Genomic DNA, 111,117 nt, shown 5'->3' with positions numbered 1-111,117 from the left:
ATGCGCTTGGCGGTGTCCTGGATCTGCTCGCGGATGTTGTCCATGCCGTGGATGGTGTTGTGCACCACCTCGTTGCCCTTGTTGGCGATCTCCACCGAGCGCTCGGCCACCGCCGACGACTCGGCGGCGTTGGCCGACACCTGATCGATGGACTGGGCCATCTCGTTGATCGCCGTGGAGGCTTCGGAAATCTGCTGGGCCTGGTGCTCGGAGGCTTCGGCCAGTTGCATGGCGGTGGCCTGGGTTTCCTGCACCGCGCCGGCCACCTGGCCCGCCGTGAGGTTGATGGTGGCCACCAGGTCGCGCAACTGGTCGACGGAATAGTTGATGGAGTCGGCGATGGTCCCGGTGAAGTCCTCGGTGACCGAGGCGGTCACCGTCAGGTCGCCGTCGGCCAGGTCTTCGATCTCGTCCAGCAGGCGCATGATCGCGTTCTGGTTGCGCTCGTTCTTCTCGGCGGTTTCCCGCAGCTGGCGGTTGGTTTCGCGGACCATCACCAGGCCGATGAGGATGATCGAAGCCAGGGCCAGCAGGCCCAGGACATAACCGCCGATGGTGTCCAGCTTGCGGCTGCCGGCCAGGTTCTCGAAGCCGGTGGCCAGCAGCGAGGCTTCGTCCAGCAAGGTCTGGGACAGGCTGAAGATGTTGCTCGCCGATTCTCGGACCTGGAACAGCTCGGGGGAAGTTTCGAGGATCTCATCCACGGAACCGGAGACGAACTCGAACAACTCGGAAATCTCCGCCAGCCGGGCCCGGGCGTCCGGGTCTTCGACCTGGCTGATCTTCAACCCTGGGTTGCCCTGCAGCATGCCGTTGAGGACCTGGCCAAAGCGCGCGGCATCCCGGCCAAAGGCGTCGGCGGCCTGGACCGCATTTTCGTCGCCGGCCAGCACCGTGTTGACCGCCCCGAGAATCCGCTCGGCCAGCAGCGACTGGCGCTGGGCCATGGCCACCTGGGCGGCCGGCGCGCCGCGCTGCAGCAGGATCTCCACCACCTTCTCGTATTCCACCTGCAACTGGGGCACGGTTTCCGCCAGGGTCGCCGCCACTTGATGCAGGGACAGCACCGTCTGCTCGCTGCCGAGGATGACATCGGCGTTCTTCAGCAGTTTCTCCCAGTCCAGCTGCACGGCGCGCATTTCCTGGCGCAGCACCACCGGCGCCCCGGGCAGGCCGGTAGCCGGGTCGCCCTTCTTCAGGTAGCTCCAGCGCTGGGCAAAGTCGTTGCGCGCATCCCCCAGCAGCTTGAACGCTGCGGCCTTGCCGGCCGCCGCTTCGGTGGCGTTCTTGGCGATGCGCTGGGACAGCACTCGCAACTCGCCGGCGTGGCCGATGTACTGCTTGTCGTAGGTGGCCTGGGTGTTCAGGTAAGCGAAGTTGGCGAACAGCAGCATGATGAACACGATCAGTGCGATGAACAGCACGATGATCTGCGAGCGACTGCGGGAGCCTTCCAGGGGCTTGCCGGTTTTGGCTTTGGTCATCGATCAGGCCTGTGACGAGCGGGCGATCCCGCTTTCAGGAGCCCGGGGCGCGCGCAACGCTCGGGCAGCATGGATGGAACCAGGGCAGCAGGGCTGGCCGGGGTACAGCGAACGCAGGGCAAGCGGGACCGGGCGAGGCTCACGCCGCCACCTCCAGGAACGCCGGCGAGCGGGCCAGGGCGAAGGGGCTGAAGACCTGCCAGAGCTGGTCGCTGCGAAACTGCCCCTGCAGGTAGGGGCTGATCGCCGCAATGGCAAAGTCGCCGGGGCCGGGCTCCAGACTGTCCTGGGCGAAATGCTTGAGGCCCGCCACTTCATCCACCAGCAGGCCGGCGAACAGCTCCTTGTACTCCACCACCAGCACCCGCCGCTGCTTGCGCAGGGGCGACAGCTCATGACCGAAGAAGGCGCACAGGTCCATGATCGGCAGCAGCCGCCCGCGCAGGTTGACCACGCCCCTGACCCAGGGCTTGACCCCGGGCAGCAGGGTGTAGCGCGGCTCGTGCAGCACCTCGCTGATTTCGCCCATGGCCGCCACGTACCAGTGCTCCCCGAGGCGAAAGCCGATACCGCTCCAGCCGTGCTGGCGGGTTTCCTGGGACGGCAGGTCGGCGGCCAGCAGGCGACAGCGCTGGTCGATCTCCAGCAGCAGCTCGAAGGCGGTCTGGGTTTCGCTCATGGCCGGGCGATCAGCCGGCCAGGACGCTGTTCAGGGTCTTGATCAGGGTTTCTTCGTCCACCGGCTTGGTCAGGTAGTCCTTGGCGCCCTGGCGAGTGCCCCAGACCTTGTCGGTTTCCTGATCCTTGGTGGTGATGATGATTACCGGGATATGGCTGGTCTCGGCGTCCTTGGTCAACTGGCGGGTGGCCTGGAAGCCGTTGAGGCCGGGCATGACGATGTCCATAAGCACCGCGTCGGGTTTTTCTTCCCGGGCCAGGGCCACGCCATCGGCGCCGTTCTCGGCCTTGAGCACTTCATGGCCGTGCTTTTCCAGCATGCCGGTGAGTTTGTACATTTCAGTCGGCGAGTCATCGACGATCAGAATACGAGCCATGGTCTTCCCCATACGGTATGGGCGTCCGGCCTGCGGGCCGGACGCCATTGTGCGTGTCTACTGTGGCGCAAGCGCGACAAAGTCCGGAACGTGGGCCTTGATTGCGCTCAGCAGTTCTTCCTTGCTGAAAGGTTTGGTCAAAAACTGGTCGGAGCCGACGATGCGCCCCTTGGCCTTGTCGAACAGGCCATCCTTGGAGGACAGCATGATCACTGGAATGGACTTGAACGCGCTGTGGTTCTTCACCAGCGCACAGGTCTGATAGCCGTCGAGCCGCGGCATCATGATGTCGACGAAGATGATGCCGGGATGATGATCGACGATCTTGGCCAGGGCCTCGAAACCGTCCACGGCGGTAATGACCTCGCAGCCGACGTTCTTCAACAGCATTTCGGCCGTGCGGCGAATCGTCTTCGAATCGTCGATCACCATCACCTTCAAGGCGTTGGAATGCTGTTCCATATCTGCTCTGCCATCGCCCCAGCGAATGATTTGATCCGGTACCGCTGGCCTAGGCTCGAAACCCTTGAACTTCAAGGCCTCGGCCCGGCATGCGAGCCTTTTTAGCACACTCTCCCCCCTGCAATCTATGGACCACGCCAGGCAGTGGTTTTTCCTTGACCCAGGCCCTTGTCAGCGCCACTCTGACGCCACTTTTTTTGCCTTGCTCCCACTCATTTTCTTAAAGGAATCCACCCATGAGCGTTCGCCTCGGGATTGTCATGGACCCTATCGCCAGCATCTCCTACAAGAAGGACAGCTCGCTGGCCATGCTGCTGGCCGCCCAGGAGCGCGGCTGGACCCTCTTCTATATGGAGCAGCGCGACCTGTATCAGGGCGCTGGCGTGGCGCGGGCACGCATGCGCCCGCTGCAGGTGTTCGCCAACCCGGAGAAATGGTTCGAGCTGGACGCCGAGATCGACTGCCCGCTGAGCGATCTGGACGTGATCCTGATGCGCAAGGACCCGCCGTTCGACATGGAGTTCGTCTACTCCACCTACCTGCTGGAACAAGCCGAAAGCGCCGGCGTGCTGGTGGTCAACAAGCCCCAGAGCCTGCGCGACTGCAATGAAAAGCTGTTCGCCACCCTGTTCCCGCAATGCACCCCGCCGACCGTGGTCAGCCGCCGCGCCGATGTATTGCGCGAGTTCGCCGCCGAGCATGGCGATGTGATCCTCAAGCCGCTGGACGGCATGGGCGGCACTTCGATCTTCCGCCACCGCGCCGGCGACCCGAACCTGTCGGTGATCCTGGAAACCCTGACCGTGCTCGGCAGCCAGCAGATCATGGCCCAGGCCTACCTGCCGGCGATCAAGGACGGTGACAAGCGCATCCTGATGATCGATGGCGAACCAGTGGATTACTGCCTGGCGCGCATCCCCGCCGCCGGTGAAACCCGTGGCAACCTGGCCGCCGGCGGTCGTGGCGAAGCCCGTCCACTGAGCGACAAGGACCGCTGGATCGCCGCCCAGGTCGGCCCGACCCTGCGGGCCAAGGGCCTGCTGTTCGTCGGCCTCGATGTGATTGGCGAGCACCTGACGGAAATCAACGTCACCAGCCCCACCTGCATCCGTGAGATCGACAACGCCTTCGGCACCCAGATCGGCGCGCAGTTGATGGATGCCATCGAGCGCAAGCTGCAAGCCGCCGGCAACAAGCCACAAGCTTGATCTGCGTCACCTGCAGCCTGTCGCATGACGCTTGGCACCTAAGGCTTGCAACCAACATTGCGTTATCATGCGCCGCCTGTGAAAACCTGATGTTGGTTGTGTGATGCCTGCCGTGATGTCGAACCGCCGATGAGCCTGCCGTCCGATCTGCCCCCAGAACTTGCCCATGGCGGCGTGCGCGCAGCCGATCGCCTGGGATTTACCCTGTTCCTGGCGGCGCTACTGCACCTGGCCCTGATCCTCGGCCTGGGCTTTTCCTTCGCCGAACCCAAGGCCATCAGCAAGACCCTGGAAATCACCCTGGCCACCTTCAAGAGCGAAACCAAGCCGAAGAAGGCCGACTTTCTCGCCCAGGAGCACCAGGAAGGCAGCGGCACCCTGGACAAGAAGGCCATTCCGAAAACCACCGAAGTGGCACCTTTCCAGGACAACTCGGTGAAAAAGGTGGTGCCGCCGCCGTCGGTCAAGCCCGAGGTCAAGGAAGCCGCGCCCAAGGCCGCCGTGGCCACCACCGCGCCGAAGCCGAAAAAGACCGTGACCCAGCGCGAAGAGGTCAGGAAAGACCCGACGCCCAAGGCCGACACCCCGACCTTCGACAGCTCCCAGCTGTCCAGCGAGATTTCCAGCCTGGAAGCGGAACTGGCCAACGAACAGCAGCTGTACGCCAAGCGCCCGCGCATCCACCGCCTGAGCGCGGCCTCCACCATGCGCGACAAGGGCGCCTGGTATAAGGACGAGTGGCGCAAGAAGGTCGAGCGCATCGGCAACCTCAACTACCCCGAGGAAGCGCGACGCAAGCAGATCTACGGCAACTTGCGGCTGATGGTTTCGATCAACCGCGACGGCTCGCTATATGAAGTGCTGGTGCTGGAATCCTCAGGCCAGCCGCTGCTGGACCAGGCCGCCCAGCGCATCGTGCGCCTGGCCGCGCCGTTCGCGCCCTTCACCGGCGACCTGTCGGACATCGACCGCCTGGAAATCATCCGCACCTGGCGCTTCGCCCGGGGCGACAAGCTGTCGAGCAACTGATCCGCCCCCGCCAGGCAGGCATAAACAGCAACGCCCGGGCAGGAGCCGACTTGCCGGCGAAAAGGCCCGCGCAACGCAAACCCCAACGACGCCTTCGCGATAGGCCAGCCCCCCACCGGGTGACGCTTGTCAGCCGGGCCCGCCACCGCCACACTAGCGCTCATGAAAAATGTCAGCCCAAGCTATCTCAAGCATCACTTCCTGATCGCCATGCCCCATATGGCCGACCCGAACTTTGCGCAGACCTTGACCTACATCGTCGAGCACAACGCCAGTGGCGCCATGGGCCTGGTGATCAACCGGCCCCAGGACCTGAACCTGGCGGATATCCTCGAACAACTGCGCCCCGACGAAGAGCCGTCGCTGCTGTGCCAGCACGTGCCGATCTTCAGCGGCGGCCCGGTACAGACCGATCGCGGCTTTGTCCTGCACCCCAGCGGCCCGGTCTACCAGGCCACGGTGGAGCTCGAAGGGCTGTCACTGTCCACCTCTCAAGATGTGCTGTTTGCCATCGCCGACGGCGTCGGCCCGAGCAAGAGCCTGATCGCCCTGGGCTATGCCGGCTGGGAAGCCGGGCAACTGGAAGCCGAGCTGGCGGACAACGCCTGGCTGACCTGCCCCTTCGACGCCGACATCCTGTTCAACACCAGCAGCGAACTGCGCCTGGAAGCCGCCGCCCGGCACCTGGGGGTCAACCTCAGCCTGCTCACCAGCCAGGCGGGCCACGCCTGATGGCCTTGCGACTGATCCTCGGCTTCGACTACGGCACCAAGCAGATCGGCGTCGCCGTCGGCCAGGCCATCACCGGCCAGGCCCGCGAACTGTGCACCTTGAAGGCGCAGAACGGCGTGCCGGACTGGAATCAGGTGGAGGCGCTGATCAAGGAGTGGAAACCCGACGCCGTGGTGGTGGGCCTGCCCCTGAACATGGACGGCACACCCAGTGACATGTGCGTGCGTGCCGAGAAGTTCGCCCGGCGCCTGAACGGCCGCTTCAATGTGCCCTTCTATACCCACGATGAACGCCTGACCACCTTCGAGGCCAAGGGCGAACGCCTGGCCCGGGGCGGACAGAAAGGCAGTTACCGCGACAACCCGGTGGACGCCATCGCCGCGGCCCTGCTGCTGCAGGGCTGGCTCGATGAAAACGCCGACCTGTTGAACACCTGAAACCAATCCCGAAGATGCGCGGCCCCTGGCTGCGCGCCTCCTGGCCCGACAGCCGCAAGTCCCCGCGCCCAGCTGCCCGGCGCGAGCCCACGAAGGAGCCACCATGAGCCTGCCCAATCCCGCCGCCCTGATCAGCCAGATGGCCACTGATCTCAACGCCCACCTGGCCCAGCGCGCTATCAGCGAGCCACGCTTCATCGGTATCCGTACCGGCGGCGTCTGGGTGGCCCAGGCCCTGCTGGAAGCCCTGGGCAGCGACGCGCCCCTGGGCACCCTGGACGTGTCCTTCTACCGCGACGACTTCAGCCAGAACGGCCTGCACCCGCAGGTGCGTCCCTCGGAGCTGCCGTTCGAGATCGAAGGCCAGCACCTGGTGCTGATCGACGACGTGCTGATGAGCGGCCGCACCGTGCGCGCAGCCCTCAACGAACTGTTCGACTACGGCCGCCCGGCCAGCGTGACCCTGGTCTGCCTGCTGGACCTGAACGCCGCCGAGCTGCCGATCCGGCCGAATGTAGTGGGCGCGACCCTGTCGCTGGCCGCCCACGAGCGGGTAAAATTGTCAGGTCCTGCGCCGCTTCAACTCGAGCTCCAAGACCTCGCCCTCTAACTCGCCCTTTTAAGAGTCCATTGCGATGACGCCTCTAGACGCCAAGCGCCCGCTGCAGCTCAACGATCAGGGCCAGCTGCGCCATTTCCTGTCCCTCGACGGCCTGAACCGCGAGCTGCTGACAGAAATCCTCGACACCGCCGACTCGTTCCTCGAAGTCGGCGCCCGGGCGGTGAAGAAAGTCCCGCTGCTGCGCGGCAAGACCGTATGCAACGTGTTCTTCGAGAACTCCACCCGGACCCGCACCACCTTCGAACTGGCGGCCCAACGGCTGTCGGCGGACGTGATCACCCTGAATGTCTCGACCTCCTCGGCGAGCAAGGGTGAAACCTTGCTGGACACCCTGCGCAACCTGGAAGCCATGGCCGCCGACATGTTCGTGGTGCGCCACGCCGACTCCGGCGCCGCGCACTTCATCGCCGAACACGTGTGCCCGCAGGTGGCGATCATCAACGGCGGCGACGGCCGTCACGCCCACCCGACCCAGGGCATGCTCGACATGCTGACCATCCGCCGGCACAAGGGCGGCTTCGAGAACCTCTCGGTGGCCATCGTCGGCGACATCCTGCACTCGCGGGTAGCGCGTTCGAACATGCTGGCGCTCAAAGCCCTCGGTTGCCCGGACATCCGCGTGATCGCGCCGAAGACCTTGCTGCCCATCGGCATCGAGCAGTACGGGGTCAAGGTCTACACCGACATGACCGAAGGCCTCAAAGATGTCGACGTGGTGATCATGCTGCGCCTGCAACGCGAGCGCATGCAGGGCGGCCTGCTGCCCAGCGAAGGCGAGTTCTACCGCCTGTTCGGCCTGACCACCGCGCGCCTGGCCGGGGCCAAGCCCGACGCCATCGTCATGCACCCGGGCCCGATCAACCGTGGCGTGGAGATCGAATCGGCGGTGGCCGACGGTCCGCACTCGGTGATCCTCAATCAGGTGACCTACGGCATTGCAGTGCGCATGGCCGTGCTGTCCATGGCCATGAGCGGGCAGACCGCCCAGCGACAATTCGAGCAGGAGAACGCCCAGTGAAGCTCAGCATTCTCGGCGCCCGCGTCATCGATCCAAGCAGCGGCCTGGATCAAACCAATGATCTACACCTGGAAGCCGGCAAGATCGTCGCCATCGGCGCCGCGCCCCATGGTTTCAACGCCGTTACCAGCATCGACGCCAAGGGCCTGGTGGCCGCGCCCGGCCTGGTGGACCTGAGCGTGGCCCTGCGCGAGCCGGGCTACAGCCGCAAGGGCAGCATCGCCAGCGAAACCCGCGCCGCCGCAGCCGGTGGCGTCACCAGCCTGTGCTGCCCACCGCGCACCAAGCCAGTGCTGGACACCTCGGCCGTGGCCGAACTGATCCTCGACCGCGCCCGCGAAGCCGGCAACAGCAAGGTGTTCCCCATCGGCGCCTTGAGCAAGGGCCTGGAAGGCGAACAGTTGGCAGAGCTGATCGCCTTACGTGACGCCGGTTGCGTGGCTTTTGGCAACGGCCTGGAGGGTTTTCGCAGCACCCGCACCCTGTGCCGCGCCCTGGAATACGCCGCCACCTTCGACCTGACGGTGATCTTCCACTCCCAGGACCGCGACCTGGCCGAAGGCGGCCTGGCCCATGAAGGCGCCACCGCGAGCTTCCTCGGTTTGCCGGGCATCCCGGAAAGCGCGGAAACCGTGGCCCTGGCCCGGGACCTGCTGCTGGTGGAACAGAGCGGCGTGCGCGCCCACTTCAGCCAGCTGACCAGCGCCCGCGGCGTGGAACTGATTGCCCAGGCCCAGGCCCGCGGCCTGCCAGTGACCGCCGATGTTGCCTTGTACCAGCTGATCCTCACCGACGAGGCGCTGATCGACTTCTCCAGCCTGTATCACGTGCAGCCGCCGCTGCGCTCGCGGGCCGACCGTGATGCCCTGCGCAAAGCGGTGAAGTCAGGGGTGGTGCAGGCCATCTCCAGCCATCACCAGCCCCATGAGCGCGATGCCAAGCTGGCGCCGTTCGGTGCCACCGAACCAGGCATCAGCAGCGTCGAACTGTTGCTGCCGCTGGCCCTGACCCTGGTACAGGACGGCCTGCTGGAGCTGCCGACCCTGCTGGCGCGCCTCAGTGCCGGCCCGGCCGCTGCCTTGCGCCTGCCAGCGGGCAAGCTGGTGGAAGGTGGCCCGGCGGACCTGGTGCTGTTCGACCCGGCCAGCTCCACCGTGGCCGGCGAGCGCTGGCTGTCCAAGGGCGAGAACTGCCCGTTCCTCGGCCACAGCCTGCCGGGCGCGGTGCGCTACACCCTGGTGGATGGACACATCAGCTATCAGGGCTGAGGTCCACGGCGCCGGCCTTCGCCGGCGAGCCGGCTCCCACGTGGAGCCGGCTCAATCCGTCAGCGGCGCTTGGCGTTTTCCAGGGACACCTGATCGTTCAGGGTCCAGAAGTCATACAGCACCCCAATGAAGAACAGGCCACCAGTGAACAGGTAGAGCACCCCGCTCAGCCATTTGCCCTGGTACATGCGGTGCACGCCGAACACCCCGAGAAAAGTCAGCAGAATCCAGGCCACGCTGTATTCCAGCGGACCTGCGGTGAACCTGAAGTCCGCTTCCCGGTCCATGGACGGGATCAGGAACAGGTCGATCAGCCAGCCAATGCCCAACAGACCGAAGGTGAAGAACCAAATGGTCCCGGTCACCGGCTTGCCGTAATAGAAGCGGTGAGCGCCGGTAAAACCGAAAATCCACAGCAGATAACCGATCACCTTGCTGTGGGTGTCGTGGGGGAATGCATCCTGACGATAGGTGTTCATTAAGTGCCTCTTTGCAGGTGATAGATAAATATTCTTGAAAACTTTGTGACTTTTTTACGGGCATTCGACATGCGGCCAATGTTACCTTCTGCTCCGTCGAGGCCTTGTACCGCCTGACTTCCGACGTTTTTCTGCGTCAAGTTGCCACCTCTTTGCCGAAGTTGACCCCAAGGTTGAATCGACAAACGGCCACGGAAGTGACCTGAAAGCTGTTATAAAGTTGCGCGCTAACCAAATATGAGCCTTGCCTAATGCGACCATTTTTCAAGACATGGCTAACCATTTGCCTATTAATGCCCCTGGCCGCCCACGCCACCAACCGTGAGCAACGACTTCCCAACGTTAATGGCTACACCCCGAAACCTCATGTTTCGACGGTCACCGCCAAGAACAAGACTTCGATCAAGCACCCTACACGCCTGAGCAAGGCCGACAGCAAGCTGGTAGCCAACAACGCCGGCCGGCCGAGCACCACGGTCCTCAGCCGCGCGGTCAACGTCCTCGGTACTCCTTATCGTTGGGGCGGCAGCAGCCCAAGTAAAGGCTTCGATTGCAGCGGCCTGGTACGTTACGCCTTCAACGACGTAGCCGCCGTGGACCTGCCACGCACCTCCAACGCCATGGCCAGCGGCCACGGGCAGAAGGTGGAGCGCAAGGACCTGAAACCCGGCGACCTGCTGTTTTTCAACATCAAGAGCCGCAAGGTCAACCACGTCGCCATCTACCTGGGCGAAGACCGCTTTATCCACGCCCCACGGCGCGGCAAGGCGGTGACCATCGACACCCTGAAGAAGCCCTACTGGCAGAGCCACTATGTGGTTGCCAAGCGGGTCCTGCCCAAGGAGCACGCACCCCTGCGGGTCGTGCAGCGCTGATACACCGATTCGCCGGCAAGCCGGCTCCTACCCCCAACCGTAGGAGCCGGCTTGCCGGCGAATGCATTTCCAGCCTGGTCAAAAACTCTCCGGCATCCGTGCCTGCTCACGCGCCTGTTCACGACTGATCAACCCCTGCCCAAGCAACGCCTTGAGGCTCATGTCCAGCGTGCGCATGCCCTGGCCGCCGCCGGTCTGGATCGCCGAATACATCTGCGCCCCCTTGTCCTCGCGGATCAGGTTGCGGATCGCCGGGCTGCCCAACATGATCTCGTGCGCCGCCCCCCGGCCACCGCCCACCTTCTTCAGCAGCCCCTGGGCGATCACCGCCTGCAGCGACTCGGCCAGCATCGAGCGCACCAGGGCCTTCTCCTCCCCCGGGAACACGTCCACCAGCCGGTCGATGCTCTTGGCCGCGGATGCCGTGTGCAGGGTGGCGAACACCAGGTGCCCGGTTTCGGCAGCGGTCAGGGCCAGGCGGATGCTGTCCAGGTCCCGCAGTTCTCCCAGCAGGATCACATCCGGATCCTCGCGCAACGCCGCGCGCAAGGCGGTGGCGAAACTCTGGGTATCGCGTTGCACCTCGCGCTGATGCACCAGGCAGCTTTTCTGCGGATGCACGAACTCGATGGGGTCCTCGATGGTGAGAATGTGCTGCTGCCGATGTTGGTTCAGATGATCGATCATCGCCGCCAGCGTGGTGGATTTGCCGCTGCCGGTAGGCCCGGTGACCAGCACCAGCCCGCGGGGCAACTCGGCAATCTGCCGAAACACTTGCCCCAGCCCCAATGCCTCCAGGCTCTGTACCTGTGGCGGGATCAGCCGCAGCACCGCGCCGGCGCCACGGGCATGCTGGAAAGCATTGACCCGGAACCGCGCCACGCCCGGCAATTCGTAGGCGAAGTCCAGATCCTGGGTGGCGGCGAATGCCTGGCGCTGTGCTTCGCTCATCAGGCCATGAATCAGGGCCAGCACCTGGCGCGCATCCAGGGCCGGCCCCTGCATCGGGGCAATATCGCCATCGATGCGCAGCAACGGCGCCAGGCCAGCCGAAAGATGCAGGTCCGAAGCGCCCCGGGAAACGCTCAAGGTCAGGAGTTCGGTGATGTCCATAGAGCCCCCCAATTCCAGTAGAATGCCGCGAGCTTCAGACCCGCTCGCGCCCGGCAGCTTCGATTGCCCGGCGGCGGACAGTGTCCGGCACGGCCCTTGAGCGCTGCTCGGGCCGGTCGGCAAGCGAGGTCTGGTGGATTCACGCGGCGGCCGCTGGTCAGGGCCGCCGGTACTTTTGAGACGAAATCGAATGTCCACGATAGCAGACAACATTGCCCAGGTAGCCGAGCGCATCCGCAACGCCTGCCAGGCCACACAACGTGACCCGCACGGTGTCCAGCTGCTGGCGGTGAGCAAGACCAAACCCGCCGTCGCCCTGCGCGAGGCCTATGCCGCCGGTCTGCGGGATTTCGGCGAGAACTACCTGCAGGAAGCCCTGGGCAAACAACAGGAACTGACCGACCTGCCCTTGAGTTGGCACTTCATCGGCCCCATTCAGTCGAACAAGACCCGTGCCATCGCCGAGCACTTCGCCTGGGTGCACTCCGTGGATCGCCTGAAAATCGCCCAACGCCTGTCCGAGCAACGCCCGGCCGAGCTGCCGCCGCTGAACATCTGCATCCAGGTGAACGTCAGTGGCGAAGCCAGCAAGTCCGGCTGCAGCCCGGCCGACCTGCCAGACCTGGCCAGCGCCATCAGCGCCCTGCCGCGCCTGCAACTGCGTGGACTGATGGCGATTCCCGAGCCCACCGAGGATCGGGCCGCCCAGGAGGCCGCCTTCGCGGCGGTACAGGCCTTGAACAATCAACTGCGGGACAGCCTCAAGCTGCCCCTGGACACCCTTTCCATGGGCATGAGCCACGACCTCGAAGCGGCCATCGCCCAAGGCGCCACCTGGGTGCGGATCGGCACCGCGCTGTTTGGCGCCCGCGACTACAGTCAGTCCTGATGCGACTGACCCTGACCTCTCATAAGGACCTGTCATGAACACGACTCGTATCGCTTTTATCGGTGCCGGCAACATGGCGGCCAGCCTCATCGGCGGCCTGCGGGCCAAAGGCCTGGAGGCGGCGCAGATCCGCGCCAGCGACCCCGGCGCCGAAACCCGCGCCAAGGTGGCGGCCGAGCACGGCATCCAGGTCTTCGCCGATAACGCCGAGGCCATCGATGGCGTCGACGTGATCGTCCTGGCGGTCAAGCCCCAGGCCATGAAAGCCGTGTGCGAGGCCCTGCGTCCGAGCCTGCAGCCGCAGCAACTGGTGGTGTCCATCGCCGCCGGCATCACCTGCGCCAGCATGAACAACTGGCTTGGCGAACAACCCATAGTGCGCTGCATGCCCAACACTCCGGCGCTGCTGCGCCAGGGCGTCAGCGGTCTGTATGCCAATGCCCGGGTCAGCGCCGAACAGCGCCGTCAGGCCGAAGAGCTGCTGTCCGCCGTGGGCATCGCCCTGTGGCTGGAGCAGGAGCAGCAACTGGACGCGGTGACCGCGGTATCCGGCAGCGGCCCGGCGTATTTCTTCCTGCTGATCGAAGCCATGACCGCCGCCGGCGAGAAACTCGGCCTGCCCCGGGAAACCGCCGCCCAACTGACCCTGCAAACCGCCCTGGGCGCGGCCCACATGGCCGTTTCCAGCGATGTCGATGCCGCCGAGCTGCGCCGCCGCGTGACCTCGCCGGCCGGGACCACGGAAGCGGCGATCAAGTCGTTCCAGGCTGGAGGCTTCGAAGCCCTGGTGGAAAAAGCATTGGGTGCCGCCGCGCACCGCTCGGCCGAAATGGCCGAACAACTGGGCCAATAAGGAGCCAATGATGATTGGATTGAACACCGCCGCGGTGTACGTGCTGCAAACCCTGGGCAGCCTGTACCTGCTGATCGTGCTGATGCGTTTCGTCCTGCAACTGGTGCGCGCCAACTTCTACAACCCGCTGTGCCAGTTCATCGTGCGGGCCACCCAGCCACTGCTCAAGCCGATGCGCCGGGTCATCCCGAGCATCGGCGGCCTGGACATGTCCTCACTGCTGCTGGCGATCCTGGTGCAGCTGGCGCTGATGGCCCTGACCCTGCTGCTGACCTACGGCACCACCGGCAACCCGCTGCAACTGCTGATCTGGTCGATCATCGGCGTGACCGCGCTGTTCCTGAAGATCTTCTTCTTCGCCCTGATCATCAGCGTGATCCTGTCCTGGGTCGCACCTGGCAGCCACAACCCCGGCGCCGAGCTGGTGAACCAGATCTGCGAGCCGGCCCTGGCGCCGTTCCGCCGCATCCTGCCGAGCATGGGCGGCCTGGATATCTCGCCGATCCTGGCCTTCATGGTGCTCAAGCTGCTGGACATGCTGGTGATCAACAACCTGGCGGCCATGACCATGATGCCGGACATCCTGCGCCTGCTGATCTGACCGGCGGACTGTCTGCGTGAGCTATTTCCGCTGGGACGGTGAGGATCTGATCCTCGATTGCCACCTGCAACCCAAGGCCAGCAGCGACGAGTTCGCTGGCCTGCATGGGGAGCGCTTGAAAATCCGCCTCACCGCGCCGCCCGTGGAAGGCAAGGCCAACGCGCACCTGATGGCGTTCCTGGCCAAGGCCTTCGGCATACCCAAGAGCCACGTGAGCCTGGTCAGCGGCGAGTTGAACCGGCAGAAACGGGTGCGCCTGCAAGCCCCGAAAAACCCCCCCGCCCTGCCGGGGCTGGCCCGCCCCTCCTGATTCGCCGGCAAGCCGGCTCCTACGCCCCATGTCCGCCGTAGGAGCAGGCTTGCCAACCAAGCTCCCCCGCCATTTCCTCCGACGAAACACAGCCCCGGGCTTTGCTTGCCGCTGGAGACAGCGGTCTTTAGACTTACGCCTCATTTGAACGAGAGCAGGATCGATGCCAACTGCCTTTCCCCCCGATTCTGTTGGTCTGGTCACACCGCAACTGGCCCACTTCAGCGAACCCCTGGCCCTGGCCTGCGGGCGCTCGCTGCCAGCCTACGACCTGATCTATGAAACCTATGGACAGCTCAACGCCAGCGCCAGCAACGCGGTGCTGATCTGCCACGCCCTGTCCGGCCATCATCACGCTGCCGGCTACCACAGCGTTGACGACCGCAAGCCCGGCTGGTGGGACAGCTGCATCGGCCCGGGCAAGCCGATCGACACCAACAAGTTCTTCGTGGTCAGCCTCAACAACCTCGGCGGCTGCAACGGCTCCACCGGCCCCAGCAGTATCAATCCGGACACCGGCAAGCCGTTTGGCGCCGACTTCCCGGTCTTGACCGTGGAAGACTGGGTGCACAGCCAGGCGCGCCTGGCGGACCGCCTGGGCATCGGCCAGTGGGCGGCGGTGATCGGCGGCAGCCTGGGTGGCATGCAGGCCCTGCAATGGACCATCACCTACCCGGACCGGGTACGGCACTGCCTGGCCATCGCCTCGGCACCCAAGCTCTCGGCGCAGAACATCGCCTTCAACGAAGTGGCGCGCCAGGCGATCCTCACCGACCCGGAATTCCACGGCGGCTCGTTCCAGGAACAGGGCGTGATCCCCAAGCGCGGCCTGATGCTGGCGCGGATGGTGGGGCACATCACCTACCTGTCCGACGACTCCATGGGCGAGAAATTCGGCCGCGGCCTCAAGAGCGAGAAGCTCAACTACGACTTCCACAGCGTCGAGTTCCAGGTGGAAAGCTACCTGCGCTATCAGGGCGAGGAGTTCTCCGGGCGGTTCGACGCCAACACCTACCTGCTGATGACCAAGGCCCTGGACTATTTCGACCCGGCGGCGAACTTCGACGACGACCTGGCCAAGACCTTCGCCAACGCCAGCGCCAAGTTCTGCGTGATGTCCTTCACCACCGACTGGCGCTTCTCCCCGGCCCGCTCCCGGGAACTGGTGGACGCGCTGATGGCCGCACGCAAGGACGTCTGCTACCTGGAGATCGACGCACCCCAGGGGCACGACGCCTTCCTGATCCCGATCCCGCGCTACTTGCAGGCCTTTAGTCACTACATGAACCGCATAACGCTGTGAGGACACGATGAGAGCCGATCTGGAAATCATCCAGGAATGGATCCCCGCCGGCAGCCGCGTCCTCGACCTGGGCTGCGGTAACGGCGAGCTGCTGAGCTGGCTGCAAGAGCACAAGCAAGTCACCGGCTACGGCCTGGAAAACGACCCGGACAACATTGCCCAGTGCGTGGCCAAGGGCATCAACGTGATCGAACAGGACCTGGACAAGGGCCTGGGCAACTTCGCCAGCAACAGCTTCGACATCGTGGTCATGACCCAGGCCCTGCAGGCCGTGCACTACCCGGACAAGCTCCTCGACGAGATGCTTCGGGTCGGCCGCCAGTGCATCATCACCTTCCCCAACTTCGGTCACTGGCGCTGCCGCTGGTACCTGGCCAGCAAGGGCCGGATGCCGGTTTCGGAATTCCTCCCGTACACCTGGTACAACACGCCGAACATCCACTTCTGCACCTTCGAGGACTTCGAGGAGCTGTGCCGCGAGCGCCAGGCCCGGGTGATCAACCGCCTTGCCGTCGATCAACAACACCGCCACGGGTGGGCCAGTAAGCTATGGCCTAATCTGTTGGGAGAGATCGGCATCTACCGCGTCAGCAGTCCCGGCCTGCAAGATCACAAGGTCGCGGTATAAACCACGTTGCATCGAGGAGAACCATCATGGGACGTCTGGTGACATTTCTATTGGCTGCCTGCCTGAGCGTAAGCGCCCTGGCGGCGGACACGATCAAGGGCGAACGCAAGGAAGTGTTCGGTGACATCACCGTGCACTACAACACCTTCAACTCCACCTACCTGCAGCCAGATATCGCCAGGGCGGCGGAGCTGGTTCGCAGCAAGAACCAGGGCGTGATCAACGTTTCGCTGATCAAGGATGGCAAGCCGCTGGTCGGCCAGGTCAGCGGCACGGTCAAGGACCTGACCAGCAAGAGCATCCCGCTGAAATTCCGCCAGATTACCGAGCAAGGCGCGATCTACTACATCGCCCAGTTCCCGGTGGAGCAGCAGGAAACCCGTACCTTCAGCATCACCGTGCAAACGGGTGGTGACACCAACAGCTTCAGCTTCAACCAAGAGCTATTCCCGGGCGAATAATGAACCTTACGCAACTCGTACTGGCCAGCCACAACGCCGGCAAACTCAAAGAACTCCAGGCCATGCTCGGCGCCTCGGTGCAACTGCGCTCGATCGGCGAGTTCAGCAGCGTCGAGCCCGAGGAGACCGGCCTGTCGTTCGTCGAAAACGCCATCCTCAAGGCACGCAACGCCGCGCGCATTTCCGGCCTGCCGGCACTGGCCGACGACTCCGGCCTGGCGGTGGACTTCCTTGGCGGCGCGCCGGGCATCTACTCGGCGCGCTATGCCGACGGCCAGGGCGACGCGGCGAACAACGCCAAGTTGCTGGAAGCCCTGAAAGACGTCCCTGAAGCTCAGCGCGGCGCGCAGTTCGTCTGCGTCCTGGCCCTGGTGCGACACGCCGACGATCCGTTGCCGATCCTCTGCGAAGGCCTGTGGCACGGGCGCATCCTCACGGCTGCCAGCGGCGAGCACGGCTTCGGCTACGACCCGCTGTTCTGGGTGCCGGAACGTGACTGCTCCAGCGCCGAGCTGGGCCCGGTGGAGAAAAACCAGCTCAGCCACCGCGCCCGCGCCATGGCCATTCTGCGGCAACGCCTGGGCCTGCAATGAGTCATGACCCTTCTGCGTCGCCGCTGATTCTCGGCGGCGCGCCAACGCCTCGGGCGGCGCTGCCCCAGTTGCCGCCCCTGGCGCTGTACATCCACATCCCGTGGTGTGTACGCAAATGTCCTTATTGCGATTTCAACTCCCACGCTGCCAGCCCGACGTTGCCGGAAGAAGAGTACGTCGACGCCCTGCTGGCCGACCTCGACCTGGAGCTGCACGCGGTCTATGGCCGGCAGCTGAGTTCGATCTTCTTCGGCGGCGGCACCCCGAGCCTGTTCAGTGCCCAGGCCCTCGGCCGGCTGCTTGAGGGCGTGGAACAGCGCATCCCCTTCGCCGGCGACATCGAGATCACCCTGGAAGCCAATCCCGGGACCTTCGAGCAGGAGAAGTTCACCGCCTACCGCGCCCTGGGGATCAACCGCCTGTCCATCGGCATCCAGAGCTTCCAGGAACAGAAACTCAAGGCCCTGGGCCGCATCCACAACGGTGACGAAGCGGTACGCGCCGCCGGCATGGCGCGCCAGGCCGGGTTCGACAACTTCAACCTGGACCTGATGCACGGCTTGCCGGACCAGTCCCTGGACGATGCCCTGAGCGACCTGCGCCAGGCCATTGCGATGAAGCCGACCCACCTGTCCTGGTATCAGCTGACCCTGGAACCCAACACGGTGTTCTGGAACCAGCCGCCGGTACTGCCGGAAGACGACACCCTGTGGGATATCCAGGAAGCCGGCCAGGCCCTGCTGGCCGAGCATGGCTACGCCCAGTACGAAGTCTCGGCCTACGCCCAGCCCGGCCGCGCGGCGCGGCACAACCTGAACTACTGGAGCTTCGGCGACTTCATCGGCATCGGCGCCGGCGCCCACGGCAAGCTCAGCCACCCGGACGGGCGCATCCAGCGCACCTGGAAGACCCGCCTGCCCAAGGACTACCTGAACCCGGCCAAGCCGTTCAAGGCCGGGGAAAAGACCCTGGGCAACGACGAGCTGCCGTTCGAGTTCCTGATGAACGCCCTGCGCCTCACCGACGGCGTCGACGCCGCGTTGTTCGCCGAGCGCACCGGCCTGGACCTGGCCAGCCTTGCCGAAGGTCGGCGCCAGGCCGAACAAAGCGGCTTGCTGCAGGTCGAACCGTCACGCCTGGCGGCCACGGCCCGTGGGCAACTCTTCCTCAATGACCTGCTGCAATACTTTCTGATCTAAGGAAATCACATGGATCTGGTACTCGACCTGCTTGCCACCGTGTCCCGCTGGAGTCGCAGCAACCTCTCGGAAATTGCCCTATCGCTGGTGGGCTGCCTGCTGGTGCTGTTCGGCGCGGACATCAAGGGCTGGGTCGAGCAGCGCCTGGGCGGCATCGCCGGCGCCCTGCGCGTGCCGCTGATGGCCCTGCTGTGCATGGTCGGCAGCGGCCTGGCGCTGATCTATGCCACGCCGTGGATCGTCCGTGGCCTGAGCCAGTTCAACAACTACAGCCTGGCGCCGGTGCTGCTGGTGGTGCTGGTGCTGATTGGCGTGGCCGCCGACCGCCGCTGACCTCCATAGCCCCTTCGCTGACTGACGGCCACCCCCCGCTATCAAGGAAGAACATGAGCAAGAAAATCATCGAGGACACCAGCAAGTTCCTCAGCTACGTGCTGCGCCACGAACCTCAGGCCATCGGTCTTGAGCTGGACAGCGAAGGCTGGGGCGATATCGACGCGCTGATCAGCGGCGCCGCCAAGGGCGGCCGAAAACTGAGTCGGGAACTGATCGAGCAGGTCGTGGAAGGCAACGACAAGAAACGCTTTGCCCTCTCGGCCGACGGCCAGCGCATCCGCGCGGTCCAGGGGCATTCCAACAAGGCCGTGCACTTGCAGCTGGAGGCGCAGCAACCGCCCGCCATCCTCTACCACGGCACCGCCACGCGCTTCATGGACTCGATCAATGAGAAGGGACTGATCCCGGGTTCACGGCACCACGTGCACCTGTCCCGGGAAATCGACACCGCCCGGGCCGTGGGCCAGCGTTACGGCAAGGTGGTGATCCTGCAGATCGACGCCCAGGCCATGCAGGCCCAGGGCTTCAAGTTCTATCAGGCAGAGAATGGGGTGTGGCTGACCGACCGGGTGCCGGTCGATTTCATCCAAGCCCTGTAGGAGCCAGCTTGCTGGCGAAGGCCTACTTACCGGCCTCTTCGCTGGCAAGCCAGCTCCTACGGCAGCGGGTCCGCGGGACTCAGTCGATTTTTTCGAACTTCAAATCCCACACGCCGTGGCCCAGGCGCTCGCCGCGACGCTCGAACTTGGTGATCGGGCGTTCGGCCGGGCGCGGCACGCATTTGCCGTCCTCGGCCAGGTTGCGATAACCCGGGGCCACGTTCATCACTTCCAGCATGTATTCGGCATAGGGCTCCCAGTCGGTGGCCATGTGCAGAATGCCGCCGACCTTGAGCTTGCTGCGCACCAGTTCAGCGAACGAGGCCTGGACGATACGGCGCTTGTGGTGGCGGCTCTTGTGCCATGGATCGGGGAAGAACAGCATCAGCCGGTCCAGGCTGTTGTCGGCGATGCAGCGGTTGAGCACTTCAATCGCGTCGCAATCGTAGACCCGCAGGTTGGTCAGGCCCTGGGTCAGCACGCCATTGAGCAGCGCGCCGACACCCGGACGGTGAACCTCCACGCCGATGAAATCCTGCTCCGGGGCCGCCGCGGCCATTTCCAGCAGCGAATGGCCCATGCCGAAGCCGATTTCCAGGGAGCGCGGCGCCGAGCGGCCGAATACCTGGTCATAGTCCACCGGGGCGTCAGCCAGGGGCAGCACGTACAGCGGCGCGCCCTGATCCAGGCCGCGCTGCTGGCCTTCGGTCATGCGCCCGGCGCGCATCACGAAACTCTTGATGCGGCGGTGTTGGCGCTCGTCGCCGGCGTCCGGCTGGATTGGCGTGTCGTTTGATTCAGTCATCAATGGCTCTTACTTGATCAGACCATCCAGCGGCGAAGAGGCGCTGGCATAGAGTTTCTTCGGCATGCGACCGGCGAGGTACGCCAGGCGGCCCGCGACAATCGCGTGTTTCATAGCTTCGGCCATCATCACCGGCTGCTGCGCATGGGCGATGGCGGAGTTCATCAGCACCGCTTCACAACCCAGCTCCATGGCGATGGTGGCATCGGAAGCGGTGCCGACACCGGCATCCACCAGCACCGGAACCTTGGCTTCTTCAAGGATGATCTGCAGGTTGTACGGGTTGCAGATCCCCAGCCCGGTGCCGATCAGGCCAGCCAGCGGCATGACCGCGATGCAGCCCATTTCCGCCAGCTGACGGGCAATGATCGGGTCGTCGCTGGTGTAGACCATGACGTCGAACCCTTCCTTGACCAGCACTTCGGCGGCCTTGAGGGTTTCCAGCACGTTGGGGAACAGGGTCTTCTGGTCGGCCAGGACTTCCAGCTTCACCAGGTTGTGGCCATCGAGCAGCTCACGGGCCAGGCGGCAGGTGCGCACGGCTTCCACCGCGTCGTAGCAACCGGCGGTGTTGGGCAGGATGGTGTAGCGATCCGGCGGCAGGATATCCAGCAGGTTCGGTTCGCCCGGGTTCTGGCCGATATTGGTCCGGCGCACGGCGACGGTGACGATCTCGGCACCCGAGGCCTCGATGGCCAAGCGGGTTTCTTCCATGTCGCGGTACTTGCCGGTGCCTACCAGCAAACGCGACTGGTACGTCCGACCGGCCAGGACGAAAGGCTTGTCACTACGAACGTTGCTCATCGGAAATCCTCTGTTGGGGTGAGGTTCTTGCAGAATTCTCTATCAGGCCCGAGGCCCTGGAGCCCTCGTTCCGGGGCCGGTGAAGACGTCTTCCATGGAGCGGGCCAACAGCCGGGCCCGGGCGCTGCGCGGACAAGTGGCAGCGCGGTTGATGCCGGCGACTAGCCGCCGCCGATGGCGTGGACCACTTCCACCTGATCGCCCTCATTGAGGGCGGTTTCGGCGTGCTGGCTGCGTGGAACGATATCCAGATTGAGTTCCACCGCGATCCGCCGTCCGTTCAGCTCCAGACGGGTCAGCAGGGCCGCAACGGTCGAGCCGTCGGGCAGTTCAAAGGATTCACCGTTCAACTGAATGCGCATGCTCAAGGCCGCCATCATTTTTAGGGGCCAGCATTCTAGCCCGATCGTGACCCAAAGGTCAGCTACAAGCGTCAGCCGGCCCCTTGCAGGCGCCAGGCGGCGAGGCCCAGCAGGAACCAGCCAACCAGAAAGGCCAGGCCACCGAAGGGGGTGATGATGCCCAGCTTGCTGATGCCGCTCAGGGTCAGCAGATACAGGCTGCCGGAGAACAGCAGGATGCCCAGGGTAAATGCCGCGCCGGCCCAGGTCACCAGCCGCCCGGGAACATGGGCCGCCAGCAGGGCCACGCCGAACAGCGCCAGGGTATGAACCAGTTGATAGGTCACGCCGGTATGAAAAATAGCCAGGTATTCCGTGCTGAGGCGGTTTTTCAGGCCGTGAGCGGCGAAGGCGCCGAGGGCAACCCCGGTGAAACCGAAGAAGGCGGCCAGCATCAGGAAGCCACGCAGCATGAGGAACTCCAGTCAGATTCAGCGCAAAGGGTCTGTATAATGGCGCGCTCAACGGGTTCGGCCAAGCCATCTCTATGCTGCGTTATCTGTTTCGTCGCCTTGTAAAAGCCTTGATGTGGTTCGTGGTCGGCAGCGTGCTGCTGGTACTGCTGTTCCGTTTCGTGCCACCACCGGGCACCGCCCTGATGGTGGAGCGCAAGATCGAATCCTGGGTCGACAACGACCCCATCGACCTGCAGCGCACCTGGAAACCCTGGGACGAAATCTCCGACAACCTCAAGCTGGCAGTGATCGCCAGCGAGGATCAGAAATTCCCCGAGCACTGGGGCTTCGATCTCGACGCAATCCAGGCGGCCCTGGCCCACAACGAACGTGGCGGTTCGATCCGCGGGGCCAGTACCCTGAGCCAGCAAGTGTCGAAGAACCTGTTCCTGTGGTCCGGCCGCAGCTACCTGCGCAAGGGCCTGGAAGCCTGGTTCACCGCCCTGATCGAGGTGCTGTGGCCCAAGCAGCGGATTCTTGAGGTCTACCTCAACAGCGCCGAGTGGGATGAAGGGGTGTTCGGCGCAGAAGCCGCCGCGCGCCATCACTTCGGCGTCAGCGCGGCCGATCTGTCACGTCAGCAGGCCAGCCTGCTGGCTGCTGTGCTGCCCAATCCAAGGGTGTGGAGCGCGGCACGACCCAGCACTTATGTCATGCAGCGGGCTGGTTGGGTTCGACGGCAGATGAGCCTGTTGGGCGGGGCTGATTATCTGAAGCGGTTGTACGAAACCCGCAAGGCGCCTTGGGCGGAGTAAAGCGGGCGGTTCTTGAACATGTTCGAGAGGGGCCTGGACCAGGGTTTCGCCGGCAAGCCAGCTCCTACGATAGCCGCACAAACAAAAACGCCCCGAGATGATCGGGGCGTTTTGCGTGGTGCCTGGCAACCTTAAGCGGCGATGGACAGCTTCAGCTTGTTCATCGCGCTCTTTTCCAGCTGGCGGATACGCTCGGCGGAAACGTTGTACTTCTGCGCCAGGTCGTGCAGCGTGGCTTTCTCCTCGGCCAGCCAGCGCTGGTAGAGAATGTCGCGGCTGCGCTCGTCCAACACTTCCAGCGCTTCGTGCAGGTTGTGGGTGGAGTTGTCGCTCCAATCGGCATCTTCCAGTTGCAGCGCCGGATCGTAGCGATGGTCTTCCAGGTAGTTGGCCGGCGATTGGAAGGCGCTGTCGTCATCCGCTTCGGCAGCCGGGTCGAAGGCCATGTCCTGGCCGGTCAGACGGCTTTCCATCTCGCGCACTTCACGAGGCTCGACGCCCAGGCTTTCCGCCACGCGATGCACTTCTTCATTGTTCAGCCAGGCCAGACGCTTCTTCTGGCTGCGCAGGTTGAAGAACAGCTTGCGCTGAGCCTTGGTGGTGGCGACTTTGACAATCCGCCAGTTACGCAGGATGAACTCGTGAATCTCCGCCTTGATCCAGTGCACGGCAAAGGACACCAGGCGCACACCCATTTCCGGGTTGAAGCGCTTCACGGCTTTCATCAGGCCAACGTTGCCTTCCTGGATCAGGTCGGCCTGGGCCAGCCCGTAGCCGGAATAGCTGCGGGCGATATGTACGACAAAACGCAGGTGGGCGAGCACCATCTGCCGAGCCGCCTCAAGATCCTGCTCATAGTAGAGACTCTCGGCCAGTTCACGCTCCTGCTCGGGCGTCAGCAATGGAATGCTGTTCACCGTGTGCACATAGGCCTCCAGGTTTGCGCCTGGAACCAATGCGTAAGCAGGTTGCAAAGAAGTGGTCATACGAAAAAACCTCCGACTCACATAACTCGTGCAGTTCAGCACTGCGAAAATTGACCGGAAACCACGAAACAAGTTCCCAAATATTCTGAAAGGTCAATACAAGCAAAAAGACATTACTTCGGTGCCAGCTCCCTCAGGTGGCGGGCCACCGCAATCCACGCACCGATATAACCCAACAGCACCGCCCCAAGCAAGAGCGACAGACCATCGGCAACCGGTACTCCTGCAAGGGCAAAATCACTGCCATACAGGCCGGCCAGACCGACCACCGCGTCGTTCAACCAGTCCAGGCCGAACGCCAGCACTCCCCAGGACAGAATCCCCGCACCGAAGCCATACAACGCCCCCATATAAAGGAAGGGACGTCGCACATAGCTGTCCGTGCCGCCGACGAGTTTAATCACTTCTATCTCGGTGCGGCGGTTTTCAATATGAAGACGAATGGTATTGCCTATCACCAAAAGTAATGCGGAAACCAGCAGCACCGTCAGACCGAAGACAAAACGGTCCCCCAGCTTGAGGATGGCCGCCAGCCGCTCGACCCACACCAGGTCCAGCTGTGCCAGTTGCACCTTGGGCATGTCCGCCAACCGCTGGCGCAAGGCTTCAAGCGTAGCCTTGTCCACCTCGTTCGGCGTCACCAGCACTACGCCCGGCAGCGGGTTGTGCGGCAACTCGCGCAAAGCCTCACCCAGACCGGATTGCTGCTGGAACTCCTCCAGCGCCTTTTCCTTGCTGATGAACTCGGCATCCGCCACCCCGGGCAGGCCCTTGATCTCTGTGCTGAGTTTCTCGCCCTCGCTGGCCGAGGCCCCCAGTTCCAGGTACAGAGAAATCTGCGCTGCCCGCTGCCAGGAACCACCCAGGCGCTCGACGTTGTTGAGCAGCAGCGACAGGCCCATGGGCAGGCTCAGGGCCACGGCCATCACCAGGCAGGTAAAGAAGCTGCCGATGGGCTGCTTGCCCAGGCGCCGCAGGCTGTCCAGCAGGCTGGCGCGGTGGCTTTCGATCCAGGCGTGCAGCAGGGTGGCGAAATCCGGACCGTCGTCCTCGTCGCGTTTTTTCTTCGGCGGCGGTGCTTCGGACGCCTTGGGCGCTACGCGCTCCGCCACTTTAGGGGTACGTGTTGCACTCATACGCCGGCCTCCCCATCACCGATCAATCGGCCACGCTGCAGGGTCAACATGCGGTGACGCATACGCGCGATCAGCGCCAGGTCGTGACTGGCGATCAGCACACTGGTGCCCAGGCGGTTGATATCTTCGAACACGCCCATGATTTCCGCCGCAAGACGCGGGTCGAGGTTACCGGTGGGCTCGTCCGCCAGCAGCAGAGCCGGGCGGTGGACGATGGCCCGGGCGATGCCCACGCGCTGTTGCTGGCCGGTGGACAGGTCGCCGGGGTAAAGATCGGTCTTGTCCGACAGGGCCACGCGCTCCAGGGCCGAATCCACCCGCTTGGCGATTTCCGCCTTGGACAGACCGAGGATCTGCAGCGGCAGCGCGACGTTATTGAACACCGTGCGATCGAACAACAGCTGGTGGTTCTGGAACACCACACCGATCTGTCGCCGCAGGAACGGGATCTGCGCATTGCTGATCTGCCCCAGGTCCTGCCCGGCCAGCAGCAGCTTGCCCGACGTCGGACGCTCCATGGCCAGCAGCAGGCGCAGCAAGGTGCTCTTACCGGCGCCGGAGTGGCCGGTGACAAACAGGAATTCGCCGCGACGGACGCGAAAGCTCAGCTCATGCAGGCCAACGTGGCCGTTGGGATAGCGCTTACCGACCTGTTCGAAACGAATCATGAACGCTCCCGCTCGGCAAACAGTGCCTGGACAAAGGGCTCGGCTTCAAAGGTACGCAGATCATCGATGCCTTCACCGACCCCGATGTAACGGATCGGCAGGCCGAATTGCTTGGCCAGGGCGAAGATCACCCCACCCTTGGCGGTGCCATCGAGCTTGGTCAGGGCCAGGCCGGTCAGTTCCACGGTCTGGTTGAATTGCTTGGCCTGGTTGATGGCGTTCTGGCCAGTACCGGCGTCCAGCACCAGCAGCACCTCGTGGGGCGCGTCGGCGTCGAGCTTGCCGATCACCCGACGGACCTTCTTCAGTTCTTCCATCAGGTTGTCTTTGGTGTGCAGGCGCCCTGCCGTGTCGGCGATCAGCACATCGATACCGCGAGCCTTGGCCGCCTGCACCGCATCGAAGATCACCGAGGCCGAATCGGCGCCGGTGTGCTGGGCGATGACCGGGATCTTGTTGCGCTCACCCCAGACCTGCAGCTGCTCCACCGCCGCGGCACGGAAGGTGTCGCCGGCGGCCAGCATGACTTTCTTGCCTTCCAGCTGCAGCTTTTTCGCCAGCTTGCCGATGGTGGTGGTCTTGCCGGCGCCGTTGACGCCCACCACCAGGATCACGAAGGGCTTGTTCTGGGCCGCGACTTTCAGCGGCTGCTCCACCGGTTTGAGCATGCTGGTGAGCTCGGCCTGCAACGAGGCATAGAGCGCGTCGGAATCGGTGAGCTGCTTGCGCGCCACCTTCTGGGTCAGGTTCTGGATGATCACCGAAGTGGCTTCGACCCCGACGTCGGCGGTCAGCAGGCGGGTTTCCAGGTCGTCCAACAGTTCGTCATCAATGGCCTTCTTGCCCAGGAACAGGCTGGCCATGCCTTCGCCGATACTGGCGCTGGTCTTGGACAGGCCCTGCTTCAAACGGGCGAAGAAACCGACCTTGTTCTCTTCAGCAGCACGGGCCGGCTCGACCACGGGCTCCGCCACCTGGGCGACCGGCTCGGCAACAGGAGCAGGAGCAGGAGCAGGAGCAGGAGCGACAGGTTCGGGGGCGACCGGGACCGGCGCCAGCGCAGCCTGCACCTCGATCACCGGCACCGGGGCGACAACCGCCGCCTCGACAACCGGCTCGGGCGCCGCGCTCAAGGCCGGGATCGGCGGCGTGACATGTTCCGCCTGAGTGTCTTCCACCAGGGCCACCGGCTCTTCCGCTACCGGCAGCGTCAGCCAGGGCTTGTGCTCCGGGCTCGGAGCCAGGGGCAGTTCGGGGGCGACGGCCGCTACCGGCTCAACCTCGACCCGGGGTTGCAGCACCGGCTCGCCGCTCGACAGCACCACCGGCTCGGCCGGGGCTACGCTGGAAGCGGTTTCAATGACCGGAGCCGGTACGGGCTCGACAGGCACTTGCGGCTGTTCGACGACGGGTTCCTGCGGCTTTTTGCGCAGCCATCCGAACAGGCCTTTCTTCTCGCCAGCCGCGGCTGGGGTCTTTTTGTCGTCGTTGGAACCAAACATGGAGACGGCTATCTCAAGGTAGCGATGCGCCAGTGGGCGCTTCGGTAAATAAATATTCGATGCAGAACAGACTGTGTTTATTCCAGCTTGTTCACGCGCAACATGTTGTCGAAATGCCCAAAGGCACTTCAAAGATCGATTTTACTAAAGGACTGGAACGGCAAAATCGGCGAAAAGTCGCAGTTTAGCTGACAAATCAAGGCTTATTGCCGGTAACTCATACAACCTGCTCAAGTACCTGCTGATCCGCGAAGACCTGATAGGCGTGGCCGCCAGTAAAACGGATCAGTATCCTAGCACCTCCTCGCCCGCTGACGCTAAGAACACACGGGCAGCCCAACAGGTTTAAAAACGAATGAATGCTCTAGCCCGCCGCGCCGCAGGCCTGCTGCTCAGCACAGTTTGTCTGCCCCTTGCAGCCCTGGCTGCCGACCCGCAACCCACCCACGAATTCACCCTCGACAACGGCCTCAAGGTCGTGGTCCGCGAAGATCATCGCGCACCGGTGGTGGTGTCCCAGGTCTGGTACAAGGTCGGCTCCAGCTACGAAACCCCGGGCCAGACCGGTTTGTCCCACGCCCTGGAACACATGATGTTCAAGGGCAGCGAGAAAGTCGGCCCCGGCGAAGCCTCGTTGATCCTGCGGGACCTGGGCGCCGAAGAGAACGCCTTCACCAGTGACGATTTCACCGCCTATTACCAGGTCCTGGCCCGCGACCGCCTGGGCGTGGCCCTGGAACTGGAAGCCGACCGCATGGCCAGCCTGCGCCTGCCGGCCGACGAGTTCGCCCGCGAGATCGAGGTGATCAAGGAAGAACGCCGCTTGCGCACCGACGACAAGCCGCTGTCCAAGGCCTACGAGCGCTTCAAGGCCATGGCCTACCCGGCCAGCGGCTACCACACCCCGACCATCGGCTGGATGGCCGACCTGAACCGGATGAAGGTCGAGGAACTGCGCCACTGGTACCAGGCCTGGTACGTGCCGAACAACGCCACCCTGGTGGTGGTCGGCGATGTCACCCCGGATGAGGTCAAGACCCTGGCCCAGCGCTATTTCGGCGCCATCCCCAAGCGTGACGTGCCACCGGCGAAGATCCCCCTGGAACTGGCCGAACCCGGCGAGCGCCTGATCACCCTGCACGTGAAGACCCAACTGCCGAGCCTGATGCTGGCCTTCAACGTACCCAGCATCGCCACCGCTGAAGACAAACGCGCCGTCAACGCCCTGCGCCTGGCCGCGGCCCTGCTGGACGGCGGCGATAGCGCACGGATCCCGACCCTGCTGGAGCGCGGCGAAGAGTTGCTGTCCAACGGCTCCACCAGCTATGACGCCTATACCCGGGGCGACAGCCTGTTCATGCTCTCGGCCACCCCCAACAGCCAGAAGAAGAAAACCATCGCCCAGGCCGAAGCCGGGCTGTGGCGCCTGCTGGAGCAGTTGAAGACCACCCCGCCGTCCGCCGAGGAACTGGAGCGGGTCCGGGCCCAAGTGATTGCCGGCCTGGTCTACGAGCGTGACTCGATCACCAGCCAGGCCAGCGCCATTGGCCAGCTGGAAACCGTCGGCCTGTCGTGGAAGCTGATGGACACCGAGCTGGCGGAACTGCAAAGCGTGACCCCGGAAGACATCCAGAAGGCCGCCCGCACCTATTTCACCCGGGAGCGTATGAGCGTGGCCCATGTACTGCCTGAGGAGTCCGCTCATGAGTAAGCGCAAGAATGCTTCACCGGTCCTGCTGGGCCTGGCCCTGGTCGCCCTGCTCACCGCCGGCGGCCTGTACCTGTCGCGTTCCGGCGAATCCAACGCCAGCCAGGCCCTGGACAAGGCCAAGAGCAGCCAGAAGTTGCAATCCCTGGCCGAACTGGACGGCAAGGCCCCCAGCCACCGCAACCTCAACGTGCAGACCTGGAACACCGCCGAAGGGGCCAAGGTGCTGTTCGTCGAAGCCCGCGAACTGCCGATGTTCGACATGCGCCTGATCTTCGCCGCCGGCAGCAGCCAGGACGGCAACACGTCCGGCCTGGCCCTGCTGACCAACGCCATGCTCAACGAAGGCGTACCCGGCAAGGATGTGGGCGCCATCGCCCGGGGCTTCGAGAGCCTGGGGGCGGATATCGGCAACGGCGCCTACAAGGACATGGCCGTAGTCTCGCTGCGCAGCCTGAGCGCTGTGGATAAACGCGAACCGGCGCTGAAACTGTTCGCCGAAGTGGTGGGCAAGCCGACCTTCCCCGCCGACTCCCTGGCGCGGATCAAGAACCAGTTGCTCGCCGGTTTCGAATACCAGAAGCAGAACCCCGGCAAGCTGGCCAGCCTGGAACTGATGCAGCGCCTGTACGGCAGCCATCCCTACGCGCATGCCAGCGAAGGCAATGCCAAGAGCGTTCCGACTATCACCCAGGCGCAACTGCAGGCCTTCCACGCCAAGGCTTATGCCGCCGGCAACGTGGTGATCGCGCTGGTGGGCGATCTGTCGCGCAGCGACGCCGAGGCGATCGCCGCGCAAGTTTCCGCCGCCCTGCCCAAAGGCCCGGCCCTGGCCAAGGTCGAGCAACCCACCGAACCCAAGGCCAGCATCGGCCATATCGAATTCCCGTCGAGCCAGACCAGCCTGCTGCTGGCGCAACTGGGCATCGACCGCGACGATCCGGACTACGCCGCCGTATCCCTGGGCAACCAGATCCTCGGTGGTGGCGGTTTCGGCACCCGGCTGATGAGCGAAGTGCGCGAGAAGCGCGGCCTGACCTACGGCGTCTACTCGGGCTTCACCCCGATGCAGGCCCGCGGCCCGTTCATGATCAACCTGCAGACCCGCGCGGAAATGAGCGAAGGCACCCTGAAGCTGGTGCAGGACGTGTTCGCCGACTACCTGAAGAACGGCCCGACCCAGAAGGAACTGGACGACGCCAAGCGCGAACTGGCCGGCAGCTTCCCGCTGTCCACCGCCAGCAACGCCGATATCGTCGGCCAGCTGGGCGCCATGGGCTTCTACAATCTGCCGTTGAGCTACCTGGAAGACTACATGCGGCAAACCCAGGAACTGACGGTGGAACAGGTCAAGGCCGCCATGAACAAGCACCTGAGTGTCGACAAGATGGTCATCGTCAGCGCCGGCCCCAGCGTCGCGCAAAAGCCGTTGCCGCCCCCCACTGACAAACCCGCCGAGCAACCGCTCGGGGTTCCGGAGCACTGATGGCCCGTCCAGCCCGTCCCAGCAAGAAACCCGTCCACAACCAGCACAACGGCGTGGGCCAGCTGCGCATCATTGGCGGCGAATGGCGCAGCCGCAAGCTGAGCTTCCCCGACCTGCCGGGCCTGCGCCCGACCCCGGACCGGGTGCGCGAAACCCTGTTCAACTGGCTGGCGCCCTATGTCGCCGGAGCCAAGGTCATCGACCTGTTCGCCGGCAGCGGCGCGGTGTTCCTCGAAGCCCTGTCCCGTGGCGCCGCCACGGGCTTGGCCCTGGACAGCAGCAACGTGGCCATCTCCAGCCTGCGCGAGCACCTGGGCACCCTGCGTTGCACCGTGGGCCAAGCGCAGACCGCCGATGCCCTGCGCTACCTGGAAACCCAGCCGGCGACACGGTTCGACCTGGCCTTCCTCGACCCACCGTTCAACCAGAACCTGCTGCCCGCCGCCTGCGCCCTGCTGGAGGAACGCGGTTGGCTGGCGGACGACGCCTGGATCTACACCGAAAGCGAAACCGCGCCATCGACCCTGGGCCTGCCTGGAAGCTGGCGTCTGCACCGTGAACAAAAATCCGGGCAAGTGTATTACTCGTTGTGGCAACGTATGGCAGACAACGCTGCCTGAGGCAGCCGGAACAAGGCGCGCAGCCCGCCCGGGCCGCGCGCCGCTGCATCGAGATCCTCCCCGTGCCCGACTCGCCTGATCGTTTCATCCCCGCCTTCGGCCTGGGCAACCCGCACCTGCAGACCCTGTGGGGCCCGCTGTGGCGCCCGGCCACTCAGTTGGAGCGCCAGCGCGAGCGCTTGTGGCTGGATGACGGCGACTTTCTCGATCTGGACTGGCACGGCCCCCATAGCGCCGAAGCCCCTCTGGTGCTGGTGCTGCATGGCCTGACCGGCTCGTCCAACTCGCCTTATGTGACCGGCCTGCAGCAGGCCCTGGCCACTCGCGGCTGGGCCAGCGCGGCGCTGAACTGGCGCGGCTGCTCCGGCGAACCCAACCTGCTGCCGCGCAGCTACCACTCCGGCGCCAGCGAAGACCTGGCTGCGGCCATCGCCCACCTGCGAGCCAAGCGCCCCCAGGCGCCGCTGTATGCGGTGGGCTATTCGCTGGGGGGCAATGTGCTGCTCAAGTACTTGGGGGAAAGCGGCAGCGCCAGCCCGCTGCAGGGCGCCAGCGCGGTGTCGGTGCCGTTTCGCCTGGACCAGTGCGCCGACCGCATTGGCCAGGGGTTTTCCAAGGTCTATCAGGCGCACTTCATGCGCGAGATGCTGGCCTATATCAAGGACAAGCAGCGCCAGTTCCAGCACGACGGGCGCCACGAAGGCCTGGCCACCCTGGCCCGACTGGGCCCTCTGGAAAAGATGCGCACCTTCTGGGACTTCGACGGCCGGGTCACCGCGCCGCTGCATGGTTTTACCGATGCCCAGGACTATTACCGCCGCGCTTCCAGCCGCTATTTCCTGGGCGAAATTCGCACCCCGACCCTGATCATCCAGGCTGCGGACGACCCTTTCGTGTTCCGCCACAGCCTGCCCGAGGCCGGCGAGCTGTCTGCCAGTACCCAGTTCGAACTGCAGGCCAAAGGCGGCCACGTGGGTTTTGTCGGCGGCAGCCTGAAGCATCCGCGCTATTACCTGGAACAGCGCATTCCGCAATGGCTGATGGACCTGGGCCGCCATGGCTAAGTCCAGCCGAGAGTCGATCCGTTTCTGGCAGACCGAACCCCTGGCGGGGGTCGAGTTGCTGGCGGCGCGCTATATCGAACAGCGTTTCGTGCCTCACGTGCACGAGGGCTATGTGATCGGCATGATCATGGCCGGCGCCCAGCGCTACCGCTATCGCGGTGCCGAGCACCTGGCGGGCAGCGGCACCCTGGTGCTGATCAACCCGGACGAATTGCACACCGGGGCCAAGGGCGTCGAGGACGGTTGGCTGTACCGGGCCTTCTACCCGGACAACCGGCAGATACTCGGCCTGCTCGATGAACTGGAACTGCCCAACGGCAGCCTGCCGGCCTTTGCCGCGACCCTGTACCGCGACCCGGACCTGGTGCAGGGTTTTGCTCGCCTGCACCACCTGCTGGAAAGCCCGGCCACAGCCCTGCAGCAACAGACCCAATGGCGGGAAATGCTGCTCTTGCTGTTGCAGCGGCACGCCGGGGTTCGGGCACTGGGCGAGCCCGGGCAAGAACATCGGGCGATTGTCCAGGCCAAGGAACTGCTGCGCTCGCAACTGGCCGCGCCACCGTCACTCGAAGAGCTGGCGGCGGCGGTGAACCTGTCGCCGTTTCACTTCGCCCGGGTGTTTCGCCGGGCCACGGGAATTCCACCTCACACCTGGCTGATGCAGCAGCGCATCGCCAAGGCCCGGGCCCTGTTGCGCGATGGCTGTCTGCCGCTGGAAGTGGCCACGCAATTGGGGTTTGCCGACCAGAGTCACCTCAGTCGGCAGTTCAAGCAGGTGTATGGGGTGGCGCCGGCGGCTTATCGCAGCGCCGTTTTGCAGTAGGGCGGTGATGCTTTCGCGAGCAAGCTCGCTCCTACGGCGAAGAGGCCGACTGGGCAACTCGTCAATCGCCAGTGGCGACAGGCCGCTGGGCATCGGTGATCCATTCGCTCCACGAACCGGCATACAGCCGCGCCAGGGGATAGCCGGCCAGGCACAGGGCGAACAGGTTGTGGCAGGCGGTGACCCCGGAGCCGCAGTAAGCCACCAGGTGCTCCGGAGAACGTCCGGCGAGTTTTTCGGCAAAACGCTGCTTGAGCTGCTGCGCCGGCAAAAAGCGTCCGTCGCTGTCCAGGTTGTCGGTGAACGCCGCGCACTGGGCCCCGGGAATATGCCCGGCCACCGGATCGATCGGCTCCACGTCACCACGAAAACGTGGCAAGGCGCGGGCGTCCAGCAAGGTCAGGTCCGGCTGGCCCAGGCGCTGCTTCAGGTGCTCGGCATCCAGCAGCAAAGCGTGATCGGGCTGACCGCTGAAGTGCCCGATCCCACTGTCGGGGGCATCCAGGCTCAGGGGCAGGCCGGCGGCATGCCAGGCTTTCAGGCCGCCGTCGAGCATGAACACACCATCGCGCTTGCCCAGCCAGGCCAGCAACCACCAGGCACGGGCGGCATAGGCACCGGGGCCGTCGTCATAGAGCACGACCTGGCTATCGTTATCGATGCCCCAGGCCTGCAGGCGCGCCACCAGTTGCGCGGGCTCCGGCAACGGATGCCGGCCGGTCACGCCCTTGATCACCGGTGCGCTCAGATCCCGGTTCAGATCGGCGAAATGCGCGCCGGCGATATGCCCTTGGGCATAGCTGCGCTGGCCGTAGTCCGGGTCTTCCAGGGCAAAGCGACAATCCAGAATCACCAGGCCGGGCTGCTGTTTCTTCTGGTCCAGGGCAAGCGGGCTGATCAACTGCGCAAGGGGCATGGCGGGCTCCTGTGAATAAGTCGGAGGTTGATCCTACTGCACTTCTTCCAGGGCTTGGGCCAGGGGCACGTAAAACTCTTCGAACAGCGCATTGACCGCTTCCCGGGCCTGATCGGTGACAAAGCCGGTTTCCAGCACCAGCACCTGATACACCCCGCGCTTGATGGCTTCTTCGCTCAGGTGGGTGGAGCTTTCCCGGGTGGTACACAGAAAACGCACCCAGGAGGTGAGGATGATCCAGGCATTGAGGGTCAGGGATTCGATCTGCACCTTGTCCATGGCAAGGATTCCGGCGTCGACGAAGCGCCCGTAGATGGCCATGCCCTGGATCAGACAGCGCTGGGAGAAACGCCGGTAGCGCGCGGCCAGTTCCGGGTCGCTGTCCAGCAGGTGCTCCAGGTCGCGATGCAGGAAACGGTAGCGCCACATGGCCGCCAGCAGTGCCTGCAAGTAATAGCGCTTGTCCTGCACCGTGACTGCGCGCCCGGGCGGCGGGCGCAGAAAGCTGTCCACCAGGTTTTCATACTCGGCAAACAGCACGGCGATGATCGCCTGCTTGTTGGGGAAGTGGTAGTACAGGTTGCCTGGGGAAATCTCCATGTGCGCCGCAATATGGTTGGTGCTGACGTTGCGTTCGCCCTGCTGGTTGAAGAGTTCGAGGCTGAACTGGACGATGCGTTCGCGGGTTTTTATCCGTGGGGCCATGGGTGTGGGCTTTAATCAGAAGGCTGGGGTGCATCTTACGTTCTATCCCACTGGGGATAAATCGCGACCGGCACCGGATGGTATTTGACAATTTAGAGCATAAGCTCTAAAAAACTAGCCACCGCCAAAAACCGGAGCCCGTCCATGTCTGCCGAAATCGCCTACCTGCAGGATTCCCTTCAGCAACAGGACGTGCTGCATGAGCTGTTCGAGGCCCAGCGCCGGGCCTTTGCCGCCAACCCCATGCCGCCTGCCGCGCAGCGCCAGCAATGGCTCAAGTCGCTGCACGATCTGCTCGACAACGAGCGCCAGGCGCTGATCGACGCCATCAGCCAGGACTTCAGCAACCGCAGCGCCGATGAAACCCTGCTAGCCGAGCTGATGCCCAGCCTGCACGGCATCCACTACGCTCGCAAACACCTGAAAAAGTGGATGAAGCCATCCCGCCGCGCCGTGGGCCTGGCCTTCCAGCCGGCCTCGGCCAAGGTGGTGTACCAGCCCCTGGGCGTGGTCGGGGTCATAGTGCCGTGGAACTACCCGCTGTACCTGTGCATGGGCCCGCTGGTCGGAGCCCTGGCCGCTGGCAACCGGGTGATGCTCAAGCTCAGTGAGTCCACCCCGGCCACCGGTCTGTTGCTCAAGCAACTGCTGGCGCGGGTATTCCCCGAGGACCTGGTGTGCGTAGTGCTGGGTGAGGCCGAAGTGGGCATGGCGTTTTCCAAGCTGCGTTTCGATCACTTGCTGTTCACCGGCGCCACCAGCATCGGCAAGCACGTGATGCGCGCCGCCGCGGAAAACCTGACCCCGGTGACCCTGGAATTGGGCGGCAAGTCCCCGGCCATCGTCTCCAGCAGCGTTCCACTCAAGGACGCCGCCGAACGCATCGCCTTCGGCAAGACCCTGAACGCCGGGCAGACCTGCGTCGCCCCGGACTACGTGCTGGTGCCGGAAGAACGCATCGGTGCCTTTGTCGAAGCCTATCGCCAGGTGGTGCGCGGCTTCTTCCCGACCCTGGCGGACAACCCCGACTACACCGCGATCATCAACCAGCGCCAGTTGAACCGGCTCAACGGCTACCTGAGCGACGCCACCAGCAAGGGCGCGCTGCTGGTGCCGCTGTTCGAGCAAAGCCAGGAACGCCGTCTGGGCCACAGCCTGCTGCTCAATGTCACGGACGACATGACCGTGATGCAGGACGAGATCTTCGGCCCGATCCTGCCCATCGTGCCCTACAAGACCCTGGACCAGGCCTTCGCCTACATCACCCAGCGCCCGCGCCCCCTGGCCCTGTACTACTTTGGCTACGACAAGGCCGAGCAGCAGCGAGTGCTCAACGAAACCCACTCCGGTGGCGTGTGCCTCAACGACACCCTGCTGCACGTGGCCCAGGACGACCTGCCGTTCGGCGGCATCGGCCCTTCCGGCATGGGCCACTACCACGGCCATGAAGGCTTCCTGACCTTCAGCAAGGCCAAGGGAGTGTTCATCAAGCAGCGCTTCAATGCCGCACGCCTGATCTACCCGCCGTATGGCAAATCGATCCAGAAACTCATCCAGAAGCTGTTCATTCGTTAACCAGTACAACGCCGGGTAATAACAACAATGACCCCTAGCCTGTCTGCAACACCCGCGCTGTCACGGCGCGGCCTGCTGAAAGTCGGCCTCTGCGCCAGTGCCTTCCTGGCCACCGCCGGGCTCGGCGCAAGCCTCAGCGGTTGCTCCGCCAGTACCCCTGCCAGTGGTTTCAGCATGCTGCGCAGCAACGACCTGCCGTTCCTGCGGGCGCTGATTCCGGTGATGCTCGAAGGCGCGGTGGCGGCGGACAAGATGCCCGCTGCCGTCGAGGGCACCCTGGCCAACCTGGACAATGCCCTGAACCACCTTTCGCCGGAGATGTTCAAGCTCACCCAGCAACTGTTCGATGTACTGGGCATGGCGGTGACCCGCGGCCCGTTGACGGGGATCTGGGGCAGCTGGGAGAACGCCGGCGCGGACGACATCCGACACTTCCTCAGCCGCTGGGAAAACAGCTTCCTGGCCCTGCTGCGCATGGGTCACGCCTCGTTGCTGCAGCTGGTGATGATGGCCTGGTACACCCGCCCCGAATCCTGGGCCCACTGCGGTTACCCCGGGCCACCCAAGGTCTGATCGGTCCGTGTAGACGCTGCCACTGGTTGCGCGAGCGCTAGGTTCGCGGGGCGATGGGGGAGCACCAGGGGATCGTCAAGCAAGGCCCGGCGGGCCTTTTCGCAGCTTCGCAGGCTCAGCAGCGACAACAGTGGCGCTGCATCGAGCCTTCAATAATAAGAGAGCATCCGATATGCCTGTACCTGATCTGTTCCGCGAAGGCCTGAACCGTGGCTGGAAAACCTACAACGGCTCGCAGCTGGAGCAGGACCTGACCCTGGAAGCCGATGTCGCCATCATCGGCAGCGGCGCCGGTGGCGGCACCACCGCCGAAATCCTCAGCGCCGCCGGCTACAAGGTGCTGCTGATCGAGGAAGGCCCGCTCAAGACCAGCGACGACTTCAAGATGCTCGAAGACCAGGCCTACACCAGCCTCTATCAGGAAGGCATCGGGCGCATGAGCAAGGACGGCGCCATCACCATTCTCCAGGGCCGCGCCGTGGGCGGCACGACCCTGATCAACTGGACATCGAGCTTTCGCACCCCGGACCCGACCCTGGAACACTGGGCCCGGGAACACGGGGTGGTGGGCCACAGCTCGGCCGAGATGGCGCCCTGGTTCGAGAAGATGGAACAGCGCCTGGGCGTCGCGCCCTGGGTCATGCCGCCCAACGCCAACAACGACGTGATCCGCAAGGGCTGCGAAGCCCTGGGCTACAGCTGGCACGTGATTCCGCGCAACGTCCGTGGTTGCTGGAACCTGGGCTATTGCGGCCTGGGCTGTCCGACCAACGCCAAGCAGTCGATGCTGGTGACCACCATTCCGGCGACCCTGGAGAAAGGCGGCGAACTGCTGTACCTGGCCCGGGCCGAGCGCCTGCTGATCAAGGACGACAAGGTCAGCGGCCTGCAGTGCCAGGCCATGGACGCACGCTGCGTCGCCCCCACCGGGCGTACCGTCACGGTCAAGGCCCGGCACTACGTACTGGCCGGTGGCGGCATCAACAGCCCGGCCCTGCTGCTACGCTCCGATGCCCCGGACCCGCATTCGCGGCTGGGCAAGCGCACCTTCCTGCACTTGGTGAACTTCTCCGCCGGGCAGTTCGACGAAGTGATCAACCCCTTCTACGGCGCGCCGCAATCGATCTATTCCGACCATTTCCAGTGGCAGGACGGTACCACCGGCAAGATGTCCTACAAACTTGAAGTGCCGCCCCTGCAACCGGCCCTGGCCAGCACCCTGCTGGGCGGTTTCGGGCCGCAGAGCGGACTGTCCATGGAACAACTGCCCCACACCCACGCGATGCTGGCCCTGCTGCGGGATGGCTTCCACCCCGACAGCACCGGCGGCAACGTCGAACTGCGCGGCGACGGCACCCCGGTGCTCGACTATCAAGTCTCGCCCTACGCCTGGGACGGCCTGCGCCGGGCCTTCCACAGCATGGCGGAGATCCAGTTCGCCGGTGGCGCCAAGGCGGTCAAGCCGCTGCACAGCGATGCCCGCTTCGCCAAGAGCCTGAATGAGGTGCGTGCGCAGATCGACGGCCTGGACCTGGCCCTGTACCGCACCCGCCTGGGCAGCGCCCACGTGATGGGCGGCTGCGCCATGGGCGAAGACCCGAAAATCGCCGTGGCCGACAGCCTCGGGCGCCACCATCAACTGCACAACCTGTCGATCCATGATGGCTCGCTGTTCCCCACCAGCATCGGCGCCAACCCGCAGTTGTCGGTGTACGGCCTGACCGCGCAGCTGGCCACGGCCCTGGCGCAGCGCTTGAAAACGGCGTGAAACAGCCGGGAAATTTCGGCGTCCATAGGGCTTTCTTCTCCAAAAGGCGACTTGGCCGACCGGGAAGGCTGCGATACCATCCGACTCCCCAACGGATTCCCGCCAGGACGACGCGATGAACCGAGTGTTGTACCCAGGTACCTTCGACCCTATTACCAAGGGCCACGGCGATCTGGTCGAGCGCGCCTCGCGGCTGTTCGACCACGTGATCATCGCCGTTGCCGCCAGCCCCAAGAAAAACCCGCTGTTCCCCCTGGAGCAGCGCGTGGAACTGGCGCGCGAGGTGACCAAGCACCTGCCCAACGTTGAAGTCGTCGGCTTCTCCACGTTGCTGGCGCATTTTGCCAAGGAGCAGAACGCCAATGTGTTCCTGCGCGGCCTGCGGGCGGTTTCGGACTTCGAATACGAGTTCCAGCTGGCCAACATGAACCGCCAATTGGCACCGGACGTGGAAAGCCTGTTCCTCACCCCGTCGGAGCGCTACTCGTTCATTTCCTCGACGCTGGTCCGTGAAATTGCTGCCTTGGGCGGTGATATCACCAAGTTCGTCCACCCCGCCGTCGCCGACGCGCTGACCCTGCGCTTCAAGAAGTAAGCCCCCTTGGCCCCGCTTCGGGGCCATTGCCCGACGCCAGCCATCACGCCTGCGTGCACTGCGGGCGTCAATACGGCACAATTGCGCGCATTCGTTTTTACATGCCCGGGCCTGCCGCCCAGGCCGGAGTCCCCCATGTCCCTGATCATCACCGACGATTGCATCAACTGCGACGTCTGCGAACCCGAGTGCCCCAACGCGGCGATCTCCCAAGGCGAAGAGATCTACGTCATCGATCCGAACCTGTGCACCCAGTGCGTCGGCCACTACGACGAGCCACAGTGCCAGCAAGTGTGCCCGGTGGATTGCATTCCGCTGGACGAAGCGCACCCGGAAACCGAAGAAGAGTTGATGGCCAAGTACCGGAAGATCACCGGCAAGGCTTGAGTGATGGAACGCCCTTTCGGCTCCCACAACCCCCTGTAGGAGCCGGCTGGCCGGCGAAGCTTCTCAGCTCTGGCAACGCGGGCAATAGACGCTGGCCCGCTGGCCCAGCTTGATTTCCCGCAGCCCCGTGCCACAGACCTTGCAGTGCTCCGCGCCGCGCCCGTAGACGAACAGCTCCTGCTGGAAGTAGCCCGGCTGGCCGTCACCGCCGATAAAGTCGCGCAAGGTGGTGCCGCCACGCTCGATGGCCGCGGCCAGGATGCGCTTGATCTCGATCGCCAGCTTCACATAGCGGGCTCGGGAGATGCCCTTGGCTTCACGACGCGGATCGATCCCCGCGGCAAACAGCGCCTCAGTCGCGTAGATGTTGCCCACCCCGACCACCACCGCGTTGTCCATGATGAACGGCTTGACCGCCATGGAGCGGCCTCGGGACAGCTGAAACAGGCGCTCACCGTCGAACAGATCGGTCAGCGGCTCCGGCCCCAGGCGCGCCAGCAGCTCGTGATTCAGCGGGTCCAGGCTCCAGAGCATGGCGCCAAACCGGCGCGGGTCGGTGTAGCGCAGGGCCAGGCCCGATTCCAGCTCGATATCCACATGTTCGTGCTTGGCCGCCGGCTGGCCGATCTCCACCAGACGCAGATTGCCCGACATGCCCAGATGACTGATGAGGGTGCCGACTTCGGCATTGATCAGCAGGTACTTGGCCCGGCGATCCACCTGGACAATGCGCTGCCCGGACAGGCGCACGTCCAGATCCTCGGGAATCGGCCAGCGCAAGCGCCGGTCACGGACAATCACCCGACTGACCTTCTGGCCTTCCAGGTGCGGCGCGATCCCGCGCCGGGTGGTTTCGACTTCCGGTAATTCAGGCATCTTCGCCTCAGGTACTCATTGCGATATGAACAGTCAGTGTGCGCCCAGCTCGCGCACGGTTTCCTTGAGGTTCTCGAAGTCGTAGTCCGACAGGCCGACGTAATCGAGAATCAGGTGGCCGATGCTGTTCCACTCGAAATCCTGGGTCTGGTTGCCCAGCACCCGGTAGGAGGCGCAGATGTGCTCGGCCATCTTCAGGATCGCCAGCAGGTTCTTCAGCTGGCTGTTGCGCGACGACTCGTCGCTGAAGATCGCCAGGGCATTGTGGTGATTGGCGATGGCGTTGGTCACGTGTTCCGGCAAGCGCCAGGATTTGGCGGTGTAGTAGCCGACTACCGCGTGATTGGTGTTGAAGGCTCGGTTTTCCGTGTCCACCACCCGCCGCTCAGGCCCGGCACTGCCGTAAGCCTCTTCCAGCACCGCCATGTAGTTGGGGAAGCGCTTGAGCATCAGCGGCACGCCGCAATCATGGAACAGACCCAGGGCGTAGGCCTCGTCCACCGCTTGCGAGCCAGTGCGCTTGGCCAGGGTCAGGCAGGTCATGGCCACATCCTGGGCGGTGTCCCAGAAGCGGTTGAGGGTGACGATGGTTTCATCGCTCATCTCGCCCTTGATCGACTGCGCGTTGATCAGGTTGATGATCGAGCGGCTGCCCAAGAGATTCACCGCGCGCTGGATCGAAGCAATCTTGTTGCTCAGCCCGTAATACGGCGAATTGACGATCTTCAGCAACGCACCGGACAGGCCCGGGTCCTGGGAGATCAGCTTGGCGATCACCTCCAGGTCGGGATCGGGCATGTACTGCTCCATCTGCAAATCCACCATGATTTGCGGCTGGGGCGGCACGCTGATGCCTTGCAGGGCCTGCTGGATCTGTTCGGCTGATAGCTCTTGGGACATAAGTACACACTCTGGCTGAGGCGGCGATTCTAACCCCTAACGGGCCAATGTTGGGCGAACGGACAGGAACTTTACCCTGGGCCTTTAGCCGCAGGTCCATTGGCCGTCGCTGAAGTTGCGCGGCAAGGTATAATCGCGCCCTTTTTTCCGGAGCGACGTCATGTCCCTGCCAAGCCTGCGCCTCAAAGCCAACGCCGATCGCCGCCTGCGCGCCGGCCACCTGTGGATCTACAGCAACGAAATCGATGTAGCCGCCACCCCTCTGCACGGCTTCAAGGCAGGCGACCAGGCAGTGCTGGAAGCCGCCGGCGGCAAGCCCCTGGGTGTGGTGGCCATGAGCCCGAACAACCTGATCTGCGCTCGCCTGCTGTCGCGCGATGCCAAGCTGGCCCTGGACAAGTCGCTGCTGGTGCATCGCCTGAACGTGGCCCTGTCCCTGCGCGAGCGCCTGTTCGACAAGCCGTTCTACCGCCTGGTCTACGGCGATTCCGACCTGCTGCCGGGCCTGGTGGTGGATCGGTTCGGCGACATCCTGGTGGTCCAGCTGGCCTCGGCCACCATGGAACAGCACAAGGACGACGTGATCGCTGCCCTGGTCCAGGTGCTCAAGCCCAGCGGCATCCTGTTCAAGAACGACTCCGCCGCCCGTGACGCCGAAGGCCTGGGCCGCTACGTCGAAACCGTGTTCGGCCTGGTGCCGGAGTGGGTCGCCCTGGAAGAGAACGGCGTGAAGTTCGAGGCCCCGGTGATGGAAGGCCAGAAGACCGGCTGGTTCTACGACCACCGGATGAACCGCGCGCGCCTGGCGCCTTACGCCAAGGGCAAGCGGGTGCTGGACCTGTTCAGCTACATCGGCGGCTGGGGCGTGCAGGCCGGCGTGTTCGGCGCCAGCGAAGTGTTCTGCGTCGATGCCTCGGGCTTCGCCCTCGATGGTGTGGAACGCAACGCCGCGCTCAATGGCATTGCCGAGAAAGTCACCTGTGTCGAAGGCGACGTGTTCGAAGCCCTGAAAGAGCTGAAGGCCGCCGAAGAACGCTTTGACGTGATCGTTGCCGACCCGCCCGCCTTCATCAAACGCAAGAAAGACCTGAAGAACGGCGAAGGCGCCTACCGCCGCCTCAACGAACAGGCCATGCGCCTCCTGAGCAAGGACGGCATCCTGGTCAGCGCTTCGTGCTCGATGCACCTGCCGGAGGACGACCTGCAGAACATCCTCCTGACCAGCGCCCGCCACCTGGACCGCAATATCCAGCTGCTGGAACGCGGCGGCCAGGGCCCGGATCACCCGGTGCACCCGGCCATCCCGGAAACCCGCTACATCAAGAGCATCACCTGCCGCCTGCTGCCCAACAGCTGAGCCCGGGCCGACGGCCGTTCCCGCCCGGCGCGGGAATGGCCAGCGCCATCGATTGACTTTAAGCGGCCACGACTCGATTCTCGGCACCTTCTCAAGGACCGAGAGCGCGGCACCATGGACCACTCCCCCACCACCCCGAAAAACACCTCGGCCGTCATCCTGCTGCTGACCATGACCCTGCTCGGGGTCTTCCCGCTGGACGTGATCCTCCCCTCCTTTCCCGCCCTGGCAGAACGCTTCAATACCTCCAGCGCCGATATCGCGCTGTCCGTCAGCCTGTTCGCCATTGGCTTGTCGTTTTCCCTGATGGTGATCGGGCCGCTGTCAGACTCCCTGGGGCGCAAGAAGCTGCTAATGGCAGGCATGGCCGTGGCCATCGCCGGGGCGCTGGGCTGCATGGCCGCCACCGAGTATGCGTGGTTCCTGCTGTTTCGCGTGGTCCAGGCCGTGGGTTGTGGCTGCTTCGCGCTGTCCCAGGCGCTGGTGCAGGACCTGTTCGTCGGCCGGCAGCAGGAGCGCCTGCGCATCGCCCTGGTCACCGCCAGCGGCATCTTCATTTCCCTGTCACCGCTGCTGGGCACCTGGTTGCAGGCCCACCTGGGCTGGCAGGGCAGCTTCGAGGTGTTCGTCGTCCTCGGCCTGCTGGTCTTGCTCAAGGCCTGGCTCCTGCTGGAGAACACTCCAGGCACGGCGGCAGGCCAGAGGCATATCCTCGCGGCCTATCGGCGGGTGTTTGCCGACCTGTCGTTCCTCGGCTACTGGCTGATCTCGGCGCTGGCCTTCGCCTGCCATTTTTCGTTCATCGTCATTTCACCGCTCATTTTCATGGAGCAGTTGCAGCTCTCGCCCTACCAGTACGCCCTGACGCTGCTGCTGTATGGGGCGGCCTATGTGCTGGGCGGAATCGGCGCCGGGGTGATGAACCGCTACCTGCAGGCCAGCACCCAGATCGTCACCGGACTGGGGCTGATCGCCCTGTCCGGCCTGCTGATGCTGCTGTTGCAGCAGTTCGAGCTGTCCGTCGCCACGGTCCTGGTGCCGATGATCGTCTGCACCGCCGGCACCACCATCACCCGCCCGGTGGCGACCTCACGGGCCATGGGCATTTTTCCGCACAACGCCGGGACCTCTGCTTCGGCGGGCAACATGCTGATCTTTATCGCTGGCGGCCTGATCAGCGGCTTCATCAACCTGAGCGCCAGCAATCTGGTGATGGCGCTGGGGCTGTGTTTCCTGGGACTGAGTGCAATCGCCCTGGGCCTGAACAGCCTGGTCAATCGTCGCTATCAGGGCGCCTGCGTCTGAAGATCGCGCAAGCGGCACACATCCCGCAGGTACAGGACGAAGGAGAATGCCAGGGGTGGCCCGCTGAAGTAGCACAGGGACAGGAACCCGCTCTTGAAGGGATCCAGATGCCGCTCGTGGATCCAGAAACCGAACAGCGCCTGGGCCAGCCAGGCAGCGCCAAGGGCCACCAGCATCCAGCGGCCGTCACCCAGCAGCCGTCGCTTGAAGCCATCACGCCCCGCCAGCCAAGTGGCGCTGAGCAGGCTCATCAGCAGCAGGAGCGCCACCACGCTGTAGATCACCCCAAGCGTGGAAGGCAACTCGCTGCAGGCCTGCACCACTCCCGCCGCAGCGCAGCCCAGCAGCAGCGCGGCCTTCCAGGTTCGCCACTGGCGCCGCTGCCCGGCCAGCAACTGCACGAAGCCGCCGCCCGCAAGCAGGGCCGCACCCACCAAGGCCATGGCACTGCCGGGCCAGTCGCTCTGGAGCACCAGCCACATCAGCAGCAGCCCCTGCAGCAGGCCAATGCCCAGGTAGAACCTCAGGGATCGCATGTTCGCGGACATTCCAGCTCCATTGGATGATGTTCGAGGGGCGGCGAGTCTAAACCAGGAACCGCCGAGCTGGCAGCGCTCAGTGATCTCCAGGCAATCGCACGCCGCAGAGCGGCCACGGCATTCCTTCCTGACGCCAGCGGTGTAGAATCGGCGAATTCATCGCCAGTCATCCCCCGGCGGGTTTATGAGCTCAGGCTGAGGCGCGCGGCGATCCCGCGACGTCATCGGCAGCTTTCGGACACACGGCCATTTCTGAGTGTTCCCAAGGTCAATAGAAGCTCACTCCCCATTTGTTCCCTGATTAGCCGCCCGGAGTGCTCCATGCCTGATTACCGCTCGAAAACATCCACCCACGGCCGCAACATGGCCGGCGCCCGCGCCCTGTGGCGCGCCACGGGGATGAAAGATGCCGACTTCAAGAAGCCGATCATCGCCATTGCCAACTCCTTCACCCAGTTCGTCCCGGGGCACGTGCACCTGAAGGACCTGGGCCAACTGGTGGCCCGCGAGATCGAACGCGCCGGTGGCGTGGCCAAGGAATTCAACACCATCGCCGTGGACGACGGCATCGCCATGGGCCACGACGGCATGCTGTATTCCCTGCCGAGCCGCGAGATCATCGCCGACTCCGTGGAGTACATGGTCAACGCCCACTGCGCCGACGCCATCGTCTGCATCTCCAACTGCGACAAGATCACCCCCGGCATGCTGATGGCCGCCCTGCGCCTGAACATCCCGGTGATCTTCGTTTCCGGCGGCCCGATGGAAGCCGGCAAGACCAAGCTCGCCAGCCACGGCCTGGACCTGGTGGACGCCATGGTCATCGCCGCCGACTCCAGCGCTTCTGACGAGAAGGTTGCCGAGTACGAGCGCAGCGCCTGCCCGACCTGCGGTTCGTGCTCCGGCATGTTCACCGCCAACTCCATGAACTGCCTGACCGAAGCCCTGGGGCTGGCCCTGCCGGGCAACGGTTCGACCCTGGCCACCCACAGCGACCGCGAAGAGCTGTTCCTGCGGGCCGGGCGCACGATTGTCGAGTTGTGCCAGCGTTATTACGGCGACAACGACGAGTCGGTCCTGCCGCGCAACATCGCCAACTTCAAGGCGTTCGAGAACGCCATGACCCTGGACATCGCCATGGGCGGTTCCACCAACACCATCCTCCACCTACTGGCCGCCGCCCAGGAAGCCGAGATCGACTTCGACCTGCGGGACATCGATCGTCTGTCGCGCAATGTGCCGCAGCTGTGCAAGGTGGCGCCGAACATCCAGAAGTACCACATGGAAGACGTGCACCGCGCCGGGGGCATCTTCAGCATCCTCGGCGAGCTGGCCCGTGGCGGCCTGCTGCACACCGACCTGCCCACCGTGCACAGCAAGACCCTGGCCGAGGGCATCGCCCAGTGGGACATCACCCAGACCAGCGACGAAGCCGTGCACCACTTCTTCAAGGCCGGCCCGGCGGGCATCCCGACCCAGACCGCGTTCAGCCAGTCGACCCGTTGGGACAGCCTCGACGACGACCGTGAGAACGGCTGCATCCGCAGCGTCGAGCATGCCTACTCCAAGGAGGGCGGCCTGGCCGTGCTCTACGGCAACATCGCCCTGGACGGCTGCGTGGTGAAGACCGCTGGCGTCGACGAGTCGATCCACGTCTTCGAAGGCAACGCCAAGATCTTCGAAAGCCAGGACAGCGCCGTGCGCGGCATCCTCGCCGACGAAGTGAAGGAAGGCGACATCGTGATCATCCGTTACGAAGGTCCGAAAGGCGGCCCGGGCATGCAGGAAATGCTCTACCCGACGTCTTATCTGAAGTCCAAGGGCCTGGGCAAAGCCTGCGCCCTGCTCACCGACGGCCGCTTCTCCGGCGGCACCTCGGGCCTGTCCATCGGCCACGCCTCGCCTGAAGCGGCGGCCGGCGGCGCCATCGGCCTGGTGCAGGACGGCGACAAGGTACTGATCGACATTCCCAACCGCTCGATCAACCTGCTGGTCAGCGACGAGGAGTTGGCGGCGCGCCGCGTCGAACAGGACAAGAAAGGCTGGAAGCCGGTGGAGGCGCGGCCACGCAAAGTGACCACCGCCCTGAAGGCCTACGCCCTGCTGGCCACCAGCGCCGACAAGGGCGCGGTACGCAACAAGGCCATGCTCGACGGCCTGTGATCGCATCGCCCTGAAATGAAAATGCCCCGCCAAGTGCGGGGCATTTTTTTGACCTTGCATCGCCCTCTCGGGCGCCTTCGCTGGCAAGCCAGCTCCTACAGCAGTGTTCGGGGTGGTGGTGGCGCAAGAGTAAGAGCCGGTTCCTGGTTCTCAGGGCATGCGTTCGCCCAACTGCCCGCGCAGGAAGCGGTACAGGCCATCGGCGCTCTTGCGGTAGCCGTCGGCGGTCAGGTGTACCAGGTCATTGCGCGCCAGGTCGCTGCCCTGCCATTTGCTGATGGAGCAATCGCCGCCCATGAACGCCTGCCAGTCCCAGAACAGGGTGCGGCTGGTCTTCGCCACGTCCTTCTGGATCTGCACGATCTGCCGCAGCGGTTGCGGCTGGGAAGCCGCGCAGCTGCCGGCATTGCGGCGCTTGATGGAGTCCGGCGGCCCTACCAGCAGGATCACGCTCTTGGGCAGGTTCTTGCGCAGCAGCGCGACTTTCTCCTGCAACTGGCTGCGGTAGAGCTGCAGGTCCAGGTCGTCATCAAAGGCTTCGTTGGTGCCGTAGGCCAGCACCACCATGTCCGGACGCAGGGCCTTGAGGGTTTCCAGCCAGCCGGGCTGCCACTTGTCCAGCACGTCCAGACGCGCGCCATTGATGCCTAGCGCGGAATAGATCACCCCGGCGCTCTTCTGCCCGAGGATGTTCCAGCCGCCCAGGGCCAGGCCCTGGTTGTTGGCCACGTTCAGGTCCAGGGGCAGGGTCAGGTTGTTGAACGGCGGACTGAAGCGCCACTGTCCACCGGTGGCGGCCAGCATGCGGCTGCTTTTATTGAGGTTGTCCCGGGCGGTCAGGGTGTTGTTGCTGGACGCCTGGTACAGCGCGGAAATCCGGTACTGCTGGTTGCTCGGCTGGCGCTCGGCGATGTGCACCCGGGCTCCCGGGGTCATCGGCAGCGACAGGTAGCCGCCCAGGGGAAACTGGTTGCTCTGCTGGTTGCGCGCCGACACCAGGGACCACTGGCGCTTGGCCGCACCCAGGATCACTCGCTCATAGCGGGTGCCGGGCACCGGCGTGGCCGCCACAAAACCGATGCCGCCATCGCCGTACTGCGCTTGCAGCAGGCGGCGCATCTCGCCGCTGAACAGGTCGGCGGCGGTGTGGGAGTCACCCAGTTGCACGATGTTGATGGGCGTGCGGTCGGAGGTACTGAACTTGCGCGCCAGCAGTGCCAGGTTCGGGTCGGTGCCGGTGGTCACGACTTTCTTGGTGCCGCTCCCGGACCGCGCCAGGGCCGAGGCCGGAGTGGCCTGGACCTCGGTGGTCGGGCTGCAACTGCTCAGCAAGGTGATGCCCAGCAACAGCGCAATGCCTTGCAGTCGCCCCATATCAGTGCTCCGTCAATTGTTGGCTGGGGAAATTGATCAGCGAGATCACACGCTCAGCGATCAGCTTCTGCCCAGTGGTGGTGAAATGGATACCGTCATCGACCCGGGTCTTGACCTTCTTGCCGTCGCCGGTGGTGCGGTAATAGGAAAACTCGTCGTTCTGGTAACCGAGAATCTCGTTGGCCGAGACGAAATGCTGCTGATAGCGCTCGATCTGGCTCTTGTACAGGTCGCTCAGGTAAGCCATGGCCGTAGACAGCTTGGGCTTCTCCATGTTCGGCGGGCCGACCCAGATCACTTGCACATTGTGGGCCTGGGCGGTGTCGAGGATCGAATCGATGCGCTGGCGATAGGCCTCTTCCCAGTCCGGGGTCTTGAAACGCAGGAACGGTTTGCCCTTGGCCACCGGCATGTCCCACGGGTCGTTGGGACCGAGGAAGATCACCATCAGACGGATGTTCGGGTTGCTGGCCAGGGTGCTCTCAACGGTCTTGGGCCAGTTGAAAAAGCTCGGATAGGCAAGGCCGGTGCTCTGTTTGCTGAGGTTCAGGCTCTTGACGTTGTAGCGCTTGCGCAGGGTGTTGGCCATGTGCGGCGCCACGCCCTGCATCAGCGAGTCACCGACAAAGAACACCTCGTCGCCAGTGGCCAGGCTGGCCATCAGCGGCGCCACGCCTGCCTGCTGGACCTTGGGCCCATGGCTGAGCGCCGGAGCCACGGCCACCGGCTGCGAGGCAACCGGGGGCGGGGCCTGGGGAGCCGCATGGGCGGGCGCGGCATGAGCGGGGGCAGAATGGGCGGCGCTCAGCGGCGGATGCTCCGGCACCGGCGCGGCGGCGACCTTGGGCAACGGCTGCGGCTCGTCGTCCGTCGCCGCTTCGGCCTGGGCCACCGTCAGGTCGGCCGTGGCGGCAAAGCTGCCGACAAAGGCCACCCGGGCATTCTCCAGTGCCTGGTTGAGCTGGGCGCCATAGCGCCACTGCGGGTTCTGCGACAGCCCCGGGATCTCGCAGTCATCGTGATACTTCTGCTGGCAGTAGAGGCGGATCGACTGCTGGTTGAACCACACCAGCAACAGGCTGGTCACCACCAGGGCGTAAAACACCTTGGCTGCACTGCCGAGGCTGACCGACAAGGGCGAACGCTTAGAAGCTGGCATAAATGAACCCCGGCACGCCCGACGGTGAGGCGAAGATGACCACGCAGATGAACAGCCCCAACGGCACTGGATAGAACAGCCACGGCAAGCTGGTGGCGGCCGTGAACAGGCGCTGCAGCAGCGCCACGATCCGTGGGTAGAACGCAACGAACAGCAGGCAGCCCAGCAGGCTCAGGGCGCTGCCGGCCAACCCGCTGAAGGACAGGCCGCCCAGGCCGCCGAGCATGTCCATGGCATCGGACAAGGTCGCGCAGCGGAAGAAGATCCAGGCCAGTGACACGTAGTGGAAGGTCAGCAGGCGGGCCGCCAGGTCCGAACCGATCCAGCGCGGGCCCCGGGCCAGCAGCGGGCTGCTGAACTTGTACAGCGCCAGGCCCACGCCATGCAGCGCGCCCCAGATGATGAAGTTGGCGCTGGCGCCGTGCCACAAGCCGGAAATCAGCATGGCCAGCAGCATGTTCAGGTTGCCGCGCCACACCGGGCCGCGGTTGCCCCCCAGCGGGATGTACACGTAGTCACGGATAAAGGTCGACAGGCTGATGTGCCAGCGGCCCCAGAACTCCTTGAGATTGCGCGCCGCATAGGGGTAGTTGAAGTTCAGCGGCAGGCGGAAGCCCAGCAACAGGGCGATGCCGGTCACCAGGTCGGTGTAGCCGCTGAAGTTGAAGTAGATCAGGAACGAATAGCCGTAGACCGCCCGCAGGATCTGCTCGGCCGAGAAGGCCACCGGGCTGTCGAACACCGGGTCGACCCACTCGTTGGCCAGCCAGGAACTGAGGAAGAACAGCTTGACCACCGCCACCGCGATCAGGCCCAGGGCCCGTTGCGGCTCCAGCACCTGGCGCAGCTGCGGCGGGTTGATCTGCTCCAGCATCGGGATCGCCCGGTTCACCGGGCCGGCGATCAGGCTGGGGAAGAACGCCAGGTACAGCGCCAGGTCGAAGGGCGAGCCCGGGGTCAGCTCCCGGCGATTGATCGACACCAGGTAGCTGACCGAGTGGAAGGCATAGAACGACAGCCCCACCGGTAGCAGCACCTCCAGCAGCGGCAGCGACACCTCCACGCCAAACTGGGCGAAGGCGTTCTGCACCGCGCTGGTGAAGAAGTCCTGGTACTTGAACAGGTAGAAGGCCCCCAGCACCAGCAACAGCATCAGGCCATTGACCCAGCCCCTGCCGGGGTAACGCTGGCTCAACAGGCCGAGCAGGTACACCAGGGCCGTGTAGCCCAGCAGGATATAGAGGAAGTTCAGGCTGAAGCTGGCGAGGATCGCATAGCTGGCGACCAGCAACAGGGCATTCTGCAAACGCAGGCTGAAGCCCAGGCCCCAATACAGAATGAAGAACAGGATGAAACAGAGGCCGAATTCGATCGAGAGATAGCTCACAACGTAGTCCATTACGTGCAGTCGGGGACAAACCCGGCACAAGGGAGAGCAGGCGGGGGACAGGAAACGGGCGCGATTATGGCAGAGGGGGTTTGACGGTCACAAGTTGAAACATTATCGGCATATTGCCGCAACCGGCACCGTCAGCGTGCGACAGGTGCCCGGTTGGCCGGCGAAGGCGCTAGTCCTGTTCGCCGGCGGCGGCCCGCTGGCGGTTACTGGATGTCTTCGGGCTTGACGATCACCCAGTTCTTGTCGGCGGTCACCGGCAGGCCTTCCTTGGCCTGGGCCGCGGCATGCTTGGCCATCATGCCGTTGAGCTGGGTCATGTACTTGTCCTTGCGGTTGATCCACAGGTGGATGCCGCCCTTGGCCACGTCCACGCCATGAAACAGCATGTAGCCGTCGCTGGTCGGGGTGTCGCCGCCCACCAGTACCGGTTTCTTCCACTCGTCGATGTAGGTCAGGATCGCCGCGTGCTTGCCCGCCATCCAGGTAGCCGGGGTCCACAGGTACGGCGTCAGTTCCAGGCCGAGGTTGGCCTGCTCGTCATACTTGCCGTCGGTGATCTGTTTGCGCGCGGTGGTCAGGGCGCCGGTCTTGCGGTCCTTGAGCAGGGTGGTCACGCCGATGACGTTCTGCGGCTTGACGTTGTAGCCGTACTTGGGATCGGCGGCGACCATGCGCACCAGTTCTTCAGAAGCGGCGGTCATCACGTAGACCTCGATGCCGTTCTCCATCAGCTTGTTGTACAGCTCGGCCTGGCCGGTGAAGACCTTGGGCGGGTTGACCTCGATGGTCTTGACCACATCGCCGTCGTAATAAGTGCTCGGCACCGGCTTGCCGGAGGCCATCAGCTCATCGACGTAGCCCTTGAGCTCCTTGAGGGTGAAGCCGGAGAACACCTGCGCCACCCAGGGGTAGCAGACCATGTCGTCAATTTCACACAGGCGGTAGTAGTAGCTGAACAGGCTTTCCTTGTGCTCGGCGGTGTCCTTGAACGGGATCAGCTTGAGCGACGGGTCGAGGGTGTCGCGAGTGATCAGCCCCTTGTTTTCCATGAAGGGCAGCAGGGACTCTTCCAGGTCGTAGCGGTAGCTGGTGTTGTCCATGTCGAACACCGCGAAGTTGCCCTTGTGGGCGTTGGCCGCGATCATCGCGTCCAGCTGCTTGGCCTGCTCAGCGGGCCAATGCTTCAACTCGGTGGCCAGGGCCTGGCCGGCGAGGCCCAGGCAGAGTGCAACGGCGAGCAATTTCGGTGCGAGTTTCATCGACGGTTTTCTCCCTGAGTGAAAGCCTTCGACGCTAACAAATCCCTGTGACAGTTCTCGTCTCCACGCGACCGCTTGCGTCCCGAGAGCGCCAGCCACATGCGCCTGAGCGTCAGCGGCTTATTCCAAAAACGACAGTTGCCATGCGATATCGTTATTAATTCATTAGATTTCAAGCTGTTAGGCTTGCCGGTTCGCAATCGCCAGAGCCGCGATTGGCACAAGTCTTATCGGAGTCCCAATGAATCTGCCGCTGATCCTCAACCTGCTGGTGTTCCTGGCCCTGCTGCTGGGCCTGGCACAAACCCGCCACACGACTTGGAGCCTGGCCAAGAAGGTCCTGCTGGCCCTGGTGCTGGGCGTGGTCTTCGGCATTGCCCTGCACAGCCTCTACGGCGCCGGCCACCCAGTGCTCAAGGCCTCCATCGGCTGGTTCGACCTGGTGGGCAATGGCTACGTGCAGTTGCTGCAGATGATCGTGATTCCCCTGGTGTTCGCCTCGATCCTCAGCGCCGTGGCCCGCCTGCACAACGCCTCGTCCCTGGGCAAGATCAGCTTCCTGACCATCGGCACCCTGCTGTTCACCACCGCCATCGCCGCGCTGGTGGGCATCGGCCTGACCAACCTGTTCGGCCTGAGCGCCGAAGGGCTGGTGGCCGGCACCCAGGAGATGGCCCGCCTGCAAGTGATCCAGAGCGATTACGCGGGCAAGGTCGCCGACCTCAACGTGCCGCAGCTGCTGCTGTCGTTCATCCCGCAGAACCCTTTCGCCGACCTGGCCCGGGCCAAGCCGACCTCGATCATCAGCGTGGTGATCTTCGCCGCCTTCCTCGGCATGGCCGCGCTGCAGCTGTTCAAGGATGACGCCGACAAAGGCCAGAAAGTGCTCAACGCCATCGACACCCTGCAAGCCTGGGTGATGCGCCTGGTGCGCCTGGTGATGAAACTGACCCCCTATGGTGTGCTGGCGCTGATGACCAAGGTAGTGGCCGGCTCCAACCTGCAGGACATCATCAAGCTCGGCAGTTTCGTGGTGGTGTCCTACATCGGCCTGGGCCTGATGTTCGTGGTCCACGGCCTGCTGGTCGCCCTGGCCGGGATCAACCCGCTGCGCTTCTTCCGCAAGGTCTGGCCGGTACTGACCTTCGCCTTCACCAGTCGCTCCAGCGCCGCCAGCATTCCCCTGAGCATCGAAGCCCAGACCCGGCGCCTGGGCATTCCCCAGTCCATCGCCAGCTTTGCCGCCTCGTTCGGCGCCACCATCGGCCAGAACGGCTGCGCCGGCCTGTACCCGGCGATGCTCGCGGTGATGGTCGCCCCAACCGTGGGCATCAACCCGCTGGATCCGCTGTGGATCGCCACCCTGGTGGCCATCGTCACCTTGAGTTCCGCCGGCGTGGCGGGCGTGGGCGGTGGCGCAACCTTCGCCGCGCTGATCGTGCTACCGGCCATGGGCTTGCCGGTGTCGCTGGTGGCGCTGCTGATTTCCGTGGAACCGCTGATCGACATGGGCCGCACGGCGCTGAACGTCAGCGGTTCGATGACCGCCGGCGCCATCACCAGCCAGGTGATGCAGCAAACCGACAAGGCGCTGCTGGACGCCGATGAACATTCGGAGCTGGAGCACGCGTAAAAGCAGCTACAAGCTACAAGCTACGAGCCGCAAGCAAGAGCCAGTCGGCTTTTACTTGTAGCTTGTAGCTGGCAACTTGCGGCTGTCATCGTCTCTCCCATACCTCGAAGCTGTACGCCGGTTTGTCTCCTTCCGGCGGATTCGGCACCTCTGATACCCGATTCCACTGCTGCTCATCGAACTCCGGAAACCAGGCGTCGCCTTCCGGGTTCAAGGCCACCCGCGTCAGATACAGGCGATCGGCCTGCTCCAGCCCTTGGGCATAAAGCTGCGCGCCGCCGATCAGCATCAGCTCGCTGGCGCCCTGCTCCAGGGCCCATTCCTCGGCCCGGACCAGCGCGGCGTCCAATGACGGATAAACCTCGGCACCTTCGAGCACCAGGCCGGTCTGACGACTGACCACGATGTTCAAGCGCCCCGGCAAGGGCCGGCCCAGGGAATCCCAGGTCTTGCGCCCCATGATGATCGGCTTGCCCAGGGTGGTGGCCTTAAAGAATTTGAAATCCCCCGGCAAATGCCAGGGCATGCTGTTATCGACGCCGATCACGCGGTTTTGTGCCAGGGCCGCGATCAGGCTGAGAGGGAGAGATTTTTTCATGCCGGCGAGGATACCAGAGGCCCCAGGCCTGGCAACTTCACCCGACCGCCGCTGCAGCAGTTATGCTCAGCGCACTTTTAAGCGATGGAATGACGCGTGACTGCACTGACTCCCCTGCAACGCCTGTGGCTGACCGAAACCGTGCGCCTGCGCGAGGAGCACGCCGGCCCGCTGGAGGATCAGGAAGCCAATCGCCTGGCCCGCAACCAGGGCGGCGATCTGGCCACCCGTATCCAGAACCGCGCCCTGTGGCTGGCCCAGCGCGACGGCTTGCACGATGCCCTGCTGCACTGGCACCAGGGCGCGCGCCTGGCGCTGTTGCTGCTCGCGCTAATGGCAGTCCTCAGTGGCGCCGGACTGGCCTTCAGCGCCCTGGGCAACACCCAGCAACCAGTCAACGTGTTCTGGGCCCTGGGCAGCCTGCTGGGCATCAACCTGATCCTGCTGCTGAGCTGGCTGGCCGGCCTGCTGTTTGCCGGGGAGCACGGGGCGGGCCTCGGCCGCCTGTGGCTGTGGCTCAGCGAAAAACTCTCCCGCGATGCCAAGGCCGCGCAGTTGCCGCCAGCGCTGCTGCTGTTGCTGCAACGGCGCAAGCTCAACCGCTGGGCCCTGGGCAGCCTGATCAACGGCCTGTGGTGCCTGGCCCTGTTCAGCGCCGTGGTCATGCTGCTGGTGCTGCTGACCACCCACCGCTACAGCTTTGTCTGGGAAAGCACCCTGCTGGGCAGCGATGCCTTCGTGGCCATTACCAACACCCTCAGCGCCCTGCCCCGCAGCCTGGGCTTCGGCGCGCCGAGCGTGGCAACCATCCAGGCCAGCACCCGGGATGTCTACAACACCGAGCTGATCCGCCAGTCCTGGGCCATCTGGCTGGTGGTCCTGGTGCTGATCTACGGCGTGCTGCCGCGCCTGCTGCTGATGCTGTTCTGCCGCTGGCGCTGGCGACACGGCAAGGCGCGCCTGCAGTTGGACCTGAACCTGCCGGGCTACGCCTCACTGCGCGAACGCCTGATGCCCAGCAGCGAACGCCTGGGCGTCAATGACGCGGCCCCCGAGCAGTTGCACCGGGTCGAAGGCGGCGTCAGCGCCGAGGACAGCAGCGGCGCCTTGCTGGTGGCCATCGAGCTCGACGAGCAACGCCCCTGGCCGCCGCAGCTGCCGGACAGCATCAAGAATGCCGGCATCCTCGACAGCCGCGAGTCGCGCCAGCGCCTGCTGGAGCAGATGAGCCGCTTCCCCCCGGCGCGCCTGCTGATCGCCTGCGACCCGCGGCGCTCGCCGGACCGCGGCAGCCTCGGGCTGATCGCCGAACTGGCGCGCAACGCCAGCGCGACCCGGGTCTGGCTGCTGCAAGCCCCGCCCGGCCAGGCCCTGGATGCCGACCGCCTGGGCGACTGGCACAGCGCCCTGCAACAACTGGAACTGCCCTTCGCAGATTGCGCGCCCCTCGACTGGCTGGAGAACGGTCATGACTGATGCTCGGCAAAAGCCGCTGAAACTGGCGGTGGTCGGCCACACCAACGTCGGCAAGACCTCGCTGCTGCGCACCCTGACCCGGGACGTGGGTTTTGGCGAAGTCTCCCATCGCCCCAGCACCACTCGACACGTGGAAGGCGCCCGCCTCTCGGTGGATGGCCAGCCCCTGCTGGAGCTCTACGACACCCCCGGCCTGGAAGACGCCATCGCCCTGCTGGATTACCTGGAACGCCTTGAGCGCCCCGGCGAACGCCTGGACGGCCCGGCCCGGCTGGCGCGCTTTCTTGACGGCAGCGAAGCCCGCCAGCGTTTCGAGCAGGAAGCCAAGGTCCTGCGCCAGCTGCTGGCCTCGGACGCCGGCCTGTATGTGATCGACGCCCGGGAGCCGGTGCTGGCCAAGTACCGCGATGAGCTGGAAGTACTGAGCGGCTGCGGCAAGCCGCTGCTGCCGGTGCTGAATTTCGTCAGCAGCGCCGAACAGCGCGAAGGCGACTGGCGCGAGGCCCTGGCCCGCCTGGGTCTGCACGCCCTGGTGCGCTTCGACAGCGTGGCGCCGCCGCAAGACGGCGAGCAGCGCCTGTATGAGAGCCTGGCCCTGCTGCTGGAACATGCGCGCCCGGCCCTGCAACGACTGATCAACGACCAGCAGGCCCAGCGCCTGGCGCGCCAGCACAGCGCCGCGCGATTGATTGCCGAATTGCTGGTGGATTGCGCCGCCTGCCGGCGCAGCGTGGCCAGCGATGCCGAGCTGGAGCAGCAGGCCATCGGCGAACTGCGCCAGGCCATCCGCCAGCGCGAGCAGCGCTGTGTCGAAGCCCTGCTCAAGCTCTACGCCTTCCGCCCTGAAGACGCTGCCACCAGCGACCTGCCGCTGCTCGATGGGCGCTGGGGCGACGACCTGTTCAACCCGGAAACCCTCAAGCAACTGGGGGTGCGGGTCGGTGGCGGGATCGCCGCCGGCGCGGCGGCCGGGGCCGGGGTGGACCTGCTGGTGGGCGGCTTGACCCTCGGCGCGGCGGCCCTGGCCGGGGCGATTGCCGGTGGCGCGCTGCAAACTGCCCGCAGCTACGGCAGCCGCTTGCTGGGCAAGCTCAAGGGCCAGCGCGAACTGACCGTGGATGACAGCGTGCTGCGGCTGCTGGCCCTGCGTCAGCGCCAGCTGGTGCAGGCGCTGAACCTGCGCGGGCATGCGGCGCTGGACAGCATCCGCCTGGCCACGCCGGAGGACAAAAGCTGGCGCGAGGGCAAGTTGCCGGAAGCCTTGAACAAGGCTCGGGCGCATCCGCAGTGGTCGTCGCTCAACCCCCATGCGCGCCTGAGCCAGGCCGAGCGCCAGGAGCAGATAGAGGCACTGGCCGAATCCTTGGTGGTTCAGGCGTAGATCGCCTTCGCCGGCAAGCCGGCTCCTACAACGCTCTGTAGGAGCGGGCTTGCCCGCGAAAGGGCCCTCAATCCCCCAACAACGCCAAGGCCTTGTCCTTGAGCACCTGCAACTCCATCACCGGCACCCACAGCTCCTTGGCCTGCTCGTCCCAGTGGCGCAGGCGCAGACTCAGCGCACACAGCGGGTCGAGTTCGAAGGCTGCCGCCTCTGCCGCGTTCATCACCCCGCCCTGATACTCCAGGGTGTGCCGGCTGGCTTCGCTCAGGCGCTGGTAATACCCGGGCTCCTTGAAGGTCAGGTAGCGCTTGGCCTGGACGTGGTACTCCACCAGCCGCGCCAGACGCTCGCTGAAACCCGCCCGGCGCAGATAATCCGCCCCCAGGCGCTCATGGCTGACTACGCCAAAACCGCCCATGTTCTCGGCATCCTGCTGGCAGATATGCCCGATATCGTGAAAGAACGCCGCCAGCACCACTTCGTCGTCATGACCTTCGGCCAGGGCCAGCTGCGCGGCCTGGGACATGTGCTCGATCTGCGACACCGGCTCGCCGATGTAGTCGTTATCGCCAAAGCGCTCGTACAGCGCGAAAACCTGGTCAATCACCTGCTGGCGACTCATCACGCCTCCCCCAGCAGCCGGGCGATATTGCCCTCGGCCATGGCCGGCCCGACGCTCATGCCCACGCCGCTGTGCATCAGCGCCACATGGACCCCGGGCGCGGCTTCCAGGAAGGAGAATGGTCCGGGGCCACGGGCGCCGTACACGCCCTGCCAGCGCTCCACCACCCGGACCTTGCAGTTCAGGGTCTGTTCGGCCAGTTCGATCAGCCAGTTGTCCACCTGTTCGGCGTTGAACGGCGATGGATCGCTGCCGTAGTCGTGGGAGTCGCCGATGATCAGCTCGCCGTAGGGCGTCGGGCTGAGCAACAGGTGAATGCCGTGTTCATGCAGGTGCGGCGCCTCGCGCTGGATTTGCGCCCGCACCGCCGCCGCTTGCGGCAGATCGGCGAAGGCCCCGTAGTGCACACAGCTCAGCCCGGTGAGCAAGGCATGTTGCAGCTTGAGGTCGACCTCGGGCCGGGCGCGGAGCATCTGCAGGCGGCAGACCTGCGGCTGCAGGACAGCGATCTGCTCGGCCAGCAGGGTCTGATAGTCGTGCCCAGAACACAGCACGATCAGCGGCGCATGAAAGCTGCCGGCGGTGCTGTGCACCTGGCCCGGCTGGATGTCCCGGACCAGGGTCGAAAAATGGAACTGCACCCCCAGGTCGCGGCGCAGGTAGTCGATCAGCAGCGGCAGCGCCTCGCGGGAATACAGTTGCTGATCATCCAGGCCGTGCAAGGCCGCCCGATGATGGCGGAACTGGCCGCCGTACAGATCATTCAGCGCCGCGCCCCGCAGCAGTTCGACGCGGTAACCGTGCTCCCGCGCGCGTCCGGCGCAGAAGGCTTCCAGCAACAGTTCCTCGGCTTCGTTGCGGGCGAACAGGTAGGAGCCGTTGCGCTTGAGTGGCAGGCCCGCCAGCTGTTGCCAGTCGGCCCAGATATCGCGGCTGGCCCGGGCCAGCTCCAGCATGATGCCCGGCGGTTGGCCGGTGACCAGGGCCTGGCCGAAGTTGCGCACCGAGGCACCCAGGGGCGTGGCGCTGCGTTCGAATACCCGCACCCGCAAACCGCGCTTGGCAGCGGCATAGGCGTGGGACAGGCCGAGGATGCCGGCGCCGACGATCAGCAGATCGCTGTGTTGGGTCATGTTCATGTCTCGTTGTTTGTGGCGAGGGAGCTTGCTCCCGCGGGAGTGCGCAGCACTCCCAGGCAGATGCACCGCACGGTCGGGATTCAGGGCCGCTGCGCCGCCCAGCGGGAGCAAGCTCCCTCGCTACAGCAGCCCCTGGCGTTACTGCGCGGCAACCTTTTCCGACTTGCCGTCATAGCGCTTGCGCCATTCGGCGAGGATCTGGTCGCGGTTCTTCGAGGCCCAGGCGAAGTCGTTCTTGATCAGGCGCTGCTCGTAGTCCGCCGGCAGTTCGGTCTGCGGCTTGGCGATGCCCGGCTGGGCCAGCACGGCGAAGTTTTCCTTGTACAGCTCCATGGCCGCGGGGCTGGCGGAGAAGTCGGCGAGCTTCTTCGCTGCCTCTTCATGCGGCGTGCCCTTGATCACCGCCGTGGCTTCGATCTCCCAGCCCAGGCCTTCCTTGGGCAGCACGATGTCCAGCGGCGCGCCCTGGCGCTTGAGCTGCACGGCCGGGTATTCGAAGGAGATGCCGATGGGGAATTCACCGGCGGCGGCCAGCTTGCACGGCTTGGAACCGGAATGGACATACTGGCCGATGTTCTGGTGCAGCTCATCCATGTACTGCCAGCCCTGCTTCTCGCCGAAGGTCTGCAACCAGGCGCTGACATCCAGGAAGCCGGTGCCCGAGGATGCCGGGTTGGGCATGACGATCTTGCCCTTGTATTCGGGCTTGGTCAGGTCCTGCCAGCTCACCGGCTTGCTCAGGCCCTGTTTCTCGGCCTCCACGGTGTTGAAGCAGATGGTCGCGGCCCACACGTCCATGCCGACCCAGGCCGGTGGGTTGGCGGCGTCGCGATAGTTCGCGCCGATCTGGCCCAGGTCCTTGGGCGCGTAGCTTTGCAGCATGCCCTGCTGGTCGAGGATCGCCAGGCTGGACGCCGCCAGGCCCCAGACCGCGTCGGCTTGCGGCCGGGCTTTTTCCGCCAGCAGCTTGGCGGTGATGATCCCGGTGGAATCACGCACCCACTTGATCTCCACATCCGGGTTGGCCTTTTCGAAGGCCTGCTTGTAGGACTTCAATTGCTCGGCTTCGAGGGCGGTGTACACCGTCAGCTCGGTCTTCGCCGCAAAGGCATTCAGGCTGACAGCAGAGAGGACGGCAGCGGCAAGAGCCAGGGGCTTGAACATGGTGCGGTTCCTTGTTGAGTGCGGATCAGGGGGTGAGTGAGCAATCAGTGGCCCGGCGCGGTTTGCCGCCAGGCCTGGGAGCGGCGCAACAGCCCGCGCGAAGCCCAGGCCAGGAGCAGCGAGACGCCGGCCGAAGTGAACAGGATCAGGGTCGACATGGCCGCAGCGCCGCCGACGTTGCCGGCGTCGTCCATGTTCAGCACGGCCACGGCGGCGAGGATGGTGTCCGGGCTGTAGAGAAAGATCGCCGCCGACACCGTGGTCATGGCCGAGACGAACAGGTAGCGCACGATGTCCAGCAGCGCCGGCAGGCAGATCGGCACGGTGACCCGCAGGTAGTGGCGGTACAGCGGCGCCTTGAGCGACAGCGCGGCGGCCTCGAACTCCGCATCCAGCTGGCGCAGGGCGGTGGTGGCGGTCATCTGCGCGGTGGTCAGGTAGTGGGCGATGGTGCATACCACCAGCAGGGTCATGGTCCCGTAGAACACATGCAGCGGATTGCCGTTGAGGTTGAAGAAGAACACGTAGCCCAGGCCCAGCACCAAGCCGGGCACCGCCATCGGCACGAAGCTGAGCAGGCGCAGCAGCAGGTTCAGGCCGCGCTGGCCGCGGGTCTTTTCCATCAGGTAGGCACCAGTGAAGATCAGCACGCTGCCGATCAGCGCCGTGCACAGGGCCATGCTCAGGCTGTTGCGGTAGGCCAGCCAGCCACCGCCGGCGGTGTCGTCGAACTGATAGTGCTTCAGTGAGAGCGACAGGTTGTAGGGCCAGAACTTCACCAGCGACGAATACACCGCCATGCCGAATACCAGCAGCAGCACGGCGCAGATCAGCAGCACGATGGCCAGGTAGCAGGCATCGCGCAGCCGTGATGGCGCAGGCCGGAACACTTGGGCGCGACCGCTCATGGCATCACCCTGGCGACGGCGCAGCCAGGCATCGACGCCGAAGCTGAACAGCGCCGGCAACAGCAGGACCATGCCGATCAACGCGCCACGGCCGAACTGCTGCTGCCCCACCACCGCCTTGTAGGCTTCCAGGGCCAGTACCTGATAGTCGCCGCCCACCACCACCGGCACGCCGAAGTCGGTGATGGTCAGGGTGAACACCAGGCAGAACGCGGCGAACACCGCCTGCCGGGTCGCCGGCCAGGTGATGCTGCGAAAGGCCCTGGCGGGACTGGCGCCCATGCTCGATGCGGCGTCGAACAGCCGCGCATCCGCCAGGGACAAGGCCGAGAGCAGGATCATCAGGGCATGGGGAAAGGTGTAGATCACCTCACCAAGGACGATGCCCCAGAAGCCGTAGATGTTCTCGGCGAACAGACCGCGGAGCAGGCCCTGGTTGCCGAACAGATAGACCAGGGCGATCCCCGGCAGCATCGATGGCGCCATCAGCGGCAACAGCGACAAACCACGCCACAGGCCCTTGCCGGGAATCAGCGTGCGTTGCAGGGCGTAGGCGAACAGGTAGGCCAGGGGCACCACGATGGCGGCCACGCTGAGGGAGACTTTCAGGCTGTTGCCCAGCAACCAGTGGAAGTTGTCGCTGGCCACCAGTTCACGTGCCGCCAGCCAGCCACCGCCCTGCCCGGCCTCGGCGCTGAAGCCGCGCCAGAAGATCGCCAGCAGCGGCAGCAGCACGGCAACCCCCAGCAGGACCAGGAGCACAACCTTGCCACCGACGACAAAAATGCGGTCGCCGATCTCGGCACGCGAAGCCTGGCGCGCCCGCTTGGCGGGCAGCGGCATGGACATTGGCAGGCTCATCTTAGGCAAACACCTGGAGGCTGCGCGGCGGCAAGGCCACCCAGATGTCCCGGGCACCCAGGCGCGGCATGGCTTCCGGGGCCAGTTCCGCCAGCAGCACGTGCCCCGGCAGTTGATTGAGTTCAAAGCTCATGCGGCAGCGGTTGCCGAGGAAGGTGATCTCGCGGACCTGGGCCGGGAACAGGTTTTCCTCATGCACCGGCGGGTTCACGCTGATCGCTTCCGGACGGCAGAACAGCCGGCCCGAAGCGGCCTTGGCCGAACCCTCGGCCAGACGCACATTCATCCCGCCGACCTGGGCATGGCTGTCGCTGTTGCGGCTGAAGGGCAGCCAGTTGCCCTGGCCGACGAACTCGGCCACGAAAGGCGTGGCCGGACGATCGTAGATTTCCTGGGGCGTGGCGTACTGCTCGACCTTGCCGTTGTTCATCACGGCAATGCGATCGGCCATCAGCATGGCCTCGTCCTGGTTGTGGGTGACCATCAGGGTGGTGATGCCCAGGCGCCGTTGCAGTTGGCGCAGCTCGCTGCACAGGTGCTCGCGCACCCGGGCATCCAGGGCCGACATCGGTTCGTCCAGCAACAGCAACGACGGCGAAGGCGCCAGGGCCCGGGCCAGGGCCACGCGCTGCTGCTGGCCGCCGGACAGCTGGCCGGGGTATTTCTTCTCGCTGCCGCTCAGGCCCACCAGTTCCAGCATCTGCGCCACGCGCTTGCGCGCTTCTTCGCGGCCACTGCCGGACAGGCCGTAGGCGATGTTGGCTTCCACCGTGAGGTTGGGAAACAGCGCATAGGACTGGAACAGGATCCCGTAGTCCCGGGCCTGGGGCGCCAGCAGCGAGACGTCCCGATCCCCCAGGTACAGCTCGCCCTGGTCCTGGCGCTCCAGGCCGGCAATGCAGCGCAACAAGGTGGTCTTGCCGCAGCCGGATGGCCCCAGCAGGCACACCAGCTCACCGGCGGCCACATCCAGGGATACGTTATCCAGCGCAGTGAAAGCGCCGAAGCGCTTGTGCACGCCGCGCACTTTCATCGGTGCGCCGGGGTTAGCAAGGGCGGTTGCGGTTGCAGGGTTCATGGACAGGCCTCATCAAGCAGATGAGGCAAATCCTAGAGTTGTAATGCGTCGGTCATATGGCAGTAAGGCAAAAACGACCGATAGTGGTATTCAGGGATTTTGGTTCAACCTGCCAGTGATGTGCTGGTTGATCGGACGCCTTCGCGAGCAAGCTCGCTCCCACAGGGGGGAATGCATTTCAATGTAGGAGCGAGCTTGCTCGCGAAGCCATCGGCATGGCCGATGCAGATCCTTCAGGCAGGAGCCATTTCCTGCGCCAACCCGAGAAACGCCGCTGGCAAGCGCGCGTTCTTGCGCTCCTTGAGGCAGTACAGGTACTCGACGATCTGCGGCGCGTTTTCGATGCTCAACACGCGCAACTGCGGGTCGTGGGGCACTTCCTGGCGAGCAATGATGCTGATGCCGATGTTGCGCAGCACCGCCTCGCGGATCGATTCGCGGCTGCCGATTTCCAGCAGCGGGCCGAAGCCGACGCTGGCGTCCTTGAGCAGGGCTTCGGTGAGGCTGCGGGTGGTGGAGCCCGGCTCGCGCATCAGCAGAGTGTGCCCGGCCAGGGCATTGAGCGGCACGTGCTCCAACGCCGCCAGGGTGTGGTCACGGTGCACCGCCAGCACCAGCGGGTCGCTGCCCAGCACCCGACGGATCAAGCGCGAGTCCTCCAGCAACTGTGACGAGGCCGCCACATCCACCCGGTAGTCCTCCAGGGCTTCGAGGACTTGCTGGGAATTGCCGATCTCCACCGACACGTCCACCTGGGGCAGGCGCTGGCGGAAGGTCTTCACCAGATCGAGGATGTAGTACGGCGCCGTGGCGGCGATGCGCAAGGTGCCCTGTACCTGGCCGCTGTTACGCAGGAAGAACTCGATGTCGGCTTCTTTCTGCAACAGCTCCTTGACCATTGGCAGCAGGCGCGTGCCCTCGTCGCTCAGGCTCAGGCGCCGACCGCCGCGGTAGAACAGTTCCACCGAGTACTGGCTTTCCAGGTTGCGGATCTGCGTGGTCACCGTCGGCTGGCTGAGGCCAAGCTTCTTCGCCGCCAGGGTAATGCTGCCCAGGCGGGCGACCATGTAAAAGGCCTTCAGCTCCGCGCTCAGCATGGCGGCTTGCCGCCGCTGCAAGCTTGCAGCGGCAAGCCGCAAGCTGAAGCCGGTGCGCGTGAGTTCATCACTCTGGTTCTCTCCTCGGTTGCTTGTTGCTTGTTGCTTGTTGCCTGCCGCTTGCCGCTTGCCGCTACGGTGTCCTATTTGCGCAGCAGGCGCAGGCCGTTGAACACCACCAGCAGGCTCACGCCCATGTCGGCGAACACCGCCATCCACATGGTGGCGAGCCCGGCAAAGGTTACCCCAAGAAAGATCGCCTTGATGACCAGGGCGAGGGCGATATTTTGCTTGAGCACCACCGCGGTCTGACGCGACAGGCGGATGAATGCCGGGATTTTGCGCAGATCATCGTCCATCAGGGCGACATCCGCGGTTTCTATCGCGGTGTCGGTGCCGGCCGCAGCCATGGCAAAACCGATCTCGGCCCGGGCCAGGGCCGGGGCGTCGTTAATGCCGTCGCCGACCATGCCGACCCGGTGGCCCTGGGCGTACAGACCTTCGATGGCTTGCAGCTTGTCGCTGGGCAGCAGGTCGCCCCGGGCCTGGTCGATGCCTACCTGGGCGGCAATGGCCTGGGCGGTATGCGGGTTGTCGCCGGTGAGCATCAGGGTCTTGATCCCCAGCTCGTGCAACTGCCGGATGGCTTCGCGGCTGGATTCCTTGACCGTGTCGGCCACGGCGAACAGCGCCAGCGGGCCGTTGCGGTCCAGCAGCAGGACCACGGTCTTGCCCTGCTGCTCCAGGGCGAAGAGTTTTTCTTCCAGGGCCGGGGAGCACAGGCCCAGCTCTTCTACCAGGCGGTGATTGCCCAGGTGATAGAGCTGGCCGTTGATTTCACCGCGCACTCCGCGCCCGGCCAGGGCTGCGAAGTTATCCACAGGGTGCATGGCCAGCTGTTTATCCACAGCCGCGCGAGCAATGGCCAGGGACACCGGGTGGTCGGAGCGCCCCGCCAGACTGGCGGCCAGGGCTGGAGCCGTGTCCAGGGCCAGTGGGTCCAGGGCCAGGAAATCGGTCTGCACCGGCTTGCCGTGGGTGATGGTGCCGGTCTTGTCCAGGGCCAGGTAGTCCAGCTTGTAGCCGCCCTCCAGGTAGACCCCGCCCTTGACCAGGATGCCCTTGCGCGCCGCTGCCGCCAGGCCGCTGACGATGCTCACCGGGGTGGAGATCACCAGGGCGCACGGGCAGGCCACCACCAGCAGCACCAGGGCGCGGTAGATCCAGTCGAACCAGGCGCCGGCCATGAACAGCGGTGGAATCAGCGCCACGGCCAGGGCGAAGGCGAACACCGCCGGGGTGTAGATTTTCGAGAAGCTGTCGACGAAGCGCTGGGTCGGGGCCCGCGCGCCCTGGGCCTGTTCCACGGCATGGATGATCCGCGCCAGGGTCGAATTGTTGGCAGCGGCGGTCACTCGGTATTCCAGGGAGCCGGCCTGGTTGATAGTGCCGGCGAACACCTTGTCGCCCACGGTCTTTTCCACCGGCAGGCTTTCACCGGTGATCGGCGCCTGATCGATGGTGGAACTGCCGGACACCACTTCGCCATCCAGGCCGATGCGCTCACCGGGACGGACCCGTACCAATGCACCCAGTTCGACGTTTTTCGCTTCCTGTTCGCTCCAACTGCCATCGGCCTGCTGCACCGTGACCTGTTCCGGAGTCATCTGCATCAGACCGCTGATGGCGTTGCGCGCCCGGTCCAGGGAGCGGGCCTCGATCAACTCGGCCACGGTGAACAGGAACATCACCATCGCCGCTTCCGGCCACTGGCCGATCAGCACCGCGCCGGTCACCGCGATGCTCATCAACGCGTTGATGTTGAGGTTGCGGTTCTTCAGGGCGATCCAGCCCTTCTTGTAGGTGCCCAGGCCGCCGCTGAGGATCGACACCAGGGCCACCAACGCCACCACCCAATCGGGGGCGGCATTGGTGAAATGAATGATTTCGGCGGCCAGCGCACCGACCCCGGACAGGGCCAGCGGCCACCAGGCCTTCTTCACCGGTGCGGCGGCAGGGGTGGTTACGGCGCCATCCTGCTGCAGGGGCTCGGCGTGCATGCCCAGGGATTTGATCGCCTCGATGATCGGCGCGGTGCTCGGCAGGTCGTGGGTCACCCCCAGCACGCGGTTCATCAGGTTGAATTCCAGGGCCTGGACCCCGGCCAGCTTGCCCAGCTTGTTCTGGATCAGGGTCTGCTCGGTGGGGCAGTCCATGGCTTCGATGCGAAAGCTGCTCAGGCGCGCGCCGGCGCTCGGGGTTTCGCTCAGGGTAACCCTGGACGGTGCCGGGTCGGCGGAGCCGCAGCAGGAAGCGCCATGGGCGGCGTGGGCGTGCGCCTTGACCGGCTGCAGCTTGCCAGCCGGGGCGTGGCTGTGATCGTGATCGTGATCGTGTTCAGCATGGGTGTGCTGGGCGTCGGGCTTGCGCGGGTTGTGAATCGAGTCGCTCATAAGGGTCGCGTCCGAGTAAAGGTGCTTGTTGCCAAGTGAACACCCTGTAGCCACTATAGGGTCAAGCACCCATTCGGAGACGACGGCAATGAAGATTGGCGAACTGGCGAAACTCACCGACTGTCAGGTCGAGACCATCCGTTACTACGAGCGCGAAGGACTGCTGCCGGAACCGGCTCGCAGCGAAGGCAACTACCGTCTCTACACCCAGGCCCACACCGAGCGCCTGACCTTTATCCGCAACTGCCGCAGCCTGGACATGACCCTTGAGGAAATCCGCAGCCTGCTCAACCTGCGGGACAGCCCGGAAGGCCAGTGCGCCAGTGTCAACGCCCTGATCGACGAGCATATCCATCACGTCAAGGCCCGCATCGACGGGCTACTGGTGCTCCAGGAGCAGTTGCTGGATCTGCGCCAGCGCTGCAGCGAAGGCCCGGACCTGGATCACTGCGGCATCCTCCAGCGTCTGGAAGTCAGCGGTTCGGTGGCCCCCAGCGAGGCCGAGCCGTCCCATGTCGGCCGCAGCCACGGGCACTGAGCCCCGGGGCGCGGCCTCAGGCGCCGCGTCGCGCGCTGCCGATCAGCCGCAGATAAGTGCCTTCGAGCATCGTCAGCAAGCGCTCGCCCAATTGCCGCGAGGCCAGGCCTTGGCGTACCAGCCAGGCGCTGAACAGCCCCACCAGGCAACCGCCGAGAATATCGAAGGGGAAATGCACCCCCAGGTAGACCCGGGCCCAGCTCACCAGCAGCGCCAGGCCCAGCATCACCAGCCCGGTCTTGCGCAGGGGCGCGAGGATCAGCGCGAACGCCATGGCAAACATGCCGCTGGCATGATCGCTGGGGAAGGACGCACCGGGCGCATGGGCGAGGAAGTTCTGCCCCAGGCCGATCATGAACGGCCGTGGATGGAACCACAGCTCGCGGATCAGCAAGTTGCTGGCCAGGGCCAGCACGATGGCCAGGGTCGCAAGCAGCACGATCATGCGCTGGCGGCGTTCGCCGAAAACCCAGAGCACCGCCAGCAGCAAGGGCACGCTGAGCACCAGCCATTGCGCGAGGAAAACCGCCAGTGTACGCATCGGCATTGACGCCCCGGCACTGGCGTTGATGGCCAGGAACAGGCTTTGATTGAGTTCTTCCATTCGCGGCTCACGTTGAAGTTCACAAGGGCGACGTCCTGCGTCTGGTGGGGGCGCTAAACAGAGCGTAGCTGGCCGCCAGGCACAGTCAGGCCCGGGACAATTCCGGGCACAGGTCGATAAAGACAACAGGTTCAATCGACAGGGGCCGCGCGGTGTCAGCCGCGCGGCCCCTGGCACAGCAGATGGAAGCTTAAACGGCCATCGGCGCGGTCATCGGCGCGTGGTGCTCGTAGCCTTCCAGGGAAAAGTCGCTCGGCTCGATCAGCTCCAGCCACTCTGGCTGGTAGACGCCGGTCTTGGCGAACTCCGGTACACGCTCGGAAATCACCAGCTTGGGCATCGGGAACGGCTCGCGCTTGAGCTGTTCGTTGAGCATGTCCAGGTGGTTTTCGTAGACGTGGGCATCACCAATGAAATAGGTGAACCAGCGTGGCGTGTAGCCGGTCAGGCGGCCGATCAGGCTCAGCAGCGCCGCACCCTCGGTGAGGTTGAACGGCGTGCCCAGCATTTTCCTCCCCCCATTTTACTGCACATTACGTTGACTGCTAATGCCTTCCAAGCAAATTAGTATGTGTTAATTATATCTTCTGCACATTGACAAAGCAAACCCTAGCACTGGATAAAAAGCCAGCTTCATCAAGTCCTTCTCAGGACTACCTGCCCTGAGGGCCCTTAAATACGGGCCTATATGATTAAGCTTGGCAATGACCATCTAGGATGGCTGGAAAATCTATCTCCCTTAGGATCAGCTCCGGCAATTCCACGAGTGCTACGGCTTAAACAGCAGGGAGAATCGATGCGCCTAGATCAGATGCCATACCACTCGATGCCCACATCTGATGAGCCAGAGGTTTACGACCAGGCTCGATCGAAGATGGATAGTGCATGCGAAGTGATTACGTCAACTTCAGCTAGCTTTTGAGCTTTGAAGCGCTTATGGATCAAGGCACACTGTATGTGGACTCATACCCGTATCGATACCGTTTGGGATGTCGATGACTGCACAACCCTCGACGAGATTGCTGGGTACTGCGGCATCGATAGATGCCGCACCTTTGGCCAGTCAAAGACCACTCCGCTACACAGCAAGTGGGGCAATGATTCTCAGAAACGTTGAAAGGTTTACTATCAAGCTATCAACCACTTTCAGTACGTCGGCCATCTTATCTAATTTGTTGATCGCAGCATCAAGTCTCTGTTTAACTTCGTTGAGATCTTTGCTTGCGGCCTTGATAATCTCAGTCCCCTTGTCGAAACTCATCGATTGCAACTGATCCAGATAGAAAAACAGCTCCTGTCCGAACTGGTGAAAGACCGCACGCTGCTGGGCGTTATAGCTAAACGTCATACTCAGCTCGTTTAGCTTAATCACGACGTTAGTGCAATCCTCGATAGATAGCACGGCACTTACTTTTTCCATTGGCTGTCTCCTTACTTGCGGTTTGCGACATAGTAGTCAACGAACGGCTTTATCCTTGCGTTAAAGCTTTCAAGAGAGGCGTTTAGCGCCACCAAGGCATTGTCCCCCTTGGGATGCATCGAAAATTCGTAGAGGTCGTCATTGGCTTTCCTCATGGCCGCAATTACCTCGTCTGGCCGCTGGGAAACGCTTCCCTCGTACAGAGCCGCTGTCGCTTGAGCCTGACCCAAGATATCTAGGAGCTGAGTATCCGTGAATTGTGGCGAGGTTTGTGCAGCTGCAGGGCCTTTCATCGGTGTTTTTGATTCTTGTGCAGCAATCCGTGCATCCACGCCTTGGTTATACAGGTAGGCCAAGTCTGAGAGCTGCGTGCTAAACATTCCCTGATTCTTGAATGAGAGATCTTTCAGATCAGCCTGCAAAGCTACCAAGATGGTCTCGACTGCAGCATGGCCATTTTGAATTGCAGCTTTTAGAGCATCCTGCTGGATCTTTTCTGCGTACATTTTCGTGATGGCAGAGACGAGCTGTGAAGAACCTTGTGCAAACTCGTCTTTATGAAGGGCTTCTACGCCAGTTAGCTTTCTGAACTCCTGATCCAGCCCAGAAACGCTAGCTAGGATACCAGCCGATGTATCGCTAATCCTTTGAGGAGAGTCTGCGCCTGCCATCACTGCGAGTTTGTTGCCAAAGGCTCCGATGAGGCGGATAGCGTCTAATCGCGCTTTGATCCCCTCTGGAGAGTATCTAAAATACAATGGAGTCTTGACCCCATTTTGATTGGCAAATTCGATGTGCTTTTCTTTATGGTATTTGATTTGTGTGAAATAGAACCTACGGGCTAGCTCGTTCTGTTGGGTGTAGTAATCAGTGAATACCGTTGCAGACTGTGACATTGCAGAAGCATAAGATGTCACAGGCTCTTTGAAGTTTATCGTTGTGCATCCAGAAGACATCGATATTAGAGCAACAAAAACTACTGCGGCTGACCTTTTTAAACTCCATACCATGTCCATACGTCAATTCCATTAGTTGTAAATTTCAGTATCTGACGATAGCGCAGCCCAAACAATTGGCAAGTCTCTATCTAAAAATTAGTATGTTTCGTATGCTGTTGATTTACTTTCATGATAATTAGCTTGCTAACTAAGCGACGCCACTTGAAACCCTCGCCGCCCCTACCGTCTCGTTTCGATGTCAGACTCGCCTGGCCGCTGGTTATGTTTGCCGGGGGGTTACGCTGTAGTTAGCAAGCGTTAAACAGATGCTCGCCGAGGCGAGGATGCGCGGCCAGAGAGTACTGGTCTGCAGTGGATTCGTGTTCTGGTATGAGGATGATGGGGTGCCAAGGTGGATCTTGAAAAACACGGGGGGCGAGTCCAGCAGTGATGAAGGAAGCACCCTGTGGCACGAGGGAACGATTCTATCCAAGAACCATGGCCGGATAGTCGTGCAGCCATACATCAGAGAAAATGGCGAGCGTGTTCAAGGTCATACCAAGAACTCCGCTCACGACGGGAGGGCTCTACCACGGCATCCTGACCAGTACGTCACCCTGCCTTTTGAGATCCTAGACGGTGATCTCATGATCGGACTATTTGGTGAGCTCCACTACGAGTAACGCACTGAGTAATCGGCCATAGGCATACCGCGCATCTCAAAAAAACCCTGTAAGGCCTTTATTGAGTGGCCAAATGCTATCGTACCGATCTCGACCTGCCGTCTCGCTGGGAGCATGACAAAGGCCAGTGGCTGTGCGACGCGCCGATATGTCCTGGATATCGACGCTTGCTGACCACCAGGCTTTAACTCGCTGTGCACTCAGCAGTATGGCTAAGCCGTTTTTTCACAGCATGCAAGGAGTGCAAGATGCAGTACGTGGCTTGTTTACGAGTTGGTCAGAATGACGTTAAGGCGCTGATAAATCTGGAAGACCACAGGCGGAACGTCGTAGCTCCGCTGTTGGACATGCGAGGTGACGACGACAGACACCTACAAACATTCCTAGCGAATTGGACTGAGCATCCTTTTTTCCTAGACGTTTCAAGAATAACGAAGGATGTTGGTGAAGAATTCATTACTACTAATGACCTGCACAATCCTCATGGTGCGTTTGAGAACAAACGTCGATTCTTCTCAGATGTGGCAGGCATCAACCAGAACGCAATACCAGTGGTTTCCTGGGTTGATGATGATCCCCAGCGAGCAGTCATTCAAAGTGCACTCGCTCTGCAAGGCGATTTCCCACATATAGCTATCAGGGTTACTTGCCCGGAAAAACCCACTGCGACTTCGTGGAGCAGATTACTATCAATCCTGGATGCTCTTGAACGCCCGGACGCCGCGACGGTAATTTTGGACTTCGGTGCCACCGCTCCAGCCAACACTGCCTCAGGTTCGGATTTCAACGTATCCCTGCGTCAACTCAACAGCTATCAGATACGGAATCTGGTTCTGATCAGCACCTCCTTCCCTATCGATAAGCCGGCCTCAAACACCTCACGTTCCTCCGCCTGTTACGACGTTGCGTGGCAAGCAAGGGTCGATACCAGTGGCATAGAGTCGGATATTGTCTACGGGGATTACGCTGCCACCAATCCAACCGCCTCGATGGAATACATAAGAGGCATGCCTGTACTTCCTTTTGCCTGCTATTACACGCCAACGGAATGGTGGCAACGACGCAAAGGTTCGGACAAGGAATTTGTGCGGTACATTGAAATCGCCCAAGAAATCAGAGGGCTGCCGGGTTACCACGGTGATGACTTTTGCTGGGCTACTCGTGAGTACAGCAGAATTGTCGCCACATCTACAGGTTACGGGAACAACGGCACATGGAATGGGTACAGGATCAATCAGCATATCTGCGCCATGATCGAGTCCATCGTAGCTACGGATAACCGTTTCGATGACTTTGATGCCGACGACTTACTCTAGCAAGCGATAGCGTTGCTTCAAGCTTGCTAGTACATGTGATCTGATCACGCTCATGGGGAGGGCGTCGCATAGCTGGCGACGCACCTCTTTTATGAGGTCGCGACTTTTCGTTGGCACCCCATTCTGGTTCGCGAGTGCGTCCAACTCGCTACGCCACAAGAATCCCGTAAGGTGAAATTTATCCTGGAGCTTGTTGGGTTTCGCCTTTCGAATCATCGCCATGCCGGAATAGTCATCGACAACGAGTACACCAACGTGCGGAAGACAAGACTCAAGAGCCTTCACCAAGTGCTTTGAATGGCAGCATAGCCAGACTTCGTCAAAGCACGCCATATAGGCCTGCTGCTGACCCTCCCAGCGTACCAGGGTGTCAGCATGAGATTTGATTTCGAAAGCGGTTAGCTTTCCATTGGCGTGAACGAGATCGGCGCGTCTGGCCTTATCGATGAAGCACAGCTCCTCAATGAAGACATCACTCTCTTCGTGGGACATCGCTTTCGCGACCCATTGCTTGAGGATTGGGCGGATTTCGGTTGGATTCAACATGCGCGGATTATAGACAGACAATTGAGGCTTCTCACGCTAAAAAGCGCCCAGTCGTCGATCACCACAGGGCCCGCACCAGCGTGATATCTGTCCGGCACGGGGTGAAGACGATGAAGCAAAGCCAGGCCTGGGCTAGGTCATTCCTGGCTTGACCAGCTTACCCCTGGCCGACCTCAGCCCCTAACGGTGGTCGATTCGTAAGGCAGGCGACGCCCGCCCACACGTGGTGAGCGGACGATCGTTTATTCCAACTGTAGCCGCCGAAACAGCTGGCTTTCCGAGCCAACCGATGCTTCCAGTATGAGTCACAACCTCATATGGCCATTGATTCGAGAGCCATTGCCATCATAATGACAGCGCCACGGCGGGCAGCCAAAAGGCCTGCTTGTACCCTGCTGTAGAAGCCTGTTATCTAGCCCTCGCTGCCGACTTTTGCATCCAGGAAATGACATCGAACAAGGACGCTTTATGACTGCAAACCAAGAACTAGCACACGCCCTGCGTATGCGATTTGGCCTTCCACCTACCCAGCCTACTGACGCTCAGCTTGCCAACATCAAAGCTGCAATCAAGCGGATAAAGGACTTTGGAAGGACAGCCACTCAGTCTGATTGGGCTGACGTGGTTAAGAACTATTGCCCTGGGGTTGGAGAGTGGATCTACCGGGGTGCAGATAACTCAGACCTCAATACGCTGCTCGCGTTGGCGCTAGCCGAGGCAAGGAGGGGGTAACACATGAATACGACCAAACTGGCGACATTCAAAGCCAAAATCGAAAGCATCCTACATCCATGGCAATGGCATCCGACGGCAGACCAACTGGCTCGCTTGGCACAAGAGTTCGTTCAAAAAGAGCCTAAAACTCAAATTCAAGCTTTGACGATCTTCCTAAGGCATTTTCCGGGTCAGAAATTTTTAACTTTTGATGGGGTTGATAATTCGGACTACAGCACCTTGCTGACCTTAGCACTTGCCGATGCTAAGGCGGCATCAAAATGACAAGAGAGCAAGATGTAGTTGAAATCCGTACAAAACTCAGCAATTTGCGGAGTGATGTAGTTACTTCACTACATCGTTTTCTTTCAGTAGATCGAGCGGACAAGACTAAAAAACGCGATAGTCTTTTGACTTATCAGAGAACCGCTACCGCCTACTTTAATAGCGCTGAAACCTTTGTAGGCGATAGCGAGCTTTTGGGTGCAAGAGATAGCAAGCATTGGGCTCAGGGCTTTGCCGAAGATTGCTTTGCGATACTCGAATCAATACCACAGCATTTAGAGCTTCTTAGGACTGAATTTAATAACCTTGGAGTGCATGATCTTTCCAGCATAGAGCCAACACCAACAGCTTATGCAAATATGCAACGAATGGTTTGTCTTTACCTTACCCCTGAAAAGAGGGAAAGCCTCTATCATAAATTCAAAGAAAACCAACTCCCGATATACGGCTTCGAACAAAAGGCAAAAAACTTTATTATGGTAGACAAACTTCTGGCATTTATTTTTGGCGCCATCTTTCTAACAGCCATCTTAGTGATCGCATTATTTGTGCCCTCACCGTCAGACTTCCAGTACAACGTATTCAGGACAATTTTGGCCTTGGCAGGCGCAGGTATCGGTGCAGTAATTCCCGGCTTTATGGAGGTTCGATTTCAAAAATGGCTACGTGCCGGTGGCGCGCTCGCTGTTTTCGCCGTGCTGTACTTCTTTAGTCCAGCAAACCTGGTTGTCCAAGCAGCAGCTCCGTAAGCCCACCTTTTGAACGTTGTGCGAAACACATGGGAAGATTAGAACTCCAAAAAAACAAAACACGCCCCCAAGTTTCTACCCTCCACCTAAGGACAGCAGATGATCACGAAGATCAAAATACAGGGCTATCGGATCTACGGCGATTTCACGCTGCTGCCCAATAGGGATCTCAACATCCTTGTGGGCGGTAATGACGCGGGGAAGTCGACCCTGATGGAGGCAATTGGTCTCGCGCTCAACGGGCGTATCGGTGGTCGCTCCGCTCAGGAGGAGCTGAACCCGTACTGGTTCAACAAACAGCTGGTTGATCAATTTCTGGAAGACTGCGCCTGGGATGAAAAACCAGCGCTACCAGAAATCCTGATTGAGCTATTTCTAGAAAATCGGCCAGAGCTGCAGTTTCTCTGCGGGGCGATCAACAGCGATAGGAAGACGAATGCCTGCCCTGGCATCTCGTTCAAGGTCATCCCCAACCCTGAGTATGACGAGGAGTTGACCCAATGGCGTACCAAACCCAGCGCGCTGATACCCGTTGAGTACTACAAGATTGAATGGCGTACTTTTGGGGATGAGGTACTGACTCGACGCCCACGTCAGCTTGCCGTTGCGACTATCGACTCCCGTACCGTCCGCTCGACCTCAGGCATCGACTATCACCTTCGCCAAATCCTCAGTGACCACTTGGAGCCGGTCGAGAAAGCCAAGATCTCCCAGCATTACCGCGAGATCAAAGAGTCCATGACCTCTAACTCGTTGGGAGACGTGAACAAACGCCTGAAGGATATTCGAGCGCCACTGGATAACCAGGTGATGGCGTTGGCCATGGATCAAAGCGCTCAATCCTCCTGGGAGGGGTCGGTTACACCACATGTGGATCATGTGCCTTTCGCGCTGGCAGGCCAGGGGCAGCAAGCTTCGATCAAGATTTCGCTGGCCATGCAGCGCCTGACCGAGCACACCAGCATCGTGATGATCGAAGAGCCAGAGAATCATCTGTCCCATACGAGCTTGACCACGCTGCTGTCGCGCATCGAGGAAGCTGCAGGCGAGCGTCAGCTGTTCATCTCCACTCACAGCGCCTATGTGCTGAATCGCCTAGGCCTGAGTTCCTTGCTCCTCCTGCATCGCGGCAAGGCATCTCACATTGAGGCACTTGATCCGGACACCGTCGGCTATTTCCAAAAGCTGCCAGGCTTCGACACTTTGCGAATGGTACTGGCCCACAAGCTCGTCCTGGTGGAAGGCCCATCGGATGAGATTCTGTTCGAGCGATTCTTCAGAGACCTCTACGGTAAGCACCCGATGGAAATGGGGATTGATGTGATGAGCATGCATGGGCTGACGTTGAGACGCTGCCTGGAACTATGTACTGCCATTGATCGCCCAGTTGCAGTGCTTCGAGACAACGATGGGGAAGACCCAGAAACCCTTAAGGAAACCGTCAACGAACTGCTAGAAACAGGAAAGCGAGAGCTCTTTATTGGCGCAAAGGAAGCTGGCAGGACATTGGAGCCACAATTGCGGGCGTGCAACAGCGAAGAGTCTCTGCGCAAGATTCTTGGAGTCACTGATCGGGCCAGCCTTGAGAAATGGATGTCGAGAGAGAAAACGGAAGTAGCACTTCTCATCGCCAAATCCAAGGAGGCGATCACTCCGCCACCTTATATGGCTGCGGCAGCGGCGTTCATTCATGGCTAAAAATTACCTGACCCTGGCAGTTGCGGGCGCTCGCAAGACACAAGGCCTAGTGGAGCATTGCAAGGCATTACCAGCCGATCGTAAAGTTCTGCTCATCACATTCGCACAGGCCAATCAGATCGAGTTGCGCGAGCGTGTAAGGCGGTACGCCGGCGAGCGACCCGGCTTGGAGGTCTCTGGCTGGTTCAGCTTCCTAATACGTCATTTCGTCAAACCCTTCGTCCCGTTTGCATTTCCCGGCAAGCGCTGCAAGGGCTTCAATTTCGAAGGTGATCCAGGGCGATATGCCAGCGGTGAGAATCGTTTTTTCGATTCGTCGGACAGTGTGTATGGGAAAGAATTAGCACGCTTGGCCCACCAACTGATTGGCCAAAGCGGCGGGGCCTTGATTCAACGCCTCGAATGCCTTTACGACGAAATACTCATCGACGAGGTTCAGGATCTTTCGGGTTACGACTGGGACATCCTGGAGGCGCTGTTCGGCACGCGCATTGAGATACGGCTCGTGGGGGACGTCCGACAGGCAGTCTTGTCCACCAATCCTCGTGGACAAATGAAGAAGGCTTTTGCCTACTCGAAATCCATTGCATGGTTCAAAAAACAGCAGAAAGCTGGCCGCTTGGAAATCAATTACAGTTCTGTCACATGGAGGTGCTGCCAGACAATAGCTACCTTCTCCGACACCATCTTCGAGGCGAGCTGGGAGTTTCCGGAAACGACCTCACAGAACCATGCGATCACACCCCACGACGGCGTTTTCCTCGTGAAGAAGACCCACGTCCGTCAGTACGTTGAGACATTCCAACCCAAGTGCCTGCGCAATAGCATACGCTCGGGCAAGGAGTTCGATCTCGACTATATGAACTTCGGGGTGTCCAAAGGACAGACATTCAACCGCGTGCTGATTTATCCGACCGACCCTATCGGCAAGTTCATCAGCAAAGGGGAGTATCTCCTGCCCCTATCCGCAGCCGATTTCTATGTGGCGGTCACACGGGCCGAGCAAAGCGTGGCGATAGTCTTGGATAAGCCAGGGGCCTCACAGATCCCCTATTGGCATCCACCTGGCGCCGCTACACCACCAGATTGATACCCGACTGTGTAACAGCTGAAATTAGCTGGAGCCGGCGTCCCAACGTTTAGTGGCTGCCACACGCAGCATCCCACAGGGACGCTCAAACCACCAAGGAGACTCGATGCACCCTTAGCACGGGTCGAATTACCCCGCTGGCCTGGGACACCTTCGTGCGACACCAAACAACATCTACCCTAAAGCCATCATCTGATCGAGGGTGCTTTCGTCGCGAAAACTCATCATCTCGTTGAACAGCTCCTCTGGCAGTACCCGAGACGCTGGAAGATGATCGATGAGGTAAAGCCGGATAGTCTGAGTAAAGTGAGACGTAACCGCTGACCGAATCCGATCTTCTAGCTCCCCCTCTTTGTACCCGCTGCCATAGTCGAAAATGGCAGCTCTCCATCTGCTTTTGAGGAGATGAAAGCTCAGGACATTTCTTGAGGCCTTGGCGCTTATTCTATGGTGGGGCTCTGCCGTGACTCTGTGGAAATAGGCTGAGTCGATCCGGAACGTCTCCTTCAATCCCGATCCCGAATCATCCCAAAACTCTGGGATGACAAAAATGAGCCGCTGCAAGAAGTCGACCGATAGCTCGCGGGGAGGGGTTACCGTCACCAGCATATTCCCGATGTGCTCAGGAAAAGCAACGTCACGCTCCTTCCATCGAAAATCGAAGCTGATATGAAATTTCTTCATGTCGGCTCCTTCCGCTTGCTGCAGCTTTTCCGTCACCAGGTAGCGAAGGCCGTCGCTCACGGCTACCCCCGCATTTTCGACCATAGCCGAGTAATTCGCGTACTCCACTGGATCGAATCGGACGCTGATTGCCTTTTTGACTTTGCTCTCCGACACGTTTACACACCTCATAGCGTCTACTTTTTAAAACAGGTGACAAACCTGCAGGTAGCGATTATGGTTGCTTCACCCGCCGATGTCGAGCCTACGCCGCAAACGTGTCGCCGTACTAGCAGGGCAAATGAGCCAGGCTCCCATGGACTGGCTCACCCATTCAGCAAAAAACTGGGCCAAGCCCACACTCAGGATTTCACGAATGACGACATTCAACCCCCACATCGCTGCAGATCCTGCAGCACAACAGGCGGCAGCGCCTGCCCCCACTGTCGATGAATACTCAGAGCAGTACACGATGAAGCGCCAGCAGCGCTTATCACTCACCCAGGAAGAAGCCGATTCGGTAAACCGCCAACTTGATTTGATCGAGCGATGCACCGGCAAACGTATTTCCGTGAACAAGCTCATTAAGCAGGCGACTTTGCAGAAAGCAGAGCAGGTATTGGAACAGGGGAAAAATGAATGAGCCGCAAATCCCCTACACCCGCCATCGCGGGCAAATCCATTTTGGTTACCTTTGGGGTCAACCAGACCGACAAGGTCAATAAGGCAGCCAACATGCTGAACAAGTCCCCACGCCAGTTCATACTCGACTCGACGATGGAGGCCTGTGAATCAACCCGCAAAGTACCTAAGCCTTAATGGCTATCGGGTTAGCAGTGCTCGGCGGCGTCTGAGGTGTCCCACGTCTTGAGCCGCCGAGCCACTGCACGATGTTAAGGATCACCCCAGTTCTGCTTGTCCATCCGGAGTTCTCGCCGCAGACACCCAGTGACCCTCGGCATCGCTAAATTCTGTAAAATGGGAAAGTGCGGTTCTGACACGGCCAGTCGTGACGTGAGAATGGAGCCATCAGGTAGTTAAGGATTGCTGGCATGTCACGTTTCAAGGCGCCGCCGCCTCAGGCGATACCGGTCGAATTCGACCATCACGAAGATTTCAACATTGCTCACCCCTCCACAGGCCTGGAATCCTGGGGATTGGTAAAGGTCACCAGCCAGTTGTTACAGCAGCCTGGCGGGAATATCTACCTCAGGGCAGGCAAGCACATCGGGCCCCACAAAGGCTTCGGTGTACGCCACATCTGGCAAGAGCGTGGGCATGACTTGGTAAAGTGGGGCTACCCAACGGTCTATGACGTACCACGTTTTGTGTCCGACATCATCGTGCATGGCACGAACATCGTTTGTGAGTTTGACTCGATGAAGGGGAACGAGCGACTGATCGTGCTTCGGGGTCGCAAGGGGTGCGCAGTATTAGCAGCTTGGCCTATCGGCGATGACCTACTCTATTACAGCGTGGTGACGGCTTATCGCAACCGTACGCCGAACGGGAAGGCTGTCGGGATGATTGAGGGTTTTCAAATCCCAGAAACGCCAAAGGCGCCAGATTTGGCGCCCTTGACTGAAGAAGATATGCGGGATGGTAGTCGCAGCGCTTGCTTAGCTAACCCCTAGGGGTTGGGTCACATGCCAACAGACCGAAGTCTGATGCCGCTACCACACAGATGGCGTCTCCGTGCAATCCACACTCCAGATCCAATTTCGCCTGATGATCTCGGAGCCCTGCTCTTATTTCCCGCACACCCACTATAGCGTCACGACCTGCGTTACACAAGGTGAAATCCCATGATGGGAAGTGAGGATTGGTTATTTCAGATGAAGCTTAAGCCAGCAAAACAGGGACAAAAACCACTCCTGTTGACGCTCGAATCGCCTGGCGAGTCCCAGCGCTGATTGAGCTCGGGCTTGCTTCTCCAGCAGCTTGAGCCCGTTATGCTTGGGTCGCAACGGATGAGCGTGACCAGGATTCTTAACCCATTGCAGGCATCGGCGGATCATTCCCGATCAGCTATGGAAAGGCCACCGGTCGGAATCACTTCGATTTTTTGATCAGATAGCTGCTGACCGAGGCGCACAAGCCAACAACGAGCTCAGCGTCCTCGAAAGAAGGTTCACGCCCTTCCTGGATGTGCCGCCCGAACTCCGACGCGTAAGCCCAGGTTTTGATGACTGCCTTATCCAACGGTGCTGGGATCAGCGTCCTGCAATCATTCATGATCTTTCCGAGGGTGGCTTGTTGGTCGCCAGTGACCTGCCGAGCGACGCACTCCAGCGAGGCCATGGCGTGCTGTATGGCCCCGGTCGGGTCTGGGGACGGTCGGCGTGAGATATCTGCAATAGCCTGGTGAAGCTCCTTGCTGGCCGTGACATGCCCGTGCTGATGCTCAGTTTCTTTTGCCGAGGTCAAAACCTGCTCAAAAGATTCAGAACCGCGCATCTCGATGCGACCATCCAGCAGCTTCCACCCTATGCCGTGCTCAATGAAGAACTCGTTCAGCTCCGTAGTGAAGTGGTCGTACGCGCCAGAATCATAGTTACGGTTACCAAGGTAGTCATCGAGCCGCTCAATGACGTCATACACCTTGAACCACTTGCACTGCTCAAGCCGCTGAACGTTTTCCTCGTGGATATTAGGCCTCTCACTCCAGTTCTGCTTATCGGGCAAAACCTTCAAGGTCTGGCAAATGATTTGGCGCAGGTCTGAGGGCTTGAGACCACATTCGTAGCTCAATTGAATCAGGTACTCCTGCAGCGCTTGCGGTGCGTCTTCCCGGACGGTGATTTCGGTTTCATCGACCAGCAAGAAACCGTGACGCCTTGAAAATGAGTCCTTCATCCTTACCCTCCGCCTCACTTAGTCCAGGGGTAAATCGCCATAGCGAGCTGGCTCGATGATGCCTGACATTGCGAGGTTGGAATAGGACAGAGGCATCGACGCCTGGCCTAAAGCCGTTCGTAACCGTCCGGCAAACACATATTCCTGACACCGCCGCCGAAGGCCATGATGCCCACACTGCGCACACCTGCAACGAGAGCAGATCGCTGAACTCTCTCCAATGCAGCTTGGTGAATCCCCGCCCTAGCACGCAACCTCAATAGTGCCCTCGCGTCCCGTGTTGGCTAGAATTACCGCTACAACGCCTATAAGGAGGCCGTTAATGCCAGACTCCAGAAATGAGCTGCCCCTTTGCCCCAAGAAGTACATCCAAGCCGTAAGCTTGATTCAGGGGCCTGACTACCCTCTCACACTCATCCGCAGCAAGCTGCAACTCAACGAGACCGCCGAACTCATTTTTTCAGAGTTCGCCGACAGCTATTTTCTGAAGGTCGATGACCAAGACAGGTGGGAGAATCAGCGCGTGGGAATGATCGACGCGGTGTCGACGATGCCGTTTAAGTCGCTCGGGATTTTCAAAGAAGAAATCGCGACGTGGTCAGCAGATGACGTTGCCAGAGCCCAAAGCGTTGAAGGCTTCGGTGACTAGTTGCCTCACCGGGACAAGATCAAAGCCCTAGGTCTCCCGCAAAACGCTGGTCGCGGATTGAAGCAGGGGCATGCCCATCGATTATCAGCTTCTGCTGCAGATGGCGTACGAGATGCCAGGCCAAAAGTTCACGGATTTCCAAGCAACCGTGGAGCTGATGGAAGCCATTGGGGTGCTGCGTAGCAAGGGCCTCTCGAAGCGCCGTAAAGCCAACAGCCCCGATGACCGACCTGTGAACACGGATGAGATTATCCAGCCCAGGACGACGCTGGTAGGCGCTTACGATCGATCCAAGGATCAGAGGCAAATCATCCCCATAGGCTCTGCACGCAAGAGACCAGAGCGGACTATCAGACAGTGCGGTCATAGGATCCGATGTCGGGTTCGCATTATCAATAAATTGGCAACATAGCCCCAGGTGCGCGCCGAATCCAGGATACTGAAGGCGTCCGGCAAACTCCTTTCGAAGTCCGACGCAAAGCGCGATGGTGTTCGCGCATGTTCGAGCCGGACGCGATCGCCCTGCCAAGGAATCCTATGCGCCAACGAATCATCACGGAAACCTGTAAACCTATTTTTTAACGTGTTAATCACCGCAGTTTACAGTCTAAAAATTAGGTTTACAGGCCAACATTGTCGAACCGAGCTTCAGGTTACCAAATGCGTTTCGCTAGAAATATGACGGTGACGGACGCTTGTAGACGCCAGTTGTCCGAGACAGGTGGCCGATCATCCCATTGAGACATTTGGTACTTGGGCTGAGGTGTTGCTCGTCAATAGATAGGCACGGGTCTCTGGAGGGCTGGCAGGCCTTGCTATGTCGCCTCGGAAAAGTGCGGCAGTGAGGCACACAAGACTACGAATCGTACAGCTTCTGGGGTTGCGAGCCCTCGCTCGATAGAACGCAACGCCAGGCTAAATGGGATTAGGCGCTTATGCCGTGATCAAGCCGCATAAGCTCGTCATGGATAATTGTGAGTCCCATGGGTGTGCGCAGCACCGCGCAGAATGACTGCCGGCCTACACCTACTAAAGATCTTAAAAGCCATCGCTGCGCCTTTTTTCGAGCTCCAAACACTTCAAACGCGATCGAGAAAACATGCTCGTAACGCGCCTGAAAACAACGATGTCCAGCACTCCAGCAGCCAATAGGGGAGCGAACGCATCGTCCAACAATCTGAAACTCATTCATGCATCAGCCTCTTGTGATACTGGTCTGGTCACCACCCACTGACCGTTCGCAGGTATGGACAGGGCCACCTCGTGGCGCGAGCCAGTAGCTCAGTCACAACGCTTACCATCGAATTGAAGATCTGCTCGCAGCTACCTATCACTCAGCACTGATCGTGCAAAATGGGAAAGATTGGAAGCCCCGCCTCCATTCCTGCGCAATAGGTAACCCTTGATACCAACCTGGCCAGGCCCATCCCGATCACACCTTTCTGAGTCGCCAATCATGACGATCCGTCTCTGACCACTGAGCTCATTTTCTGGCCGGACATTAAGCAGATCGCAGGTGTGCTGGTAGATGCCGGCTTGCGGTTTCATAACACCAATGCGATAGCTGAAACCATAGGCCCCAAGGTGCGGGAAGATCTTTTCCACTACGGGGCCGTAGGCCATTGCCAGGTTTGAACATACGGCCAGTCTCAGCCCGGCAGCTTGCAGTAGCCCAACGGCCTCAACCGCATCTGGATATGGCCGAATGCTCGCCAGCTCTTCCTCCAAGCATCGATCGAGAAATGCGAGTTGGGAGGGCGAGATCTTGATGCCAAAGGACAGCGCAGCCTCGCTTAGAGAAAGGCAACGGGTCATGATAGTTCGAATGTCATCAGCGCGAGGCAGGCGGCCTTGGCGTCGCCCCTCTCGAAGCAACTGTCGAAATGGATGTTTCGGCTGCCGTATCTCTACCAGCGTTCCGAACGCGTCAAAGATTACAGCGCTGGTCTTCATCTGAGTTTCCTTCGATGCCCAGCGTCCACAAGACAGCCACTCTAACGAGAATCTAGTTCAACAACCAGAAACCAAGCTATCGAAGAGTAACGCCAAATTTTGAAAAATCATCCACCAGCGTTTTTCGACCTAGCATTTTTGGAAGCTTGAAAACGTTCCTGTACCCATACCACAAAAACATAGGAATAATGACAAGCCCAACTCCAAAGGTGGCCGTTGCGGCAATAAGCCCAGCTGGAACCGCTGCTAGCGATATAACCACACCCTTTACCAAAGTCGACCTTGCAATAATTTGCAGATCATCCAAGTCGCACTCAACCTTTCCACCAGCCTTCTCAAAAGCGACAACAATTATCGATTTCTTTGAGGCATATTTATAATACCAAATTCGTGGAACATCAGTCGCCAAAGCACCATGTCTCGCAAGATACTTCGGCATCACAACCTCATTGAAATAGAGCGTAGCGCCGTGCTCATCCTCATATCTAACACGTCGATAGAGAGCGTCAAAATCACCGCTCGCTTGAGCGTCATAATTCTTAACAGTCAGTGTCAACTTCTTTAAATCGGACATGCTTCTTCCCTTAAACACACATTAACCATTAGCGAATCTGATGACACCGGGGCCTATGAAGCAGGTTGAGACAGCGTCCTTCGACGCGAGGGCACTCAAGCGGCGACAGGCAGTCGGCTGACCATGACGTAATGATCATTGCCTGACACTGTCCGCAATAACGCCATGCCTTCGACCTCCGCTATCACCTCACTAGGGGGTGTGACAATTGTCATCCCATCAACCAGTTGCCCTGAAAGATCGCCATACACATACGCAACGAAACGATCGCCAACTTCAGCCGCATCTACTAGGTACGCGTCCACTAGCGCGCCCCAATCATGGGCCTGCGCAATCGCCAACTTAGCTGACACCAGACTGGGCAGTCGTATTCCGCGCTCAGCCATCCAGTCCTGGGAATTCAGACAACTCATGGACTCTCCATCACGTTCGAATTTGAAACCTACTCACTTACTGAAAAAAGCTAAACGCCAGCAGCCCTATCAGTCTTCATACACTGACAACTAGGTCTGGCTGAAAGCCAGTTTCTTCAGAGGGATAACCACGAGGATTACTCACAAACCGGACGCCATTAACCACCTCATCCACGGCTTCGTGGGTATGGCCAAAGATCCATAGATCGATCTTAAAATCCATCAGGCCATCCCAATTGTTGCCATAGGCTGCTCGCAAGTGAGGATTGGCTCCTTGGTCACTCACAAACTTCATAAGGGGCGGATGGTGAGTCACAACTACACGCTTACCGTTGAATGGCTGCGACAGCTGAGACTCTAACCACTCCTTCGTCTTTCGATTTCTCGCAATCAGATCATCAGGGTGCAAACGCCGATACTGTTCACCGACACGGATTGCGCGAAAGTCATTCAGTGAGTTACGAGCACACCAAGAAGCAGCTACTGGGTCTCCGGTCGCGGCCAGGCTTGTCCAAGCCGTAGCACAGAGAAACTGCACATCACCGTACTCTAAAACCTGATTTTCCAAGACGTGGACGTGTTCCTCAGCAGCGTCAAGCAGCTTGCTGTGGGTTCGATCTATATTCCCGCTGTAGTGCTCATGATTGCCCATGGCATATACGACAGGCGTGCTGAAGGTCAGGCTGGCCCATCTGGCCCCCCTGGACTCCACGTGGATGTCGCCGGCTAATACGACCACGTCACAGTCCACCACAGGGGGGACGAAATCGGCGAGCTCACAATGTAGATCAGACAGTATATGAAGCTTCATCCCAAGCCTGCTGACGTCGACTTTCTAATAAATTGATCATCACCCGACCCATTCGTCCGGGCTCAGCGAGGCTGCCATCAGTAGGCCCACGATAAACGATGATCGTCACTATTGCTATCTTTCGATATTTATCGACGCATAGCGCTGTGGCCCTATTCTTCGTTTTGAGCGCTCAGCATGCAGAACGAGATAGCAGCAATAGTCCGAGCTCTGCGCGACCTGAGAGGATCGGCTCAGGAGGAGCTTGCCGAGATCAGTTCCCAAGCCAATCTGTCGCGATTGGAGCAGGGGAAAACGCAGGTCTCTTTGGTCAAGCTGAGCAAGATCGCGCTCACCCTAGATTTCGACCTCGTGGCTCTGGTCGCACTGTGTCAGGCACTCCAGGATGGGTCATCACCTATCGATGTCATGGCGAAGGCTTCGAAGGATTTGGAGGGCTTCATAGCAAAGGGAGGCTTGCAGGGCCTGAAGAAGCACTGGGACGCTCGTGAAGGGCTGATAAAGCGCTCGCGAGGCAAACCCAGCAGCCCTGATCGAATTCGCGCCGTACTGGAGCTGAAGGCCAGTGGCATGTCGAAGGCGGAGGTGAGTCGGGCGCTGGGGTTGCCTGAAGCGACTGTCAGGCGTTACTGGCTCAAAGAACTGCCTGGCTAGAAAGGGACTTGTGGAGTGAGAGCAGAGAAGCTCTCCACTTGTCCGATTCGATTTAGCGCGGCGGCATATCCATGAAGCGCAGCCTCGGGTAGATGCGCCTCTCCTCAGCGCATTTGGAAATCTGCAAGAACGCTGACAGCAGTGCGTCTTCCGAAGGGCAGTGGCGGGTCATGACCTCGAACTCGTTGTAATCGAAGGCTAGGACGCGGACACCGACCTCATCCATGAACTTCAAAATCATGTTGCTGTATTCATCGTAGTTGTCGATAAAAAACTCTCTGACCACGACAACTCCCACCAGGGGGCGTGCAGCAAGATCAATGTCCAAGGGCGTGCCGTCCACAAGCGCCAAGGCTGGATTGACTTCTCGCCTGATCGTTGAGATAGCGCCACGTAGTTGCTGAAGGCCGTTCTTCAGCTGACCTATGGCCTTCTTTCGCTTTCTCTCAAGCGTCGTGTTCATCATCGCTGGCGTATTGGGACTGTCCTTCGCCTGCAGCAGTAAAGTCACTTCATCGCCCATCACCACTACGTCAGCCAGCTCCTCGCCATCGGAGACCTTCAAGGGGCCATGGATGATCCGCTCGGAGGTATATGCCCGCTGGAGCAGATAGATGATATCCAGCTCCTGAAAGGTACCCGGCTCAGTGCGCTCCAACTGTGTATTGGAGAAGCCTTTGGAGCCTCGAAAGTCCTGGCGGGTAAGGTCGGTGATCAAATAGTCCGAAGGGAACAGATCCTCCTCTAGGAACACTGTTGTGGCACGAGCGTCGTCCTCATAGGTCGTGAGGCTGAACCATCTGTCCGCCTGCTCATACATCTTGGGCCAGTGATCTGCTCCAATGGGGCTGAGTGTACCGAGCTCCTTGCGGAGCTGACCAAGCTTGGCCTGGGCCTTACAACTGAACAGCTCACGGTTGTGCTCGTCGAAAAAGCACACACTGAACTCGTCAGGGAAACTCTGCAGTGCCTCGGTAAGAGGGTCACCAGGGATGAGTGGGGTTTTGATCAATAGCGGGCTTTGCGGGTCATCAAAGCAGGCTGTGAGAAGCGTAAGCCCCATCGTTTCGCCTGCCTTGTATGGCGCGAGGTAAAGCTTCAATTCACGCCTTTGCTGAGCGGCCAGGATCAGCTCTTTCCCTGCCTTGATTACCAGAACGAAGCCTTCAGGGCCTTCAACGATCCATAATCCACGTGCTAGAACAGCGACTTGCTGAAGTACTTGTGGCTTCATGATCGTGAGGTACATGTGAACTCCTTGGCGGTTGCCTGATTGCGTCCTGCATAACCTGGAGCCTAAAGCGATGAGGCTACGTCTAGACTTGCCATTCAACACCCGCATCCTGGCCAACCAAGATTTGGCTAGCCAGACATCGACTCAGTTAGATCGATACAGGAGCCGAGATATGAGGATGTGGGTCGTACCCTACAATCTCAAAGTCCTCGAACTTATAGTCATAGATACTTTCCGGCCTCCGCTTAAATACCAACTTAGGAAGCGGCCTAGGCTCGCGAGTAAGTTGCAACTTAACTTGCTCAATGTGATTAAGATAAATATGCGCATCACCCATAGTAACTACAACTTCGCCAACACCCAAATCGCATTGCTGAGCAAGCATATGTGTCAGAAAACTCACCCCAGCCAGATTATAGGGATTCCCAAGTAGTAGATCACTAGAGCGTATGTACAGATGCGCAGACAACTTATTATTTGCGACATAAAACTGATATAACAAGTGGCAAGGCGGCAGAGCCATTTTACCGTTTTTCGCGTTTTCCTGAGGGCTGACAGACTCATCTGGCAGATACTCAACGTTCCACCCATGAAAGAGGATGCGTCGGCTGTTCGGGTTGGTCTTGAGTGTGTGAACGACATAGTCGATCTGGTTGATCGTCTTGCCGTCTTGGGTAGGCCATGCTGTCCATTGCTTACCGTAGATCGGCCCCAGATCACCGTCTTCGGTCGCCCACTCATCCCAGATGCTGACACCATGCTCCTTGAGCCATTTGGTGTTGGTATCTCCGTTCAAGAACCAGATCATCTCGTTGATGATGCTCTTGAAATGAAGCTTCTTGGTGGTGAGGAGCGGGAACCCCTCCTCCAAATTGTGGCGGAACTGCCGGCCAAAAACGCTCAGCGTGCCAGTCCCTGTGCGATCGCCTTTCTCAACGCCGTTCTCCAGCACGTCGGCTAGCAAATCGTGGTACATCTTCATTTCGGTTCCTCTAGGTTCGCGCTGACCAGATCCAACGCGTCACGTAATTTCAAAATTTCAGTATCTTGCTGTTTGATCTTCAGACGCAGCTCATCTGCGACCTGGACGTAGTAGTCCCTAGATTCGCGGACAGTGTCCAATCTCTTGTCGAGCGTGGCACAAGAGCTCTCAGATTCCTGATACCTATTGAACCAATAAAGCACTTCCAATCGACTCTTTTCAAGGCGTTGCATCAGAATCGTCTTAGGATCCTGCTTCTTCTCAGCCTTGACCCTCTGAGCAAGCACCGCAACGCGGCGGTTCTCCTTAATCGCCTCAAGACGCTCTGCTGGAAAATCACGCTGCCGAATGGTGTTGCGATGAATGCCGGTGATCCGACTGAGCTCAGCCACCGTCGGCTTCAAATTCGGATCAGACGCTATCTTCAGGATCCCTTGGGCCAGAAGCTCAGTGTTCCGGTCGTAGTCGAGCTTATTTTTGGCATCAAACGCCTGGCCTGTCATACCTCGACCTCCTCACCCAGATGCTCCAACACACCCTTGGCTTCCTCCATCGCCGCCCTCAACTCTTCCTCCGCACCTGCAGAGTTAGGAGAGCTCAACGCCAAGCTGTTCTGCACGTAGATCTCCCGCCATTTAGGGGCATGAGCCTTGGTGACCACGGCGTTCTTGCACCGATTCGGATTGCAACGAAGCGAACCGATGCAGGGCAGCGACTCGTCAAATACCTCCCGCTGCCCGCCATAGCAGAACCCTTGTCCCACATTGATGATCGCCATGCGCTTTTTGGCCATCTGGGCAATGATTTGCTCCTTGGTGTAACCAGCGGCCATATACCCGCTGAACACCTTCTTCATCCGCGCCTTATGGCTCTCCGCATTGGGCCCGGCGTAGTTTCCGTCAGGATCGCAGTAGCTCTGGATGTACTCTTCCTCTGCCAACTGAGTCGGCGTTTTACCAGAGGAACGCCCACCTTTGGAAAGGATCACCGCGATCGCACCGTATCCAAGCGTGACCGCGCTAAACGCTTTGTTCTGGCCAGCTCCACCGATGAGATCACCGAAGTGCTTCAACTGGTGTGAGATGAAAGGGAGACCGAGCTCAGCCCTGGCCATCTGGTAGGCAAGGGTATGGCGCAATGTGTACGGCGAGAACTCAAGAACCTCGAACTCCTCATCCGTCAGGATCTCCTCAAAGAAGGCTTTGAACTGCCAGGTGATGCCAACCGAAGTCATCGAGTCCGGTTCGGCGCCCTGAGCGACCGTATCCACATTGGAAAACAAGTAAGGGTTCTGCTTCACCTTCGCGATAAGGCAAGCAACACGGATAGCGTCACGCACAATCGGAATCGCGATCCACTTGTCGTCGAACAGCTTGGCCAAGCCTTGCCGGTGTTTGATCACGTTGCTGATCAGCAACCAGTAATCGCTCTCTTGCTCCATGCACGACTCGACCAGGATTTCGGAGAGTTCCGAGGGCCGCATGCCGGTGTACTGCGCCACGAGATAGCAGGCACTGTACGAAACGAAGTTGATGTACCTGCGGAAATCATCGTCTAGTTGGGAATCTGTCAGTTTGAGTAACGTTTCGGTGGCCTTAAAATCATGTCGACCAGAGCCGGATTGGAACGTAAATGGAACGCAGCCAAAAGCTGCGGACAGTGCATCCGCCATCGCACCGGAGTCATAGCCTTTTCTTCGCAGCCTCAGCGCTACGTACAACTCGAAATTGTAACGCGACAGCTCTTGAGCGTTGGCCAGCGAGTAACCGCTGGCGTTTTGGCGGGTCAGGGCTACCAAGTCATCTACAGGCTCCCCTAGCGTGCTTAGGAAATCGACGACTGCGAACGAAGCCTCGCGAGACGCCTTCTCGAACACATCATTAGGGAGAATCCGGTATGTCCGCTCGGAATCAGGGACGTGCTTGATCACCTTCGCCCAAGCCAGCGACTCAAGCTCAATGTAAGGCAATGGCTTGTCGAAAATCTGCTCTTGGAAAAATGGCGATCTGAGCAGGGTGAAGAACTTCTTGAGATTGGGGCCATACGCATGAGGATGAAGGAGCGCTGCCTCGCGATACATACCCGCATCGAAGTACGACAGACCGTGGTATCCGACCTCAAAAAATTCATCCGTCATGAGGTGCCGCGCCTGACCAGACATCGTGTTCAGAAAGCTCAAGCCCGCCTTCATACATGAGATGGCCGTGTTGGCCTTGATGTTCCTAGGTGAGGCAAACGTGCGCAGTGCCGACGGCATTTTAAGCCAGCAATACAAGGCTACCTTAACCTCTAATACCGCTGATTGGTTAAGCGAGGGAAACGATTCAAAATTGAGACGCAGCTTGGCTCCTTTGACGTTCCTAGCCGCGTTCGGGTGATCGTCGTTGAAGTCCCAAACAGCATCACCCAAGACGGATTTTTTACTGACCGGTGTTGCCATAAGCGCCTGGTACCAGGAGAGCGCTTCCAGCGATACAGGGGCCGGATCGGCGACGTGATTGTTCAATTCCAGCATGAGGGTGTGAGTGGCTGTCCGCCACTTTTTGTAAGCTGCGAGTTCAGGGATCAGAGCGTGGTTCATAGCATTACCCCCTCAGTCAGAATACTGACCTGCAGGTTCTCAGAAAGACGCTCAGCCCTAGTCAGCTCCTCCACGGAAAACTCCGATGTCTCCGGCTCTAGGATATTGTTGAGCACGTCTAGGTTGTCCAGGATGACGGCTCCGTAGGGCGTATCGAGTACCCGATTGACCTCGATCATCCGCTGGTAGTCGCGCCGCATGGCAAAGAGCTCTGGCAGGTGCGATACCGTGATGATGCTGTTGCTACAAGAAAGGCACTTGTTGAACAGCGTGCAAGGCTTGCTAGGGTCGTAGCTTGCCAAGGCCTTAATGAAAGCCGGTGGGTCAAACACGTTCATACAGTTGGCCAGGCCTGACCGAAGCGGTACCGCCTCTGGTATGGACTCAATAGTCTCGGTTGGAATGAGCTTGGGTGTCTCATCCAAAGTGCCTTGCTGCATCTCATGGAGAACCTTATTAAGCATCCGGCGCGCCATGGGGTTGAAGTCCATCTGATCCAGATACGCCATGGTCGTGGTAAGACTCTTATGGCCAAGGAGCACCTGAATCTCGCGTGGAGATACGCCACGTTCGATCAACTCGCTAACGAAGCTCGGTCGGAAACGTGACGGTGAGAGCTTGAGGGGATTGCCATCTTCGTCAAGCAGCCCATGATCCTGAGAGAATTTCTCCAGGCTTCTAATGAGCTGGTTGCCACCAGAGTTCTCAAAGGAATCTACAACCCCGTATTTCCTGGGAGAGCTTGAGCGGTAGATGAAGAGCTTGTTCTGAGCCTCGACAGGCGCATTCAAGCGGATCTCACGGGTCAGATGCTTCACATCGTCAAAGATCTGCTTGACCACACGGCCTTGAGAGGTGGTCAGCCAAGAGATTTCCGCATGGAAAATATCGAGATGAAGCATCTTCGCGCCTTCAGAACGCTCTTTCCAATACAGCAAGCAAGGGCGATCAGTTAAATCATGGCGTTCAATGAAATCATCCAGCTCCAGTCCCAGCAGCGAGTCAGCGTTCATCCCGGTAACTTGGGCAAGCCGAGCGATGTACGGCGCAATGACTCGACCATCGACCTGATACTGCACGCCCCAGCGTTTATAAACCTCGAAGATCGAAATTGACGAAGTCGAAATAATCGACATAAACGCCCGCTGGTAAGGGTCATCGCGATTTACTGATTCAAAATTCAGAGGCTTGCAGTTGAGTTTGTTCTCAAAAATCCACCGTGCGTTATCGAGAGTGTTAAAGCCTCGGCGTACTCTTCCGTCAGCATTCAGCGGATCTTCCCCTACCTGGCTTGGAACGTAAGGCTGGGCCAAGCGATTGGTTTCCTCAATCTCTTGCTCAATAACTTGCGAGATTCGTTTTCGCACAGTCTGGGGGTAAGGCTTGTACTGGTCAGTCTCACGTTCAGTATCAAACCCTGCAGCGCCGACGAAACTGGTCAGCCCTAGGCCCTCAATCTGGACTGCGCGTGCCATCATTTTCCGAGCAGAGCTCATCAGGGTGCTGCTGTGGCTGGTCGACAGTGAACGCTCAAGAATCTTGTCTTGGAGATATCCCCTGAACTTTGGAAGGGTGTAGGGCGTTACGAGCTCCCGGATATCCTCCAAGCCTGTGTAGTTGGCCTCCGTGAGATAGGCTCGGTAGTATTTGAAAGCCTCGATGAAATTGCTTTGACCAGACGCACTGCTGCTCTTCATCGATGCAGCACTGAAGAGGTGCAGCAGACGCTGGAATGGACGCTCCGGTTCAGGGTTCGCGAGGTCGGACAGGCGATGGATGTGAACCGAGCGCAAAGCTACAAAGGCGTCCCGAAGAGATTCGGAGGGCTCGGTCTCCTTTTTCGAGGCAACGCGTTGCTCAACGGTTTGATAGCTAGGATCGAGAACGCCGAGCTTCCGAAGATCATCAAGGATCTCCCCAAACGTGATCCTCACGAGTTCATGCTTGGCCTTCATCTCACTGAGGCCTGTTAATTCAGGAATCTCACTCAGGAAGCCCCGATCCTTGATGCCATTGCCAAACACCGGAATGACCAGCTTCTCCTCCATGGACATGCCCTCGTACCAAGCAAGCAGCCTCCGGCGCCAATCGCAGGCACCCGACGAATGACCAGGAACAATAATTCCTTCAGCACGCATGGCATCGAAAATCGGCTCAATGAGGGAGGCGCGCCTTGAAATCGTCGCTGGGTTTAAATTGGTCTGTTCCACGACGTATTTAGGGGCCAGCGCCAAATTCTCGCCCCTGCTGAGACACACCTTCAGCAATGACTCACGATCATCAGTGACGCGGGCCACAAACGACTCGATAACGGCGTCTACCTCAGCACTGTTAAGCCGACTCATTTCATATCTCCCGCATCAATTTTCAGGCGTGTCTGTTGGGAAAGCTCAGCCATCTCACCTGCTTTGGTCTTGGTTTCAGTTCCGGGGCGTACGAGCTTCTGGTAGAGGTCGTAGGGGATCTGGGTGTAGGTTTCCGAGGTGTGGAGGTTCGAGTGACCCAAGGTCTTTTGCACGGCCACCAGTCGATCAAGGTAATCACTACCAATGTCTGGCGTCCTCAACAGGGCATAGGCGTTCCCGTGCCTCAACTTATGCGGGGAGATCTTCCTTTCGATTTTCAGAAGGTTCAGGGCACGCGTGGACGTACGCTCCAAGAGCTTGGAAATCGAGCGCCGGGTGTACTCACCCCCTTCTGCATTCAGGAAGGCAGGGGTGTTCTCAGCTCCTTTGAATTGGCGCTTGTACATCTTGTACAGCGGGGATGCGTGATACTTCTTCACACGCAGCAACGTGGCGCGACTGACCAACGTCTGCCGGGGCTTTATGGAATCCGCAGAGCCTTTGCTGCCGTCAACATGCAGGGGGCAGTAATCAGCATTAACTGGTTCCGACACCCCAGGCGAGATGAACATCGTATCCTGGAATCGAAGGGCATCATCGATGGCCTTGAGGGTCACTCGTGGGACTTCTGAGCGTCGCAGGCCTGCGTCGTACATGAACTGGAGCAAGCAGCGCTCACGCTCACTCTGCGTGGCTAGGATGAGCTCTCTGAGGTCATTCAGGGAGCAGGCCACTACCAGGCTCTTGTTGGGACGCGGGGACAAGAATCCACCCGTGTAGGGATTAGGCGCGGTACGAGGTGCGGGTACGTCATCCACTCCCATGCACAGAGAATCATTGAAAAAAGCCATCAGGGACGCATCCCGGTTGCGCACCGTCTTCTTGGAAAGCTCCTCTGCCTCGCGCAAATGAGCGAAGTATTCCTCGATGACATGGGTTCGGATTTCCAAGAACGCTGAGTCACGCTCGCAGTCGCTGAACTCACGACGGTTCATCAGGTACTCGCAGGTGTACCCAAGGTTTCGACCATAGGTGATAGCCGTCAGCTGGGAAATATGGCCGTTCTGGAGCGCGTGGGATAGGTAACCCGATATCAAGGGCATGAGGCGCTCATCGTCATCAAAGACGGCTGTCCCTGTGACCTTCACGGCTTCCTGGATTTGGGGGTGTTCAGATGGGTCGTCCCGCCTAGTTGGGGACTCTTTAAAATCTAGGGGTTTGCCCCTAACTGCGATGACCTTCACTGCTTCCATTCTCCTCAAAGCGGCCCGTACTATACACAATGTGCAATTCGTACCGGGGCACAATAAATGAGCTTGGAAGGTGGAGCGTGTTACGCAGCCATTGCGTAGTGTGCGGTTTCTTCGAGGGGGTATAAAAGGCCCAGGTCGTTGGAGCGAATGTAGAGGGTCAGGGAGATTTCCCGAGTCTCGACATTGGGGTGGAACTGATACAGCAAGTGGCACGGCGGCAGGGCCATTTCGTCTAGCTGGGCGCAGTTCCAGCCGTGGAACAGGATCCGCCGGCTGCCCGGGTCGTTGATGATGGTGTCAACGCACTGGCGCACCTGGTCGATGGCCTTGTACAGCACCACGTAGCCCTGGCCGTCTTCCTCGCCTGCGGCGATCTGCCGGTAGCCCTGGCTCAGCGCCAGCTCGATGGCCGCCTGGTTGCTGGTCTTGATCTGCTTGTAGGCCGGCCACTTGCGCCACTGCACGCCGTAGATCTCGCCCAGGTCGTCGTCGCCTTGGCGAAACGGGTTGGCCAGCCACTGGGCGTTTTCGTTGGCGTTCTGGTCCCAGATCTTGCAGCCCAGAGCGCGGAACTCGGCGGCGTTGTTCACCCCCCGCAGGAAGCCGACCATTTCGCCGATGGCCGACTTGAAGGCCATCTTGCGGGTGGTGATGGCCGGGAAACCTTCCTTGAGGTCGTAGCGCAGCATGGCCCCGGGAAAGCTGATGGTGTTCACACCGGTGCGGTTGGCCTGCTTGGTGCCGTTGTTGATGACGTGGGCCACCAGATCAAGATATTGCTTCATGAATTACCTGCATCCTTGAACCCGGGGCACGCCCCGGGGTTCGAATTTATTGCGCCGCGCTCTGGGCCGGAGCGCGATGATAAGCCAGCCAGATCAGCCCCAGGCCGCCGAGAATCATCGGTACGCACAAAACCTGACCCATGGTCAGCCAGTTCCAGGCCAGGTAGCCCAGCTGTGCGTCCGGCACCCGGACGAACTCGACGATGAAACGGAAGATCCCGTAGAACAGGGCGAACATACCGGAAACTGCCATGGTCGGCCGCGGTTTGCGCGAGAACAGCCAGAGAATCAGGAACAGCGCCACGCCTTCCAGGGCGAACTGATACAGCTGCGACGGATGACGCGGCAACTGCGCCGGATCGCTGAACGGAGGGAAGATCATCGCCCATGGCACGTCAGTGGGCTTGCCCCACAACTCGGCGTTGATGAAGTTGCCGATGCGCCCGGCGCCCAGGCCGATCGGCACCATTGGCGCGACGAAGTCCATCAGCTCGAAGAAGCTCTTGTTGTTGCGCTTGCCGAACCACAGGGCCGCCAGCATCACCCCGATGAAACCGCCATGGAACGACATGCCGCCCTTCCACACTTCGAAGATCAGGGTCGGGTTGGCCAGGTAGGCGCTCAGGTCGTAGAACAGCACATAGCCCAGGCGGCCGCCGACGATCACCCCCATGGACATCCAGAACACCATGTCCGAGAGCTTCTCCTTGCTCCAGGTCGGGTCGAAACGGTTGAGCCGGCGCGAGGCCAGCAGCCAGGCACCGCCGATGCCGATCAGGTACATCAGGCCGTACCAGTGGATTTTCAGCGGGCCGATGGCCAGCGCCACCGGATCAATCTGCGGGTAAGGCAGCATTGCGACTCCTCGTAAGGGTTAGAACTCAAATGTCCCGGGGCAAACTGCCAGCCCGGGATTAAGCCAGGATTGCGTCATCACTCAGAACAGGAAGCTGGTCCCCACGCAGAACAGTAGCGCGGCGAACAAGCGTTTCAACAGGCGTGGCGACAGTTTGTGGGCCAGGCGCGCGCCGATCCGGGCGAACACCATGCTGGTCAGGGCAATGCCCAACAGCGCCGGCAAATACACGAAGCCGAGACTATGAGCCGGAAGCTGCGGATCATGCCAGCCCAGAATCATGAAACTTAAGGCGCTGGCCAGGGCGATGGGCAGGCCGCAGGCCGAGGACGTCGCCACTGCCTGCTGCATCGGCACGCTGCGCCAGGTGAGAAACGGCACGGTCAGCGAGCCGCCACCAATGCCGAAGATCGCCGAGGCCCAGCCGATCACCCCACCGGCTGCGGCCAGGCCCAGCTTGCCGGGCACCTGGCGACTGGCCTTGGGCTTGAGTTCCAGGGTCATCTGCAGGGCGATGACCAGGGCAAAGACGCCGATGATTTTCTGCAAGTGCGGGCCGGAGATGGCTTCCGCCGTCAGCGCACCGACCCCAGCCCCCAGCAGAATGCCCAGGGCCATCCAGGCGAAGATCGGCCAGCGCACCGCGCCCCGCCGATGGTGCTCGCGAACCGCATTGACCGAAGTGAAGATGATGCTGGCCAGCGAAGTACCGACCGCCAGATGGGTCAGCACCGAGGCATCGAAACCTTGCAGGGTGAAGCTGAACACCAGCACCGGCACGATGATGATCCCGCCGCCCACGCCAAACAGCCCGGCCAGTATGCCTGCACAGGCGCCCAGCAGCAGATAGAGCAGAAATTCCATGGGAGCATCCGAAAAGAGGAGCGGCATGGTAACGGATGCGCCACCCCGGACTCCACTGGATGGCGATGGATACCCCGGAGTTGTGTGGGTACAGTGAGCAAAAACACCCAGGGGGCCACCTTAATGTGCTTGATCGTTTTCGCCTGGCGGCCGGGCCATGCTCAGCCACTGATCGTCGCGGCCAACCGTGACGAGTTCTACGCTCGCCCCAGCCTGCCCCTGGGGCAATGGCCCGAGTCGCCGCAGATCCACGCCGGACGGGACCTGGAGGCGGGAGGCACCTGGCTTGGGGTCGGTGCCGCCGGGCGATTTGCCGCCCTGACCAACATCCGCAACCCGCACCAACCGCCCGCGCGGCGCTCCCGGGGCGAACTGGTGGCGCGCTTTCTCGCCGGCGGCATTGCCCTGGAAGACTACTTGCACGATGTAGTCGGCCGTTCGGTGGAGTACGCCGGCTTCAACCTGCTGCTGGGCACTGGCGATCAACTGTGGCACTACAACGCTCAGGACCTGGAGCCCCAATTGCTCAAGCCTGGTGTCTATGGCCTGTCCAATGCTGGGCTCGACACGCCCTGGCCCAAACTGCTCAAGGCCAAGGCGGCGCTGCAGGAAGTGCTGCACGATCCACAACCGCAGGCCCTGCTGGCGCTCTTGAGCGATCCGCAGACCGCGCCCTTCGCCGAATTGCCGGACACCGGGGTGGGCCTGGCCACGGAAAGCCTGCTGTCCAGCGTGTTCATCGCCAGCCCCAGCTATGGCACACGGGCCAGCACCGCGCTGATCGTCAATGCTGACGGCTCGCGGCATCTGGTCGAACGCAGCTTTGGCCCTTACGGCGGGCATCTGGGGGAAGTCGAACTGAAGGTCTGAAACGTTCGCCGGCAAGCTGGCTCCTACGGGAGCCGGCTTGCCGGCGAAGAAAACGCCGTGGTTACAGGGTCTTGCTCGACGCCGGATTGATCATCCGCGCCAACCCGAGCTTCTTCAGGGCCAGTTGCAGCGAGCTGTGGATAACTTGCGGGTTGTCGATGGTCATCATCTCGTCCAGCAGTTCCTTGGCCTTGCTCAGGCCGATCTGGCGCAGCATCCACTTCACTTTCGGCAGGTTGGTGGCGTTCATCGACAGGCTGTCAAAGCCCATGGCCATCAGCAGCACCGCGGCCGCCGGATCGCCGGCCATCTCACCGCAGATGCTCACCGGCTTGCCTTCGGCATGGGCGTCACGCACGACGGTTTGCAGCGCTTGCAACACCGCCGGGTGCAGGTAGTCGTAGAGATCGGCGACCCGCGGGTTGTTGCGGTCCACCGCCAGCAGGTACTGGGTCAGGTCATTGGAGCCCACCGAGAGGAAGTCCACCTGGCGCGCCAGTTCCTTGGTCTGATACACCGCCGCCGGAATCTCGATCATCACCCCCACCGGCGGCATGGGCACGTCGGTGCCTTCGTCACGCACTTCGCCCCAGGCACGGTGGATCAGGTGCAGCGCTTCTTCGAGTTCATGAATGCCGGAAATCATCGGCAACAGGATGCGCAGGTTGTTCAGGCCCTCGCTCGCCTTGAGCATGGCTCGGGCCTGTACCAGGAAGATTTCCGGGTGGTCGAGGGTCACGCGGATGCCGCGCCAGCCGAGGAAGGGGTTGTCTTCCTTGATCGGGAAGTACGACAGCGACTTGTCGCCGCCGATGTCCAGGCTGCGCATGGTCACCGGTTGCGGATGGAACGCCGCCAATTGCTCGCGATAGATCGCCAACTGCTCTTTTTCACTGGGGAAGCGCTGGTTGATCATGAACGGCACTTCGGTGCGGTACAGGCCAACGCCCTCGGCGCCGCGCTTCTGCGCCCGGGCCACGTCGGCCAGCAGGCCGGTGTTGACCCACAACGGCATGCGGTGGCCATCGGGGGTGATGCAAGGCAGGTCGCGCAAGGCATCCAGGCCCTGGGCCAGCTGCCGTTCTTCTTCCACCACATCGGCAAACTGCTTGCGCAGCACATCGCTGGGGTTGGTGTAGACCTCGCCGTGGTAGCCGTCAACGATCATCTGGATGCCGTCGACCTTGGAATACGGCAGGTCCACCAGGCCCATCACAGTGGGAATACCCATGGCCCGGGCCAGGATCGCCACGTGGGAGTTGCCCGAACCCAGCACCGACACCAGCCCCACCAGCTTGCCTTCCGGCACTTCGCCGAGCATGGCCGGGGTCAGTTCTTCACTGACCAGGATGGTGTTGTCGGGATAGACCAGGGTCTGCTGGCGTTCTTCCTGCAGGTAGGCCAGGAGCCGGCGCCCCAGGTCCTTGACGTCCGAAGCCCGCTCGCGCAGGTAGGCGTCGTCCATCAATTCGAAACGGTTGACGTGATCGGTGACCACCTGGCGCAACGCGCCCTGGGCCCATTGTCCGGTCTTGATCACGGTCTTGACTTCGCTGCCCAGGGAAGCGTCGTCGAGCATCATCAGATAGACGTCGAACAGCGCGCGCTCTTCCGGGCGCAACTGGGTGGCGAGTTTTTCCGACAGCGCACGCATATCGGCACGCACCCCTTCCAGGGCGTTCTTGAACAGCGCGAGCTCGGCATCGATGTCGGTGATGTACTTGTCCGGCACCACATCCAGGTCGGCTGGCGGCAGCATCACCACCGCGCTGCCCACCGCGGCACCAGGGGAACCCGGTACGCCGACGAACTTGGCCTCCTGAATACCCTTGCCCTGGCGACCCAGGCCGCGGATCGAACCGGTGGCTTCGGCATGGGCGATAACCCCGGCCAGCTGCGCGCTCATGGTCACCAGGAAGGCTTCTTCGCCCTCGTCGAACTGGCGACGCTCCTTCTGCTGGATGACCAGGACCCCGACCACCCGACGGTGGTGGATGATCGGAGCCCCCAGGAACGAGGCATAACGCTCTTCACCGGTTTCGGCGAAGTAGCGATAGCGCGGGTGATCGGCGGCGTTTTCCAGGTTGAGGGGTTCTTCCCGGGTGCCCACCAGGCCTACCAGGCCTTCGTTGGGGGCCATGCTGACCTTGCCGATGGAGCGCTTGTTCAAGCCCTCGGTGGCCATCAGCACGAAACGGTTGGTTTCCGGGTCCAGCAGATAGACCGAGCAGACCTGGCTGCCCATGGCCTCTTTGACGCGCAATACAATAATCCCCAACGCCGCCTTGAGATCCTTGGCGGAGTTAACTTCCTGGACGATCTTGCGCAGCGTATTGAGCATGGCTCGGGGTCGAACTCCGTCGTCAGTCGCGCACTAGAAGGCGCGGGGCAAGCTCTTTGAGAGCGCGGCGATACACTTCGCGCTTGAATGTCACCACCTGGCCCAACGGATACCAATAACTGACCCAGCGCCAGCCATCGAATTCCGGTTTACCGGTCAAATCCATCCGCACCCGCTGCTCGTTGGAGATCAGGCGCAGGAGAAACCATTTCTGTTTCTGGCCGATGCACAGCGGCTGGCTGTGCGTTCTAACCAGACGCTGCGGCAAACGATAGCGCAACCAGCCCCGGGTGCAGGCGAGAATTTGCACATCTTCGCGCTCCAGCCCCACTTCTTCGTTCAACTCGCGATACAAGGCGTCTTCCGGCGTCTCGTCGGGGTTGATCCCGCCTTGAGGAAACTGCCAGGCATCTTGATTGATACGGCGAGCCCATAGCACCTGTCCGGCATCATTGGTCAGAATGATCCCGACATTGGGGCGGAAACCATCGGGGTCGATCACGGCTACAACCTCGCAAACGCATGTCGCCGCATTGTTCCACAAAGCTTGGGAATGCAGCAACGAGGCTGCTTAGCTTATGTGCACTCTTGTGAAAAGACCGTATTCTGGGCACCTTTTTCCGCGACTTTTCAGTGAGTAACTGCAATGCGCCTGGCTTTATTCGACTTGGACAACACGCTTCTTGGCGGCGACAGCGACCACGCCTGGGGCGACTACCTGTGCGAGCGGGGCTTCCTCGACGCCGTCGCCTACAAGACCCGCAACGACGAGTTCTACCAGGACTACCTGGCCGGCCAACTCGACAACGCCGCGTACCTGAACTTCTGCCTGGAAATCCTCGGCCGCACCGAAATGGCCGTGCTCGAACAATGGCATCGCGACTACATGCGCGACTGCATCGAGCCCATCCTCTTGCCCAAGGCCCAGGCATTGCTGGATCAGCACCGCGAAGCCGGCGACAAGCTGGTGATCATCACCGCCACCAACCGCTTCATCACCGCACCGATCGCCCAACGCCTGGGAGTCGAACACCTGATCGCCACCGAATGCGAGATGCATGAAGGCCGCTACACCGGGCGCAGCACCGACGTACCCTGTTTCCGCGAAGGCAAGGTCATCCGCCTCAAGCGCTGGCTGGAAGAAACCGGCCACGACTTGGAAGACAGCTACTTCTACAGCGATTCGATGAACGATCTGCCGCTGCTGGAACAAGTCAGCAACCCGGTGGCCGTCGATCCTGACCCGAACCTGCGGGCCGAAGCCGAGAAACGCGGATGGCAGGTCATCAGCCTGCGCGATTGATCAGCGCGGCGAGCCGGCTGCAGGAGCCGGCTCGCCAGCCACAGGCCCTAAACCGGCTTGGCCACCATCAGGTAGAAAATCGCCATGAAGGCCAGGAACGCCGGCCAGCCCAGAGCGAACCACCAGCGCATATAAAGGTTGGCCTGGATCGGCATCGGCACCCCGTCACGCAGTGCCTGCTCCGCCATCTTGTGCACCCGGATCTGCAACCAGACCACCGGCAGCCAGCACAGCCCCGCCACCCCATAGAGCCCCAGGCTCCACAGCAGCCAGGCCTGCTGGATCGGCCAACCCGCCAGATGCACCAGTCCCAGGCCGCTCAATGGCTGGAACACCGCCGTGGTGGCGGTGAAAGCCCAATCGGCGAACACAAGGTGCTTGAAGGTCACGGCAATCACTTCCACCCGGCCGCTGCGCCAGGCCCGCAAGGCGTAATAGGCCGAGCCGGCACCGAGCCCGAACAGCACGGTCGAGGACAGGATATGCAGGGTTTTCAACAGCAGGTAAGCGCTCATCGACGGGGTTCGGTCCACAACAGCCAGAGGGTCGCCACCATCAGCACCAGGTTCTTGGCGACGGCAGCATAAGGGTCAAACCAGAAATGCGGCAGGATCAGGCTGATGATCAGGGTGTAGCCGAGCATCAGTGCCAACTGCGCCTGCAAGGCCCGTCGGCGCCAACGCCGCAGCAGCAGGCCGACACCTAGCAGCGCATCGCAGAGTGACCCGCCGATCACCGCCAAAGCTGCCCAGACGCCCTGCACGCCAGCCTCGGCCATGATCCGCAGGCCCCAGTCATAGCCCGGGCCGATGCACACCAGCGCCGTGCCCAGCCAGATCAACAGCATCACCGCAAGCAGCAGCGGGCGCAGGGCCAGTTGGGTGCTTTGCGCCGCCTGTGGCCAGTCCTGCAGGCGGGCCGCCAGGGGCGCCGCGTGATAACCACAGACCGATGCCAGCACCTCGGGATCCGCCAGGTTGTCGCTGCGGGCCATGGCCAGGCTCTGCCGGTTCAAGGCGCGCCAGCCCAGGCGATCACCTACGCCAGCCGCCAGCCTGAGCAGTATCGACGGCAGCTGGAAGTAACGGGCCGGGGCCCAGCCCTGGGCCGCCCGCAGGCGATCCAGCAACTGCGCCATGGTCATGCGTTCCGGGCCGACCAGGGGCAAAACCATGGATTCCTGCGGCCATTGCCTGAGCAACGCCAGCACCGCCGCGCTCAAGTCCTCGACATGCAGGGGCTGCATCTGCGCCTTGATGGACAACACCCCAAGCAGCGGCCAGGGCGACATCTTCGCCAGCCAACCGCTGCTGGCCCCGCCGGCGCCCAGCACCAGCGACGGCCGCAACACCACCGCCGCAATTCCCGAGCGCAGCAGGTAATCATCCGCCGCGGCCTTGCTGGCAAGAAACGGCACATGGGGCTGGGTCCCGGCACCCAATGCGGAAATCTGCAGCACCCGCACGCCACGGCTCGCCGCCAGATCGAACAGGGCACGGGTGCCCAGGTCCTGGGTCAGGGTCAGCGCCCGGGCATCGGTGCTCAGCAGCCCGGCGGCATTGATCAGCACATCGGTATCGGCAGGCAGGACAAAGGGCTGCGGCTCATGCCCCAGACGATCGAGGTCCAATTGTCGCCATTCCACCCCCGGCAGGCTGCGCGGCTGTGGATAACGGCTGGTGGCGATCAACTGATGACCGGCGGCATGCAGAGCCGCCAACAGATGGCGGCCGACAAACCCTGTGGCCCCCACCAGAACAACCTTCATGGCAATCCTTAAGGTTTGCGCCGGGATCAGACCGGCTTGGCGCCCATCAGGCCGGCAATGGCGACAAAACACAGCAGGCCGAACACCGCCAGCACCAGGGTGAAGGTCAGGCCGCTGGCGGCCTTGGCCCGCCGCAGGCGGTTGAGTCGCACCATCAGCCACAGCCAGGCCAGGGCACCCAGGGTATAGAGCACGCTGGAACCCAGAAGCCAGGTCTGGCCCAGCGGCCAGCCCACCAGATGCACCATCCCCCAACCACTGAACGGCAGGCTCAGCAGACCGATGGCCAGCAGCAACCAACCGAACAACCCCGGACGCTGCAACACCCGGCTGTAAACCATGGCGTCACCCTGGCGACGCAGACGCCAGACCCAGATCGCCAGCCCCAGGGCGCTGCCCAACAGCAGCACCGTGGCCAGTCCATGCAGCGCCTTCAACGTGCTCAGTGTTTCCATGTTCTCGCTTCCTCAAGGCTCCGTTCCTCAGCGTAGTCGTTCAGCCCAGGAACAGCTGATACGCCGGGTTGTCGCTTTCATCCCAGTACGGATAACCGATCTGCTCCAGGGCCGCCGGCACCAGGTGACGCTCCTCGGCCGGCACTTGCAGGCCCGCGACCACCCGGCCATCCGCCGCGCCGTGGTTACGGTAGTGGAACATCGAGATGTTCCAGCGCCCGCCCAGCTTGTTGAGGAAGTTGAACAACGCCCCCGGACGCTCCGGGAACTCGAAACGCAGCACTACCTCGTCGCTGACCTTCTCGGCATGACCACCGACCATGTAGCGGATGTGCAGCTTGGCCAGTTCGTTGTCGGTCAGGTCGATCACCGGGAAGCCCTGCTCGGTCAGGCTGGCGATCAGGGCACTGCGCGGATCGTTTTCCGGGTGGGTCTGCACGCCGACAAAAATGTGCGCTTCGCTGCCGGTGTTGTAGCGATAGTTGAATTCGGTAATCTGGCGCTTGCCCACCGCCTCGCAGAACGCCTTGAAGCTGCCCGGCCTCTCGGGAATGGTCACGGCGATGATGGCTTCGCGGCCCTCGCCCAACTCGGCGCGCTCGGCCACGTGGCGCAGGCGGTCGAAGTTGACATTGGCCCCGGAATCGATGGCCACCAGGGTCTGCCCGCTGATGCCGCGCAGCTCGACGTACTTCTTGATCCCGGCCACGCCCAGAGCCCCGGCAGGTTCGGTGATCGAGCGGGTATCGTCGTAGATATCCTTGATAGCCGCGCAGATCTCGTCGGTGCTGACAGTGATCACTTCATCCACATAGTGTTTGCAGATGTCGAAGGTGTGCTGGCCGATCTGCGCCACCGCCACACCGTCGGCAAAGATCCCCACGGTTGGCAGCACCACCCGCTCGCCCGCGGCCATGGCGGCTTGCAGGCAGTTGGAGTCGTCCGGCTCGACGCCGATGATCTTGGTTTCCGGGCGCAGGTATTTCACATAGGCGGCAATGCCGGCGATCAACCCGCCGCCGCCGACCGGAACGAAAATCGCGTCCAGCGGGCCCGGGTGCTGGCGCAGAATCTCCATGGCCACCGTGCCCTGCCCGGCAATGGTGTGGGGATCATCGTAGGGATGGATGTAGACGTAGCCCTTTTCGTCCACCAGCTTCAGCGAATAGGCCAACGCCTCGGGGAAGCTATCGCCGTGCAGCACCACTTTGCCGCCACGGGAGCGCACGCCTTCGACCTTGATCTCCGGGGTGGTCTTGGGCATCACGATGGTGGCCTTGACCCCCAGCACCTTGGCCGCCAGGGCCAGGCCCTGGGCGTGGTTGCCGGCCGACGCGGTGACCACGCCACGAGCGCGCTCGGCATCGCTGAGCTGGGTCAGCTTGTTGTAGGCGCCACGGATCTTGAACGAGAACACCGGCTGCAAGTCTTCGCGCTTGAGCCAGATCTGATTGCCCAGCCGCTCGGAGAGCTGGCGGGCAGTCTGCAATGGGGTTTCTACGGCAACGTCATAAACGCGCGAGGTGAGGATCTTCTTGACGTACTGTTCGAGCATCGGAAAGCATCACTGAGCGGGTTGGGCAGGGCCAAGGAGTCTAACCCAGCGTTTGCCCGGGCGACCACACGAATACCGAGGTTTTAGCCAGCGCCCTCGCCACCTCTCCCCCGCCATGCGAACCGCCCGTCCACCCCGGCCGATTAGCCAAACGGGCAATGACCTGATCTGCCACGGCGCCTATAATGCCGGCCTTTGTGCCCCCCTTGCCCGCTTCGGAGCCCGCATGACCCAGGATCAACTCAAACAGGCCGTCGCCCAGGCCGCCGTCGACCTTATCCTCCCGAAACTCGATGACAAGAGCATCGTCGGGGTCGGCACCGGCTCCACCGCCAACTGCTTCATCGACGCCCTGGCCCTGCACAAGGCTGCCTTCGACGGCGCCGTGGCCAGCTCCGAAGCCACCGCCGCGCGCCTCAAGGGCCACGGGATTCCGGTGTACGAGCTCAATACCGTCAGCGACCTGGAGTTCTACATCGACGGCGCCGACGAAAGCGACGAGCACCTGAACCTGATCAAGGGTGGCGGCGCCGCCCTGACCCGGGAAAAGATCGTCGCCGCCGTGGCCAAGACCTTCATCTGCATCGCCGACGCCAGCAAGCTGGTGCCGGTGCTGGGCAACTTCCCGCTGCCGGTGGAAGTGATCCCGATGGCCCGCAGCCACGTGGCCCGTGAGCTGGTGAAGCTGGGCGGCGACCCGGTGTACCGCGAAGGCGTGATCACCGACAACGGCAACATCATCCTCGACGTGCACAACATGCAGATCACCAACCCGGTGGAACTGGAAAGCCAGATCAACGCCATCGTCGGCGTGGTCACCAACGGCCTGTTCGCCGCGCGCCCTGCCGATGTACTGCTGCTGGGCACCGCTGAAGGGGTGAAAACCCTCAAGGCCTGAGCCGCCGGTTTGCCAGCGTGGACGGCGCAAGGCCGCTTCGCTGGCAAGCCAGCTCCTACATGGGTTTCTTGAAGACGTAGAACAGGTTCGGCTCGCTCACCAGGTACAGGCTGCCAGCGTCATCCATGGCCATTCCCTCGGCCTGGGGCACCGACTTGCTCAAGCCCTGGTGGCCCTTGCCCAATGCCAGGGTGCTGAGCGGGCGCCCGTCCACGTCCAGTTCCACCACCAAGCGAGATTCGTCCGACAGGGCCAGCAGATGGCCGCTGCGCTCGTCGTATTGCAGGCTGGAAAGATCGCGCACAAAGAGCCCGGCATCCCGTTTGGGGTTATTCAGCACATGCACCCCGTAGGATTTTTCCGGATCGTGATGGGGGAAGCCCTGCACTTCATAGATCAGCATCGGGTCGCGCTCCTTGGCGACGAACAGGCGCTGGCCCTGTGAATCGTAAGCCAGGCCTTCGAAGCCCTTGTTCCCCGAAAGGTGCACGCCGAGGGTGATCTGCTCGGCCTGTGCCGCGTCCACCACGGTGGTTTCGTCGTCCAGCTGGATCTTGATCAACCGCTGCTGCCGCTCATCGCTGATTACATAGGTATTGGCGCTGATGAACTCCACCGCCTCCGGATCCCCGAAGCCCACCAGGGCAATGCGCCGCAGGACCTGCCCGTCCAGGGACAGCTCGACCAGCTCGGCATTCTTGTTGGTCACGGTAAACAGGCTATTGCGCAAGGGGTCGTAGGTCAGCGCCGAGACTTCGTCCAGGCCCTTGATCGGCTGCGCCTCCAGCACCACCCGATAGTCGCCCAGCCCCAGGGACTCGGGGGCTGCTACCTGCCAGTAGGCTTGCCAGTCGAACCAGGCGCGCTGCCACAACCGGTGGTTGTGGACAAACGCCGCCAGCAGCGCGGCCATCAGGCCGAGAATCAGGTAGAGGGGTTGCAGACGGGGCAGGCGATACATGGCGGACAGGCTCGAAATCAGGACAGGCGCATGAAATATCACAGCCGACTGAATTCAAGCTTAATGCCGCGAGTGGCCCGGCTCAGGCGCCGAGCCCGGGACTCACTGCTTCTCGAAGCGATAGAACAGGTTGGGCTCGCTGACCATGTACAGGTTGCCGGCTTCATCCATGGCCACGCCTTCGGCCCGGGGAATGGTTTTTTTCAAGCCGTTGAAGCCGCCGAGCAAGGCCATGAAGCTGACTTGCTCGCCCTGCTCGTCCAGTTCCAGCAGCAGGTGGGAGTCGGCGGACAACACCAAGACATGACCGGTCCGCGGGTCGATGCCCAGGGCCGAGAGGTTGCGCAGATCGAGTTCGTCGCTGGCCAGCTTCTGCTTGTCGCCCTTGAGCACCTGACTGCCATCGCTGCTCCAGGTGAACAACGCCGGGGGACGCTCCTCACCCAGCAGCAGTTGCTGCTTGCGCGGGTTCCAGGCGATGGCTTCGAACGCCTTGTTCTGGTCTTTCGAAGGACCCAGATCGTACTGGGGGAAATCAGCGATATTCAGCTCTTGGGTGTTGCCGTCGACCTTGACGATCACCAGCGAATGCTGGCGCTCATCGACGATCGCCAGCAGGCCGTTTTCCAGGACTGCCACCCCTTCCGGATTGTTCCAACCCACCAGCGGCATTTTACGCAGGACGTCGCCTTGCAGGGTCAGTTCCACCAGGAACGGATTCTTGCCCATCACTGAAAACAGGGTTTTGGTGTGCGGATTGTAGGAAAGGTCGGAGGCTTCATCGCGCTCCATCCCCGGCAGGGCCTTGGCATCGATGACCGTCCGGTAACTGGGCAACCAGACACTGGCGTTACGCTCAGCGCTGCTGACAAAGCCTTCCTGAACCCAAAGCGCGCCACGATCATCCCAGTGCATGACACTGGCAACGCCATAGCAGATCACACCGGCCAGCAGCAGCCAGGAGTACCAGCGCATGCGCAGGCGCAAGCGGCGGACAGGGTGAGGTTTGGGTAGTAGGTGGGCGTCCATCACACAGATTCCAGAAGCTCGGCCAATGGTAATAGCACACGAATTTCGGATCCGCGAACCATAAGCATCGGAATTATCCGGAGTAAATGTGAAAAACCGGTTAAAGCTCGCTGAGCTCTCTGCGCCGAGCCCTGGATTAGGGGGCCAGCGCAAAGAGATTCAGATCAACGGACGCTGCTGGTGAAACGACTGACGCCCGGCAACTCCAGCACCAGCTCGTCACCGACATTCAGTGGGCCAACCCCCACCGGTGTGCCGGTGAGAATGACGTCGCCGGCCTGCAAGGAGAAGCAACCGGCCATGTACTGAATCATCGGCACGATGGGATTGAGCATGGCGCTGCTGTTACCGTCCTGGCGCACTTGACCGTTGATGGTCAGGCGGATGCCGATGTCGGCCAGGTCGGCAAAGCTGCTGCTCACCACGAAGGGCGCCAGGACCGCCGCCCCATCGAAGCACTTGGAAATCTCCCACGGCAGGCCCTTGGCCTTCAGCTCGGCCTGCTTGTCCCGCAGGGTCAGGTCCAGCGCCGGGGCAAAACCGGAGATGGCGTCCAGCACCTCTTCACGACTGGGCTGGGTGGACAGCGGCTTGCCGATCAACACCGCAATCTCCGCCTCGTAGTGCACCGAGCCACGCTCGGTGGGAATGGCGAAACCACCTTCCAGCGGCACCACACAACTGCCCGGCTTGATAAACAGCAGGGGTTCGGTAGGAACCGGGTTGTCCAATTCCCGGGCGTGCTCGGCGTAGTTGCGGCCGATGCATACCAACTTGCCTACCGGAAAATGGATCCGGGTACCGTCGACATACTGGTGCTGATAGCTCATTACCGACTCCTGCTTGTGTGCTTCATCAGGGTGCCGCTTGCGCTCAAACGGCGAAGATCTTGCCCGGGTTCATGATGCCGTTGGGATCGAACACTGCCTTGACCGCCTTCATGTACTCGATCTCCACCGGCGAGCGGCTGTAGGTCAGGTAATCGCGCTTGGTCATGCCCACGCCGTGTTCGGCGGAAATCGAACCGTTGTACTTTTCGACGGTTTCGAACACCCACTTGTTGACCGTGGCGCACTTGGCAAAGAACTCGTCCTTGCTCAGGTTGTCCGGCTTGAGGATGTTCAGGTGCAGGTTGCCGTCGCCAATGTGGCCGAACCAGACGATTTCGAAATCCGGGTAGTGTTTGCCGACGATGGCGTCGATTTCCTGGAGGAAGGCCGGCACTTTCGACACGGTGACCGAAATGTCGTTCTTGTAGGGTGTCCAGTGGGAGATGGTTTCGGAGATGTACTCGCGCAGCTTCCACAGGTTCTGCAACTGGGTTTCGCTCTGGCTCATCACCCCGTCCAGCACCCAGCCCTGCTCGACACAGTGCTCGAAGGTTTCCAGGGCCTGGTTGGCCACTTCCTCGGTGGTGGCTTCGAATTCCAGCAGCGCGTAGAACGGGCAGTCGGATTCGAACGGTGCCGGTACGTCGCCACGGGCCAGGACCTTGGCCAGGGCCTTGTCGGAGAAAAATTCGAAGGCGGTCAGATCGAGCTTGCTCTGGAAGGCGTGCAGCACCGGCATGATGGAATCGAAGTCGGCGGTGCCGAGCACCATCGCGGTGAGGTTCTTCGGCGCCCGATCCAGGCGCATGGTGGCCTCGACCACAAACCCCAGAGTGCCTTCCGCACCGATGAACAGCTGGCGCAGGTCATAGCCGGTGGCGTTCTTGATCAGGTCCTTGTTCAGTTCCAGCACATCGCCCTTGCCGGTGACCACCTTCATGCCGGCCACCCAGTTGCGGGTCATGCCGTAGCGAATGACCTTGATTCCACCGGCATTGGTGCCGATATTGCCGCCAATCTGGCTGGAACCTGCCGAAGCGAAATCCACCGGGTAGTAGAGGCCGTTTTCTTGCGCGAGGTTCTGCAACTGCTCGGTGACCACGCCCGGCTGGCATACCGCAGTGCGATCCGTCAGGTTCAGGTCGAGAATCTGGTTCATATAGTCGAAAGACACCACCACTTCGCCATTGGCTGCCACGGCGGCGGCCGACAGGCCGGTACGTCCGCCGGAGGGCACCAGGGCCACCCGGTGCTGATTGGCCCAGCGCACGATGGCCTGAACCTGTTCGATGGTCTTGGGAAACACGATGGCCGTGGGCGCCGGGGCGAAATGCTTGGTCCAATCCTTGCCGTAAGCCTCCAGGGAGCCAGCATCGGTCAGCACCTTGCCAGGCTCAACCAGGGTCTTCAGTTCATCAATCAGGGCAGGATTGGTCATCGACAGAACTCTCGAACAATTCATGGTCATCCTGAGAACGCTTCACGTCGCAGGAATGAGTGTTTAGCGGGGCGCGTATGCTAGCATACCGCCCCCGCTGGAGAGTGCCCAAGGGCCTTTCCGCGGTGGCGGTTGCATGCCGTCCAGGTCAGCTCAAGCTGTCCATTTCCCTGCCATTTTTCTCCGGGACACAGGTTTACGCAGATGAGCAAGACTTCTCTCGATAAGAGCAAGATCAAGTTCCTTCTCCTCGAAGGCGTCCACCAATCCGCTGTCGACGTCCTCAAGGCCGCCGGCTACACCAGCATCGAGTACCTCACCGGTTCTCTGCCGGAAGCCCAGCTCAAGGAAAAGATCGCCGATGCGCACTTCATCGGCATTCGCTCCCGCACTCAACTGACCGAAGAAATCTTCGACCACGCGAAGAAACTGGTCGCGGTGGGCTGCTTCTGCATCGGCACCAACCAGGTTGACCTGTCCGCCGCTCGCGAACGCGGCATTGCGGTGTTCAACGCGCCTTACTCCAACACCCGTTCGGTTGCCGAACTGGTGCTGGCCGAGGCCATCCTGCTGCTGCGCGGCATCCCCGAGAAAAACGCTTCCTGCCACCGTGGCGGCTGGATCAAGAGCGCGGCCAACTCCTTCGAAATCCGCGGCAAGAAGCTGGGTATCGTCGGTTACGGCTCCATTGGTACTCAGCTGTCGGTCCTGGCCGAAGGCCTGGGGATGCAGGTGTTCTTCTACGACACCGTGACCAAGCTGCCGCTGGGCAACGCCACCCAAGTGGGCAACCTGCACGAACTGCTGGGCATGTCCGACATCGTGACCCTGCACGTACCGGAAACCCCGGCCACCCAGTGGATGATCGGTGAGAAGGAAATTCGCGCCATCAAGAAGGGCGGCATCCTGATCAACGCCGCTCGCGGCACCGTGGTCGAGCTGGACGCCCTGGCGGAGGCGATCAAGGACAAGCACCTGATCGGCGCGGCCATCGACGTATTCCCGGTCGAGCCGCGTTCCAACGACGAAGAGTTCGAGAGCCCGCTGCGCGGCCTGGACAACGTGATCCTGACTCCGCACATCGGCGGTTCCACCGCTGAAGCCCAGGCCAACATCGGCCTGGAAGTGGCAGAGAAGCTGGTCAAGTACAGCGACAACGGTACTTCGGTATCCTCGGTCAACTTCCCGGAAGTGGCGCTGCCGGCCCACCCTGGCAAGCACCGTCTGCTGCACATCCACGAGAACATCCCGGGCGTGATGAGCGAGATCAACAAGGTCTTCGCCGAAAACGGCATCAACATCTCCGGTCAGTTCCTGCAGACCAACGAAAAGGTCGGCTACGTGGTGATCGACGTCGACGCCGAGTACTCGGACCTGGCGCAAGAGAAGCTGCAGCACATCAACGGCACCATCCGTTGCCGCGTGCTGTTCTAAGAGCAGCTTCAAGCGGCAAGTTTCAAGCTGCAAGCCAGAGCCCGCTCTTACTTGCAGCTTGTAGCTAAAACCTTGCCGCTAGCCACGCAAAAAAAGGGAGCCTTGATCGGCTCCCTTTTTTTTGCGTGGCATTTACGATTATTTCACTGTCACT

112 protein-coding genes and 3 pseudogenes (2 of these 115 running past the window's edge) are annotated in these 111,117 nt (G+C 61.6%); 52 read left to right on the top strand and 63 right to left on the bottom strand.

The window, feature by feature from the left end; translation table 11 throughout:
* From DNK59_RS25660 to pilG, 4 genes are all read right to left on the bottom strand, one after another.
* A protein-coding gene (locus DNK59_RS25660) for a methyl-accepting chemotaxis protein (protein WP_060841527.1) crosses the window boundary here: on the bottom strand, positions 1-1,484 show its 5' portion. The gene continues 580 nt to the left of window position 1, outside the view; the window shows 1,484 of its 2,064 coding nt (coding positions 1-1,484); its start codon is at positions 1,482-1,484; its stop codon lies beyond the left edge, outside the window.
* A 139-nt stretch (positions 1,485-1,623) separates the two neighbouring features.
* A complete protein-coding gene (locus DNK59_RS25655; RefSeq protein ID WP_110725049.1) occupies positions 1,624-2,163 on the bottom strand; it encodes a chemotaxis protein CheW in 540 nt (179 codons plus the stop codon).
* A gap of 10 nt (positions 2,164-2,173) precedes the next feature.
* Entirely contained in the window at positions 2,174-2,539 is a 366-nt protein-coding gene (gene pilH / locus DNK59_RS25650) for a twitching motility response regulator PilH (RefSeq protein ID WP_042941009.1), read from the bottom strand.
* A gap of 57 nt (positions 2,540-2,596) precedes the next feature.
* On the bottom strand, positions 2,597-3,001 hold the full coding sequence (pilG, locus tag DNK59_RS25645) for a twitching motility response regulator PilG (RefSeq protein ID WP_016964938.1): 405 nt from the start codon (positions 2,999-3,001) through the stop codon (positions 2,597-2,599).
* Between the two features lie 236 nt (positions 3,002-3,237).
* Between pilG and gshB the strand changes: the two genes are divergently transcribed.
* The 7 genes from gshB to DNK59_RS25610 all read left to right on the top strand — a co-directional run bounded on the left by gshB (position 3,238) and on the right by DNK59_RS25610 (position 9,315).
* Complete coding sequence (gshB, locus tag DNK59_RS25640; RefSeq protein WP_092308821.1) at positions 3,238-4,209, top strand: glutathione synthase; 972 nt, start codon at positions 3,238-3,240, stop codon at positions 4,207-4,209.
* 129 nt (positions 4,210-4,338) lie between these two features.
* Positions 4,339-5,238, top strand: coding sequence for an energy transducer TonB (locus DNK59_RS25635; RefSeq protein WP_110725048.1), 900 nt, complete (start codon positions 4,339-4,341; stop codon positions 5,236-5,238).
* A 162-nt stretch (positions 5,239-5,400) separates the two neighbouring features.
* Entirely contained in the window at positions 5,401-5,970 is a 570-nt protein-coding gene (locus DNK59_RS25630) for a YqgE/AlgH family protein (RefSeq protein WP_092308815.1), read from the top strand.
* Positions 5,970-6,407, top strand: coding sequence for a Holliday junction resolvase RuvX (gene ruvX / locus DNK59_RS25625; protein WP_092308812.1), 438 nt, complete (start codon positions 5,970-5,972; stop codon positions 6,405-6,407). The genes DNK59_RS25630 and ruvX overlap by 1 nt, the downstream gene beginning before the upstream one ends.
* A 103-nt stretch (positions 6,408-6,510) precedes the next feature.
* The gene (gene pyrR / locus DNK59_RS25620) at positions 6,511-7,017 is read left to right on the top strand and encodes a bifunctional pyr operon transcriptional regulator/uracil phosphoribosyltransferase PyrR (protein ID WP_092308809.1); all 507 of its coding nucleotides are present in this window, start codon (positions 6,511-6,513) and stop codon (positions 7,015-7,017) included.
* A gap of 25 nt (positions 7,018-7,042) precedes the next feature.
* Positions 7,043-8,047, top strand: coding sequence for an aspartate carbamoyltransferase catalytic subunit (locus DNK59_RS25615; RefSeq protein WP_092308806.1), 1,005 nt, complete (start codon positions 7,043-7,045; stop codon positions 8,045-8,047).
* Positions 8,044-9,315 carry a dihydroorotase gene (locus DNK59_RS25610; RefSeq protein ID WP_110725047.1) on the top strand — a complete coding sequence of 424 codons (1,272 nt, stop codon included), beginning with the start codon at positions 8,044-8,046 and terminating at the stop codon, positions 9,313-9,315. The genes DNK59_RS25615 and DNK59_RS25610 overlap by 4 nt, the downstream gene beginning before the upstream one ends.
* A 59-nt stretch (positions 9,316-9,374) precedes the next feature.
* Here DNK59_RS25610 and DNK59_RS25605 read toward each other — a convergent pair whose 3' ends face one another.
* Positions 9,375-9,794: an NINE protein gene (locus DNK59_RS25605; protein ID WP_092308800.1), complete on the bottom strand. Its 420-nt coding sequence runs from the start codon at positions 9,792-9,794 to the stop codon at positions 9,375-9,377.
* Between the two features lie 251 nt (positions 9,795-10,045).
* Here DNK59_RS25605 and DNK59_RS25600 point away from each other — a divergent pair, with 251 nt between their 5' ends.
* The gene (locus DNK59_RS25600) at positions 10,046-10,669 is read left to right on the top strand and encodes a C40 family peptidase (RefSeq protein ID WP_047289730.1); all 624 of its coding nucleotides are present in this window, start codon (positions 10,046-10,048) and stop codon (positions 10,667-10,669) included.
* Positions 10,670-10,747: 78 nt separating this feature from the next.
* On the opposite strand, the gene DNK59_RS25595 is transcribed toward DNK59_RS25600, so the two are convergent.
* Complete coding sequence (locus DNK59_RS25595) at positions 10,748-11,782, bottom strand: type IV pilus twitching motility protein PilT (protein WP_110725046.1); 1,035 nt, start codon at positions 11,780-11,782, stop codon at positions 10,748-10,750.
* 190 nt (positions 11,783-11,972) lie between these two features.
* On the opposite strand from DNK59_RS25595, the gene DNK59_RS25590 reads away from it, so the two are divergent.
* From DNK59_RS25590 to DNK59_RS25540, 11 genes are all read left to right on the top strand, one after another.
* Entirely contained in the window at positions 11,973-12,671 is a 699-nt protein-coding gene (locus DNK59_RS25590) for a YggS family pyridoxal phosphate-dependent enzyme (RefSeq protein WP_110725045.1), read from the top strand.
* A 34-nt stretch (positions 12,672-12,705) separates the two neighbouring features.
* Positions 12,706-13,524 carry a pyrroline-5-carboxylate reductase gene (gene proC, locus DNK59_RS25585; RefSeq protein WP_110725044.1) on the top strand — a complete coding sequence of 273 codons (819 nt, stop codon included), beginning with the start codon at positions 12,706-12,708 and terminating at the stop codon, positions 13,522-13,524.
* Positions 13,525-13,534: 10 nt separating this feature from the next.
* Positions 13,535-14,125, top strand: coding sequence for a YggT family protein (locus DNK59_RS25580; RefSeq protein ID WP_011064014.1), 591 nt, complete (start codon positions 13,535-13,537; stop codon positions 14,123-14,125).
* A 16-nt stretch (positions 14,126-14,141) separates the two neighbouring features.
* A complete protein-coding gene (locus tag DNK59_RS25575; protein ID WP_110725043.1) occupies positions 14,142-14,435 on the top strand; it encodes a DUF167 domain-containing protein in 294 nt (97 codons plus the stop codon).
* 163 nt (positions 14,436-14,598) lie between these two features.
* Positions 14,599-15,738 (top strand): homoserine O-acetyltransferase, encoded by a 1,140-nt coding sequence (locus DNK59_RS25570; RefSeq protein WP_092308785.1) that lies wholly within the window; start codon positions 14,599-14,601, stop codon positions 15,736-15,738.
* Between the two features lie 7 nt (positions 15,739-15,745).
* On the top strand, positions 15,746-16,366 hold the full coding sequence (gene metW / locus DNK59_RS25565; RefSeq protein ID WP_110725042.1) for a methionine biosynthesis protein MetW: 621 nt from the start codon (positions 15,746-15,748) through the stop codon (positions 16,364-16,366).
* 26 nt (positions 16,367-16,392) lie between these two features.
* A complete protein-coding gene (locus DNK59_RS25560) occupies positions 16,393-16,827 on the top strand; it encodes a DUF4426 domain-containing protein (protein ID WP_092308779.1) in 435 nt (144 codons plus the stop codon).
* Complete coding sequence (rdgB, locus tag DNK59_RS25555; RefSeq protein WP_167365682.1) at positions 16,824-17,420, top strand: RdgB/HAM1 family non-canonical purine NTP pyrophosphatase; 597 nt, start codon at positions 16,824-16,826, stop codon at positions 17,418-17,420. Before DNK59_RS25560 ends, rdgB begins: the two co-directional genes overlap by 4 nt.
* On the top strand, positions 17,417-18,619 hold the full coding sequence (gene hemW / locus DNK59_RS25550; protein WP_110725041.1) for a radical SAM family heme chaperone HemW: 1,203 nt from the start codon (positions 17,417-17,419) through the stop codon (positions 18,617-18,619). The genes rdgB and hemW overlap by 4 nt, the downstream gene beginning before the upstream one ends.
* A gap of 9 nt (positions 18,620-18,628) precedes the next feature.
* Positions 18,629-18,952 (top strand): DUF3392 domain-containing protein, encoded by a 324-nt coding sequence (locus DNK59_RS25545; RefSeq protein ID WP_110725040.1) that lies wholly within the window; start codon positions 18,629-18,631, stop codon positions 18,950-18,952.
* A gap of 53 nt (positions 18,953-19,005) precedes the next feature.
* Positions 19,006-19,554, top strand: coding sequence for an RNA 2'-phosphotransferase (locus DNK59_RS25540; RefSeq protein ID WP_110725039.1), 549 nt, complete (start codon positions 19,006-19,008; stop codon positions 19,552-19,554).
* Positions 19,555-19,633: 79 nt separating this feature from the next.
* Here DNK59_RS25540 and trmB read toward each other — a convergent pair whose 3' ends face one another.
* From trmB to DNK59_RS25520, 4 genes are all read right to left on the bottom strand, one after another.
* Complete coding sequence (gene trmB / locus DNK59_RS25535; protein ID WP_110725038.1) at positions 19,634-20,359, bottom strand: tRNA (guanosine(46)-N7)-methyltransferase TrmB; 726 nt, start codon at positions 20,357-20,359, stop codon at positions 19,634-19,636.
* A gap of 9 nt (positions 20,360-20,368) precedes the next feature.
* Positions 20,369-21,163: a thiazole synthase gene (locus DNK59_RS25530; RefSeq protein WP_011064024.1), complete on the bottom strand. Its 795-nt coding sequence runs from the start codon at positions 21,161-21,163 to the stop codon at positions 20,369-20,371.
* 161 nt (positions 21,164-21,324) lie between these two features.
* A complete protein-coding gene (gene thiS, locus DNK59_RS25525) occupies positions 21,325-21,525 on the bottom strand; it encodes a sulfur carrier protein ThiS (RefSeq protein WP_167365616.1) in 201 nt (66 codons plus the stop codon).
* A 71-nt stretch (positions 21,526-21,596) separates the two neighbouring features.
* A complete protein-coding gene (locus tag DNK59_RS25520; protein ID WP_092308761.1) occupies positions 21,597-21,977 on the bottom strand; it encodes a DUF423 domain-containing protein in 381 nt (126 codons plus the stop codon).
* Between the two features lie 74 nt (positions 21,978-22,051).
* On the opposite strand from DNK59_RS25520, the gene mtgA reads away from it, so the two are divergent.
* A complete protein-coding gene (mtgA, locus tag DNK59_RS25515) occupies positions 22,052-22,774 on the top strand; it encodes a monofunctional biosynthetic peptidoglycan transglycosylase (RefSeq protein ID WP_110725037.1) in 723 nt (240 codons plus the stop codon).
* A gap of 131 nt (positions 22,775-22,905) precedes the next feature.
* Here the strand turns inward: mtgA and rpoH are convergent, their stop codons facing one another.
* The 4 genes from rpoH to ftsY form a co-directional block, all read right to left on the bottom strand.
* On the bottom strand, positions 22,906-23,760 hold the full coding sequence (rpoH, locus tag DNK59_RS25510) for an RNA polymerase sigma factor RpoH (protein WP_016967616.1): 855 nt from the start codon (positions 23,758-23,760) through the stop codon (positions 22,906-22,908).
* A 113-nt stretch (positions 23,761-23,873) separates the two neighbouring features.
* Positions 23,874-24,896, bottom strand: coding sequence for a permease-like cell division protein FtsX (ftsX, locus tag DNK59_RS25505; RefSeq protein WP_110725036.1), 1,023 nt, complete (start codon positions 24,894-24,896; stop codon positions 23,874-23,876).
* Entirely contained in the window at positions 24,893-25,564 is a 672-nt protein-coding gene (ftsE, locus tag DNK59_RS25500; RefSeq protein ID WP_016967614.1) for a cell division ATP-binding protein FtsE, read from the bottom strand. Before ftsE ends, ftsX begins: the two co-directional genes overlap by 4 nt.
* Complete coding sequence (gene ftsY, locus DNK59_RS25495; protein WP_110725035.1) at positions 25,561-27,066, bottom strand: signal recognition particle-docking protein FtsY; 1,506 nt, start codon at positions 27,064-27,066, stop codon at positions 25,561-25,563. The genes ftsE and ftsY overlap by 4 nt, the downstream gene beginning before the upstream one ends.
* A gap of 355 nt (positions 27,067-27,421) precedes the next feature.
* Here ftsY and DNK59_RS25490 point away from each other — a divergent pair, with 355 nt between their 5' ends.
* From DNK59_RS25490 to DNK59_RS25470, 5 genes are all read left to right on the top strand, one after another.
* A complete protein-coding gene (locus DNK59_RS25490; protein WP_110725034.1) occupies positions 27,422-28,777 on the top strand; it encodes a pitrilysin family protein in 1,356 nt (451 codons plus the stop codon).
* The gene (locus DNK59_RS25485) at positions 28,770-30,260 is read left to right on the top strand and encodes a pitrilysin family protein (protein WP_110725033.1); all 1,491 of its coding nucleotides are present in this window, start codon (positions 28,770-28,772) and stop codon (positions 30,258-30,260) included. The genes DNK59_RS25490 and DNK59_RS25485 overlap by 8 nt, the downstream gene beginning before the upstream one ends.
* Complete coding sequence (gene rsmD / locus DNK59_RS25480; protein WP_110725032.1) at positions 30,260-30,880, top strand: 16S rRNA (guanine(966)-N(2))-methyltransferase RsmD; 621 nt, start codon at positions 30,260-30,262, stop codon at positions 30,878-30,880. The genes DNK59_RS25485 and rsmD overlap by 1 nt, the downstream gene beginning before the upstream one ends.
* 62 nt (positions 30,881-30,942) lie before the next feature.
* Entirely contained in the window at positions 30,943-31,944 is a 1,002-nt protein-coding gene (locus DNK59_RS25475; protein WP_092308739.1) for a hydrolase, read from the top strand.
* Complete coding sequence (locus DNK59_RS25470) at positions 31,937-32,767, top strand: AraC family transcriptional regulator (protein WP_110725031.1); 831 nt, start codon at positions 31,937-31,939, stop codon at positions 32,765-32,767. The genes DNK59_RS25475 and DNK59_RS25470 overlap by 8 nt, the downstream gene beginning before the upstream one ends.
* 61 nt (positions 32,768-32,828) lie before the next feature.
* Here DNK59_RS25470 and DNK59_RS25465 read toward each other — a convergent pair whose 3' ends face one another.
* Positions 32,829-33,683, bottom strand: coding sequence for a sulfurtransferase (locus DNK59_RS25465; RefSeq protein WP_110725030.1), 855 nt, complete (start codon positions 33,681-33,683; stop codon positions 32,829-32,831).
* Between the two features lie 33 nt (positions 33,684-33,716).
* The gene (locus tag DNK59_RS25460) at positions 33,717-34,388 is read right to left on the bottom strand and encodes a TetR/AcrR family transcriptional regulator (RefSeq protein ID WP_092308730.1); all 672 of its coding nucleotides are present in this window, start codon (positions 34,386-34,388) and stop codon (positions 33,717-33,719) included.
* A 99-nt stretch (positions 34,389-34,487) separates the two neighbouring features.
* On the opposite strand from DNK59_RS25460, the gene DNK59_RS25455 reads away from it, so the two are divergent.
* The 5 genes from DNK59_RS25455 (at position 34,488) to DNK59_RS25435 (ending at position 39,286) form a co-directional block, all read left to right on the top strand.
* Complete coding sequence (locus DNK59_RS25455) at positions 34,488-35,963, top strand: coniferyl aldehyde dehydrogenase (RefSeq protein WP_256596658.1); 1,476 nt, start codon at positions 34,488-34,490, stop codon at positions 35,961-35,963.
* 27 nt (positions 35,964-35,990) lie between these two features.
* The gene (locus DNK59_RS25450) at positions 35,991-36,536 is read left to right on the top strand and encodes a twin-arginine translocation pathway signal protein (protein WP_092308724.1); all 546 of its coding nucleotides are present in this window, start codon (positions 35,991-35,993) and stop codon (positions 36,534-36,536) included.
* Positions 36,537-36,708: 172 nt separating this feature from the next.
* Positions 36,709-38,304: a GMC family oxidoreductase gene (locus tag DNK59_RS25445; RefSeq protein WP_092308721.1), complete on the top strand. Its 1,596-nt coding sequence runs from the start codon at positions 36,709-36,711 to the stop codon at positions 38,302-38,304.
* A gap of 115 nt (positions 38,305-38,419) precedes the next feature.
* The gene (gene coaD / locus DNK59_RS25440) at positions 38,420-38,899 is read left to right on the top strand and encodes a pantetheine-phosphate adenylyltransferase (protein ID WP_003176711.1); all 480 of its coding nucleotides are present in this window, start codon (positions 38,420-38,422) and stop codon (positions 38,897-38,899) included.
* A gap of 135 nt (positions 38,900-39,034) precedes the next feature.
* The gene (locus DNK59_RS25435; RefSeq protein WP_007921257.1) at positions 39,035-39,286 is read left to right on the top strand and encodes a YfhL family 4Fe-4S dicluster ferredoxin; all 252 of its coding nucleotides are present in this window, start codon (positions 39,035-39,037) and stop codon (positions 39,284-39,286) included.
* Between the two features lie 63 nt (positions 39,287-39,349).
* On the opposite strand, the gene mutM is transcribed toward DNK59_RS25435, so the two are convergent.
* Both mutM and DNK59_RS25425 read right to left on the bottom strand, forming a co-directional pair.
* Entirely contained in the window at positions 39,350-40,162 is an 813-nt protein-coding gene (gene mutM, locus DNK59_RS25430) for a bifunctional DNA-formamidopyrimidine glycosylase/DNA-(apurinic or apyrimidinic site) lyase (RefSeq protein ID WP_110725028.1), read from the bottom strand.
* A gap of 33 nt (positions 40,163-40,195) precedes the next feature.
* Positions 40,196-41,008: an HDOD domain-containing protein gene (locus DNK59_RS25425; RefSeq protein ID WP_177431302.1), complete on the bottom strand. Its 813-nt coding sequence runs from the start codon at positions 41,006-41,008 to the stop codon at positions 40,196-40,198.
* Positions 41,009-41,222: 214 nt separating this feature from the next.
* Here DNK59_RS25425 and DNK59_RS25420 point away from each other — a divergent pair, with 214 nt between their 5' ends.
* Positions 41,223-42,419, top strand: a complete 1,197-nt coding sequence (locus tag DNK59_RS25420; RefSeq protein ID WP_092308713.1) for a class I SAM-dependent rRNA methyltransferase — start codon at positions 41,223-41,225, stop codon at positions 42,417-42,419.
* Positions 42,420-42,533: 114 nt separating this feature from the next.
* On the top strand, positions 42,534-43,724 hold the full coding sequence (locus tag DNK59_RS25415) for an MFS transporter (RefSeq protein ID WP_110725026.1): 1,191 nt from the start codon (positions 42,534-42,536) through the stop codon (positions 43,722-43,724).
* Here the strand turns inward: DNK59_RS25415 and DNK59_RS25410 are convergent.
* Positions 43,706-44,272, bottom strand: coding sequence for a hypothetical protein (locus DNK59_RS25410; RefSeq protein WP_110725025.1), 567 nt, complete (start codon positions 44,270-44,272; stop codon positions 43,706-43,708). The two genes, DNK59_RS25415 and DNK59_RS25410, sit on opposite strands and share 19 nt — an antisense overlap.
* A 312-nt stretch (positions 44,273-44,584) precedes the next feature.
* On the opposite strand from DNK59_RS25410, the gene ilvD reads away from it, so the two are divergent.
* A complete protein-coding gene (ilvD, locus tag DNK59_RS25405) occupies positions 44,585-46,426 on the top strand; it encodes a dihydroxy-acid dehydratase (protein WP_110725024.1) in 1,842 nt (613 codons plus the stop codon).
* A 150-nt stretch (positions 46,427-46,576) separates the two neighbouring features.
* Here ilvD and DNK59_RS25400 read toward each other — a convergent pair whose 3' ends face one another.
* The 4 genes from DNK59_RS25400 to DNK59_RS25385 form a co-directional block, all read right to left on the bottom strand.
* Positions 46,577-47,800: an SGNH/GDSL hydrolase family protein gene (locus DNK59_RS25400; protein WP_092308701.1), complete on the bottom strand. Its 1,224-nt coding sequence runs from the start codon at positions 47,798-47,800 to the stop codon at positions 46,577-46,579.
* Between the two features lies 1 nt (position 47,801).
* Positions 47,802-48,959, bottom strand: coding sequence for an SGNH family hydrolase (locus DNK59_RS25395; RefSeq protein WP_110725023.1), 1,158 nt, complete (start codon positions 48,957-48,959; stop codon positions 47,802-47,804).
* On the bottom strand, positions 48,946-50,346 hold the full coding sequence (locus DNK59_RS25390; RefSeq protein WP_256596655.1) for an MBOAT family protein: 1,401 nt from the start codon (positions 50,344-50,346) through the stop codon (positions 48,946-48,948). Before DNK59_RS25390 ends, DNK59_RS25395 begins: the two co-directional genes overlap by 14 nt.
* Positions 50,347-50,561: 215 nt before the next feature.
* Positions 50,562-51,617, bottom strand: a complete 1,056-nt coding sequence (locus DNK59_RS25385; RefSeq protein WP_047306514.1) for a hypothetical protein — start codon at positions 51,615-51,617, stop codon at positions 50,562-50,564.
* Between the two features lie 241 nt (positions 51,618-51,858).
* On the opposite strand from DNK59_RS25385, the gene DNK59_RS25380 reads away from it, so the two are divergent.
* A complete protein-coding gene (locus tag DNK59_RS25380; RefSeq protein ID WP_092308692.1) occupies positions 51,859-53,250 on the top strand; it encodes an L-cystine transporter in 1,392 nt (463 codons plus the stop codon).
* A gap of 85 nt (positions 53,251-53,335) precedes the next feature.
* On the opposite strand, the gene DNK59_RS25375 is transcribed toward DNK59_RS25380, so the two are convergent.
* Entirely contained in the window at positions 53,336-53,848 is a 513-nt protein-coding gene (locus tag DNK59_RS25375; RefSeq protein ID WP_110725021.1) for a dihydrofolate reductase, read from the bottom strand.
* A gap of 96 nt (positions 53,849-53,944) precedes the next feature.
* On the opposite strand from DNK59_RS25375, the gene DNK59_RS25370 reads away from it, so the two are divergent.
* On the top strand, positions 53,945-55,324 hold the full coding sequence (locus tag DNK59_RS25370; RefSeq protein WP_110725020.1) for a DUF2868 domain-containing protein: 1,380 nt from the start codon (positions 53,945-53,947) through the stop codon (positions 55,322-55,324).
* Positions 55,317-56,705, top strand: coding sequence for a GTPase/DUF3482 domain-containing protein (locus DNK59_RS25365; RefSeq protein WP_110725019.1), 1,389 nt, complete (start codon positions 55,317-55,319; stop codon positions 56,703-56,705). The genes DNK59_RS25370 and DNK59_RS25365 overlap by 8 nt, the downstream gene beginning before the upstream one ends.
* 67 nt (positions 56,706-56,772) lie before the next feature.
* Here the strand turns inward: DNK59_RS25365 and DNK59_RS25360 are convergent, their stop codons facing one another.
* From DNK59_RS25360 to DNK59_RS25330, 7 genes are all read right to left on the bottom strand, one after another.
* Positions 56,773-57,327 carry a phosphonate degradation HD-domain oxygenase gene (locus DNK59_RS25360; protein ID WP_110725018.1) on the bottom strand — a complete coding sequence of 185 codons (555 nt, stop codon included), beginning with the start codon at positions 57,325-57,327 and terminating at the stop codon, positions 56,773-56,775.
* Positions 57,327-58,460, bottom strand: coding sequence for a TIGR03364 family FAD-dependent oxidoreductase (locus DNK59_RS25355; RefSeq protein WP_110725017.1), 1,134 nt, complete (start codon positions 58,458-58,460; stop codon positions 57,327-57,329). Before DNK59_RS25355 ends, DNK59_RS25360 begins: the two co-directional genes overlap by 1 nt.
* 144 nt (positions 58,461-58,604) lie before the next feature.
* The gene (locus tag DNK59_RS25350; RefSeq protein WP_092308685.1) at positions 58,605-59,630 is read right to left on the bottom strand and encodes a putative 2-aminoethylphosphonate ABC transporter substrate-binding protein; all 1,026 of its coding nucleotides are present in this window, start codon (positions 59,628-59,630) and stop codon (positions 58,605-58,607) included.
* 44 nt (positions 59,631-59,674) lie between these two features.
* Positions 59,675-61,399 carry a putative 2-aminoethylphosphonate ABC transporter permease subunit gene (locus tag DNK59_RS25345; RefSeq protein ID WP_110725016.1) on the bottom strand — a complete coding sequence of 575 codons (1,725 nt, stop codon included), beginning with the start codon at positions 61,397-61,399 and terminating at the stop codon, positions 59,675-59,677.
* A 1-nt stretch (position 61,400) separates the two neighbouring features.
* Complete coding sequence (locus DNK59_RS25340; RefSeq protein WP_110725015.1) at positions 61,401-62,477, bottom strand: putative 2-aminoethylphosphonate ABC transporter ATP-binding protein; 1,077 nt, start codon at positions 62,475-62,477, stop codon at positions 61,401-61,403.
* Positions 62,478-62,710: 233 nt separating this feature from the next.
* Positions 62,711-63,574, bottom strand: coding sequence for a LysR family transcriptional regulator (locus DNK59_RS25335; RefSeq protein WP_110725014.1), 864 nt, complete (start codon positions 63,572-63,574; stop codon positions 62,711-62,713).
* Positions 63,575-63,717: 143 nt separating this feature from the next.
* Positions 63,718-66,027, bottom strand: a complete 2,310-nt coding sequence (locus tag DNK59_RS25330) for a heavy metal translocating P-type ATPase (protein WP_110725013.1) — start codon at positions 66,025-66,027, stop codon at positions 63,718-63,720.
* 88 nt (positions 66,028-66,115) lie between these two features.
* Between DNK59_RS25330 and cadR the strand changes: the two genes are divergently transcribed.
* A complete protein-coding gene (cadR, locus tag DNK59_RS25325; protein ID WP_092308673.1) occupies positions 66,116-66,565 on the top strand; it encodes a Cd(II)/Pb(II)-responsive transcriptional regulator in 450 nt (149 codons plus the stop codon).
* Between the two features lie 16 nt (positions 66,566-66,581).
* Here the strand turns inward: cadR and DNK59_RS25320 are convergent, their stop codons facing one another.
* The 4 genes and pseudogenes from DNK59_RS25320 to DNK59_RS25305 all read right to left on the bottom strand — a co-directional run bounded on the left by DNK59_RS25320 (position 66,582) and on the right by DNK59_RS25305 (position 69,605).
* Positions 66,582-67,169: an undecaprenyl-diphosphatase gene (locus DNK59_RS25320; protein WP_110725012.1), complete on the bottom strand. Its 588-nt coding sequence runs from the start codon at positions 67,167-67,169 to the stop codon at positions 66,582-66,584.
* 190 nt (positions 67,170-67,359) lie between these two features.
* A pseudogene (locus DNK59_RS25315) lies at positions 67,360-67,674 on the bottom strand (thymidylate synthase); the annotation flags it as partial.
* A gap of 573 nt (positions 67,675-68,247) precedes the next feature.
* On the bottom strand, positions 68,248-68,589 hold the full coding sequence (locus DNK59_RS25310; RefSeq protein WP_110725011.1) for a hypothetical protein: 342 nt from the start codon (positions 68,587-68,589) through the stop codon (positions 68,248-68,250).
* 11 nt (positions 68,590-68,600) lie between these two features.
* The gene (locus DNK59_RS25305) at positions 68,601-69,605 is read right to left on the bottom strand and encodes a hypothetical protein (protein ID WP_146249941.1); all 1,005 of its coding nucleotides are present in this window, start codon (positions 69,603-69,605) and stop codon (positions 68,601-68,603) included.
* Positions 69,606-69,835: 230 nt separating this feature from the next.
* On the opposite strand from DNK59_RS25305, the pseudogene DNK59_RS32185 reads away from it, so the two are divergent.
* Positions 69,836-70,210, top strand: a pseudogene (locus DNK59_RS32185) (hypothetical protein); the annotation flags it as partial.
* 248 nt (positions 70,211-70,458) lie between these two features.
* On the top strand, positions 70,459-71,526 hold the full coding sequence (locus DNK59_RS25295) for a hypothetical protein (protein ID WP_110725009.1): 1,068 nt from the start codon (positions 70,459-70,461) through the stop codon (positions 71,524-71,526).
* Here DNK59_RS25295 and DNK59_RS25290 read toward each other — a convergent pair.
* Positions 71,518-72,093 carry a sce7726 family protein gene (locus tag DNK59_RS25290; protein WP_177431298.1) on the bottom strand — a complete coding sequence of 192 codons (576 nt, stop codon included), beginning with the start codon at positions 72,091-72,093 and terminating at the stop codon, positions 71,518-71,520. The two genes, DNK59_RS25295 and DNK59_RS25290, sit on opposite strands and share 9 nt — an antisense overlap.
* 714 nt (positions 72,094-72,807) lie before the next feature.
* On the opposite strand from DNK59_RS25290, the gene DNK59_RS25280 reads away from it, so the two are divergent.
* From DNK59_RS25280 to DNK59_RS25265, 4 genes are all read left to right on the top strand, one after another.
* Positions 72,808-73,071, top strand: coding sequence for a hypothetical protein (locus DNK59_RS25280; protein ID WP_110725006.1), 264 nt, complete (start codon positions 72,808-72,810; stop codon positions 73,069-73,071).
* Positions 73,068-73,820, top strand: coding sequence for a hypothetical protein (locus tag DNK59_RS31730; RefSeq protein WP_146249940.1), 753 nt, complete (start codon positions 73,068-73,070; stop codon positions 73,818-73,820). Before DNK59_RS25280 ends, DNK59_RS31730 begins: the two co-directional genes overlap by 4 nt.
* 99 nt (positions 73,821-73,919) lie before the next feature.
* A complete protein-coding gene (locus tag DNK59_RS25270) occupies positions 73,920-75,518 on the top strand; it encodes an ATP-dependent endonuclease (protein WP_110725004.1) in 1,599 nt (532 codons plus the stop codon).
* Positions 75,511-76,608: a UvrD-helicase domain-containing protein gene (locus tag DNK59_RS25265; RefSeq protein ID WP_110725003.1), complete on the top strand. Its 1,098-nt coding sequence runs from the start codon at positions 75,511-75,513 to the stop codon at positions 76,606-76,608. The genes DNK59_RS25270 and DNK59_RS25265 overlap by 8 nt, the downstream gene beginning before the upstream one ends.
* A gap of 174 nt (positions 76,609-76,782) precedes the next feature.
* On the opposite strand, the gene DNK59_RS25260 is transcribed toward DNK59_RS25265, so the two are convergent.
* Complete coding sequence (locus DNK59_RS25260; protein WP_146249939.1) at positions 76,783-77,448, bottom strand: hypothetical protein; 666 nt, start codon at positions 77,446-77,448, stop codon at positions 76,783-76,785.
* Positions 77,449-77,587: 139 nt separating this feature from the next.
* Between DNK59_RS25260 and DNK59_RS25255 the strand changes: the two genes are divergently transcribed.
* The 3 genes from DNK59_RS25255 to DNK59_RS25245 all read left to right on the top strand — a co-directional run bounded on the left by DNK59_RS25255 (position 77,588) and on the right by DNK59_RS25245 (position 78,905).
* Positions 77,588-77,914, top strand: coding sequence for a hypothetical protein (locus DNK59_RS25255; protein WP_146249938.1), 327 nt, complete (start codon positions 77,588-77,590; stop codon positions 77,912-77,914).
* Positions 77,911-78,090, top strand: a complete 180-nt coding sequence (locus tag DNK59_RS25250; protein WP_110725000.1) for a hypothetical protein — start codon at positions 77,911-77,913, stop codon at positions 78,088-78,090. The genes DNK59_RS25255 and DNK59_RS25250 overlap by 4 nt, the downstream gene beginning before the upstream one ends.
* A gap of 233 nt (positions 78,091-78,323) precedes the next feature.
* Positions 78,324-78,905: a hypothetical protein gene (locus DNK59_RS25245; RefSeq protein ID WP_110724999.1), complete on the top strand. Its 582-nt coding sequence runs from the start codon at positions 78,324-78,326 to the stop codon at positions 78,903-78,905.
* Between the two features lie 418 nt (positions 78,906-79,323).
* Here the strand turns inward: DNK59_RS25245 and DNK59_RS25240 are convergent, their stop codons facing one another.
* The gene (locus tag DNK59_RS25240) at positions 79,324-80,127 is read right to left on the bottom strand and encodes an AbiJ-NTD4 domain-containing protein (protein WP_110724998.1); all 804 of its coding nucleotides are present in this window, start codon (positions 80,125-80,127) and stop codon (positions 79,324-79,326) included.
* A 322-nt stretch (positions 80,128-80,449) separates the two neighbouring features.
* Here DNK59_RS25240 and DNK59_RS25235 point away from each other — a divergent pair, with 322 nt between their 5' ends.
* Positions 80,450-80,776, top strand: coding sequence for a hypothetical protein (locus DNK59_RS25235; RefSeq protein ID WP_110651969.1), 327 nt, complete (start codon positions 80,450-80,452; stop codon positions 80,774-80,776).
* A 925-nt stretch (positions 80,777-81,701) separates the two neighbouring features.
* Here the strand turns inward: DNK59_RS25235 and DNK59_RS32610 are convergent.
* From DNK59_RS32610 to DNK59_RS25205, 5 genes are all read right to left on the bottom strand, one after another.
* Positions 81,702-81,968 carry an antitoxin Xre/MbcA/ParS toxin-binding domain-containing protein gene (locus tag DNK59_RS32610; RefSeq protein ID WP_110724996.1) on the bottom strand — a complete coding sequence of 89 codons (267 nt, stop codon included), beginning with the start codon at positions 81,966-81,968 and terminating at the stop codon, positions 81,702-81,704.
* A gap of 131 nt (positions 81,969-82,099) precedes the next feature.
* Positions 82,100-82,729 carry an HAD family hydrolase gene (locus tag DNK59_RS25220; RefSeq protein WP_110724995.1) on the bottom strand — a complete coding sequence of 210 codons (630 nt, stop codon included), beginning with the start codon at positions 82,727-82,729 and terminating at the stop codon, positions 82,100-82,102.
* Positions 82,730-82,805: 76 nt separating this feature from the next.
* Positions 82,806-83,303 carry a hypothetical protein gene (locus DNK59_RS25215; protein ID WP_110724994.1) on the bottom strand — a complete coding sequence of 166 codons (498 nt, stop codon included), beginning with the start codon at positions 83,301-83,303 and terminating at the stop codon, positions 82,806-82,808.
* Positions 83,304-83,398: 95 nt separating this feature from the next.
* The gene (locus DNK59_RS25210; protein ID WP_110724993.1) at positions 83,399-83,716 is read right to left on the bottom strand and encodes a hypothetical protein; all 318 of its coding nucleotides are present in this window, start codon (positions 83,714-83,716) and stop codon (positions 83,399-83,401) included.
* Between the two features lie 76 nt (positions 83,717-83,792).
* A complete protein-coding gene (locus tag DNK59_RS25205; protein WP_110724992.1) occupies positions 83,793-84,527 on the bottom strand; it encodes a metallophosphoesterase in 735 nt (244 codons plus the stop codon).
* Between the two features lie 177 nt (positions 84,528-84,704).
* Here DNK59_RS25205 and DNK59_RS25200 point away from each other — a divergent pair, with 177 nt between their 5' ends.
* Positions 84,705-85,181 (top strand): helix-turn-helix domain-containing protein, encoded by a 477-nt coding sequence (locus DNK59_RS25200; protein ID WP_110724991.1) that lies wholly within the window; start codon positions 84,705-84,707, stop codon positions 85,179-85,181.
* A 52-nt stretch (positions 85,182-85,233) separates the two neighbouring features.
* Here the strand turns inward: DNK59_RS25200 and DNK59_RS32180 are convergent, their stop codons facing one another.
* The 9 genes and pseudogenes from DNK59_RS32180 to DNK59_RS25155 form a co-directional block, all read right to left on the bottom strand.
* A complete protein-coding gene (locus DNK59_RS32180) occupies positions 85,234-86,430 on the bottom strand; it encodes a hypothetical protein (protein WP_256596651.1) in 1,197 nt (398 codons plus the stop codon).
* A gap of 133 nt (positions 86,431-86,563) precedes the next feature.
* Positions 86,564-87,397, bottom strand: coding sequence for a thymidylate synthase (locus DNK59_RS25190; RefSeq protein WP_110724990.1), 834 nt, complete (start codon positions 87,395-87,397; stop codon positions 86,564-86,566).
* Complete coding sequence (locus DNK59_RS25185) at positions 87,394-87,900, bottom strand: hypothetical protein (protein WP_110724989.1); 507 nt, start codon at positions 87,898-87,900, stop codon at positions 87,394-87,396. The genes DNK59_RS25190 and DNK59_RS25185 overlap by 4 nt, the downstream gene beginning before the upstream one ends.
* Positions 87,897-89,978 carry a tyrosine-type recombinase/integrase gene (locus DNK59_RS25180; RefSeq protein WP_110724988.1) on the bottom strand — a complete coding sequence of 694 codons (2,082 nt, stop codon included), beginning with the start codon at positions 89,976-89,978 and terminating at the stop codon, positions 87,897-87,899. Before DNK59_RS25180 ends, DNK59_RS25185 begins: the two co-directional genes overlap by 4 nt.
* Entirely contained in the window at positions 89,975-92,323 is a 2,349-nt protein-coding gene (locus tag DNK59_RS25175) for a site-specific integrase (protein WP_110724987.1), read from the bottom strand. The genes DNK59_RS25180 and DNK59_RS25175 overlap by 4 nt, the downstream gene beginning before the upstream one ends.
* Positions 92,320-93,576 carry a tyrosine-type recombinase/integrase gene (locus DNK59_RS25170; RefSeq protein WP_371920320.1) on the bottom strand — a complete coding sequence of 419 codons (1,257 nt, stop codon included), beginning with the start codon at positions 93,574-93,576 and terminating at the stop codon, positions 92,320-92,322. Before DNK59_RS25170 ends, DNK59_RS25175 begins: the two co-directional genes overlap by 4 nt.
* Before the next feature lie 89 nt (positions 93,577-93,665).
* Positions 93,666-94,361 (bottom strand): annotated as a pseudogene (locus tag DNK59_RS25165) (thymidylate synthase); the annotation flags it as partial.
* Positions 94,362-94,407: 46 nt separating this feature from the next.
* Positions 94,408-95,217 (bottom strand): prolipoprotein diacylglyceryl transferase, encoded by an 810-nt coding sequence (gene lgt / locus DNK59_RS25160; protein WP_092308665.1) that lies wholly within the window; start codon positions 95,215-95,217, stop codon positions 94,408-94,410.
* A gap of 81 nt (positions 95,218-95,298) precedes the next feature.
* Positions 95,299-96,081 (bottom strand): sulfite exporter TauE/SafE family protein, encoded by a 783-nt coding sequence (locus DNK59_RS25155; RefSeq protein WP_092308662.1) that lies wholly within the window; start codon positions 96,079-96,081, stop codon positions 95,299-95,301.
* A 123-nt stretch (positions 96,082-96,204) separates the two neighbouring features.
* Between DNK59_RS25155 and DNK59_RS25150 the strand changes: the two genes are divergently transcribed.
* Positions 96,205-96,951 carry an NRDE family protein gene (locus tag DNK59_RS25150; RefSeq protein ID WP_092308659.1) on the top strand — a complete coding sequence of 249 codons (747 nt, stop codon included), beginning with the start codon at positions 96,205-96,207 and terminating at the stop codon, positions 96,949-96,951.
* 61 nt (positions 96,952-97,012) lie between these two features.
* Here the strand turns inward: DNK59_RS25150 and ptsP are convergent, their stop codons facing one another.
* Both ptsP and DNK59_RS25140 read right to left on the bottom strand, forming a co-directional pair.
* On the bottom strand, positions 97,013-99,292 hold the full coding sequence (gene ptsP, locus DNK59_RS25145; protein ID WP_110724985.1) for a phosphoenolpyruvate--protein phosphotransferase: 2,280 nt from the start codon (positions 99,290-99,292) through the stop codon (positions 97,013-97,015).
* A 22-nt stretch (positions 99,293-99,314) separates the two neighbouring features.
* Positions 99,315-99,794: an RNA pyrophosphohydrolase gene (locus tag DNK59_RS25140; protein WP_011064073.1), complete on the bottom strand. Its 480-nt coding sequence runs from the start codon at positions 99,792-99,794 to the stop codon at positions 99,315-99,317.
* 144 nt (positions 99,795-99,938) lie between these two features.
* Between DNK59_RS25140 and DNK59_RS25135 the strand changes: the two genes are divergently transcribed.
* Complete coding sequence (locus tag DNK59_RS25135) at positions 99,939-100,595, top strand: HAD family phosphatase (protein ID WP_110724984.1); 657 nt, start codon at positions 99,939-99,941, stop codon at positions 100,593-100,595.
* Between the two features lie 47 nt (positions 100,596-100,642).
* On the opposite strand, the gene DNK59_RS25130 is transcribed toward DNK59_RS25135, so the two are convergent.
* The 4 genes from DNK59_RS25130 to ilvA are packed head-to-tail and all read right to left on the bottom strand — an operon-like array spanning position 100,643 to position 104,373.
* Complete coding sequence (locus DNK59_RS25130; RefSeq protein WP_110724983.1) at positions 100,643-101,110, bottom strand: DUF2269 domain-containing protein; 468 nt, start codon at positions 101,108-101,110, stop codon at positions 100,643-100,645.
* Complete coding sequence (locus DNK59_RS25125) at positions 101,107-102,363, bottom strand: SDR family oxidoreductase (RefSeq protein ID WP_110724982.1); 1,257 nt, start codon at positions 102,361-102,363, stop codon at positions 101,107-101,109. The genes DNK59_RS25130 and DNK59_RS25125 overlap by 4 nt, the downstream gene beginning before the upstream one ends.
* A 26-nt stretch (positions 102,364-102,389) precedes the next feature.
* Positions 102,390-102,818: a DUF2269 family protein gene (locus DNK59_RS25120; RefSeq protein ID WP_110724981.1), complete on the bottom strand. Its 429-nt coding sequence runs from the start codon at positions 102,816-102,818 to the stop codon at positions 102,390-102,392.
* A gap of 40 nt (positions 102,819-102,858) precedes the next feature.
* A complete protein-coding gene (gene ilvA, locus DNK59_RS25115) occupies positions 102,859-104,373 on the bottom strand; it encodes a threonine ammonia-lyase, biosynthetic (protein ID WP_110724980.1) in 1,515 nt (504 codons plus the stop codon).
* Positions 104,374-104,599: 226 nt separating this feature from the next.
* Between ilvA and rpiA the strand changes: the two genes are divergently transcribed.
* Positions 104,600-105,271: a ribose-5-phosphate isomerase RpiA gene (gene rpiA / locus DNK59_RS25110; RefSeq protein WP_092308634.1), complete on the top strand. Its 672-nt coding sequence runs from the start codon at positions 104,600-104,602 to the stop codon at positions 105,269-105,271.
* Positions 105,272-105,326: 55 nt separating this feature from the next.
* Here rpiA and DNK59_RS25105 read toward each other — a convergent pair whose 3' ends face one another.
* From DNK59_RS25105 to DNK59_RS25090, 4 genes are all read right to left on the bottom strand, one after another.
* A complete protein-coding gene (locus DNK59_RS25105; RefSeq protein ID WP_110725059.1) occupies positions 105,327-106,232 on the bottom strand; it encodes an SdiA-regulated domain-containing protein in 906 nt (301 codons plus the stop codon).
* 102 nt (positions 106,233-106,334) lie between these two features.
* Positions 106,335-107,261, bottom strand: coding sequence for an SdiA-regulated domain-containing protein (locus DNK59_RS25100; protein WP_110724979.1), 927 nt, complete (start codon positions 107,259-107,261; stop codon positions 106,335-106,337).
* Positions 107,262-107,425: 164 nt separating this feature from the next.
* Positions 107,426-108,091, bottom strand: coding sequence for a fumarylacetoacetate hydrolase family protein (locus DNK59_RS25095; protein ID WP_092308622.1), 666 nt, complete (start codon positions 108,089-108,091; stop codon positions 107,426-107,428).
* Between the two features lie 43 nt (positions 108,092-108,134).
* Positions 108,135-109,529 (bottom strand): FAD-binding oxidoreductase, encoded by a 1,395-nt coding sequence (locus DNK59_RS25090; protein WP_042940671.1) that lies wholly within the window; start codon positions 109,527-109,529, stop codon positions 108,135-108,137.
* A 204-nt stretch (positions 109,530-109,733) separates the two neighbouring features.
* Here DNK59_RS25090 and serA point away from each other — a divergent pair, with 204 nt between their 5' ends.
* Positions 109,734-110,963 carry a phosphoglycerate dehydrogenase gene (serA, locus tag DNK59_RS25080; protein WP_092308619.1) on the top strand — a complete coding sequence of 410 codons (1,230 nt, stop codon included), beginning with the start codon at positions 109,734-109,736 and terminating at the stop codon, positions 110,961-110,963.
* 138 nt (positions 110,964-111,101) lie between these two features.
* Here the strand turns inward: serA and DNK59_RS25075 are convergent, their stop codons facing one another.
* Positions 111,102-111,117, bottom strand: partial view of a DUF4399 domain-containing protein gene (locus DNK59_RS25075; protein WP_110724978.1) — the end only. The gene runs 422 nt beyond the window's last position; 16 of the gene's 438 nt are visible here — the last part of the coding sequence; its start codon lies beyond the right edge, outside the window — the gene reads right to left on this strand; its stop codon occupies positions 111,102-111,104.

This window comes from Pseudomonas sp. TKO26 (genome assembly GCF_003225665.1).
GTDB classification, from domain to species: Bacteria; Pseudomonadota; Gammaproteobacteria; order Pseudomonadales; family Pseudomonadaceae; genus Aquipseudomonas; species Aquipseudomonas saponiphila.
The sequence above is the reverse complement of the archived record's forward strand: the minus strand, read 5'-3'. Positions and strand labels throughout refer to the sequence as shown.

What these genes read in the sequence shown, in the direction of transcription:
- DNK59_RS25655 (WP_110725049.1), bottom strand. Translation starts at nt 2,163, where the DNA reads ATGAGCGAAACCCAGACCGCCTTCGAGCTGCTGCTGGAGATCGACCAG.
- pilH (WP_042941009.1), bottom strand. Translation starts at nt 2,539, where the DNA reads ATGGCTCGTATTCTGATCGTCGATGACTCGCCGACTGAAATGTACAAA.
- pilG (WP_016964938.1), bottom strand. Translation starts at nt 3,001, where the DNA reads ATGGAACAGCATTCCAACGCCTTGAAGGTGATGGTGATCGACGATTCG.
- gshB (WP_092308821.1), top strand. Translation starts at nt 3,238, where the DNA reads ATGAGCGTTCGCCTCGGGATTGTCATGGACCCTATCGCCAGCATCTCC.
- DNK59_RS25635 (WP_110725048.1), top strand. Translation starts at nt 4,339, where the DNA reads ATGAGCCTGCCGTCCGATCTGCCCCCAGAACTTGCCCATGGCGGCGTG.
- DNK59_RS25630 (WP_092308815.1), top strand. Translation starts at nt 5,401, where the DNA reads ATGAAAAATGTCAGCCCAAGCTATCTCAAGCATCACTTCCTGATCGCC.
- ruvX (WP_092308812.1), top strand. Translation starts at nt 5,970, where the DNA reads ATGGCCTTGCGACTGATCCTCGGCTTCGACTACGGCACCAAGCAGATC.
- pyrR (WP_092308809.1), top strand. Translation starts at nt 6,511, where the DNA reads ATGAGCCTGCCCAATCCCGCCGCCCTGATCAGCCAGATGGCCACTGAT.
- DNK59_RS25615 (WP_092308806.1), top strand. Translation starts at nt 7,043, where the DNA reads ATGACGCCTCTAGACGCCAAGCGCCCGCTGCAGCTCAACGATCAGGGC.
- DNK59_RS25605 (WP_092308800.1), bottom strand. Translation starts at nt 9,794, where the DNA reads ATGAACACCTATCGTCAGGATGCATTCCCCCACGACACCCACAGCAAG.
- DNK59_RS25600 (WP_047289730.1), top strand. Translation starts at nt 10,046, where the DNA reads ATGCGACCATTTTTCAAGACATGGCTAACCATTTGCCTATTAATGCCC.
- DNK59_RS25595 (WP_110725046.1), bottom strand. Translation starts at nt 11,782, where the DNA reads ATGGACATCACCGAACTCCTGACCTTGAGCGTTTCCCGGGGCGCTTCG.
- DNK59_RS25590 (WP_110725045.1), top strand. Translation starts at nt 11,973, where the DNA reads ATGTCCACGATAGCAGACAACATTGCCCAGGTAGCCGAGCGCATCCGC.
- proC (WP_110725044.1), top strand. Translation starts at nt 12,706, where the DNA reads ATGAACACGACTCGTATCGCTTTTATCGGTGCCGGCAACATGGCGGCC.
- DNK59_RS25580 (WP_011064014.1), top strand. Translation starts at nt 13,535, where the DNA reads ATGATTGGATTGAACACCGCCGCGGTGTACGTGCTGCAAACCCTGGGC.
- DNK59_RS25570 (WP_092308785.1), top strand. Translation starts at nt 14,599, where the DNA reads ATGCCAACTGCCTTTCCCCCCGATTCTGTTGGTCTGGTCACACCGCAA.
- metW (WP_110725042.1), top strand. Translation starts at nt 15,746, where the DNA reads ATGAGAGCCGATCTGGAAATCATCCAGGAATGGATCCCCGCCGGCAGC.
- DNK59_RS25560 (WP_092308779.1), top strand. Translation starts at nt 16,393, where the DNA reads ATGGGACGTCTGGTGACATTTCTATTGGCTGCCTGCCTGAGCGTAAGC.
- hemW (WP_110725041.1), top strand. Translation starts at nt 17,417, where the DNA reads ATGAGTCATGACCCTTCTGCGTCGCCGCTGATTCTCGGCGGCGCGCCA.
- DNK59_RS25545 (WP_110725040.1), top strand. Translation starts at nt 18,629, where the DNA reads ATGGATCTGGTACTCGACCTGCTTGCCACCGTGTCCCGCTGGAGTCGC.
- DNK59_RS25540 (WP_110725039.1), top strand. Translation starts at nt 19,006, where the DNA reads ATGAGCAAGAAAATCATCGAGGACACCAGCAAGTTCCTCAGCTACGTG.
- trmB (WP_110725038.1), bottom strand. Translation starts at nt 20,359, where the DNA reads ATGACTGAATCAAACGACACGCCAATCCAGCCGGACGCCGGCGACGAG.
- DNK59_RS25530 (WP_011064024.1), bottom strand. Translation starts at nt 21,163, where the DNA reads ATGAGCAACGTTCGTAGTGACAAGCCTTTCGTCCTGGCCGGTCGGACG.
- thiS (WP_167365616.1), bottom strand. Translation starts at nt 21,525, where the DNA reads ATGCGCATTCAGTTGAACGGTGAATCCTTTGAACTGCCCGACGGCTCG.
- DNK59_RS25520 (WP_092308761.1), bottom strand. Translation starts at nt 21,977, where the DNA reads ATGCTGCGTGGCTTCCTGATGCTGGCCGCCTTCTTCGGTTTCACCGGG.
- mtgA (WP_110725037.1), top strand. Translation starts at nt 22,052, where the DNA reads ATGCTGCGTTATCTGTTTCGTCGCCTTGTAAAAGCCTTGATGTGGTTC.
- rpoH (WP_016967616.1), bottom strand. Translation starts at nt 23,760, where the DNA reads ATGACCACTTCTTTGCAACCTGCTTACGCATTGGTTCCAGGCGCAAAC.
- ftsX (WP_110725036.1), bottom strand. Translation starts at nt 24,896, where the DNA reads ATGAGTGCAACACGTACCCCTAAAGTGGCGGAGCGCGTAGCGCCCAAG.
- ftsE (WP_016967614.1), bottom strand. Translation starts at nt 25,564, where the DNA reads ATGATTCGTTTCGAACAGGTCGGTAAGCGCTATCCCAACGGCCACGTT.
- ftsY (WP_110725035.1), bottom strand. Translation starts at nt 27,066, where the DNA reads ATGTTTGGTTCCAACGACGACAAAAAGACCCCAGCCGCGGCTGGCGAG.
- DNK59_RS25490 (WP_110725034.1), top strand. Translation starts at nt 27,422, where the DNA reads ATGAATGCTCTAGCCCGCCGCGCCGCAGGCCTGCTGCTCAGCACAGTT.
- DNK59_RS25485 (WP_110725033.1), top strand. Translation starts at nt 28,770, where the DNA reads ATGAGTAAGCGCAAGAATGCTTCACCGGTCCTGCTGGGCCTGGCCCTG.
- rsmD (WP_110725032.1), top strand. Translation starts at nt 30,260, where the DNA reads ATGGCCCGTCCAGCCCGTCCCAGCAAGAAACCCGTCCACAACCAGCAC.
- DNK59_RS25470 (WP_110725031.1), top strand. Translation starts at nt 31,937, where the DNA reads ATGGCTAAGTCCAGCCGAGAGTCGATCCGTTTCTGGCAGACCGAACCC.
- DNK59_RS25465 (WP_110725030.1), bottom strand. Translation starts at nt 33,683, where the DNA reads ATGCCCCTTGCGCAGTTGATCAGCCCGCTTGCCCTGGACCAGAAGAAA.
- DNK59_RS25460 (WP_092308730.1), bottom strand. Translation starts at nt 34,388, where the DNA reads ATGGCCCCACGGATAAAAACCCGCGAACGCATCGTCCAGTTCAGCCTC.
- DNK59_RS25450 (WP_092308724.1), top strand. Translation starts at nt 35,991, where the DNA reads ATGACCCCTAGCCTGTCTGCAACACCCGCGCTGTCACGGCGCGGCCTG.
- DNK59_RS25445 (WP_092308721.1), top strand. Translation starts at nt 36,709, where the DNA reads ATGCCTGTACCTGATCTGTTCCGCGAAGGCCTGAACCGTGGCTGGAAA.
- coaD (WP_003176711.1), top strand. Translation starts at nt 38,420, where the DNA reads ATGAACCGAGTGTTGTACCCAGGTACCTTCGACCCTATTACCAAGGGC.
- DNK59_RS25435 (WP_007921257.1), top strand. Translation starts at nt 39,035, where the DNA reads ATGTCCCTGATCATCACCGACGATTGCATCAACTGCGACGTCTGCGAA.
- mutM (WP_110725028.1), bottom strand. Translation starts at nt 40,162, where the DNA reads ATGCCTGAATTACCGGAAGTCGAAACCACCCGGCGCGGGATCGCGCCG.
- DNK59_RS25420 (WP_092308713.1), top strand. Translation starts at nt 41,223, where the DNA reads ATGTCCCTGCCAAGCCTGCGCCTCAAAGCCAACGCCGATCGCCGCCTG.
- DNK59_RS25415 (WP_110725026.1), top strand. Translation starts at nt 42,534, where the DNA reads ATGGACCACTCCCCCACCACCCCGAAAAACACCTCGGCCGTCATCCTG.
- DNK59_RS25410 (WP_110725025.1), bottom strand. Translation starts at nt 44,272, where the DNA reads ATGTCCGCGAACATGCGATCCCTGAGGTTCTACCTGGGCATTGGCCTG.
- ilvD (WP_110725024.1), top strand. Translation starts at nt 44,585, where the DNA reads ATGCCTGATTACCGCTCGAAAACATCCACCCACGGCCGCAACATGGCC.
- DNK59_RS25400 (WP_092308701.1), bottom strand. Translation starts at nt 47,800, where the DNA reads ATGGGGCGACTGCAAGGCATTGCGCTGTTGCTGGGCATCACCTTGCTG.
- DNK59_RS25395 (WP_110725023.1), bottom strand. Translation starts at nt 48,959, where the DNA reads ATGCCAGCTTCTAAGCGTTCGCCCTTGTCGGTCAGCCTCGGCAGTGCA.
- DNK59_RS25385 (WP_047306514.1), bottom strand. Translation starts at nt 51,617, where the DNA reads ATGAAACTCGCACCGAAATTGCTCGCCGTTGCACTCTGCCTGGGCCTC.
- DNK59_RS25380 (WP_092308692.1), top strand. Translation starts at nt 51,859, where the DNA reads ATGAATCTGCCGCTGATCCTCAACCTGCTGGTGTTCCTGGCCCTGCTG.
- DNK59_RS25375 (WP_110725021.1), bottom strand. Translation starts at nt 53,848, where the DNA reads ATGAAAAAATCTCTCCCTCTCAGCCTGATCGCGGCCCTGGCACAAAAC.
- DNK59_RS25365 (WP_110725019.1), top strand. Translation starts at nt 55,317, where the DNA reads ATGACTGATGCTCGGCAAAAGCCGCTGAAACTGGCGGTGGTCGGCCAC.
- DNK59_RS25360 (WP_110725018.1), bottom strand. Translation starts at nt 57,327, where the DNA reads ATGAGTCGCCAGCAGGTGATTGACCAGGTTTTCGCGCTGTACGAGCGC.
- DNK59_RS25355 (WP_110725017.1), bottom strand. Translation starts at nt 58,460, where the DNA reads ATGACCCAACACAGCGATCTGCTGATCGTCGGCGCCGGCATCCTCGGC.
- DNK59_RS25350 (WP_092308685.1), bottom strand. Translation starts at nt 59,630, where the DNA reads ATGTTCAAGCCCCTGGCTCTTGCCGCTGCCGTCCTCTCTGCTGTCAGC.
- DNK59_RS25345 (WP_110725016.1), bottom strand. Translation starts at nt 61,399, where the DNA reads ATGAGCCTGCCAATGTCCATGCCGCTGCCCGCCAAGCGGGCGCGCCAG.
- DNK59_RS25340 (WP_110725015.1), bottom strand. Translation starts at nt 62,477, where the DNA reads ATGAACCCTGCAACCGCAACCGCCCTTGCTAACCCCGGCGCACCGATG.
- DNK59_RS25335 (WP_110725014.1), bottom strand. Translation starts at nt 63,574, where the DNA reads ATGCTGAGCGCGGAGCTGAAGGCCTTTTACATGGTCGCCCGCCTGGGC.
- DNK59_RS25330 (WP_110725013.1), bottom strand. Translation starts at nt 66,027, where the DNA reads ATGAGCGACTCGATTCACAACCCGCGCAAGCCCGACGCCCAGCACACC.
- cadR (WP_092308673.1), top strand. Translation starts at nt 66,116, where the DNA reads ATGAAGATTGGCGAACTGGCGAAACTCACCGACTGTCAGGTCGAGACC.
- DNK59_RS25320 (WP_110725012.1), bottom strand. Translation starts at nt 67,169, where the DNA reads ATGGAAGAACTCAATCAAAGCCTGTTCCTGGCCATCAACGCCAGTGCC.
- DNK59_RS25310 (WP_110725011.1), bottom strand. Translation starts at nt 68,589, where the DNA reads ATGGAAAAAGTAAGTGCCGTGCTATCTATCGAGGATTGCACTAACGTC.
- DNK59_RS25305 (WP_146249941.1), bottom strand. Translation starts at nt 69,605, where the DNA reads ATGGACATGGTATGGAGTTTAAAAAGGTCAGCCGCAGTAGTTTTTGTT.
- DNK59_RS25295 (WP_110725009.1), top strand. Translation starts at nt 70,459, where the DNA reads ATGCAGTACGTGGCTTGTTTACGAGTTGGTCAGAATGACGTTAAGGCG.
- DNK59_RS25280 (WP_110725006.1), top strand. Translation starts at nt 72,808, where the DNA reads ATGAATACGACCAAACTGGCGACATTCAAAGCCAAAATCGAAAGCATC.
- DNK59_RS31730 (WP_146249940.1), top strand. Translation starts at nt 73,068, where the DNA reads ATGACAAGAGAGCAAGATGTAGTTGAAATCCGTACAAAACTCAGCAAT.
- DNK59_RS25270 (WP_110725004.1), top strand. Translation starts at nt 73,920, where the DNA reads ATGATCACGAAGATCAAAATACAGGGCTATCGGATCTACGGCGATTTC.
- DNK59_RS25265 (WP_110725003.1), top strand. Translation starts at nt 75,511, where the DNA reads ATGGCTAAAAATTACCTGACCCTGGCAGTTGCGGGCGCTCGCAAGACA.
- DNK59_RS25255 (WP_146249938.1), top strand. Translation starts at nt 77,588, where the DNA reads ATGGACTGGCTCACCCATTCAGCAAAAAACTGGGCCAAGCCCACACTC.
- DNK59_RS25250 (WP_110725000.1), top strand. Translation starts at nt 77,911, where the DNA reads ATGAGCCGCAAATCCCCTACACCCGCCATCGCGGGCAAATCCATTTTG.
- DNK59_RS25245 (WP_110724999.1), top strand. Translation starts at nt 78,324, where the DNA reads ATGTCACGTTTCAAGGCGCCGCCGCCTCAGGCGATACCGGTCGAATTC.
- DNK59_RS25240 (WP_110724998.1), bottom strand. Translation starts at nt 80,127, where the DNA reads ATGAAGGACTCATTTTCAAGGCGTCACGGTTTCTTGCTGGTCGATGAA.
- DNK59_RS25235 (WP_110651969.1), top strand. Translation starts at nt 80,450, where the DNA reads ATGCCAGACTCCAGAAATGAGCTGCCCCTTTGCCCCAAGAAGTACATC.
- DNK59_RS32610 (WP_110724996.1), bottom strand. Translation starts at nt 81,968, where the DNA reads ATGAATGAGTTTCAGATTGTTGGACGATGCGTTCGCTCCCCTATTGGC.
- DNK59_RS25220 (WP_110724995.1), bottom strand. Translation starts at nt 82,729, where the DNA reads ATGAAGACCAGCGCTGTAATCTTTGACGCGTTCGGAACGCTGGTAGAG.
- DNK59_RS25215 (WP_110724994.1), bottom strand. Translation starts at nt 83,303, where the DNA reads ATGTCCGATTTAAAGAAGTTGACACTGACTGTTAAGAATTATGACGCT.
- DNK59_RS25210 (WP_110724993.1), bottom strand. Translation starts at nt 83,716, where the DNA reads ATGAGTTGTCTGAATTCCCAGGACTGGATGGCTGAGCGCGGAATACGA.
- DNK59_RS25205 (WP_110724992.1), bottom strand. Translation starts at nt 84,527, where the DNA reads ATGAAGCTTCATATACTGTCTGATCTACATTGTGAGCTCGCCGATTTC.
- DNK59_RS25200 (WP_110724991.1), top strand. Translation starts at nt 84,705, where the DNA reads ATGCAGAACGAGATAGCAGCAATAGTCCGAGCTCTGCGCGACCTGAGA.
- DNK59_RS32180 (WP_256596651.1), bottom strand. Translation starts at nt 86,430, where the DNA reads ATGTACCTCACGATCATGAAGCCACAAGTACTTCAGCAAGTCGCTGTT.
- DNK59_RS25190 (WP_110724990.1), bottom strand. Translation starts at nt 87,397, where the DNA reads ATGAAGATGTACCACGATTTGCTAGCCGACGTGCTGGAGAACGGCGTT.
- DNK59_RS25185 (WP_110724989.1), bottom strand. Translation starts at nt 87,900, where the DNA reads ATGACAGGCCAGGCGTTTGATGCCAAAAATAAGCTCGACTACGACCGG.
- DNK59_RS25180 (WP_110724988.1), bottom strand. Translation starts at nt 89,978, where the DNA reads ATGAACCACGCTCTGATCCCTGAACTCGCAGCTTACAAAAAGTGGCGG.
- DNK59_RS25175 (WP_110724987.1), bottom strand. Translation starts at nt 92,323, where the DNA reads ATGAGTCGGCTTAACAGTGCTGAGGTAGACGCCGTTATCGAGTCGTTT.
- DNK59_RS25170 (WP_371920320.1), bottom strand. Translation starts at nt 93,576, where the DNA reads ATGGAAGCAGTGAAGGTCATCGCAGTTAGGGGCAAACCCCTAGATTTT.
- lgt (WP_092308665.1), bottom strand. Translation starts at nt 95,217, where the DNA reads ATGCTGCCTTACCCGCAGATTGATCCGGTGGCGCTGGCCATCGGCCCG.
- DNK59_RS25155 (WP_092308662.1), bottom strand. Translation starts at nt 96,081, where the DNA reads ATGGAATTTCTGCTCTATCTGCTGCTGGGCGCCTGTGCAGGCATACTG.
- DNK59_RS25150 (WP_092308659.1), top strand. Translation starts at nt 96,205, where the DNA reads ATGTGCTTGATCGTTTTCGCCTGGCGGCCGGGCCATGCTCAGCCACTG.
- ptsP (WP_110724985.1), bottom strand. Translation starts at nt 99,292, where the DNA reads ATGCTCAATACGCTGCGCAAGATCGTCCAGGAAGTTAACTCCGCCAAG.
- DNK59_RS25135 (WP_110724984.1), top strand. Translation starts at nt 99,939, where the DNA reads ATGCGCCTGGCTTTATTCGACTTGGACAACACGCTTCTTGGCGGCGAC.
- DNK59_RS25130 (WP_110724983.1), bottom strand. Translation starts at nt 101,110, where the DNA reads ATGAGCGCTTACCTGCTGTTGAAAACCCTGCATATCCTGTCCTCGACC.
- DNK59_RS25125 (WP_110724982.1), bottom strand. Translation starts at nt 102,363, where the DNA reads ATGAAGGTTGTTCTGGTGGGGGCCACAGGGTTTGTCGGCCGCCATCTG.
- DNK59_RS25120 (WP_110724981.1), bottom strand. Translation starts at nt 102,818, where the DNA reads ATGGAAACACTGAGCACGTTGAAGGCGCTGCATGGACTGGCCACGGTG.
- ilvA (WP_110724980.1), bottom strand. Translation starts at nt 104,373, where the DNA reads ATGCTCGAACAGTACGTCAAGAAGATCCTCACCTCGCGCGTTTATGAC.
- rpiA (WP_092308634.1), top strand. Translation starts at nt 104,600, where the DNA reads ATGACCCAGGATCAACTCAAACAGGCCGTCGCCCAGGCCGCCGTCGAC.
- DNK59_RS25105 (WP_110725059.1), bottom strand. Translation starts at nt 106,232, where the DNA reads ATGTATCGCCTGCCCCGTCTGCAACCCCTCTACCTGATTCTCGGCCTG.
- DNK59_RS25100 (WP_110724979.1), bottom strand. Translation starts at nt 107,261, where the DNA reads ATGGACGCCCACCTACTACCCAAACCTCACCCTGTCCGCCGCTTGCGC.
- DNK59_RS25095 (WP_092308622.1), bottom strand. Translation starts at nt 108,091, where the DNA reads ATGAGCTATCAGCACCAGTATGTCGACGGTACCCGGATCCATTTTCCG.
- DNK59_RS25090 (WP_042940671.1), bottom strand. Translation starts at nt 109,529, where the DNA reads ATGACCAATCCTGCCCTGATTGATGAACTGAAGACCCTGGTTGAGCCT.
- serA (WP_092308619.1), top strand. Translation starts at nt 109,734, where the DNA reads ATGAGCAAGACTTCTCTCGATAAGAGCAAGATCAAGTTCCTTCTCCTC.